Source organism: Planktothrix rubescens CCAP 1459/22 (genome assembly GCA_904830895.1).
Taxonomy (GTDB): Bacteria; Cyanobacteriota; Cyanobacteriia; order Cyanobacteriales; family Microcoleaceae; genus Planktothrix; species Planktothrix agardhii.
On the sequence record LR882958.1, the window covers coordinates 4967916 to 5083258 of the forward strand.

Annotated in this window: 104 protein-coding genes and 3 pseudogenes (2 of these 107 cut by a window edge); 57 read left to right on the forward strand and 50 right to left on the reverse strand. The window is 39.3% G+C overall.

Going from position 1 to position 115343, the window contains the following annotated elements; all coding sequences use genetic code 11:
- Window positions 1-5826 carry the 5' portion of a translocation/assembly module TamB domain-containing protein gene (locus NMG86_RS22540; protein WP_026796556.1) on the reverse strand. It extends 357 nt beyond the left edge of the window, so 5826 of the gene's 6183 nt are visible here — the first part of the coding sequence; the start codon lies at window positions 5824-5826; its stop codon lies beyond the left edge, outside the window.
- Window positions 5827-6364: 538 nt separating this feature from the next.
- On the opposite strand from NMG86_RS22540, the gene NMG86_RS22545 reads away from it, so the two are divergent.
- From NMG86_RS22545 to NMG86_RS22555, 3 genes are all read left to right on the forward strand, one after another.
- On the forward strand, window positions 6365-6730 hold the full coding sequence (locus NMG86_RS22545; RefSeq protein WP_238559849.1) for a DUF433 domain-containing protein: 366 nt from the start codon (window positions 6365-6367) through the stop codon (window positions 6728-6730).
- A 34-nt stretch (window positions 6731-6764) separates the two neighbouring features.
- Window positions 6765-7064 (forward strand): DUF5615 family PIN-like protein, encoded by a 300-nt coding sequence (locus tag NMG86_RS22550; protein ID WP_237747562.1) that lies wholly within the window; start codon window positions 6765-6767, stop codon window positions 7062-7064.
- Window positions 7065-7130: 66 nt separating this feature from the next.
- The gene (locus NMG86_RS22555) at window positions 7131-7406 is read left to right on the forward strand and encodes a hypothetical protein (protein WP_026796558.1); all 276 of its coding nucleotides are present in this window, start codon (window positions 7131-7133) and stop codon (window positions 7404-7406) included.
- Between the two features lie 457 nt (window positions 7407-7863).
- On the opposite strand, the gene NMG86_RS22560 is transcribed toward NMG86_RS22555, so the two are convergent.
- Window positions 7864-8124 (reverse strand): hypothetical protein, encoded by a 261-nt coding sequence (locus tag NMG86_RS22560; protein WP_026796559.1) that lies wholly within the window; start codon window positions 8122-8124, stop codon window positions 7864-7866.
- A gap of 64 nt (window positions 8125-8188) precedes the next feature.
- Here NMG86_RS22560 and NMG86_RS22565 point away from each other — a divergent pair, with 64 nt between their 5' ends.
- The 3 genes from NMG86_RS22565 to NMG86_RS22575 all read left to right on the forward strand — a co-directional run bounded on the left by NMG86_RS22565 (window position 8189) and on the right by NMG86_RS22575 (window position 10418).
- On the forward strand, window positions 8189-8497 hold the full coding sequence (locus tag NMG86_RS22565; RefSeq protein ID WP_087882110.1) for a hypothetical protein: 309 nt from the start codon (window positions 8189-8191) through the stop codon (window positions 8495-8497).
- A 44-nt stretch (window positions 8498-8541) separates the two neighbouring features.
- Window positions 8542-9654 (forward strand): IS630 family transposase, encoded by a 1113-nt coding sequence (locus tag NMG86_RS22570; protein WP_026797113.1) that lies wholly within the window; start codon window positions 8542-8544, stop codon window positions 9652-9654.
- A gap of 167 nt (window positions 9655-9821) precedes the next feature.
- Complete coding sequence (locus NMG86_RS22575; RefSeq protein WP_144018140.1) at window positions 9822-10418, forward strand: hypothetical protein; 597 nt, start codon at window positions 9822-9824, stop codon at window positions 10416-10418.
- Between the two features lie 765 nt (window positions 10419-11183).
- Here the strand turns inward: NMG86_RS22575 and NMG86_RS22580 are convergent.
- A complete protein-coding gene (locus NMG86_RS22580; protein ID WP_043939009.1) occupies window positions 11184-11612 on the reverse strand; it encodes a DUF488 domain-containing protein in 429 nt (142 codons plus the stop codon).
- An 8-nt stretch (window positions 11613-11620) separates the two neighbouring features.
- Window positions 11621-12244 (reverse strand): DUF8757 domain-containing protein, encoded by a 624-nt coding sequence (locus NMG86_RS22585; RefSeq protein WP_498607951.1) that lies wholly within the window; start codon window positions 12242-12244, stop codon window positions 11621-11623.
- A 207-nt stretch (window positions 12245-12451) separates the two neighbouring features.
- Here NMG86_RS22585 and NMG86_RS22590 point away from each other — a divergent pair, with 207 nt between their 5' ends.
- Window positions 12452-12673: a helix-turn-helix domain-containing protein gene (locus NMG86_RS22590; RefSeq protein ID WP_026787783.1), complete on the forward strand. Its 222-nt coding sequence runs from the start codon at window positions 12452-12454 to the stop codon at window positions 12671-12673.
- A complete protein-coding gene (locus NMG86_RS22595; RefSeq protein WP_043937772.1) occupies window positions 12663-13508 on the forward strand; it encodes a hypothetical protein in 846 nt (281 codons plus the stop codon). Before NMG86_RS22590 ends, NMG86_RS22595 begins: the two co-directional genes overlap by 11 nt.
- A gap of 22 nt (window positions 13509-13530) precedes the next feature.
- Here NMG86_RS22595 and NMG86_RS22600 read toward each other — a convergent pair whose 3' ends face one another.
- The 5 genes from NMG86_RS22600 to NMG86_RS22620 form a co-directional block, all read right to left on the reverse strand.
- A complete protein-coding gene (locus NMG86_RS22600) occupies window positions 13531-14427 on the reverse strand; it encodes a DNA adenine methylase (RefSeq protein WP_026787784.1) in 897 nt (298 codons plus the stop codon).
- Window positions 14428-14691: 264 nt separating this feature from the next.
- A complete protein-coding gene (locus NMG86_RS22605) occupies window positions 14692-15957 on the reverse strand; it encodes an IS701 family transposase (RefSeq protein ID WP_026796362.1) in 1266 nt (421 codons plus the stop codon).
- A gap of 57 nt (window positions 15958-16014) precedes the next feature.
- Window positions 16015-18546: a phosphoenolpyruvate synthase gene (gene ppsA / locus NMG86_RS22610; RefSeq protein ID WP_026796562.1), complete on the reverse strand. Its 2532-nt coding sequence runs from the start codon at window positions 18544-18546 to the stop codon at window positions 16015-16017.
- A 798-nt stretch (window positions 18547-19344) separates the two neighbouring features.
- The gene (locus tag NMG86_RS22615; protein WP_042154413.1) at window positions 19345-20232 is read right to left on the reverse strand and encodes a carbohydrate ABC transporter permease; all 888 of its coding nucleotides are present in this window, start codon (window positions 20230-20232) and stop codon (window positions 19345-19347) included.
- A gap of 149 nt (window positions 20233-20381) precedes the next feature.
- A complete protein-coding gene (locus NMG86_RS22620) occupies window positions 20382-21851 on the reverse strand; it encodes a CIA30 family protein (protein WP_026796563.1) in 1470 nt (489 codons plus the stop codon).
- A 387-nt stretch (window positions 21852-22238) separates the two neighbouring features.
- Between NMG86_RS22620 and NMG86_RS22625 the strand changes: the two genes are divergently transcribed.
- Window positions 22239-22616 carry a hypothetical protein gene (locus tag NMG86_RS22625; protein WP_026795423.1) on the forward strand — a complete coding sequence of 126 codons (378 nt, stop codon included), beginning with the start codon at window positions 22239-22241 and terminating at the stop codon, window positions 22614-22616.
- Window positions 22617-22962: 346 nt separating this feature from the next.
- Here the strand turns inward: NMG86_RS22625 and NMG86_RS22630 are convergent, their stop codons facing one another.
- From NMG86_RS22630 to NMG86_RS22650, 5 genes are all read right to left on the reverse strand, one after another.
- Window positions 22963-23559 (reverse strand): M23 family metallopeptidase, encoded by a 597-nt coding sequence (locus tag NMG86_RS22630; protein ID WP_081694412.1) that lies wholly within the window; start codon window positions 23557-23559, stop codon window positions 22963-22965.
- Window positions 23560-23725: 166 nt separating this feature from the next.
- A complete protein-coding gene (locus tag NMG86_RS22635; RefSeq protein WP_026787789.1) occupies window positions 23726-24667 on the reverse strand; it encodes a spermine/spermidine synthase domain-containing protein in 942 nt (313 codons plus the stop codon).
- A gap of 547 nt (window positions 24668-25214) precedes the next feature.
- Window positions 25215-25370: a hypothetical protein gene (locus NMG86_RS22640; protein WP_158295767.1), complete on the reverse strand. Its 156-nt coding sequence runs from the start codon at window positions 25368-25370 to the stop codon at window positions 25215-25217.
- A 139-nt stretch (window positions 25371-25509) separates the two neighbouring features.
- Window positions 25510-25749 carry a hypothetical protein gene (locus NMG86_RS22645; protein ID WP_026796564.1) on the reverse strand — a complete coding sequence of 80 codons (240 nt, stop codon included), beginning with the start codon at window positions 25747-25749 and terminating at the stop codon, window positions 25510-25512.
- Window positions 25750-26104: 355 nt separating this feature from the next.
- Window positions 26105-26461 (reverse strand): hypothetical protein, encoded by a 357-nt coding sequence (locus tag NMG86_RS22650; RefSeq protein WP_026787791.1) that lies wholly within the window; start codon window positions 26459-26461, stop codon window positions 26105-26107.
- A 227-nt stretch (window positions 26462-26688) separates the two neighbouring features.
- Between NMG86_RS22650 and NMG86_RS22655 the strand changes: the two genes are divergently transcribed.
- Window positions 26689-27390, forward strand: coding sequence for a class I SAM-dependent methyltransferase (locus NMG86_RS22655; RefSeq protein WP_237747564.1), 702 nt, complete (start codon window positions 26689-26691; stop codon window positions 27388-27390).
- Between the two features lie 123 nt (window positions 27391-27513).
- On the opposite strand, the gene NMG86_RS22660 is transcribed toward NMG86_RS22655, so the two are convergent.
- Window positions 27514-27720: a hypothetical protein gene (locus tag NMG86_RS22660; RefSeq protein WP_036843478.1), complete on the reverse strand. Its 207-nt coding sequence runs from the start codon at window positions 27718-27720 to the stop codon at window positions 27514-27516.
- A gap of 199 nt (window positions 27721-27919) precedes the next feature.
- On the opposite strand from NMG86_RS22660, the gene NMG86_RS22665 reads away from it, so the two are divergent.
- Window positions 27920-28333 carry a hypothetical protein gene (locus NMG86_RS22665; RefSeq protein WP_026787794.1) on the forward strand — a complete coding sequence of 138 codons (414 nt, stop codon included), beginning with the start codon at window positions 27920-27922 and terminating at the stop codon, window positions 28331-28333.
- A 178-nt stretch (window positions 28334-28511) separates the two neighbouring features.
- On the opposite strand, the gene NMG86_RS22670 is transcribed toward NMG86_RS22665, so the two are convergent.
- Both NMG86_RS22670 and NMG86_RS22675 read right to left on the reverse strand, forming a co-directional pair.
- Window positions 28512-29201 (reverse strand): hypothetical protein, encoded by a 690-nt coding sequence (locus tag NMG86_RS22670; RefSeq protein WP_026787795.1) that lies wholly within the window; start codon window positions 29199-29201, stop codon window positions 28512-28514.
- A 17-nt stretch (window positions 29202-29218) separates the two neighbouring features.
- A complete protein-coding gene (locus tag NMG86_RS22675) occupies window positions 29219-30052 on the reverse strand; it encodes a TlyA family RNA methyltransferase (RefSeq protein WP_026787796.1) in 834 nt (277 codons plus the stop codon).
- A gap of 60 nt (window positions 30053-30112) precedes the next feature.
- Here NMG86_RS22675 and NMG86_RS22680 point away from each other — a divergent pair, with 60 nt between their 5' ends.
- Window positions 30113-30235 (forward strand): hypothetical protein, encoded by a 123-nt coding sequence (locus tag NMG86_RS22680; protein ID WP_267879853.1) that lies wholly within the window; start codon window positions 30113-30115, stop codon window positions 30233-30235.
- 203 nt (window positions 30236-30438) lie between these two features.
- On the opposite strand, the gene apcB is transcribed toward NMG86_RS22680, so the two are convergent.
- On the reverse strand, window positions 30439-30948 hold the full coding sequence (apcB, locus tag NMG86_RS22685; RefSeq protein WP_026787797.1) for an allophycocyanin subunit beta: 510 nt from the start codon (window positions 30946-30948) through the stop codon (window positions 30439-30441).
- A gap of 178 nt (window positions 30949-31126) precedes the next feature.
- On the opposite strand from apcB, the gene glnA reads away from it, so the two are divergent.
- The 7 genes from glnA (at window position 31127) to dnaB (ending at window position 45009) form a co-directional block, all read left to right on the forward strand.
- A complete protein-coding gene (gene glnA, locus NMG86_RS22690) occupies window positions 31127-32548 on the forward strand; it encodes a type I glutamate--ammonia ligase (protein WP_026796567.1) in 1422 nt (473 codons plus the stop codon).
- Between the two features lie 279 nt (window positions 32549-32827).
- Window positions 32828-35068, forward strand: coding sequence for an FdhF/YdeP family oxidoreductase (locus tag NMG86_RS22695; protein ID WP_026796568.1), 2241 nt, complete (start codon window positions 32828-32830; stop codon window positions 35066-35068).
- Between the two features lie 140 nt (window positions 35069-35208).
- Window positions 35209-36099, forward strand: a complete 891-nt coding sequence (trpC, locus tag NMG86_RS22700) for an indole-3-glycerol phosphate synthase TrpC (RefSeq protein ID WP_026787800.1) — start codon at window positions 35209-35211, stop codon at window positions 36097-36099.
- A 230-nt stretch (window positions 36100-36329) separates the two neighbouring features.
- Window positions 36330-37484, forward strand: coding sequence for a pyridoxal-phosphate-dependent aminotransferase family protein (locus tag NMG86_RS22705; RefSeq protein WP_026796569.1), 1155 nt, complete (start codon window positions 36330-36332; stop codon window positions 37482-37484).
- Window positions 37485-37628: 144 nt separating this feature from the next.
- Window positions 37629-40247, forward strand: a complete 2619-nt coding sequence (locus NMG86_RS22710; protein ID WP_026796570.1) for a M1 family metallopeptidase — start codon at window positions 37629-37631, stop codon at window positions 40245-40247.
- 505 nt (window positions 40248-40752) lie between these two features.
- A complete protein-coding gene (gene rpoD / locus NMG86_RS22715; RefSeq protein WP_026787803.1) occupies window positions 40753-41937 on the forward strand; it encodes an RNA polymerase sigma factor RpoD in 1185 nt (394 codons plus the stop codon).
- Window positions 41938-42204: 267 nt separating this feature from the next.
- Entirely contained in the window at window positions 42205-45009 is a 2805-nt protein-coding gene (dnaB, locus tag NMG86_RS22720) for a replicative DNA helicase (protein WP_026798771.1), read from the forward strand.
- Window positions 45010-45100: 91 nt separating this feature from the next.
- Here the strand turns inward: dnaB and NMG86_RS22725 are convergent, their stop codons facing one another.
- Together NMG86_RS22725 and NMG86_RS22730 are read right to left on the reverse strand one after the other, a co-directional pair.
- Window positions 45101-45661, reverse strand: coding sequence for an FKBP-type peptidyl-prolyl cis-trans isomerase (locus NMG86_RS22725; protein ID WP_026795408.1), 561 nt, complete (start codon window positions 45659-45661; stop codon window positions 45101-45103).
- 90 nt (window positions 45662-45751) lie between these two features.
- Window positions 45752-46078: a phasin family protein gene (locus tag NMG86_RS22730; protein WP_026795407.1), complete on the reverse strand. Its 327-nt coding sequence runs from the start codon at window positions 46076-46078 to the stop codon at window positions 45752-45754.
- Between the two features lie 134 nt (window positions 46079-46212).
- On the opposite strand from NMG86_RS22730, the gene NMG86_RS22735 reads away from it, so the two are divergent.
- Window positions 46213-46569, forward strand: coding sequence for a zinc ribbon domain-containing protein (locus tag NMG86_RS22735; RefSeq protein ID WP_026787808.1), 357 nt, complete (start codon window positions 46213-46215; stop codon window positions 46567-46569).
- Window positions 46570-46703: 134 nt separating this feature from the next.
- On the opposite strand, the gene NMG86_RS22740 is transcribed toward NMG86_RS22735, so the two are convergent.
- From NMG86_RS22740 to NMG86_RS22755, 4 genes are all read right to left on the reverse strand, one after another.
- Window positions 46704-47123 carry a type II toxin-antitoxin system VapC family toxin gene (locus NMG86_RS22740; protein ID WP_026787809.1) on the reverse strand — a complete coding sequence of 140 codons (420 nt, stop codon included), beginning with the start codon at window positions 47121-47123 and terminating at the stop codon, window positions 46704-46706.
- Window positions 47120-47371: a CopG family ribbon-helix-helix protein gene (locus NMG86_RS22745; protein WP_043937776.1), complete on the reverse strand. Its 252-nt coding sequence runs from the start codon at window positions 47369-47371 to the stop codon at window positions 47120-47122. The genes NMG86_RS22740 and NMG86_RS22745 overlap by 4 nt, the downstream gene beginning before the upstream one ends.
- Window positions 47372-47426: 55 nt before the next feature.
- Window positions 47427-47678, reverse strand: a complete 252-nt coding sequence (locus NMG86_RS22750; RefSeq protein ID WP_043937778.1) for a type II toxin-antitoxin system HicB family antitoxin — start codon at window positions 47676-47678, stop codon at window positions 47427-47429.
- A gap of 150 nt (window positions 47679-47828) precedes the next feature.
- Window positions 47829-48074, reverse strand: coding sequence for a type II toxin-antitoxin system HicA family toxin (locus tag NMG86_RS22755; RefSeq protein WP_026796571.1), 246 nt, complete (start codon window positions 48072-48074; stop codon window positions 47829-47831).
- Window positions 48075-48252: 178 nt separating this feature from the next.
- Here NMG86_RS22755 and NMG86_RS22760 point away from each other — a divergent pair.
- From NMG86_RS22760 to NMG86_RS22775, 4 genes and pseudogenes are all read left to right on the forward strand, one after another.
- A pseudogene (locus NMG86_RS22760) lies at window positions 48253-48980 on the forward strand (transposase family protein).
- 2 nt (window positions 48981-48982) lie between these two features.
- Window positions 48983-52171 carry a WD40 repeat domain-containing protein gene (locus tag NMG86_RS22765; RefSeq protein ID WP_499103727.1) on the forward strand — a complete coding sequence of 1063 codons (3189 nt, stop codon included), beginning with the start codon at window positions 48983-48985 and terminating at the stop codon, window positions 52169-52171.
- Window positions 52172-52397: 226 nt separating this feature from the next.
- Window positions 52398-52799 carry a response regulator gene (locus NMG86_RS22770; RefSeq protein ID WP_026796572.1) on the forward strand — a complete coding sequence of 134 codons (402 nt, stop codon included), beginning with the start codon at window positions 52398-52400 and terminating at the stop codon, window positions 52797-52799.
- A 41-nt stretch (window positions 52800-52840) separates the two neighbouring features.
- The gene (locus NMG86_RS22775; RefSeq protein WP_026787813.1) at window positions 52841-53143 is read left to right on the forward strand and encodes a hypothetical protein; all 303 of its coding nucleotides are present in this window, start codon (window positions 52841-52843) and stop codon (window positions 53141-53143) included.
- Window positions 53144-53188: 45 nt separating this feature from the next.
- On the opposite strand, the gene NMG86_RS22780 is transcribed toward NMG86_RS22775, so the two are convergent.
- From NMG86_RS22780 to NMG86_RS22795, 4 genes and pseudogenes are all read right to left on the reverse strand, one after another.
- Window positions 53189-53377 carry a DNA cytosine methyltransferase gene (locus NMG86_RS22780; protein WP_237157113.1) on the reverse strand — a complete coding sequence of 63 codons (189 nt, stop codon included), beginning with the start codon at window positions 53375-53377 and terminating at the stop codon, window positions 53189-53191.
- Between the two features lie 74 nt (window positions 53378-53451).
- Window positions 53452-53556 (reverse strand): annotated as a pseudogene (locus tag NMG86_RS22785) (DNA cytosine methyltransferase); the annotation flags it as partial.
- 7 nt (window positions 53557-53563) lie between these two features.
- Window positions 53564-53695, reverse strand: a complete 132-nt coding sequence (locus NMG86_RS22790) for a hypothetical protein (protein WP_420884297.1) — start codon at window positions 53693-53695, stop codon at window positions 53564-53566.
- 14 nt (window positions 53696-53709) lie between these two features.
- Window positions 53710-53808, reverse strand: a pseudogene (locus tag NMG86_RS22795) (transposase); the annotation flags it as partial.
- Between the two features lie 176 nt (window positions 53809-53984).
- Here NMG86_RS22795 and rpsO point away from each other — a divergent pair.
- The 4 genes from rpsO (at window position 53985) to NMG86_RS22815 (ending at window position 57222) form a co-directional block, all read left to right on the forward strand.
- Window positions 53985-54254 (forward strand): 30S ribosomal protein S15, encoded by a 270-nt coding sequence (rpsO, locus tag NMG86_RS22800; protein WP_026787815.1) that lies wholly within the window; start codon window positions 53985-53987, stop codon window positions 54252-54254.
- A gap of 87 nt (window positions 54255-54341) precedes the next feature.
- Entirely contained in the window at window positions 54342-54878 is a 537-nt protein-coding gene (locus NMG86_RS22805) for a PAM68 family protein (protein ID WP_026796574.1), read from the forward strand.
- A gap of 113 nt (window positions 54879-54991) precedes the next feature.
- A complete protein-coding gene (gene aroF, locus NMG86_RS22810) occupies window positions 54992-56053 on the forward strand; it encodes a 3-deoxy-7-phosphoheptulonate synthase (RefSeq protein ID WP_026787817.1) in 1062 nt (353 codons plus the stop codon).
- 215 nt (window positions 56054-56268) lie between these two features.
- The gene (locus tag NMG86_RS22815; protein ID WP_026787818.1) at window positions 56269-57222 is read left to right on the forward strand and encodes a hypothetical protein; all 954 of its coding nucleotides are present in this window, start codon (window positions 56269-56271) and stop codon (window positions 57220-57222) included.
- A 279-nt stretch (window positions 57223-57501) separates the two neighbouring features.
- Here the strand turns inward: NMG86_RS22815 and NMG86_RS22820 are convergent, their stop codons facing one another.
- Both NMG86_RS22820 and NMG86_RS22825 read right to left on the reverse strand, forming a co-directional pair.
- The gene (locus tag NMG86_RS22820; protein ID WP_237747565.1) at window positions 57502-58485 is read right to left on the reverse strand and encodes a GspE/PulE/PilB domain-containing protein; all 984 of its coding nucleotides are present in this window, start codon (window positions 58483-58485) and stop codon (window positions 57502-57504) included.
- 314 nt (window positions 58486-58799) lie between these two features.
- A complete protein-coding gene (locus tag NMG86_RS22825; RefSeq protein ID WP_026787820.1) occupies window positions 58800-59633 on the reverse strand; it encodes a glycerophosphoryl diester phosphodiesterase membrane domain-containing protein in 834 nt (277 codons plus the stop codon).
- Window positions 59634-59759: 126 nt separating this feature from the next.
- Between NMG86_RS22825 and NMG86_RS22830 the strand changes: the two genes are divergently transcribed.
- The 3 genes from NMG86_RS22830 to NMG86_RS22840 all read left to right on the forward strand — a co-directional run bounded on the left by NMG86_RS22830 (window position 59760) and on the right by NMG86_RS22840 (window position 67847).
- The gene (locus NMG86_RS22830; RefSeq protein WP_237157112.1) at window positions 59760-60410 is read left to right on the forward strand and encodes a L,D-transpeptidase; all 651 of its coding nucleotides are present in this window, start codon (window positions 59760-59762) and stop codon (window positions 60408-60410) included.
- A gap of 333 nt (window positions 60411-60743) precedes the next feature.
- Window positions 60744-61364 carry a Uma2 family endonuclease gene (locus NMG86_RS22835; RefSeq protein ID WP_026787822.1) on the forward strand — a complete coding sequence of 207 codons (621 nt, stop codon included), beginning with the start codon at window positions 60744-60746 and terminating at the stop codon, window positions 61362-61364.
- A 1230-nt stretch (window positions 61365-62594) separates the two neighbouring features.
- Window positions 62595-67847, forward strand: coding sequence for an Ig-like domain-containing protein (locus NMG86_RS22840; RefSeq protein ID WP_499103728.1), 5253 nt, complete (start codon window positions 62595-62597; stop codon window positions 67845-67847).
- 168 nt (window positions 67848-68015) lie between these two features.
- On the opposite strand, the gene NMG86_RS22845 is transcribed toward NMG86_RS22840, so the two are convergent.
- Window positions 68016-68927: an IS5/IS1182 family transposase gene (locus NMG86_RS22845; protein WP_026788241.1), complete on the reverse strand. Its 912-nt coding sequence runs from the start codon at window positions 68925-68927 to the stop codon at window positions 68016-68018.
- A 380-nt stretch (window positions 68928-69307) separates the two neighbouring features.
- Here NMG86_RS22845 and NMG86_RS22850 point away from each other — a divergent pair, with 380 nt between their 5' ends.
- A complete protein-coding gene (locus NMG86_RS22850; RefSeq protein ID WP_026787823.1) occupies window positions 69308-69565 on the forward strand; it encodes a CRR7 family NDH-1 assembly protein in 258 nt (85 codons plus the stop codon).
- 58 nt (window positions 69566-69623) lie between these two features.
- Here the strand turns inward: NMG86_RS22850 and glgA are convergent, their stop codons facing one another.
- The gene (gene glgA, locus NMG86_RS22855) at window positions 69624-71099 is read right to left on the reverse strand and encodes a glycogen synthase GlgA (RefSeq protein ID WP_026787824.1); all 1476 of its coding nucleotides are present in this window, start codon (window positions 71097-71099) and stop codon (window positions 69624-69626) included.
- 292 nt (window positions 71100-71391) lie between these two features.
- The gene (locus NMG86_RS22860; RefSeq protein WP_026787825.1) at window positions 71392-71649 is read right to left on the reverse strand and encodes a hypothetical protein; all 258 of its coding nucleotides are present in this window, start codon (window positions 71647-71649) and stop codon (window positions 71392-71394) included.
- Window positions 71650-71984: 335 nt separating this feature from the next.
- Here NMG86_RS22860 and NMG86_RS22865 point away from each other — a divergent pair, with 335 nt between their 5' ends.
- Complete coding sequence (locus tag NMG86_RS22865) at window positions 71985-72542, forward strand: YjaZ family protein (protein WP_026796576.1); 558 nt, start codon at window positions 71985-71987, stop codon at window positions 72540-72542.
- A 355-nt stretch (window positions 72543-72897) separates the two neighbouring features.
- On the opposite strand, the gene NMG86_RS22870 is transcribed toward NMG86_RS22865, so the two are convergent.
- Window positions 72898-74103: a hypothetical protein gene (locus NMG86_RS22870; RefSeq protein ID WP_026787827.1), complete on the reverse strand. Its 1206-nt coding sequence runs from the start codon at window positions 74101-74103 to the stop codon at window positions 72898-72900.
- Between the two features lie 155 nt (window positions 74104-74258).
- Here NMG86_RS22870 and pgl point away from each other — a divergent pair, with 155 nt between their 5' ends.
- The 3 genes from pgl to NMG86_RS22885 all read left to right on the forward strand — a co-directional run bounded on the left by pgl (window position 74259) and on the right by NMG86_RS22885 (window position 76486).
- Complete coding sequence (gene pgl, locus NMG86_RS22875) at window positions 74259-74993, forward strand: 6-phosphogluconolactonase (RefSeq protein WP_026796577.1); 735 nt, start codon at window positions 74259-74261, stop codon at window positions 74991-74993.
- 49 nt (window positions 74994-75042) lie between these two features.
- Window positions 75043-75765: a double zinc ribbon and FHA domain-containing protein gene (locus tag NMG86_RS22880; RefSeq protein ID WP_026796578.1), complete on the forward strand. Its 723-nt coding sequence runs from the start codon at window positions 75043-75045 to the stop codon at window positions 75763-75765.
- 223 nt (window positions 75766-75988) lie between these two features.
- Window positions 75989-76486, forward strand: a complete 498-nt coding sequence (locus tag NMG86_RS22885) for an FHA domain-containing protein (protein WP_081692293.1) — start codon at window positions 75989-75991, stop codon at window positions 76484-76486.
- Here NMG86_RS22885 and NMG86_RS22890 read toward each other — a convergent pair.
- Window positions 76467-77075 carry a hypothetical protein gene (locus NMG86_RS22890; RefSeq protein WP_026796579.1) on the reverse strand — a complete coding sequence of 203 codons (609 nt, stop codon included), beginning with the start codon at window positions 77073-77075 and terminating at the stop codon, window positions 76467-76469. The genes NMG86_RS22885 and NMG86_RS22890 overlap by 20 nt on opposite strands.
- Window positions 77072-78169, reverse strand: a complete 1098-nt coding sequence (gene thiO, locus NMG86_RS22895; RefSeq protein WP_026787831.1) for a glycine oxidase ThiO — start codon at window positions 78167-78169, stop codon at window positions 77072-77074. Before thiO ends, NMG86_RS22890 begins: the two co-directional genes overlap by 4 nt.
- Before the next feature lie 79 nt (window positions 78170-78248).
- Here thiO and NMG86_RS22900 point away from each other — a divergent pair, with 79 nt between their 5' ends.
- The 16 genes from NMG86_RS22900 to NMG86_RS22975 all read left to right on the forward strand — a co-directional run bounded on the left by NMG86_RS22900 (window position 78249) and on the right by NMG86_RS22975 (window position 96348).
- The gene (locus NMG86_RS22900) at window positions 78249-78620 is read left to right on the forward strand and encodes a hypothetical protein (protein WP_026787832.1); all 372 of its coding nucleotides are present in this window, start codon (window positions 78249-78251) and stop codon (window positions 78618-78620) included.
- Window positions 78621-78628: 8 nt separating this feature from the next.
- Entirely contained in the window at window positions 78629-80098 is a 1470-nt protein-coding gene (locus NMG86_RS22905) for a GMC family oxidoreductase (protein ID WP_043939003.1), read from the forward strand.
- 126 nt (window positions 80099-80224) lie between these two features.
- Entirely contained in the window at window positions 80225-81292 is a 1068-nt protein-coding gene (locus NMG86_RS22910) for an NAD-dependent epimerase/dehydratase family protein (protein ID WP_026796581.1), read from the forward strand.
- A 2-nt stretch (window positions 81293-81294) separates the two neighbouring features.
- Window positions 81295-81840, forward strand: coding sequence for a YdcF family protein (locus tag NMG86_RS22915; protein WP_026796582.1), 546 nt, complete (start codon window positions 81295-81297; stop codon window positions 81838-81840).
- 4 nt (window positions 81841-81844) lie between these two features.
- Window positions 81845-82537, forward strand: coding sequence for a hypothetical protein (locus NMG86_RS22920; RefSeq protein ID WP_026796583.1), 693 nt, complete (start codon window positions 81845-81847; stop codon window positions 82535-82537).
- Between the two features lie 147 nt (window positions 82538-82684).
- The gene (locus tag NMG86_RS22925; RefSeq protein ID WP_026796584.1) at window positions 82685-83710 is read left to right on the forward strand and encodes an NAD-dependent epimerase/dehydratase family protein; all 1026 of its coding nucleotides are present in this window, start codon (window positions 82685-82687) and stop codon (window positions 83708-83710) included.
- 88 nt (window positions 83711-83798) lie between these two features.
- Window positions 83799-84161, forward strand: a complete 363-nt coding sequence (locus NMG86_RS22930) for a DMT family transporter (RefSeq protein WP_237747566.1) — start codon at window positions 83799-83801, stop codon at window positions 84159-84161.
- Between the two features lie 28 nt (window positions 84162-84189).
- Window positions 84190-85275 (forward strand): UbiA prenyltransferase family protein, encoded by a 1086-nt coding sequence (locus tag NMG86_RS22935; protein WP_238558197.1) that lies wholly within the window; start codon window positions 84190-84192, stop codon window positions 85273-85275.
- A 160-nt stretch (window positions 85276-85435) separates the two neighbouring features.
- The gene (locus NMG86_RS22940) at window positions 85436-88234 is read left to right on the forward strand and encodes a cation-translocating P-type ATPase (RefSeq protein WP_026796586.1); all 2799 of its coding nucleotides are present in this window, start codon (window positions 85436-85438) and stop codon (window positions 88232-88234) included.
- A 260-nt stretch (window positions 88235-88494) separates the two neighbouring features.
- Window positions 88495-89961 carry a NupC/NupG family nucleoside CNT transporter gene (locus NMG86_RS22945; RefSeq protein WP_026795157.1) on the forward strand — a complete coding sequence of 489 codons (1467 nt, stop codon included), beginning with the start codon at window positions 88495-88497 and terminating at the stop codon, window positions 89959-89961.
- Between the two features lie 194 nt (window positions 89962-90155).
- On the forward strand, window positions 90156-91949 hold the full coding sequence (locus NMG86_RS22950) for an SLC13 family permease (RefSeq protein ID WP_043937789.1): 1794 nt from the start codon (window positions 90156-90158) through the stop codon (window positions 91947-91949).
- Between the two features lie 78 nt (window positions 91950-92027).
- Complete coding sequence (locus tag NMG86_RS22955; protein WP_026796587.1) at window positions 92028-92963, forward strand: ADP-ribosylglycohydrolase family protein; 936 nt, start codon at window positions 92028-92030, stop codon at window positions 92961-92963.
- A 31-nt stretch (window positions 92964-92994) separates the two neighbouring features.
- Entirely contained in the window at window positions 92995-93558 is a 564-nt protein-coding gene (locus NMG86_RS22960; protein WP_036833993.1) for a nicotinate-nucleotide adenylyltransferase, read from the forward strand.
- Window positions 93551-94264: an NUDIX hydrolase gene (locus tag NMG86_RS22965; protein WP_026795160.1), complete on the forward strand. Its 714-nt coding sequence runs from the start codon at window positions 93551-93553 to the stop codon at window positions 94262-94264. The genes NMG86_RS22960 and NMG86_RS22965 overlap by 8 nt, the downstream gene beginning before the upstream one ends.
- Before the next feature lie 71 nt (window positions 94265-94335).
- Entirely contained in the window at window positions 94336-95730 is a 1395-nt protein-coding gene (locus NMG86_RS22970; protein ID WP_026787848.1) for an IctB family putative bicarbonate transporter, read from the forward strand.
- A 450-nt stretch (window positions 95731-96180) separates the two neighbouring features.
- Window positions 96181-96348 (forward strand): hypothetical protein, encoded by a 168-nt coding sequence (locus tag NMG86_RS22975; protein ID WP_193372459.1) that lies wholly within the window; start codon window positions 96181-96183, stop codon window positions 96346-96348.
- A gap of 146 nt (window positions 96349-96494) precedes the next feature.
- On the opposite strand, the gene cdf31 is transcribed toward NMG86_RS22975, so the two are convergent.
- On the reverse strand, window positions 96495-97409 hold the full coding sequence (gene cdf31 / locus NMG86_RS22980; protein ID WP_026796588.1) for a CDF family zinc efflux transporter Cdf31: 915 nt from the start codon (window positions 97407-97409) through the stop codon (window positions 96495-96497).
- Window positions 97410-97586: 177 nt separating this feature from the next.
- Between cdf31 and NMG86_RS22985 the strand changes: the two genes are divergently transcribed.
- Together NMG86_RS22985 and NMG86_RS22990 are read left to right on the forward strand one after the other, a co-directional pair.
- Window positions 97587-97943: a hypothetical protein gene (locus tag NMG86_RS22985; protein WP_026787850.1), complete on the forward strand. Its 357-nt coding sequence runs from the start codon at window positions 97587-97589 to the stop codon at window positions 97941-97943.
- A 96-nt stretch (window positions 97944-98039) separates the two neighbouring features.
- A complete protein-coding gene (locus tag NMG86_RS22990; RefSeq protein ID WP_026787851.1) occupies window positions 98040-98438 on the forward strand; it encodes a hypothetical protein in 399 nt (132 codons plus the stop codon).
- A gap of 477 nt (window positions 98439-98915) precedes the next feature.
- On the opposite strand, the gene NMG86_RS22995 is transcribed toward NMG86_RS22990, so the two are convergent.
- The 3 genes from NMG86_RS22995 to rbfA all read right to left on the reverse strand — a co-directional run bounded on the left by NMG86_RS22995 (window position 98916) and on the right by rbfA (window position 101415).
- Window positions 98916-99140 carry a DUF4327 family protein gene (locus tag NMG86_RS22995; RefSeq protein WP_043939001.1) on the reverse strand — a complete coding sequence of 75 codons (225 nt, stop codon included), beginning with the start codon at window positions 99138-99140 and terminating at the stop codon, window positions 98916-98918.
- 215 nt (window positions 99141-99355) lie between these two features.
- Window positions 99356-100942 (reverse strand): glycoside hydrolase family 3 N-terminal domain-containing protein, encoded by a 1587-nt coding sequence (locus NMG86_RS23000; protein WP_026787852.1) that lies wholly within the window; start codon window positions 100940-100942, stop codon window positions 99356-99358.
- Window positions 100943-101016: 74 nt separating this feature from the next.
- Window positions 101017-101415, reverse strand: coding sequence for a 30S ribosome-binding factor RbfA (gene rbfA, locus NMG86_RS23005; RefSeq protein ID WP_026787853.1), 399 nt, complete (start codon window positions 101413-101415; stop codon window positions 101017-101019).
- A 144-nt stretch (window positions 101416-101559) separates the two neighbouring features.
- Here rbfA and sipA point away from each other — a divergent pair, with 144 nt between their 5' ends.
- Window positions 101560-101781: a regulatory protein SipA gene (sipA, locus tag NMG86_RS23010; RefSeq protein WP_026787854.1), complete on the forward strand. Its 222-nt coding sequence runs from the start codon at window positions 101560-101562 to the stop codon at window positions 101779-101781.
- A gap of 94 nt (window positions 101782-101875) precedes the next feature.
- Here the strand turns inward: sipA and NMG86_RS23015 are convergent, their stop codons facing one another.
- From NMG86_RS23015 to NMG86_RS23025, 3 genes are all read right to left on the reverse strand, one after another.
- On the reverse strand, window positions 101876-102706 hold the full coding sequence (locus NMG86_RS23015; RefSeq protein WP_026795163.1) for an alpha/beta hydrolase: 831 nt from the start codon (window positions 102704-102706) through the stop codon (window positions 101876-101878).
- Between the two features lie 224 nt (window positions 102707-102930).
- The gene (locus NMG86_RS23020; protein ID WP_026787856.1) at window positions 102931-103827 is read right to left on the reverse strand and encodes a type II secretion system F family protein; all 897 of its coding nucleotides are present in this window, start codon (window positions 103825-103827) and stop codon (window positions 102931-102933) included.
- A gap of 301 nt (window positions 103828-104128) precedes the next feature.
- Window positions 104129-105823: a tetratricopeptide repeat protein gene (locus NMG86_RS23025; protein ID WP_043937791.1), complete on the reverse strand. Its 1695-nt coding sequence runs from the start codon at window positions 105821-105823 to the stop codon at window positions 104129-104131.
- 528 nt (window positions 105824-106351) lie between these two features.
- Between NMG86_RS23025 and NMG86_RS23030 the strand changes: the two genes are divergently transcribed.
- A complete protein-coding gene (locus NMG86_RS23030; RefSeq protein ID WP_026787858.1) occupies window positions 106352-106720 on the forward strand; it encodes a Mo-dependent nitrogenase C-terminal domain-containing protein in 369 nt (122 codons plus the stop codon).
- 45 nt (window positions 106721-106765) lie between these two features.
- Here the strand turns inward: NMG86_RS23030 and NMG86_RS23035 are convergent, their stop codons facing one another.
- The 4 genes from NMG86_RS23035 to cbiD all read right to left on the reverse strand — a co-directional run bounded on the left by NMG86_RS23035 (window position 106766) and on the right by cbiD (window position 111821).
- Window positions 106766-107119 carry a hypothetical protein gene (locus NMG86_RS23035; protein WP_026787859.1) on the reverse strand — a complete coding sequence of 118 codons (354 nt, stop codon included), beginning with the start codon at window positions 107117-107119 and terminating at the stop codon, window positions 106766-106768.
- Between the two features lie 153 nt (window positions 107120-107272).
- Window positions 107273-108859, reverse strand: a complete 1587-nt coding sequence (locus NMG86_RS23040) for an SDR family NAD(P)-dependent oxidoreductase (RefSeq protein ID WP_026796589.1) — start codon at window positions 108857-108859, stop codon at window positions 107273-107275.
- Window positions 108860-108927: 68 nt separating this feature from the next.
- The gene (gene guaA / locus NMG86_RS23045; protein WP_026795167.1) at window positions 108928-110547 is read right to left on the reverse strand and encodes a glutamine-hydrolyzing GMP synthase; all 1620 of its coding nucleotides are present in this window, start codon (window positions 110545-110547) and stop codon (window positions 108928-108930) included.
- Between the two features lie 77 nt (window positions 110548-110624).
- Window positions 110625-111821 (reverse strand): cobalt-precorrin-5B (C(1))-methyltransferase CbiD, encoded by a 1197-nt coding sequence (cbiD, locus tag NMG86_RS23050; RefSeq protein WP_026796590.1) that lies wholly within the window; start codon window positions 111819-111821, stop codon window positions 110625-110627.
- A gap of 105 nt (window positions 111822-111926) precedes the next feature.
- Between cbiD and NMG86_RS23055 the strand changes: the two genes are divergently transcribed.
- The gene (locus NMG86_RS23055) at window positions 111927-113279 is read left to right on the forward strand and encodes an FAD-binding oxidoreductase (protein ID WP_026796591.1); all 1353 of its coding nucleotides are present in this window, start codon (window positions 111927-111929) and stop codon (window positions 113277-113279) included.
- 88 nt (window positions 113280-113367) lie between these two features.
- Here NMG86_RS23055 and NMG86_RS23060 read toward each other — a convergent pair whose 3' ends face one another.
- The 3 genes from NMG86_RS23060 to NMG86_RS23070 all read right to left on the reverse strand — a co-directional run.
- A complete protein-coding gene (locus tag NMG86_RS23060; protein WP_026796592.1) occupies window positions 113368-113793 on the reverse strand; it encodes a DUF29 family protein in 426 nt (141 codons plus the stop codon).
- A 42-nt stretch (window positions 113794-113835) separates the two neighbouring features.
- Window positions 113836-114255, reverse strand: coding sequence for a DUF29 family protein (locus tag NMG86_RS23065; protein WP_026796593.1), 420 nt, complete (start codon window positions 114253-114255; stop codon window positions 113836-113838).
- A gap of 134 nt (window positions 114256-114389) precedes the next feature.
- Window positions 114390-115343, reverse strand: the 3' end of a protein-coding gene (locus tag NMG86_RS23070) for a WD40 domain-containing protein (RefSeq protein WP_026796594.1). It continues 2553 nt past the right edge of the window; the window shows 954 of its 3507 coding nt (coding positions 2554-3507); the start codon falls outside the window, past its right edge; it ends in the stop codon at window positions 114390-114392.

Genomic DNA, 115343 nt, shown 5'->3' on the forward strand with positions numbered 1-115343 from the left:
CACACTTCCCCCCAATAAAGCCACCAATTCATTTTGAGAACGGGACGGAGAACTTTGTAGCTTAATAATATCATTAATTTCCGAAGCTGGGCCGCGAACAATTGCGGTAATTCGGATAGTTCGGACTGTTCCAAATCGAGAAGGACTTAGGGCTTCCGTTTGTTCCGCCGGAAAAGCCGAAGGGGGAGAAACAAACCTTAAAGTTTCAGGAACACGGGTGACTAAACGGACATCTAAAATTGGATTTAATCCCTCCGAAGGAACAAATATTGCCCGTTGGGGATAGCCTCGATCTAACCTTAATTGACTGGTATAAAGATTAACTTGTCCTCCGGTTAAGTCAATCGTTCCTTGAGGACGAATATCATCAAGACTGGCTAAACTTCCATTTAATTCAATCGTTCCTTTCGCATTAAAATTAATTAAAGGTGCATTTAAAATCGGGGGAGTCATGACTTGAATATTGTCGCCTAAAGTTAGTTTTAATCCGTTCAGACTGACATCAACAGGAGGTTGAGTTGTATTCGTAGTATCTGTGGGTAAGGTAGCGGTTTGTTCCGAAGGTAAGGTAACTTTTCCCTGACTTAATATGACTTCTCCTCCTAATTTTGGTTTCAATAATGTTCCTGTAAGAAGGATAGCACCATCAGCATTTCCTTTATAGAGTTCGGGTAAATTAAGTGTTAGTTTTTCCAGGTCTAATTGTAGAGGAGTTTGCAGATCTGGGTCATTTTCATCTAAGGGACGAGACACGGGTAAAACCCCACTTAATCGGATACGTCCGGTTCCTTTATCTCCTTGTAAATCTCCTTGAATATCTTTAACTTGAATCCGATCGCCGATAAATACAGCAGTTCCACTTAATCCCACAATTGATTGTTCTAAACTGCGAGCAATTAAAACTGCATCTTGAATTTTAAATAATCCTTCTGGTTTCAGGTTGAGCTTAATTCCTCCAGTTTCCGGTTGTTGTAAACTACCACTGATTCTTAATTGAACTAATCCTTTTCCTTCCTGCCAATTTAATTCAGGATTCAGTAAATTGATCACTGCTAATCCTTGATCTTTAATATCAACTCTAACATCAACTACATCACTTTCAGAAGTTACTTTTGCAAAGGGGAATTGAAAAGGTAAAGTCCCTCTAAAATTAATTGGATCGGTTTCGGTAACTAACAAACTTCCGCCAAATCTTAGTCGAGCATTATTATAACTAAAACTGCTTTGAGCTTCTTGAATTGGTTCATTATTAACCGTTGCTTCTAATAAGGTTAATTCCCCCGATGATTGGGGATTATCTAAAGTTCCCCCAATACTCGCCCGAACATTCAATTGTCCGGTTAAATCCACATTTGGCAAATCGACAATTTTTTCAATTTCTTCTAAGCGGATATTTTTACCCCGAAACTGACCTGATATTTGTTGATTGGCTAAATTTAACTGTCCGCGAAAATCATATAATGCTGATTCAGCAAGCAATTGAATGGGTTCAACCCGCACCACATTATCTACAAAATTCGCTTCTAATAAAAACTGATCGGCGGTATATCTGCCATAATTCCAATCTTGACCTTTGATGGTTGCTGTCGCATTAATTCCCCATTGAATTGAACCTTTAAATGCAATTTCTCCGGTAAATTTTCCGTCTAAATCTCGTAAAGGAGGTAAGGGTTCCGCCGCGATTTCTGCTAGGGATTCTTGTAATATTCGTCTAATTTCTTCTAGGCGTTGTAATTGTTCAAATAACGTAGCTGTGGGGGGTAAACCGACGGGAACAGGCTTTACATCGGTGGCTATTCCATAGTTTGGAGGGGTTAATCCTCTGCCTAAATCTGCTAAATTAAAGATTTTTAGGGCGGTTAAAATATCCTGTAAACTCCCTTGGGGGATTTTAATTGTTCCTTCAAATTGATTCGATACAGTGGATAAATTCTGGGTTTGAGGTGTGGAAAGACTGGCTAAAATATCAGAAATATTGGCTTGACCATTAATTATAATCTGAGTTATGCCTTTGCTCAATTCAGCATCGGTTAACTTAGCAATACCATTTTGATAACTAAAATTTCCCAAAAATAAATCGGTTTCAATATGACCTAAAATTAGGTTCTGGATCGCAATATTTCCGATTACCCCTATTTTATTAATATCAAAACTGGCTAAATTAGAGACGGTTAATTTTCCCGATGCTATACCTTTTAATTGTCCAATATTTAGTTCAGCTAAGGGAGATAAACTTAATGTTTGTAGAGGAAAGTCGTCTAAATTAATCTCTAAATTATTCCCTTGAGAGTTTCCGACTAATTGACTATCATTCCGTTTTACTAAAAAGGAAGTCGGTAAATATTGATTATCCAAAGCTAATTCTATTTTATCCCTTTCTCCCGCTAAGGCAATATTAACCTTTTGATTTGGAATAATATTCACAGTTCCTGCTAGAATGGATTCAAAGGTGACATCCCGAACTGCAAAGTTATTTAATCTTAAATTTCCGTTTAGGTTTAAAGCCGAAGGAGTCCCCGTTAATTTACCATTAAAATCAACAATTCCAGCCACTAAAGGACTATCTCCGGTTCTAATTTCTAAGGGTAAAGCAGTTAAGAAACTTTGCACTAATGGAGATTGTAAATCAAAATTATCAGCCCGAACATTTAGGTTTAAATTAGATAATTGGGGAATACCATTTCCTTGAAATTCAACTCCAATTAAGCCATCAGTTGAAAATCCCTGGGTTTCAGCTTTTTTAATATTAATTTCTCGACCATTCCAGCTTGCAATGGCTTCAAAAGGTTGTTTAATAATCGGTAATTCTGTTAGTCTTAATTGACCTAATGCCTGTATAGTGTTGGGATTAAAGGAGGCAATATTTCCTTCTCCGGTGATTTCAGTAGTTAATAATCCTCGCAATAAAGGCATATTTTCAGCTTGCTGTAATAGTCCATTTTGACGTAAACTATTTGGTATTTGAGATTCAACTAATTGAGAGAATCGACCTAAAGCAATTTGATCTCCTTTAATGGTTGTTTTCCATTGTCCTTGTCGAGTTTCTCCGGTTGCTAAAACTATACCGCCGTCTCGACCTAAATTTACCTTACTATCGAGGAAAGCTATTAAGTTATTAGGGGAAAAATTAGTCAGATTCCCATTAAATTTTGCTAACCCTTGTAGGAATCCTCCTTGAAAATTTAAGGCGTTAATTTCAGCTACTAAACTAGGTTGTAAATTTGCTAAGGGTAATCCGAAATTAATTAAGGGTTGTAGAGGAATTTGATCGGTGATTACTTGACCTGTTAATTGATTATTTGCTAATTGTCCTTCTGCATTAATAATTCCACCAAAATTCCCTAAATTAACCTGTGCTAATCCCGTAGCAATCAGACTATTAAGATTAAAATTAGTTAAATTTCCGGTAAGATTTCCTTCTCCGTTTAAACGACTATTACGAAAGTCTAAGGTTTGAATTTGATTCTGGAGGTTTGGGGGTAAATTAGCGAGGGGTAAACCTAAATTAATCCAAGGATTTAACTGGATTTCTTGAGCATTGAATTGTCCTTGAAATTGTCCTTGATTAAGTTGACTATTGGCGGTAATTATTCCTCCTAATTTACCTAAATTAATGACTGTTTTGGCATTTCCGATAAAGTTATTTGGGCTAAAATTCTCTATTTTACCTGATAGAGATCCATCAATTTGTAAAGTTCCTTGACTGATATCTAAACTCTGAATTTGGGAGGTGATAGCATCAGTTAAGTTGGCAAAGGGTAATCCAATATTAATTAATCGAGGTAAGGATAAATTATCGCTAGAAAAATCCGTTTGTAGTAGTCCGTTTTGGAGTTGGGCGATCGCCTTAATTGTACTATTCTGAAAATTAAGTTGAATTTGACTATCCGCTTTTAAACTATTCAGGGAAAAATCTTGCAAATTTGCTGATAATTTGGCGGCTAAATTTAACTGACCATCGGTTAAATCAATAGATTGAATTTGTTGTTTAGTTGTATTAGGAATTGTGGAAAATAATAGACCCAAATCAACTAAAGGAGTTAAGGAAAGTTGATTAGCTATGACTTCAGCATTCCAAATTTGATTATTAGTTTGTTGAGCAATAATATTCAGATTTCCCTCAGCAATTTTAATCTGTGCTTTCGCCGTATTTCCTGAAATTTGAGCTTCCCCAAAAATCGGATAAATTGTTGAAGGTAAGGAGAATTGACTATTAGCTTTTAAGTTGTCTAAATCTCCAGAAATTTGACCATTTGCTGATAGGTTTCCAATCGGAAAACTGGGGATAAATCCGTAGGATTTAGCGATCGCATCCACAGGAATATTATTAACATTAAAATCTAACTTAACAATCGGATTAAGTTCGGTTTTTTGTTGTGAAATCTGAGGATTTGGGGGTAATTTTAGTAAAGTTTTTTGATCAACCGTAGGCTGAGGTTTTATTGGGGGTGCTAATAACGCGGTCATTCCTGCTAATTTAACTTCCCCTTTTCCGGTTACTGACCCCCCAAGGGAAGGTTGAATTAATAGGTTTTGAATCTCAATAATTGGATCAGCTAAAATCTTAAAATTTGGATCAAGTTTAGTTAATATATTAAAATCCGTTTGAATTGTATCAAAATAAACGCGATCTAATAAGGTTTTTTGAGTTGTGCCGATATTTCCTGAAATTTTAGGACTGTTTAAATTTCCTTTTAAGTTAAGATTAGCTTTCAATTCTCCCGTCACCGGAAAGGGAAGGGTAACAGGTTGGTTCTGAATAGTTTCTACGGTTTTTAACAGGGTGGAAACTTGAACTGGTTGTAAATTTGCTAATAAATCAACTTGAGTTTTAGCTAAGTCTAAGTTAGAATTAGTTAAAACCGATCCCGTTAATCCTAGAGCCAAATCTGCCATAGTAGTATTCAACTGATCAATGATCAATTTAGTTCCCGAAAATCGTAATTTAGCTTGACTCAGATTAACAGGTTCAGGAAGACTATCAACAGCAATTTTAACTTGATCTAAATTCAGCGTTCCCCGAACATCTGATGGTTTATAATTATTTAATTTAACGTTTAAATTTGTATTAAGTTTTCCCTGTTTAATCGAAATCCCAGGAGTTTCTACAAACCAAGCTAAATTGCTTAAATTCAAACTATTAGCTTGAATTTGAGCATTAATTTTTCCTGTTTCTAATAAAGCATCTCCCTTGATGGCAAAAGTACCTGTTTCTGCAAATTTACCCCTTAAATTCGCTTGAATGCTCTGCTGATCTTCGGTTAAATTAGCTTTGATTTGATCCACCGCAATCACAATCGGCTTTTCTTTGGCTTTCAAAAGCTGATAGGGCATTAAATTAATTTGAGCATTTTCAATCCCAATCGTTCTAAAAACCAATGTAATTGGAGGATTTGGATCTAACTTAAGTTGAGTATCAATCCAGTTTCCCGATGAATTTTGTTCAATATAAATATTAGGATTAACTATGGTAATATCAAGTTGAACCTTGGGTTTAAACAAGGATAAAAGAGAGAAATTAACCTCTACCGCCGTCGCTTCCCCCCTATCGGTATCCGTGGCTGTGACGGGAATGGACGAATGACCAAAACGAATACTATTTAGGGTAAATCCTTCAAGGGGGCCAACATCAACTGGCCGTTGTAGTATCCCTTCTAAGACATTACTAATTATGGGGGCTAACCGATATCGAATCAGCCAACTGGCGGTTGTCCCCACGGCTAACAGGGTGACTCCGCAGCCCATACCGCCCCAAAGCAAAATCCGCTTTAACCGTCGTCGGCGGGGTACAATTGATTCAGAATTGGGATTCGGTGTATTAGTCATCTCAAATCTGGCTGTAAGTAAATCAAAACAACATTATAGAAGCAATTCAGACTTTAGCATTTTAGCAGTGACATTGATCGGACAGAAGGAGAATGAGAACATTATAGGGATAAGTTAAGTTAAGAAGATTTAGAAACGGGGATAAAAATCTTCTTTTTTTTGAAGTCTTGACTAAAAATTATTAACGAAATGTTTTTCTCCAAATAAAAAGCACATCATCCCAATCTTTTTCAACATCAAAACCACCGATTTTTTCTACTAAATGGGGTGGATTTACCTTTTGCAAATCTTGATGCAGTTCTTGGTCACTATCGGAAAATATACCGAAAGTTTCTGCCTATTATTTTCTATAAGGTGAATATATCGAAACTTTCGGCTTTTTGTCCCCTAGTGGTTGACAAAACAGAAAGTTTCAGTGTAATAACATAGTTAGGCGGTCAGGAAAACTTTGGTAATCAATCATACGGTGTCAGACAAAGTATTCTGATTTTTGCTAAAATATTTTTATGCAGTTCAACTCAGGTGCAATATGTCCCTAATGAACACCCCAGCCAAATTCCAAGTAACTTCTCCCCCTTTTCGTTGGGATGAAGCGGGAGGTATCCGTATAGGTTCGAGCCGAGTGACTCTGGATAGCATACTTGCCTCATACCACAACGGCTCCACTCCTGAAGAAATCGCTATTCAGTTTTCAGTTCTTCGTTTGGAAGATATATACAGTACCATTGCTTATTATTTAAATCACCGTCAGGAAATTGACAGTTATTTGGAGCAACGTGACCAACAAGCTCAACAACTGAGACAACAACTAACTCAAAAACACAACTTAGTCGATTTAAGACAGCGCTTGCTTGCTCGTCATCAGTCAAAAGGAGAGTCGAGGCAAAGTGCGCCTTCTAACTGACGAAAATTTTAATGGAGCCATCTTGCGTGGGCTGGTGAGGCGTTTACCTGAATTAGATATAATTCGCGTCCAAGATGTAGGACTGATGAACACTGGCGATCCAGATATTTTAGAATGGGCGGCTAATGAGGGACGCATCTTGCTCACCCATGATGTAGCCACTATTACGATGTATGCCTACAATCGTGTCAATCAAGGACTACCTATGACTGGAGTTGTTGAGGTGATCTCAAAAGCGCCCATTGGTAAGATCCTTGATGATTTAGAACTATTTATTTGTTGTAGTGAACCTGAAGAATGTGAAGGTCAGATTCTTTTCATTCCCTTTCCCTAATTCCTACTATTTGCAGGGTATTATGGAGGGGTTAGAACAGGTAATGTAGCGATTGGGAGTCAACTTATGCAAGCCATACTTTTAAGCCGCGAAGAAGTTGCTCAACGTGCAGAGCAACTGTACGAAAGCAGAATCCGCCAAGAAGTGGAAGTTGAAGAAAATATTGGCAAGATGGTCATCATAGACATTGAGACAGGTGACTATAGGATTGATGCAAATGGCTTACGCGCTGCTGACTTCTTGAGCGAGAAGCACCCCCATGCTCGACTCTTTGGGATTAAAATTGGGTACAACGTTGCGGCCGCTTTTGGTGGGGGTGTTATGGAGCGTGTAGTCAAGTGATTTCAGGGATTGTGGCTGATGGACACCCGATTATTACCATCCCATTTCGGATTCCAAATCGCGCTGACTTCCCCATTGAATTCGTGATAGACACAGGATTTACCGATGAGCTTTGTTTACGTTGAGTCCCCAAAGGTAATCAGCGATCGCAAAGCATAAGTAATATATAGGTGATCGGGGCATAAACCCACATTCCGCAGATATTTAAGCCAATTGAATTTCCAATTAAATTGGAATAAATAAAAGCCCAAATGACTGCCATGTAATAATTGGGGCTATTTTTAATGTAGAATAATAATTGGAATAGCTCAAAAAAGAAAAAGGGGAAAATAGTTGTAAATAAATCTAAGTTATGAGTCAAGATGAGAACTCTTGGCTGGAACGAACTTGGTTATAAAATACAAATTTGTTAAAAAAGAGGATTCTATTTCTATGAAAAAATAACAATTATTTTGGTTTAGTTAAATAACGGTAAATTAGCTATATAATCTGATAATAAAGCCTCGGAAGTTGAACGAAAAACTGTAAGGGTTTTCAATTTTTTAGAATTAGTGGAAAATTTAGCCCCCATCTGCCGAATGTGGGTTTCAACATCAAAACCACCGATTTTTTCTACTAAATGGGGTGGATTTACCTTTGGCAAATCTTGATGCAGTTCTTGGTCACTATCGGAAAATATACCGAAAGTTTCGGCTTTTTGTCCCGTAGTGCTTGACAAGACAGAAAGTTTCAGTATAATGTACAGTTAGGTGGACTCCGTCAGATTTGCTAGTGGAGGAATAATGAGCGGACGAGAATCAATTCGCGGTTACCTTGTTCAAACTCTAATCGCATTATTTGAAGCGATGTCAGATAAAGAATGGGTATCTATACGCCTTGAACCTGGTGGAGATGAAGAAAAAGCTGATCTAATCTTTTACTTAAGTGATAATCGCAAACGAGCAATTCAAGTTAAGAGTACAGCCAAGTCATTTCAGAAGGCAGAAATTGAGCGCTATGCAAGCGCGCTTGAAAATAGTGTAGCGGCAGATGAATATCGTCTTATTCTTGTTGGAAACTTGGGTTCTCGAGTTAAGCTGTTCAGCATCTAAATAGGGTATAATGAAAAACTAAGTTTAGAAAAATCAATAAAAAGATGCCTGCTAAAAATCACTTAAATGAAAAGCAAGTAGAGAAACTACAGAAAAGATTGAAAGAGGAAGAAAATGGACAAATCAGAGAAAGAATCTTGATTCTACTATTGCTAAATGATGGTAAAAAACAAAGTGAAATTGCCAATTTTTTGGGATGTTCAATAAATAAAGTATGTTATTGGTGTGTACATGGAGATCCGGACAAGTTAGAAAGCCTGAAAGATGAAAGAATGAAAGGAAATAATAGAAAAGCCACAGATAAATATATAGAGATATTATTAGAAACTGTAGAAAAAGAACCGGAAGAATTAGGATATGAATTTGGGAGATGGACAGGAGAAAGATTGGCAACTTATTTAGAACAAATCACAGAAATAAAATTAAGTGGTTCACAAGTGAGAAGGATATTAAAGAAAAAAAAGTATGTTTACTTGTGGGCAAAGTATAGCTTGGAAGAGAAAAGAGATCCAGAAAAAAGGAAATTATTTAAAAATAAAATAGAAGAATATTTAAAAATAACAAAAGAAAGTCCAGAACAATTACAGGTATGGTTTTGGGATGAAAGTGGATTTAATTTAAGAGTAATAAAAAGAAAGAACTGGTGTGAAAAAGGAAAGAGAAGAAAGATTAGAGGAGACAGAAGGAAAGGAAAAGTTAATGTTATGGGAGGATTGAGGTACTCGGACAAAAAAAGATTTGTAGAATTTCTGGATAAAGGGAATGCAAATAATTTTTATCAAGTGTTAAAAAGTTTTTATCAAGAGCTAATTCATGAGTGGGTATTAGCGGGAAATCAAGCAGAAGAATTTGTAGAAAAAGGAGCAAAGATTGTCATTATTCTTGATAATGCAAGTTTTCACAAAAAAGAAGAATACCTAGAAAAAATTAAAGCAGAAATGCCTAATATCTATTTAGAATTTCTTCCAGAATATAGTCCAGATTATAATTTAATTGAATTGGTCTGGCATTCAGCTAAAGAATATATTGCTAATCGACTCTTTAAATCAGTTGATGAGCTAGAGTGTTTATTGCATCAGCTTTTAAATGAGGGACAGTTATCTATTAAATGGGGACGTAAACTTAAAAACAAAGGTAATGCTATAATCACAGTTTAAATGCATAACAGCTTACCCTGGAGGAGATTAGTAAGATTGGAAAAGTTATTGTACCTGAACCAGTACCGCAAATTCCCCGTATCCTAGTCGCAGCAGCTGCACATCATCTCGAAGACTGGCTAATCCAATACGGATACTCTGCTATTCCTGCATTGGCGCGAGAACTATTGATACGTACACTAACCAACTCATTAGAAGAAATATCCACAGGTCCTGAATCTCAAAAACGAGACGAGTTCAAGACTAAGCTTGAGAAGTGGGTTTTGAGTGCATATCCTGGTGCAATGACAAGTGTTGCACGCGAGGTAGCAATCCAACTTCAAGGTGCAATCGGTGCTAGTCAGCAAACTTTAAAACGAGAGGCATGTTTGGAAGCTCTTGATATTGTTGATGAGTACTTTGCCTATCAATTATTGCCTGAGTCGGTGATTGGCTCTTCCAATGATGGCTTCAAGTTTGCATCTCGCGTTCGCAGCTGTTATTCAAAACTGATCGTTGCTTGTGAAAACATCCAAGTAGCCAACCAATTCCGTCAGTGTCTTGGTACTAACAGTACATGGCGTGGAGATGACATCATTGATTTCTGGAACGCCATACGCCAAGAGTTAGGTTTTGTTGGCGATGCTGAACACTCAGACCGCAGTAACCCTTGGATAGCTCATATAAACCTTGATTCAACGACCAGTCATCCCTACAAAGAATCCCTTGCAGAACTGGCCAGAAAATATGGCTATACTCAACCGGATGAAAGACCAAAGAAATAATTACCGCCAACCTAACAGCCGCAATGCACCGGAACATCTGTATTGTCTTTGAGTCGCAAAGGTTATCAGTGTCCGGTGATTGCGAACGTTATACGGCTTCATCTCTAAGTTGTAGCAATCGATAAATCGTATCGGGGGTATTCAAAATTAAGTGAGCGATCTCGTAATGAGTTAGGTGTTGTATCTTGTGCAGCATTGCCAAGCAACTCGATGGGAACTATAACAAGCAATCACATCGTTGCTCGATACAAATCCAAATGCAGCGGACGTAGTAGGGAAGGTCGGTCAGTCCGTTGAAGGTGTCGGTTTCTAGCCAAGATTAAGCACGTAACAATAGAAGCAAATCAGACTTTAGCATTTTAGTTTTAGCAATGATATTGATAGGACAGAAGGAGGATGAGAACATTAGAACTCTTGCAAAATAATTTTATGGTATTATGGTAGGTTTTGATCAATTTCATAAAATCCTAGCCGTTATGGTCTTCGTTGTAATTTGTTGTCAGCCATTTATAATTATGAGTTGACACTCTTAGTCTGAAAGTGAAAATTTGGTATTATAGCATAGATTTTTTTTGCAAGAGGTCTAATCAAAACAACATTATCGCATTTTTTTCTCTTTTCCTAGTCAGAGTATAAAAATAGGGAATTGTGGGCTTAAATAAATCCCTATGGAAAGAAATTTTTAAGGATTGATTCATTGTTTAAGAAGTTGCGATCGCACTTTTAATTAAAATAATAATTTTTCATTTAAAAAGTTATGTTCATCTACTCTAAATGTTCGATTTGACTATTGGAAATTAGTTTAATTAGATGAGTAGCAACATCTGTTCTATGACATCTATGAAAGTTCATTTCAGCACACAATAATAAAACCGTTCCTTGTTCAGCGAGTTCAGCAACTTCACCTAAAGCGATATCTGCTGCTTCTGAGTCGGGAGGAATCCAATTTTGTTGACCAGATATATTACCTAAAGCAGTTTTAGAGATATATTTAACATTATTAGCTTCACAAACTTCTTGAAGTTTATTCCCATACCATTTACGACTCCAAGCCCGGGGAGTCATTCTCACATCAATCACAAAATTAACCTGATATTTATTCAGATATTCTAAAAACAGATCATAGTTTTTTCGATTCCCATATCCGAACGTTAAAATTAGTTTGTTTTTGAGTTTATAAATATTGTTTTTCATGTTTTTGATTAACAATCAAATAATTTTAACTGGCTATAATTTTGATTGGGTTGGTCAGATTTTTTGGGAATAGGTGGATAAAATAAACCTATAATCATAAAAGTTTGTCGATGATCTTTTAAATTACCAACAATAAAGTATAAATCTTTTTTGTTTAAAAAGTCAACCTCTAATTTTTCTCGAACTTTTTCTAGTGCTTCTGCTTCTCGTTCTTCTAAAGTATCTTTTTTTGATCGATCTCTACATTTTCGATAGAGTTCAGAAATTTCCCAATCACTAATTGAATATTTATGTTTAACTTGATTATTTTCAATAAATTCATAACCAAATTTGTAGGGTATTTTTTCAAGGTCTGAAGGAATTTCAAAGAAGTCCAGTTGATCTAATCTGCCTTTTTGTTTATCTCCCCATTCACGCTTGGTTTTTTGATGATAATACTTTAGGATAGACTCTGGTTTAATAATTCCCAGAGATTTCCCTTGATCTCTAATATCTTGGATTGATTGAAATTGTAAGGGTAATACAAAAGATTTCCTTTCTGACCAATTATTTTGCGTTCCTATGCGCCTTAAAATTTCGATAGAAGAATCATCAATCCGATAACTCTCTAATCTGGAATCCTTTCCTAAAATTCAGCAAACTATCCCGGTGGAGAGACGCGCCGTGGCAAATTTCACACAACTTCTGATTAATTAAATGAGTGATCGCATTAATTCCAGTTTCCAAGTTCCTTGGCTGGAAATGCTAGATAATAGCCGATATTGCTAATTATAGTATGTAGAACTTTAGTTAGCATTTTTTTAGAATGGGTATAGAATAATATTTGGTTCCTCACAACCATGAAAGAACCTATTTTAGTTCAATTTGGTCAACAAGTTAGAAAATCTAGGTTAAAACAAGGCTTATCCCAAGAAGAATTAGCTGAAAAAGCAGGAGTGCACAGAACATACATAGGTATGATTGAAAGAGCGGAAAAAAACATTACTTTATTAAATATTGAAAAGTTAGCTAAAGCTTTAAATATGAGTATTATTGATTTACTGAAAATAAATGATGAGTGACTTAATTAAAAATCTCGAAGAATTTTGTATTAAATATAATATTCTACCAGAAAGTTTGTTAGAAATCATTCAAGATCCCAAAGTTTTACCCATGATTCGAGGTAAAGCATTTGAGTTTTCTGCTCTTGCAAAATTTGAAAATTTTCTTGATCCAACATTATGGAAAATCGTGAAACCTAAAATTAATCCTCAATTTGGCTCTCATGATCAAGATGTGGTTATTACCCATTTAGAAACCCATACTAATATTAGAGTAGAATGCAAACTGGCAGCTAAAGGGAGATATAGAAAAGTCAAAACAAAGATAGAAGATAAAACTCGATATTTTGAAATTGATGTTAAGTGTATGAGAAGTAGAACTTTGGGACAAGAAAGAGCTAAACAAGTTTCTGCTCAGGTCAATATCCCAGTTGATGTTATTATGATTCATAACGATCAGTATTTGCCCAACAGTTTCGATATTGTTGTCACCTCAATTGCTAATGCTTTTTATGAAACAGATGAAGCAACGGGAAATTTTGAGTGGTCTCCTCAAGAAGAAGCAAAAGAATTTTTAGAAAAAATAAGCAGTAAAAACATTGATGATTTACAAGATGAATCTACTTTAAAAGATGTTATTTTTGATAAAGTTTACATTGCCAAGTCTGATAATTTAGCAGCAGTGTCACAGAATAAAATTAGATGCACTAGACGTAAATGTCAAAACAGTGATAACTGTGGATTTATTCCTAATTTTCCCAAAATCGTTTTTGAGCTAAATACAGGTAAACCGCTACCGCCTTGGTTTGAAATAGAAGATTGTTTACAAGTTTTACAAACCTTTATAGAAAATTAATAGATATACAAATTTGTTATTTTTAACCATAAATTGGTAATTCTAGCTGCTGATAAGAATAGGTTAGATTAAGTTCAGTTAATCCATAATTGGTGATAAATATTTCTTTGCCTTTGTAACGGCTGCCTTTCTTTTTCATTGAATTTAAGGAATCATTATCTTTATTTTTTTTCTGGTCATCTGTTCTCCCTACCGTATAATTCCATTCTTTTTCATCAATTTGAGAAGCCCATTGATAAAGCTCTCGAATTTCCGAAACATTATCATAAGTCAATAAAAATTTGAGTCGCTTGCTATGGAATTTAAGAACCTCAGATAATCTCAAATGATCATCTTGTGTAAAATGATGGGTATAAAAATTATCTTGACGAGCGTTAAAATAAGGAGGGTCTATGAATAAAAAAGCACCATCTTCAACTTGATTAAACACTTGTTCAAAATCAAAGTTTGTAATTCTAACGTTTTGAAGCTTTTGAGAGGTACGCAAAATATTACGAGGCCAGTTTTCCGGCTTCATGCTATATTTATCCCCATATCCCCAATAGCAACTTTCTCTTTTCATGATGCCAGAGTATGAGGTTCGATTTAAGTAAAACCATCTCACAGCTTTTTCTAAATCATTAGTAGGCTGATATACGTTTTTATAATAAGTATGGCGTTCTTTAATAGCTTGTTCCCCTTTCAGTTTTTCAATTAAATTATCAGGTTGATCTCGAATAATTAAATAACAATTAATCAATTCCTGATCAATATCATTTAACCAATTTTTATTGATTTTTTCTTTGGCGAAAAATATCGAACCTCCTCCTACAAATGGTTCTATATAATGGGTATGATGCGGAATGTATTCTAAGATTAAATTGCGCGCATAAAATTTACCACCTGGATATCTAAACGGGGAGTTAATAGCATGATTCATTAAACTTTTCTCCAATCCTTGTATCAACTCGACTTGCCTAATTAATTTTAAGCATTTTTTGAGACTAAAATGATAATTATAGTATGCAAAATAAATTCTGTCAACCCCAATAGATAAAGGGTACAGCATCGCCATACCCTAATAATATCAAATCCTAAAATTCAGCAAACAATCCCCGTAGAGACGTTGTATACAACGTCTCTACAACAATTTATTTGGCTTTGGCAACGTCCATAACTTCATCTAATGGGACTTAAACAAAAATCAAGCCCAAATCAAGCCTAAACTTGCTTTGTAGGCTGCAAATACATCCCTATTATTCTGGAGCCACTCCACAAATCGAAAGGAAATCGCTGTGCGGAAGGCTTCAAGGGCATCAGCAAATGTGTTTAAAGGTTTGTTAGCCCATCGACGTCTTAACCCTCCAGTTAAACTATGCCAGAGAATAAAAGTATAGGCACAAAATACCAAAATCCAATGTCTGATTAGACTTCTTTTATCTCGGACTTGATATTCTTTCAGCCCCAACCAACCCTTAGCTTCCCTGTAAAAAACTTCTATCCAATTTCTTTGTGAATAGGTCGTTACTATCCATTCTCCTGTGGCTTTTGATGCCTCAACATTAGTCATTAAATAATCAATATCACTGGCTTGGTCGAAAGTGGCAGCATTCATGACGATGGCTATTACTTTCTTCCCTGCATACTTTGATAATTCAATTTCTTTTGTTGCTACCCACACAGTTCTGGGTTTTTCTAGTTGGAGTTGAATTTCACTAAAAGCTCCTTGGGGCAACGATTTGGCTAAATTATCTAATCGAGTTTCCTCTGTTTTATCTTCCCCCTTTTTGAGGATTACCTTTCGATTCTTGGCGACTCCCCCTATATATTTTAATCTTTTTTTCTCTAACTCTTGTAAAAAATTTGTGTTATTTCCATACCCGGCATCTGTTAGCACAATTCCCGGTTGATATCCTCTCTCTAAGCTCCTTTCTATTAATTCTAATGCTATTTCCGGTTTCTTTTTAAATTCCGGGTCAGCTTTTCCTGACGGTAATGACTCGGCTTTTTGATATAATTCTATATCTAATGGTAGGCTTTTTTTGCCATCGTATAGATGGCTCGTTACTGCTACGATTCCATTGTCGGTTTTTCCGATTTCTCCGATGTATTGTCGTCCCACTCCATCAGTAAAGTTCCCGCTTTTTCGATGTCCTGAATCATCAATAATTAGGGCAAATCCCCGACTAATCTGGGTTTGCTTACACTGATTCATCACCTCCAGGCGACGCTGATTCAGTTTCATTGCTAACCAGGGAGCTTCGGTTAAAAAGTGGTGTAATCGGTGGTAAGCTACTCCTACGGAGTTATTCGCCATTTGCGACAGGTTTTTTCGCTCACTTTCTCCCAATAATCCCCCTAAATAGTTCCTAAATTCCCGTTTTTGGGCAAGATGACCAAATATATCGTCAAATCTTTGACACCATCGGTCAAAGCAGGGGGGCATCGCTGCCGGGGTTGTCTCTTTCATTCGTTATTCTTGAATGTTATGTGCTTGCTACATAATCATTATCATCTATTTCTTCCCTTATTTTTGTTTAAGTCCCACTAACAACGTGCCAGATTCCTCCATTTTGCCAATATCCAGAATCGTTTTAATCACCGAGTCAGGATTCAAACTAATTGAATCAATTCCTAACTCCACCAAGAACCGGGCAAACTCAGGATAATCACTCGGTGCTTGACCACAAATTCCAATCTTGCGACCATATTTTTTAGCCGCTTTAATCGCAATGGTCACCATCCGACGAACAGCTTCATTCCGTTCATCAAAAATATGAGCAACTAAGGCAGAATCTCGGTCTAAACCTAACGTTAATTGGGTTAAATCATTAGACCCAATCGAGAATCCATCGAACACGGCGGCAAATTCATCGGCGAAAATCACGTTACTGGGAAGTTCACACATCACATAAACTTCCAAACCATTGACGCCCCGTTTCAGACCGTGTTTTTCCATTTCTGCTAACACTTTCCGACCTTCATCGGGGGTGCGACAGAAGGGAATCATCGGGGTGACATTCGTTAAACCCATTTCGTCCCGAACCCGTTTCAGGGCCACACATTCTAACCCGTAGGCTTCGCGGTAGTTGGGGTCATAGTAACGGGAGGCGCCGCGCCAACCAATCATCGGGTTTTCTTCCTTGGGTTCAAACTGACGGCCGCCTAACAGGTTGGCGTATTCGTTACTCTTGAAGTCGGACATCCGCACAATCACCGGATTCGGATAGAAGGCCGCGGCAATCATCCCGATACCATGGGCCAGTTTATCCACGAAGAAGTCCGGTTTATGGTCGTAGATTTTCGTCATCTCGGCGATTTCCCGTTTGGCTAACTCATCTTCGAGTTGGTCAAATTTCAGCAACGCTAAGGGGTGGGCTTTAATATGGTTAGCGATAATAAACTCAAGCCGCGCTAACCCGACACCATCGCAGGGAATCGAAGACAAACCGAAGGCTTCTTCGGGGTTGCCCACGTTCATTAAAATTTTCGTCCGGGTTTTGGGCAGATTATCGAGAATAGTTTCTTGGATTTCAAAGGGAACTAACCCCTCATAAACCCGACCTTCTTCTCCTTCAGAAGAGGAAACGGTAATTTCTTGGCCGTTTTTAATTACCGAGGTGGCATCACCGCAACCGACAATGGCGGGAATTCCCATTTCACGGGCGATAATCGCAGCGTGGCACGTCCGTCCGCCAGCGTTGGTAACGATAGCGCTGGATTTCTTCATGATGGGTTCCCAGTCGGGGTCAGTCTTATTGGTGACTAACACTTCACCCGCTTGGAATTCATCAATTTTATGCACATCCAGAATCACCCGCGCTTTCCCTTGACCAATCATTTCACCCACGGCCCGACCGCGAGATAGAACCTTACTGGTTCCGAGCAGTTTAAAGTTGCGGAGAACGGAAGCGGATTTCTGGGATTGCACGGTTTCAGGACGGGCCTGGACGATAAATAATTGTCCGGTAATTCCATCTTTGGCCCATTCAATATCCATCGGAGTATAAGTACCCCGGACTTGCGAATAGTGGTTCTCAATAATACAAGCCCACTTCGCCAGTTGTAAAATTTCGTCGTCGTTAATACAGTATTTATCCCGTTCAGACTGGGGAACTGAGATGTTTTTAGTTAGTTTAGAACCTCCGATATCATAGACCATCTTCAGTTCTTTACTGCCTAAGCGTTTTTCCAAAATAGGACGGAACCCTTGCAGTAAGGTCGGTTTAAACACAAAATATTCATCGGGGTTAACCGTGCCTTGAACTACGTTTTCTCCTAAACCATAGGCTCCAGTTACTAAGGCTGCATTTTTGAATCCGGTTTCGGTATCAATGGAGAACATCACCCCGGAACAGGCGAGGTCAGACCTTACCATTTTCTGCACACCGACGGACAGAGCCACGTTAAAATGGTCGAAATTTTTAATCGTGCGATAGGAGATTGCCCGGTCGGTGAAAATCGAGGCAAAGCATTTATGGCAGGATTCTAAAACTCCTTCTTCGCCATAAACATTTAAGTAGGTTTCCTGTTGTCCGGCAAAACTGGCATCGGGTAAGTCTTCGGCGGTAGCGGAGGAACGCACGGCAACGTCTACATCATTGGAATAGCGTTTGCATTCTTCTTTATATTCCTCGCCAAATTGGTTACAAAAATCCCCGTCCGTGCTGTAGCGTTCGCAGAGTTTTTTATAGGCGCTGGTAATCGCTGCTTCTAATTCTGGTGGAAACGGAGTGTCTAAAATTAAGGAACGAGCTTGTTTCCCGCGTTGTCGCAGGTTTGGCATATCTTCAACGTCGAGGTCTGCAAATAGTTCCCGTAGTTTTTTCTCTAAACCCGCAGACTCAATAAAATAACGATAAGCATAGGCAGTGGTAGCAAATCCATTCGGAACGTTCACACCTTGGGAAGCGAGTTCTCGAATCATTTCGCCCAAGGATGCGTTTTTCCCACCTACTGAGGGAATATCAGAAATTCCCACTTCATCAAACCACAGTACAAAAGCTGTTTCTTTCGCTTCTGAATTTACTGTTTCAGTCGTTGCATAAGTGTTAACCATTTTTAAAATCCTCCAATTGGAATGACTGTTTTATTAACATTCAGTCAATCTTTATTGTTTATTTAAGTTCAAACTTAGGTCAGAACGTATTAATACTTACTCGTACATTCTAAGTTAAGTTTCTCTAAATCATTCTTGAACTTTGCAGTTCTTAAGATTGCGTCCGGTTTTTCTCTCTAGGTCTGAACTTTTGTTCTCAACTGAGGTTTTTTTCCTCTATATTCAAGACTACCACCTTCTATCCCTATTACAATATAGGTTCTTTTTACTTCCATAGTAACCTAATGTAAAAGATTATTGCTGCCAGGGAGTTTTGGGCTATTCTTAAAAAAGATTAAGTTCTCAAAACCTTGAGAATTAACATTAACAAATGTTGCAAATGAATATTAACAATTGTATCAAAAAATCCAATATGGTTTCTACAAGCCTTCTGAGTCTAAATACTTGTCTAATTTAATAAGTACCTAAACAAAATTAATTACACATCCTCTACCCTGTTCCCTCCCCCCCTAGCCCCCCGTGCACGGGGGGTTTGGGGGCTCCTCCGTGCACGAGGGTTTGGGGGCTCCTCCGTGCACGGGGGGTTTGGGGGGGCTCCTCGCGTGCACGGGGGGTTTGGGGGGCTCCTCCTTGCACGGATGCTGTTCCGGTGTTCCCTCTCTCAACTAGGTAATTTATTTTGTGCAACTACTTATGCTATCAAATTACTGTTGTCAGGTTTTATCCTTTTCGCAGTCAGAGTGTCCTCACTCGCTGAAAAATCCTTCCCACCCCACAGTCCTCGAGACATCAAACATCCTACGTTAAATGATTACTGCTATTAATATTTTCCGTAAATCTTTCAATCACTAATCGTAAAATTGATAATCCTAAAACAATTAAAAATAGAATTAACCCGATAGTACAAGCATAGCCAAATTCTAACTGTTGAAATCCTCGTTCATATAAATAATAAACAATGGTTTTAGAACTATTTCTCGGCCCGCCTTGGGTCATAATAAAAACTTCTTCAAATACTTTCGTGGAGGAAATCGCCGAAATTACCCCAACTAAAACCATATAGGGTTTCATCAGAGGTAACGTAATATCCCAGTGTTTTTTAAACCCATCCGAACCATCAATACTTGCCGCTTCATATAGTTCTAATGGAATCCCTTGTAATCCTGCTAAATATATTACCATATAATAGCCTAACCCTTTCCAAATAGTCACCGCCATCACACTAAATAAGGCAATATTCGGACTGGTTAACCAAGGAATCGGCGGAATAGCAATAGCGTTTAAAAGTTGATTGAAAAAACCATTTTCTGCATATAACCATTTCCAAGCAATACCCGCCACCACCATAGAAATCACAACAGGGACATAATAAGCAGTTCTAAATCCATTCATTCCTCGTAATTTTTGGTTAACTAAAATTGCTAAGGTTAATGGTACAAAGACTAAAATTGGAACCACTACGATTAAATAAAGAAACGTATTTTTTAAGGTTTCCCAGAATACCTCATCTGTCCATAACCGTTGAAAATTTTTTAATCCCACCCATTCGGGAGGTGTGAGTAAATCGTAACTAAATAAACTCAGATAAAATGCTTGTAACGCTGGCCAGAATACCGTTAAGGTCAGCATTAATAAAGCCGGAAATAAAAATAAATAAGGCGTGAAAACAGGTTTAAACTTTAACATCACTTTTTATTAAATAATTAATAAAGTTCGTTGTTGGGCTTTAGCCCTCAAGATTGCGCTTAAGCGCAACAACGAATTATGTTAGTCGGATTTTAACGTTGTTGGGCTTTAGCCCTCAAGATTGCGCTTAAGCGCAACAACGAATTATGTTAGTCGGATTTTAACTCAGAAAATAACTCATCCCAATTTCCTGAAAACTGACTATCCGGTTCTGTTTTAACTTCAAATGTTGTATTACAAGCTGGCGCTTGAGTTAATACTTGGATACATAGTTCGGCAATATCATCTCGACTAACTTGCCCTTTAATCGTATCACCTTGGGCAAATTTTAAAGCCGAACCTCCGGGCACTTCTGTTAACGCACAGGGACGAATAATAGTATAGGGAATACCGCTAGAACGAATCACATCTTCTCCTTTTAATTTCCAAGTTAAAATTCCTCCTAATTGTTCGTTTAAACGCACCGCAGGGGGTTCTTCTGCTAAATTTAATCCAGGTTTCCCTGGACGAGTTACCCCCGCCGAACTCACCTGCACAAATCGAGGTAATACTGTCCCACCATAAGCTTTAATAGACTCAATTTCTAATTGAAATAATCCAGGTTGAAATTTCGGGTTTAAAGCTCCATCATATTCAAATTTACTCAACATTAACTGTAGGGAAAATACCTGACTAGAATCAAACGGTTTTCCATCTTTTACGGTTTTAGCTCGAAATACCGGAATTAATTCTGTAAACGGAATTCTAATCGTAATCGGAATATTATAAACCGTATCAAAAGAATAACAATATCCCACACTATCCCAACCATCATTACAGCGAATAATAAATTTATATCGTTTTCCATCTCCTTTCACTCGTAACTCAATTCCCTGATAGTCTGATAAATCTAAAGCAGGTTCAAAATTGCGAGTTCTAATAGAAACAAAACCTCCAGAATTAGCCGTTGAAACATATCCCGTAAATAATCCGCCATCTGGGATTAATTTTAACGAACTTTCACTAATACCCCCCATAACAATATCATCTAATGCTCCCCAAATTTCCTTAATCTCCTCCGTGGGTTTGGTAAAATCAAACAGAATTTTATCCCCAGCTTTCTTGAGAGTTACAGGTACAGCATAAATTAAATTTTGGATGCCTTTATATTCGACTAATTCCGGCACATCAACCACTTCCGGCATATAAAACTTAATTCCTTGATAATATTTTTCTCGATTAGGAGTATCTCCCTCCACAGGTTGAACCTTAGTTCCATTACAACAAATAATTGCAGTAACATCTTTGAAAATAGCCGAGGTTAAGGTTTCGGGAATTGTTAAATCAGCTTCAATTAATTCTACCGTATTTCCTAATATTGTTCTAGCTCTTTTAATATCCCTAACCAAACAACGCACCGTTATTCCCCGTTGTTGTAACCGTTTAACAACTCGTTTTCCCACCCCTCCGGTCGCCCCGACTACTAATATAATATTCGGTTTCTGTTGCGGTTGTTTTGTACCCATTCTCAATAAATTTTGTATCCAACTAATATTACCAATAAAAGGAACAACCCCAAAATAAGCCAGGGTTTTTAGAAACCTTCCCCCATCCCATTTTCCTTTTTGTTGCTCTACCATTGCCTTCTCCCGATAATTTTGTTAAAGGACTGTGCTTAAAGATTAAGATATGTAACAAATTTAATGGTAACAGAAGAAAGCCAAAGTTTCTCAAGGTCTGTGAAATCGTCAATCCTCAAAATTATGGCCTTTCCCTTCCCCAAATAGAAATATCTGTGTTAAGGTATCTCTTGATTGTATAGAAACGGAAACAATGGAAAATATTGATTTAGAAACAGCGCTCCCCGTCGGACTCGCTTTAGTGATTGTTGTAGGTAGTTTTTTGATGATGTTTACCAATTTTTGGACAACCAAGAAACGATAGCCATTAAAAAGGCTATAATAGAGAAGTTAAAAGTATAAAAAATATTTCATCTCCAGCTATTCTCAAAAACCAGAGTTTTAATCATGATAGATTTAACAACAATTGCTGAGTTTTCTCGAAATAACTGTTTGGGAATTTGTGCCTTTTTAATCCCATTTAATATATTAGCTACCTTACAAACCTTAATTTTTATTGGTCTAAATCGTCCCACCTCTCAAATCCTATTAATTTCTGGGTTTGCTAGTTTATATTCAGGATTGATGGTACTGCACGTTTTCAGTTGGTTTATGATTGGTGTGGTAATGATTCCCACCTATATCCTATTATCACTAGGAACAACCTGTTTAGTGATTAATATTTGGGCAATTAAATCCCCTGATAATTTAAAGTATTTTATCGAAAAAATAGTTTCATTTGCTCAAAAAATACTAGGCAAATTACAGAATCCAGCTTTTAACTAAAGCGATGGAATCTTCTGAAACTATCCGTATTCACACAGATTAAAATCTTTGAAATCTGAACACGGATTAAACGGATTACGCAGATTAACACAGATTAAAATCTTTGAAATCCGTGAAATCCGCTTAAATCCGTGATCCCGATTACCTAACAAAAAAGACCAGCGCAAAATCTCAATTGCTGGTCTGGGTTTATGGATACCGTTGTTGTTTCGATTTGAAGATACCTAAACGCCGCGTTTCTTAATCAGCCTGCGGGCATAGATTTTCAAATCTCACATTAACTATTGTATCAAGGGTTACTCATTTTTTTGACAAAAATTTAACTTCAGGCGGTACGAGTCAACAATTAACCCCGATTAGCTTGTTGAACTTGTTGATTATACATCGAGCGTAACACCCGACCGGGATCAACCCAGTTGCCATTATGCTTTAATCCCCAGTGTAGGTGAGGGCCCGTTGTCCGTCCACTCATCCCCACCCTAGCAATTCTCGTCCCAGAAGGAACTTGTTGACCTTCCCAGAGTTGAATTCCCCCCTGTCGGTCAATAAAATAAGTCCCTTGAGCGTTTTTTTCCACGCTACCTTGAATATGACAATAAATATGTTCCCACTGACCCGACTGAATCGCAATGCCAGTCCCGCAACGGTCATCTTGCCAAACTTCTGTCACCGTCCCCTGCCACCAACTACGAATATAACTGCCTTGGGGGGCTGCTAAATCTAAACCATAGTGAAAACCAGACGAACGATACCCAAACGGGGAGGTATATTCTTGAAAGCCTTCCACGGGGAAAGAAGCTCCCGACCAGTTTACACCCGTTGCCACTTCAGCATTTTGAGCTTTGGCGAACTGTTGTTTCCATCCCAGTCCCCCAAAACCCAGACCGATTAATCCTGCTAGTAAAATAAGATTACCTGGACGCAATAATTTAGATTTTGCCATTAATGTTTGACTCCTCAATCACTAAAAAGGGTTTATTAGTGGTATTTTTTATAAATTTTCAGTGCACAGGACTCGGGTATCGGGATGTATTGTACTAGATTTTGGTGAATTGTTAACACTCTCCCACCTTCAATTATGGGAAAGTGTTCAAATAGATAACTATTGATTAAGCATTAGCCCCTTTACCAAAGAATTTCGGCGGTTCAGCTAAGGTATAAATTTCGGTTTCAGCCGCGATCGCATCCCGCAGATGTTTGGGAACTTGTAACATTCCTAACATCGTTATCCCATCAAACATCTTTAGACCCCCGGTGGTTTGAGCTTCTAAAACCTTATCAACATTTTCCGGTTCAGGACGGGTATTAATCGGTTGGGCAGAAACGATAATAAAACTCCAGGGACTTCCGTAGGTGGAAATATAACTGGTATAGGAGTGAACATGGGGAAAAACCGTTTTCAGGGTATTCACCAGGCGGACGTGCAGTTTCATCTCATTCGGGGAAACCGGGCCAGCTTGAATTACCCCATAGCCATCGGGGGTTAAAATTTGACGAATTTTTTCAAAATATTCCTTGGTGAACAATTTAAAAGATGGCCCATCTTCAATCGGATCGGATAAATCAGAAATCACAATATCCCATTTTTCCTCAGTCTGATCTAAAAAGTCGATCGCATCCCCGATAATCAATTGAGTACGGGGGTCATCAAAGGCATTTTCGTGCATTTCTGGCAGATACTCTTTACAGGCTTCGACCACATCCCCATCTAAATCAATCATCGCGACACATTCAACAGTTTTCCAGCGTAAAACCTCCCGAATGGTCGCCCCTTCTCCCCCGCCCAAAACCGCAACTTTTTTAGGAGCGCCATGATAAACGGAGGCGACATGGACTAATGGCTCATGATAGAGAAATTCATCTCCGGTACAAGATTGCCATTTACCATCAAGAACTAAGGCTTTTCCATAGGCCCCGGTTTCGACCACATACATATCTTGATAGGGGGTTTTTTTATAGACTAATACCTTGGTAATTCCATGAACATAAATATCCCAAGGTGTGATATACTCACTTACCCAAAAATCAGCTTTTAGTTCGCTACCCGACATAATCACTTCTCCTAAAAAAATACAGATCCAATGTTCTAGGGTAGAACATTCTGGATCTGCTACAAAATGTTAAATTGGCTTAACTTAACCTTAATCTTATACTTACTAAAACGTCTCTAATTTTTAACCATTGTTCGTTTACGCCAAATTGTTTGACATCCTCCCCGCCGTAAAACGGGCCGGGGTTCCTCACCACGCCATCTTTTTAGGATGGTCGCTGAATGGGGTTGACGCTTCATAGACTGTTGCTACACAAAAAGTAGTCTTATACTGTCTCCACGTCCGCTTTAAGTCTCGGAATGCCCTCCCGCGACTTTGAGTTTAACCTCGTTTACAAGTTAAACTTTTTGTTAAATTTGTTGTTAACCAATGCGTTCAAGGTTGGACTTTACCATTGCCTTACATCCGCTTCCCCTTTCTCATCGTCAACCCCACAGGACTGTCAACCTTGATATTTGTTTCGGAGTATCTTTGATAGGGTGGGTTTTTTCACACCACTGGTATGTTAACAAAAAACCACAGCAATTCGGTAGTTTTGTTATTTATCTTAATAAAAAGCCGTCGTAGAACGACGGGGTTTTAAACCCATTTTTTCGATAATCACAACCAACAACAGCATAAATTTGGCAATTTTGGTCACGGGTTCTAACAAATCCTCTGCCAACTTGGGTGCATATTCAGCCAGCAAAACACCAATTCCCATAGGTAACACCTGAGCAAAAAAGATTTGTTTGCCAATTTATTGGGGTGACAACCAGGCTTCATTGGGGGAGAACTGAGCTAAAATCAGAGCAGTTAAGGGAATACTAATAATTGACAGAATGCACACCGCAAACTGTAAACTAGCGACAAATTTCGCATTTCCCCCCCGCTTGTAGGCTTTTAAACGGAATCATCGGCGCACCCGGACAAGCAATCATCGCCCACATCCCAATGTGTTGTGCCACCGTCAAACCTGGAATCAACATGGTTAATGCCCCTAATAAGGGCACGGCAATAAATACCGAGACTAGCGATCGCAGCATTAGAGATGGTTGTTGACATAACCAGATCACATCCTCAAACTTCCAGCGAATTGCCATCGAAAACATCAGAGCAAAGATGGTCAGTTTGGCATAATTATTGACACTCTCAGGTCTGAAGACACGCTCGATTCTGCGGACAGGATTAGTTTAATCTAATTCTCGCTACGATTGCCGCATATCGTCTACTGAGTTGATCGGACGAAAAACCCGATCTTCCCGATACTTTTACTTTTGAATCAAAACACTTTCAGAAGATATCACTAAGCCAAATTGCGGTACGCTCCATATCCTGCCTTTACTTGCTCCTTGCTTGTCATACTGCCGTTAGAATTAAATCTAACCGTTGTTTCAGGGGAGCCGGGATTTCTCCGATACTAGGATACTTCAACACGCAGATATTTATTGTTCTTACTCATGTGTTCAGGGTTAGAGTTTTGTTTTCCTTGTCATAGATATTCACATAAGCCTTGTTTTCTTGTCGAAACACTCTCACCGCATAACGGTTATTTTGAAACAACGAAGCTGTATCGGCGGTTGGGATGTCAGAGAGAGAACTGGGGGAAGGTTGATCCGAAGTTGGTATCCGAGATTGGGCTATTAACTCCTGACCATAGACTGTTTGATTCCTTGCCGCATCAGGATGGGTCATAGCCAAGGATACCGAGTCCAGTGTCACGGTTAGAATCACTGTGAAAACTGCAAGAACACTGATCAGAAAAGCCTGGCTAGAAATTCTTTTAGAAATCAGATAGGATTTTAAGGGAAACATAAATTAACTGTCCTGGATACTAAGGAGAAAAAGTAGCTGCTGATCTAATTTATCTGGATAATAGTAGTTAATCACGAACAGAATGTTGGATAATAAAGAATGACAAGTAAATTCTGCCTTACTTCTACCATGAATACTAAGACCGTAAACTATGCGCCCATGGCTCCTGTGTCTTATTGGGATGCACAATTTACGATAGTCACCATAGCTTTGTCTCCAATTTAGCTGTGGATCTCTTGGAATTGCTTGATCCCCGTATAGGGGAACACATTCTCGATCTCGGTTGTGGTACAGGTAACTTGAGTTACAAAATCACAAACACCGGGGCCGAAGTTACGGGGATTGATCATGCTTCAACCATGATTAAACGAGCCAGCCAAACCTATCCCGGTCTAAATTTTTTGGTCATAGATGCCTCTAAATTAGCCTGGAAAGAACAATTTGATGCGGTGTTTTCCAATGCGGTTTTACATTGGATTAAACAACCGGAAAAAGTTATTTCTGGAGTTTGTCGAGCCTTAAAACCCGGCGGACGTTTTATAGCAGAATTTGGCGGGAAAGGCAATATTGATACGATTATTACAGCAATTGATCAGGCTTTAGATGCTGCGGGATACCCTAAAAATAAAACCCTGAATCCCTGGTATTTTCCAAGCATTAGCGAATATGGAATGCTTTTAGAAACTCAAGGGTTTGAGTTAAAGCTGGCAACTTTGGTGGAACGTCCCACTCCATTAACGGATGGAGACAAAGGCTTAAATAATTGGTTGAGAATGTTTGCTGGAGAATTTTTTAAAGGGATTTCAGCCTCAGAACAAATACATATTATGAACGATATCGAAAGTCGCTTACGTCCCAAATTATTTAAGAATGGGACTTGGATTGCTGACTACAAGCGGATTCGGATTGTAGCTAATAAAATTAAGTAGTAAATTACACGGGGGAAAGGGAATATTCTAATCAATTTTATCCCTTTCCCTCTCAATAACTCAATTGTCGTAAGTCCCCGATCATTGGTATGTCGGGTTTAATATTTGCTTTACCCAATTGATTCACTCAGGAAAATCCGGTAAAATCCAAGTGGGGGGCTGCGTTCTTTTCTTCCGCATCGCTTCCTCTGCCATTTGTAACATTTGATCTAAGGATGTATTATTGATAAAGTTCTCCGTGTCTGGGATATATTCCCGATTAGGGCATTTATCCCCCAAAACACAGCCATTCACACAGGCTTCCGCACAATTAATTGATGTTTCTATCATCGGTTTCTCGTCTCCACGTTATCGGTGTTAGATTTAGGTTTGCTTCCAGGTTAGGATTCAAAACCCCATACCTTCTGAAGTTCGTTTTAAAAATTCTAACGTGAGTTTCAGCTAAAAAAATAGTTGATTACTAATTATATGATAGAATAGGTTGAATTGGGCAATTTAATTAAGACTCAGATCTTTTCTCGGAGTCCCTATGAGTCATTTTATCCGCCGTTTCAAAAAATTACCTTGGCTATCTTTATTACAAAGTGTCGCCTTGACTTATTTAATAATTGCGATCGCAGAAATTTTTACCCTCTGGGGAATCACCCACTCTCCAGCATTCAAACAAATTATGCTGCTTTTATTGACTCCTCCCCTGGGGATGTTGATTATATTTGCAGTAGGGGTGGGGGTGGGAGCCCTATCAATTTATTTAATCGAAATTCAGCCCTCTAAAGTTATTCTTAATGTTGCTTGTTTATGGGCATTATTTATTAGTTTATTAATTGTTTTATTCCTCTATAAATCTATCTTTCCCCCTGTGATTTTACTTAGCACATCTCAAATCACCATTATGGGAATTTTAATCGGTCTATTTTGGAAAGGTAGACCCTATTGGCGTTGACATTCTCACCCGGTTTCGTCTTTTTTCTCCAAACCAACTTTTCCCCAGATTAGTTCCCCAGACGACTTGACAAAAATCTCGATTTAGGAGATAATATTTTTACGGCTAACATGACTATACTCTTGACTTTTTAATCAACATAGTAACCGACTCAATCCCTTAACCCTCTAAAATCCAACTATTTCACCACAATCTTTAATCCTTCTCGATAATGGGCGATCGCTGTAATCACAGCAACGGAAAAATAAAACATCCGAATTCCCCAAAAACAAACCCCCATAATTATCGTAATTAAAGTCGGAGGAATCCCGCTTACCCGCACAAATTTAGAGTTAATTTGCTGTTCCAAACGTTCTAATTCCTGCATTTGCAGTTGTCGGGTTGGAACCATCGGAAATTGTCCAGTATATAAATAAAACCCGAAAACCCCATCCTGATTAATTCTACGTTGAAGAAAAGAATCAGCTACCGTTTGCGCTTGATGGAAGGAAAGATCATCATCCTGAGCAATATCCTCGACCCAAAGATTGTATTTAACCACTTGAGGAACCGCTAAAATAATTGGAATTAAAATAATCAGAAAAACTTGACTAATTTTTCGAGCATCGGTCGTAGGTAACAAACCCGTTGCGACTCCTAATCCCATCCCCAAAATCGCAAACACTAAAATATTGAGTAAATCAATAATTTCCAAACCCCTAAGTAAATCGCCAAATATAAAAATGGGGTAAACAAATCTATGGGCGAGTTTCAGGACTAAAACCTTAATTGCGATCGCCACAACCGTCAAGACCAATGCAGAGAAAACAAACATGAAAGCGCTGATGACATAAATCGTAATCCGCTTTAGTAGTTTGGGTAAATTCATTAAAGAGATTTAAAAGATTAAGGGTGACTCTGGGATTGGGTTAGGGACTGTTGGGCGAGTTGAGTAATTTGGGCTATCGCCAACTCAGAAGGAAAGGGTTGACCGACCGTATGCAACCATAACAAATACTCAATATTTCCGGCCGGGCCCTGGAGCGGCGACCAAGTTAAATCTCGATATTGCCATCCCAAGGATATCGCCACAGAACCCACCTGAAAGATAGCACGGGCGTGATCCTTAGAATCTCGGACAACTCCCTTTTTACCCACCCGTTCTCTACCTACTTCAAATTGAGGTTTGACTAACAGTACCACTTCCCGATTCGGCTTTAATAATTGCCACAATGGGGGCAAGATTTTGGTTAAAGAAATAAATGATACATCCACAACGGCAAAATCAGGATAATTTTCGGTTTGATCCAATTCTCCATACAATTGATCGGGAGTTAAATAACGCAGGTTTGTCCGTTCTTTCAAAACCACCCTGGGATCATTTCTAATTCCCCAGTCTACTTGTCCATAACCCACATCCACACCATAAACTTTTGTCGCCCCGGCTTTTAATAAACAATCAGTAAAACCTCCAGTGGAAATTCCCCCATCCAGACAGACGCGATCGCTCACCTCAATTTTAAATTCCTCCAGCGCTTTAGCCAGTTTTTCCCCCCCTCTGGAAACAAAACGCGATCGCTGTTTCACCTGAATCTTAGCTTCTACATTAACTTCCGTCCCAGGTTTATCAATCATTTGTTGATTCACTAAAACCGATCCCGCCCGGATTAAACCTTGAGCCTGTTGGCGGGACTCACATAAATTCAGGTCTACTAATAAGGTATCGAGTCGTTGTTTCACAGGTCAGGGGGAGTAGGGAATGGGTCATAAACTGATAACTGATGCGTTTTAAGTGGAGAATTGATTCATATTATTTATCCCAACGGCAAAGTAGAAATGACTACCGCCCAAAATATTGAGAACAACCCGAAAGAATATGATCTGGAAACCTGTGTAGTTTGGGGTCGATTTGAAGAATTTTAAGCAATGTTTAAAAGCCAGACTCCTGCGGAATTATAATTTAATTCTTAACCCAAAACCCTTGAAACCAATTAAGGCGATGCTCCCAAGTTATTATTGATCGCCCTATTTTTTTATCAGCCAAATCAAGCCTAACCCCTATTATACCCATGGGCTTAATAAGAGTTGGCTGTTTTATTTACTTGAAAAAAAATCGAGTCAAGGAGTTAAATATCCTGTTCACTCAATTCGCGAATTAAATGATCAAAAGGTTGTTCTAAATAATCTCCAGTGGGCAACCCGGCAGCAGCAACCTGAGCAGTAACCAAACCTTTCAGAATCCCGATCCCGAAAACAGTAGGGCCAACGGGAACGCTCAAGGAATTGTAAGTTTCCCGTAAACCTTGAAGCACCCGTTCATCCAAAACATCCGTATTCCCGGCCACCAGAGCATAGGTAGCATAACGCAGGTAGTAGCCCATATCGCGTAAGCAGGCTGCATAGCGACGGGTAGTGTAGGCATTTCCCCCAGGACGAATCAACTCAGGAACCTCGTCGAACAAAGCCATAGCAGCTTGTTTAACCAAATCCGCAGCATTGCCGTTGATCACTCCAGCAGCTTGAACTCTGGTTGTCCCCGTTGCAAAATAGGACTTGAGTTGATCGAGGGCGTCCCGATCCAAATAGCGACCCGTTCTGTCGTAATTTTTTATTAAGCTGGTAACGGCATCTTGCATGAAGTCTATCTCCCTATATAATATCTTTCAATTATTCTGAAGTCGCGACGTGTTGTATTGTAACACTCAATACAAAACTTAATCAATCTGACTCACTATGATCAGCCAGATGCTTTGTCAGTCCAACTGCCAAACTTGTCAGAGATAATCAAGAAGATTTTTGAGGAGATATTCATCCATGCCAGAGACAGCCCAAGAGGTCTTATCGTTAATCGAAGACCAAAAGATTCAAATGATTGACTTGAAATTCGTGGATATGCTAGGAACCTGGCAGCATCTAACGGTACACAACAGCCAAATCGATGAATCCTCCTTTACAGACGGCGTACCGTTTGATGGTTCCAGTATTCGCGGTTGGAAGGCCATCAACGAATCTGATATGTCAATGGTGTTAGATCCAAAAACAGCTTGGATCGATCCTTTCATGGCAGAACCGACTCTGAGCATCACTTGTAGTATTCAAGAACCCCGTACTGGAGAACCCTACAACCGATGTCCCCGGGTGATTGCCCAAAAAGCCGTTGATTATTTAGTTTCGACCGGAATTGGGGATACAGCATTCTTTGGCCCGGAAGCGGAATTCTTCATTTTTGATGATGTTCGCTTCGACCAAACCCAACATTGCGGCTATTACTATGTCGATTCCGTTGAAGGTCGTTGGAATTCGGGACGGGAAGAACCCGGTGGTAACTTAGGCTACAAACCAGGCTACAAAGAAGGCTATTTCCCCGTAGCTCCCACGGATACGTTCCAAGATATCCGTACCGAAATGCTATTAACCATGGCTAAATGTGGGGTTCCCATTGAAAAACATCACCATGAAGTGGCCACGGGTGGACAGTGCGAACTCGGTTTAAAATTCGGGACGCTGGTTGAATCCGCCGATAACTTGATGATCTACAAATATGTGATCAAAAACGTCGCTAAAAAATACGGCAGAACAGTCACCTTCATGCCCAAACCCGTTTTCGCAGATAACGGCTCTGGGATGCACGTCCACCAATCCATTTGGAAAGATGGTATACCCATGTTTGCTGGCGATAAATACGCGGGCTTCAGCGACATGGGGCTGTGGTACATCGGTGGCATTCTCAAACACGCCCCGGCGTTGTTGGCCCTAACCAACCCCAGCACCAACTCCTACAAACGTTTAGTTCCTGGGTATGAAGCTCCGGTGAACTTGGCCTACTCTCAAGGCAACCGTTCGGCTTCTGTGCGGATTCCTCTGTCGGGAAATAACCCCAAAGCCAAACGTTTAGAGTTCCGGTGTCCTGATGCCACTGCTAACCCCTATATGGCCTTTGCAGCCATGCTCTGTGCCGGGATTGATGGGATTAAAAACCAAATCGATCCGGGTGAACCTTTGGATGTGGATATCTACGATCTCAGTCCTGAAGAACTGCGGAAGATTCCTTCGACTCCAGGTTCTCTGGAATTGGCCTTGGAAGCCTTGGAACAGGATCACGCCTTCTTAACTGAACCCGGTGTGTTCACGGAAGACTTTATCGCTAACTGGATTTCCTACAAACTCGATAACGAAGTTAACCCCACCCGGTTACGTCCCACTCCCTACGAGTTTGCTCTCTACTACGACTGTTAATTTTTGTTAAATCCGTGGGAGCGGAATTGACGAAAAGCCCCACGCTGACCTAATGGGTTGGCGTGGGGTCAATTATTCTTTGTCCTAACTTCCCTGGCAGTTGCTCTATCTCTTTTTTGTAGCTGCTATAGCAACCGCCAAGGCAGTTAGGACACCAGACGGATCTTAGAACCCAGACGGTGAAGTATTTTCCCCCCAGATCCGGCGTTACCTCCCCCCTAGCCCCCCGTGCACGGGGGGTTTGGGGGGGGCTATTCCCTATTCCCTGTTCCCTGCTATATGACTCAACCAACTGACTCCCACAATTCTCCGTCTACGGGTGGCGGTTTGCCCGTGTTGCAATATTGGGTGGAAAAAAGTATCTCGCCTCAAGGGTTAAAAATCTGGGAAAAATTGAATCATCAAAGTAGTTGTTTATCCTGTGCTTGGGGGACAGGAGGACAAAAGGGCGGTTTTGTTAATGAAGCTGGGGAATATTTACAACGTTGTATGAAAAGTGTAGAAGCGATCGCAGCCGAGTTACAAGAAGGCATTAAAGCGGATTTTTTTCAATACTTTACTATTCAAGAATTACAACAATTAGACTCTCAACAATGTGATCATTTAGGTCGGTTAAGCTATCCGATTATTTTAAGAAAAAACAGTAATTATTACGAACGAATTAGTTGGAAAGAAGTTTATCAAATTGCAGAAATAGAATTTCAAAAAAGCCCTGAAAGAATTGCCAGTTATAGCTCAGGACGCTCCTCAAATGAAGCTGCTTTTCTCCTGCAATTAATGATGAGGGCATTAGGGAGTAATAACTTAGCCGATTGTTCCGATTTATGTCACGCCCCTTCTACCGTAGGTTTAAAAGAGGTTTTTGGCAGTGGCACATCCATGGTTAGCCTAGAAAGTCTTAAAGAGTCCGATTGTGTGGTTTTAGTCGGTTCAAATGCCCCCGCTAATCATCCCCGATTAATGAATGAATTAATTAAAATTCGGGATAAAAATGGTAAAATTATTATTATTAATCCTCAAATCGAAATCGGGTTAGTTAAATTTGCGTCTCCTGCCTTTCCAATTAAATCCTTACTCAAAGGCGGCTCAGATATTTCTACCCTTTATTTACAACCCATTCCTGGTAGTGATGTGGCGGTATTTGTGGGGATTCAAAAATCCTTAATCGAACAAAATTTAATTGATTTTGAATATTTAAACCATCATACCGATGGTTGGCAAGAAGTAATTCAAAACGCGGAAAATACAACTTGGAAAACCATTACTCAAACCTGCGGTTTATCCCAAGAAGAAATCGAAGAAGTTGCCTATACTATTGGAAAATCAAGTAAAGTTGTCTTTGCTTGGGCGATGGGAATTACTCACCATACCAACGGAGTTGATAATGTTAAAAGTATTGCCAATACCGCTTTAATTACGGGGAATGCGGGTAAATTAGGGGCGGGGACAATGCCCATTCGCGGACATTCTAATGTTCAGGGTTTTGGCTCCATGGGAGTTACAATTAGATTAAGTGAATCCATAAAACAAGGCTTAAAGGAACTTTTAGGACAAACTGTTACTGAAACAAAAGGTTATTCTGCCCGGGGTTTAATTACTGCTGCATTGGAGCAAAAAATTGATACATTATTTTGTTTAGGGGGAAATTTATATGCTGCCAATCCTGATTTAACCGAGACAAAACAGGCTTTATCTAACATAAAAACAATATTTTATGTCGCCACAAAACCAAATTTAGGTCATTTTCATGGTTTAGCACAGGAAAATACTATTATTCTTCCTGTATTTAATCGGTTTGAAAATCCTCACCGCACAACTACCGAATCAGGTAATAATTTTGTCCGCTTAAATGAACCCGGTACAACCCATCTTAACTCCCCCGAAGCTGATTTAATTTCAGAAGTTGAATTAATTACAGAAATTGCGAGTCGCTTATTAGGAGAAAATCCGATTCATTGGAAACGGTTACAAGATACCCAATATATTCGAGAGTTAATTGCTAAAACCATTCCCGGTTACAGTAAAATTGCTGAAATTGATCAATCTCAAACGGAATTTACCATTGATGGACGTATTTTTACTAAACCTCATTTTGCTACAGCTAATGGTAAAGCCCAAATGACTATTACCCCGTTACCACAGTTAATAATTCCCAATAAAGAATTTTTTGGAGTCACAGAAGATACTCCAGGTTTAGTATTAATTTTAGGTACGGGTCGAGGTTACGGACAACATAATACCGTTGTTTATAATTCGGCGGACAAATACCGAGGAATGCCTCACCGTCACTGTATTTTAATGAATCTCGAAGATATAAAAAACGCGGGTTTTCAACCCCATCAACGGGTAAAAGTTCGAGGAGATGCGGGGGAATTAGAACATATTGAAATCATTGCGGGTAATATTTTACCTGGTGCAGCATTTATGTTTTATCCTGAAGCCAATATTTTATTTAAGGCACAAATTGATCCTTTATCGGAAACCCCAGCCTATAAAAGAGTCCCTATTTTTGTTTATTAGATAACTACCTAAACAAAATTAATTACAAATCCTCTAGCCCCCGTGCACGGGGGGTTTGGGGGGCTGTTCCCTACAATAACACATTTTATGCTTTAATTTAATCAAGTCGAGTTAAACAAAAGTAAACCTCCTCAACTTCTATGGTACAAATTCGTCGTCGTCAGCCTAATCCCGCCGTTGAAGTCTTAGGTTTACGCTATCAAGTAGCTATACCGGGTGCGGAGCCCCAAAATATTTTAGAAGAAATTGTTTGGTATAAAGAAAAAGAAATTACTGACCTTCGGGAACGTTTACCCTTAGAAAAATTAAAGCAAAAAGTCAATACAATTCCTGCCACCCGTAACTTTTTTCAAGCATTAAAACAAAGTAAAACTCAGCCTGCGGTGATTGCCGAAGTTAAAAAAGCCTCCCCCAGTAAAGGAGTAATTAGAGAAGATTTTGATCCGGTTGCGATCGCAAAATCCTATCAACAAGGAGGCGCAAGCTGTTTATCCGTTTTAACTGATAAAAAATTCTTTCAAGGCAGTTTTGATAACCTGTCTAAAGTTCGGGATGTTGTTGATTTACCCTTACTTTGTAAAGATTTTGTTATTTATCCCTATCAAATTTATCTGGCTAGATATTATGGAGCCGATGCGGTTTTATTAATTGCGGCGGTTCTCTCCGACCAAGACCTACAATATTTCCTAAAAATTGCTAAGGTTTTAGGAATGACCGCCTTAATAGAAGTCCATACCCTTGAAGAATTAGATCGAGTCTTAACCCTCGATGGGGTTAACTTAATTGGAATTAATAATCGGGATTTACAGGATTTTTCCGTCGATTTACAAACCACTTGCCAATTGTTACAAAGCCGACAATCTCAATTCCAATCCCGTGATATTTTAGTCGTAAGTGAATCGGGACTATATACCCGTGAGGATATCAGTTTAGTCACCCAAGCCGGGGCAAAAGCTGTTTTAATTGGGGAATCTTTAATCAAGCAACCCGATCCTGGTGTTGCCTTAAATCAACTGATTGCCGTTGAGTGATATGATTGGAAGATAATTACGAATTACGAATTACGAATTTGTAGTTCGTAATTTAACTAACGGATTCTTATTCTCGCTTATGTTAATTCAATAAGTTAATCCAAAAGGGATTACTGAATCACAAGGCATAAAGGGTTAAATTTCTAATTCGTAATTCGTAATTTCTAATTCGTAATTCGTAATTTAGCTACTGACGCAAAACACCGAACCATTATTAATTGAAACAGACAATGGACGATAAATTAATGTTGATGATTCCAGGGCCAACTCCGGTTCCTGAAGGGGCTTTATTAGCGCTGTCCAAACACCCCATCGGACATCGCAGTGGCGATTTTTTCAAAATTATGGCCGAGGTGACGGAAAACCTGAAATGGTTACACCAAACCAAAAATGATGTGCTAATTTTAACCGTCAGTGGCACCGGGGCGATGGAAGCCGGAATTATTAATTTCCTCAGTCGGGGGGAAAAGGTATTATGTGGTTCTAATGGTAAATTCGGAGAACGTTGGGTTGAAGTCGCCACCGCCTACGGTTTAGAAGTCGATACCGTCACCGCCGAATGGGGACAACCCCTCGACCCCGAACAATTCCGGGCTAAATTAGAAGCGGATACTAATAAAGAAATCAAGGCAGTTATTATTACCCACAGCGAAACTTCTACCGGGGTAATTAACGATTTAGAAGCCATTAATCGCCATGTAAAAGCTCATGGGGCGTTAATGATTGCGGATGCTGTCACCAGTTTAGGCGCGTTTAATCTTCCTATTGATGAATGGGGGATTGATGTGGTGGCTTCCGGTTCCCAAAAAGGCTATATGATCCCTCCGGGTTTGGGATTTGTGGCGGTGAGTGATAAGGCTTGGGAAGCTTATAAAACCGCTAATCTGCCGCGCTATTATTTAGATTTGGGATTGTATAGCAAATCGGCTAAGAAAAATACTAATCCCTTTACTCCTCCGGTGAACTTGTTTTTTGCTTTACAAGTCACTTTACAAATGATGAAAAAAGAAGGGCTAGAAAATATTTTTGCCCGTCATCAACGCTTAACTAAAGTTACGCGGGAAGCGGTTAAAGCCATGGGATTATCGTTATTTGCCGCCGATGAATGTGCAAGTCCAGCGATTACGGCTGTTGTTCCTCCTGATGGCTTAGATGCTGAAGATATTCGGGCTATTGTTAAGAAGAAATTCGATATTGTTTTAGCCGGAGGACAGGATCATCTCAAGGGTAAAATTTTCCGCATTGGTCATTTAGGATTTGTTAGCGATCGCGATATTTTAACAGCGATCGCATCTTTAGAAGCCGCATTACAGGAACTCGGTTATCAAGGATTTACTTCCGGTGCGGGAGTTGCTGCGGCGGCCAGGGTGTTAGCAGAATCTTAATTTAATTTTTGAGAATTCTATCGGTGGGCAATAATAGCCCACTTTTTTTATATATAGTAATCCTAAATATTGCTATAGCTATATAATAGACCCATACGCATAGCGCGTTTTGTTATCCCTTATTCTTGAGCTTGATTGTATTCGATGCTGAATTTTTACTTTGATCCAGAAACCAATACTCACAAATCCTTTGAGTTACCAGGCGCTCGTCCCCATTATAACCCTGACCGTCCGGGTCAGGTAGAACATATTTTTCTGGACTTAGTTCTCGATATTCCTAATCAAAGTTTTAAAGGAACTTGTACCCTAAATTTGAATCCGGTTAAAAGTGGCATAGAAACCTTAACTTTAGATGCGATCAACTTAGAAATAAAAAAGGTAAAAATTGAGGACATCAATCAAGAATTTGATTATGATGGCGAACAATTACAGATTTATCTACAGCAACCTACAACGGTCAATCAATTAATTAAAATTGTCATTAATTATTCCGTTACCAATCCCCAACGCGGACTTTATTTTATTAGTCCAAATAAAGATTATCCCGATAAACCGATTCAAGTTTGGACACAGGGAGAAGATGAAGATTCTCGCTTTTGGTTTCCTTGCTTTGACTACCCCGGACAATTAGCGACTTCAGAAATTCGGGTACAAGTTCCTAAACAATATTTAGCTATTTCCAATGGCGAATTAATTAATACTGAAACCAAAGGCAAAACTAAAATTTATCATTGGTCACAGAAACAAGTTCATCCCACTTATTTAATGACCTTAGCGGTGGGAGATTTTGCCGAAATTAAAGACGAATGGAATGGAATTCCTGTTTTATATTATGTTGAGAAAAACCGCCAAGAAGATGCTCTAAGGAGCATGGGAAAAACTCCGCAAATGATTGAGTTTTTCTCTAAATATTTTGGCTATGTCTATCCCTATCCTAAATATGCTCAAGTTTGTGTAGATGATTTCATTTTTGGCGGGATGGAAAATACCTCAACTACCTTATTAACCGATCGCTGTTTATTAGATGAACGAGCTACCCTAGATAATCGTAACACAGAAAGTTTAGTTGCCCATGAATTAGCCCATCAATGGTTCGGGGATTTAGTAGTAATTAAACATTGGTCACACGCCTGGATTAAAGAAGGCATGGCGACCTATACCGAGGTATTATGGACGGAACAGGAATATGGCAAAGACGACGCGGCTTATTATCGTTTAAATCAAGCCAGAAACTATTTTTCTGAGGATAGTTCTCGCTATCGTCGCCCAATTGTCACCCATATTTATCGGGAAGCAATTGAACTTTATGATCGCCATTTATATGAAAAAGGCGCTTGTGTTTATCATCTAATTAGAACAGAATTAGGGGATGAACTATTTCAAAAAGCGATTCAAACTTTTGTTCAGGATAATGCTCATAAAACCGTAGAAACTATTGATTTATTACGGGCCCTAGAAAAATCAACCGGAGCTAATTTACTTCCCCTGTTTGATCAATATGTATTCCGAGGCGGACATCCTGATTATAAAGTATCCTATAGTTGGGATAATCATGATAAATTAGCCAAAATCACGATTAAACAAAATCAAGCCAAAGATAGCGATAAACTCAGCGAGACAAACCTCTTTGATTTAAAAATTCCGATTGGTTTTGGCTATAAACCCGATAAAAAATCCCCAGAAACGGAAGTAAAACTCAAAACCTTTACGGTGCAGGTTCATGAAAAAGAACAAACCTTCTATTTCCCCTTAGAAAAAAAACCCGATTTTATTAGTTTTGATGTGAATAATAATATCCTCAAAACCGTAACTTTAGATTATGCTGTGGCTGAGTTAAAAGCTCAATTACATTATGATCCCGATCCGATTTCTCGAATTTATGCCGCTAAATCTTTAGCTAAAAAAGGCGGATTAGAAGCCGTTAAAGCCCTATCTAATGCTCTAAAAAATGATGGTTTTTGGGGGGTACGGGTAGAAGTTGCCAAACAATTAGTGCGGGTAAAATTAGATCAAGTTTTCCCAGGATTAGTTGAAGGATTAAATGATCAGGATGCCCGGGTCAGACGGGCGGTAATTAATAGTTTAGCCAAACTGAAAACCACAGAAAGTTATCAAGTCTTAAAACCCCTTTTAGAAAAAGGAGATCCTAGTTATTTAGTTGAATCTTCAACAGCAACAGCATTAGGAGAAATTGCCGCTACCCATCTGGAGGATAAACATTTAGTTGAACAAACCGTTAAACTGTTAAAATCCGTCCTTAAAGAAAGAGAAGGCTGGAATGAAGTGGTGCGTTCCGGGGCAATTTCAGGACTGAGTAAAATCAAAACCTCAGAAGACGCCTTAAACTTGATTTTAAAGTATACAGCCCCCGGTATTCCCCAGGCATTACGGTTAACTTCGATTCGGGCTTTGGGCAGTATTTCCACTGGTCAAACCTCGACAAATACCGAACGGATTGTACAACGGTTAGAAGAACTATCTAATGAAGCCTTTTTCCTGACGCAAGTGGCTGTTGTTGCCTCCCTGGAACAGATGGAAACCCCGAAAGCCATGGATGTACTTCAGTCCTTAACAGACCAAACCCTAGACGGACGAGTTCGCCGTCGAGCAGAGGAAGCGATTCAGACTGTTCAGGGAAAAATCGGTTCAGAACCCGCATTGAAAAAACTGCGGGAGGAACTCGACAAAATCAAAAAGGAAAATCAAGACCTGAGAAGTCGTTTGGAAACTTTAGAAGCAAAAAGTAAATCCAGCAAATCGTAAAACCGGATGCTAGGCGTGATCAATTTGTCTATGTCTGAAGGTATAAACGTTGTATAGAACTTATTTCCCCCCTATTGAATAATGATTCAACCTAAAGACGTCAAAAACTTAACGTGATTTAACGTTTGATTGAGTCCCAAACGGAGAGATTTGAGTTAACTTACAAGAAAGAACAATCCTAAGGGTTAGATAGTTGTACTCACCCTCCCTACTTGATCAATTCTCCGTCGGTGAATGAACGATGATCAGATTTCTTTTTTGACAAAACCGTGCAATTTTTGTTAAAAAGGCTACAATCGAAAAGGTCTTGGCGTCATCCAATGATCACCTTTGAACATTTACCTTCACTATGCTAGGACTGAGGTGGGTTACGATGACTCACTCAGTAACTCGCTGGGTAAATATTTAAACCTGGATTCGGTGTTTCACTGGTTCAGGAGTCTATGAATAGACATCTTTATTCTGTAATTAATTTTTACTAATTGAGGAGCATGAGGAACGCGGCATGACCCAAAGTAACAACGGACTCGCAACCACACTTCCACTGGAGAAACAAGTTGATATCCCTAAAAATGACAATAAAGCCAGGGACAGGGACAAGGATTCATCAAAGGATGAGCCAGATGCAGAAGATCTAATTGAAGAAGAAGAAATTTCAGAGGAAGTGATCGGGGAGGAAGATGACGAGAACAAAGCTGCAAAAGGAGCTAAATCTCGCCGTCGAACTCAGACGAAGAAAAAACACTTTACAGAAGATTCGATTCGTCTCTATCTGCAAGAAATTGGTCGGATTCGTTTATTACGCGCAGATGAAGAAATTGAACTCGCTCGTAAAATTGCCGACTTACTCGAACTAGAGCGAATTCGGGAAAAATTGATGGAACATTACGACCGCGAACCCAATGAGCAAGAATGGGCAACCGCCGTTGAAATGAAGTTGCCAGAATTCCGCCGCCGTCTTTATATTGGCCGTCGGGCAAAAGATAAGATGGTACAGTCTAATTTACGACTGGTGGTTTCTATTGCCAAAAAATATATGAATCGGGGTCTTTCTTTTCAAGACTTGATTCAAGAAGGCAGTTTAGGATTAATTCGCGCCGCCGAGAAATTTGATCACGAAAAAGGTTACAAATTTTCCACTTATGCGACCTGGTGGATTCGTCAGGCAATTACTAGAGCGATCGCCGATCAATCTCGGACTATTCGACTACCAGTTCACCTGTATGAAACCATTTCTCGAATTAAAAAAACTACCAAGTTATTGTCTCAAGAAATGGGTCGCAAACCCACGGAAGAAGAAATCGCAACTCGCATGGAAATGACCATCGAGAAGTTAAGGTTTATTGCTAAATCGGCTCAACTTCCGATTTCTTTAGAAACACCGATTGGGAAAGAGGAAGATTCTCGTTTAGGAGATTTTATTGAATCCGATGGCGAAACTCCTGAAGATCAAGTATCTAAGAATCTATTACGAGAAGATTTAGAAAATGTATTAGATACCCTCAGTCCCAGAGAACGAGATGTATTGCGTCTGCGTTATGGGTTAGATGATGGTCGGATGAAGACATTAGAAGAAATTGGTCAGATTTTTAATGTCACCCGGGAACGAATTCGTCAAATAGAGGCGAAAGCGTTAAGAAAGTTACGTCATCCTAACCGCAATAGTATTTTGAAAGAGTATATCCGTTAATTGCCGTTATTTCTGTTCGGGTTGAAACAATTTGATCCTGAGAAATAAATTTTTTAATTATCCTCAACGGAGGATAACTCAGGCTGCAATTTATCAACCCGTTTTTTGAAAGATTAAGATTAAAAATTAACTTGTTGAAACATACTCAGGACTATTGAGCAAAACTTATCATAATACCATAAAATTATTTTGCAAGAGTTATAATAACCATTCTATAATAGAGTTTAACATAAAATGGTCTAATCTGCTGATCAATTAACTCATCCGATGAATGAACCTCAATTTTCTAGTATTAGCGATCGCCTTCCCCCTCAAAACATAGAAGCAGAGGAAGCCATTTTAGGGGGTATTCTTCTCGATCCAGAAGCCATTAGTCGGGTAGCAGAATTATTACAACCAGAATCCTTTGCCCTCAAATCCCATCAAATCATTTATCGGGCAGCTTTAACCCTGCATTCCCAAGGAAAACCCACGGATTTAATGACCGTTACAACTTGGTTAGCGGATCAAAATCTACTCGAACAAGTGGGAGGACAATTAAAATTAACTCAACTGGTAGATCGCACGGTTTCGGCGGTTAATATTGATCAATATGGTTTATTAGTTTTAGATAAAAAAATCCGTCGCAGTATGATTACTGGGGGACATAATATTGTTGAATTAGCCTATGATACCAGTCAAGATTTAGAAACCATTCTCGATAAATCTGAACAACAAATCTTTAATATTTCTCAAGTTAGACCGCAACAGGATTTAGTTTCTATTGGTGAAACTTTAATTGATACTTTCCAAGAAATTGAAGACCGTAATGAGGGAATTGCCTTACCCGGTATTCCCTGCGGATTTTATGATTTAGATGCGATGACAGGAGGTTTTCAACGGTCGGATTTAATTATTATTGCGGGTAGACCGTCCATGGGAAAATGTTTAAGTTTTGATAGTAAAATTGTTTTATCGGATGGGAGTGTTGTCACAATTGAAGATATTTATAATCGTCAAAAAGCTCAAATTTTAACGTTAGAAAATAATTGGAAATTCAAAATTACTGAACCTTCTAACTTTATTGATGATGGAATTAAACCCGTATTTAGAGTCACCACAAAACTAGGGCGTTTTGTAGAATCTACCATCACCCATCCCTTTTTAACTATTCAAGGATGGCGACCTTTAGGAGAAATTAAACCCGGAGATAAAATTGCTGTTCCTCGTCAATTTAATAGCTTTGGATCGGAAAAATTACCTGAATATCAAGTTAAAATTTTAGGTTATTTACTAGGAGATGGAGGGTTGACGAATATTAATAGAATATCATTCAAGGATTCCCCTAAATCGACCCCCCCACCCCCCCCTTGTCAATGGGGGGCTAAGAGAGATAATTATAGAATTAAACAGGATTTTGTTGAGTCTATTCAACAATTGATTGAAAATAAACCCGAAATTTATCCTCTCCTTACTAAGGGGAGGGTTATTGAGGGGTTAGTTATTTGGATGGAAACAATTGGATTATCGACCCCCTCACCCCCCCCTTGTCAATGGGGGGCTAAGAGAGATAATTATAGAATTAAACAGGATTTTGTTGAGTCTATTCAACAATTGATTGAAAATAAACCCGAAATTTATCCTCTCCTTACTAAGGGGAGGGTTAGGGATGGGTTAGTTATTTGGATGGAAACAATTGGATTTTGGGGTAAAAATTCTCATCAAAAAACGATTCCTGAAATTATCTTTAAATTAGAGCGATCGCAAATAGCATTATTTCTAAATCGTCTGTTTGCAACCGATGGCTGGGCAACAATATTAGCCAGTGGTCAATGTCAATTGGGTTATGGCAGTGTTAGCGAAGAATTAGCCCGACAAGTTCAACACTTATTATTACGATTTGGGATTATTGCAACACTGAAAAAGCGTTCTGTTAAATATAAAGAAACGATTCAAACGGCTTGGCAACTGGATATTACTGATGCTTTATCTATCAAAATCTTCATCTCAGAAATTGGGATTTTTAGTAAAGAAGAAGCACTTTTAAAAATAGAAAATGCGTTAATGAATAAACGCTATCAAACCAATCGAGATTTGATTCCCATAGAAATTTGGCAAGAAATCGCAACGGTTAAAGGCGATGAATCTTGGCAAAGTTTAGCAAAAAGGGCAGGGATTCCAGGCTATAGTAATATTCATGTTGGTAAACGGCAATTATCACGGGAAAGACTCTGGAGTTTAGCCACTACTTTAGATAATTTACCCTTACAACAGTTAGCAACCAGTGAGATTTATTGGGATGAAATTGTCTCAATTGAATTTATGGGGGAAAAACAGGTTTATGACTTAACCATTCCTGAAACCCATAATTTTGTTGCAAATGATATTTGTGTTCATAATACCAGTTTTGCCGTCGGTTTAGGACATAATATTGCTAAGGGTCAAAAACTCCCCATTGCCGTTTTTAGTTTAGAAATGTCGAAAGGGCAATTAGTCCAAAGACTATTATCTAGTGAAGCAAAAATTGAAAGTAACCGCATTCGTTCAGGTAGAATTAGTCAATCGGAATGGGAACCTTTAACCATGGCAATTAGTTCCTTAGCAGAATTACCCATTTTTATTGATGATACCCCCAATATTACCGTTACCGAAATGCGTTCCAAAGCTCGAAGATTGCAAGCTGAAAATGGGGGGGTATTAGGGTTAATTTTAATAGATTATTTGCAATTAATGGAAGGTGCTAGTGATAATCGGGTACAGGAATTATCGAGAATTACCCGGTCATTAAAAGGATTAGCCAGAGAATTAAGTGTACCTGTTATTGCCCTATCCCAGTTAAGTCGTAGCGTTGAATCTCGTACCAATAAACGGCCGATGTTATCGGATTTAAGAGAATCTGGATCTATTGAACAAGATGCGGATTTAGTGATGATGATCTATCGAGATGACTATTATAATCCCGATACCCCAGACCGAGGTATTACCGAAATTATTATGGCTAAACATCGGAACGGCCCCACAGGAACCATTAAACTATTATTTGACCCTCAATTCACTAAATTCAGAAATTTAGCCAATCCTCGTTCTAGCTAAATTCATACACAGAAACCGGGTTTCTTCATATATATAACGACTAGAAACCCGGTTTTTTGGAGCTTTTATTTAACCTTTAAGGATGAAATAATCAAGCTTTTAATAGTTCCACATCAAAAATTAACGTTGCATTCGGAGGAATCACACCGCCCGCACCGCGAGAACCATACCCTAATTCCGGTGGAATAATTAACTTGCGACGTCCGCCCACTTTCATGCTCATAACGCCTTCATCCCAACCTTTAATCACTTGACTAATACCAATTTTGAATTCAAAAGGTTTTCCGCGATCGCGAGAACTATCAAACTTTTTACCATCTGTTAAAGTTCCCGTATAGTGAACCGTAACTGCTTGACCCTGCTTAGGAGATGCACCTTCACCTACGATTAAATCCACATACTGTAAACCGGAGTCAGTTGTAATTACTTTTTCTTCTGAATTTGTCATGTTTTGAGCAATAAGAGTTTGATCATTGGCAACCATATCGGGTGCAAACAAAGGAATACTAGAGGTTGCTACCGTCTGTTGCACTGCAATTGGAGTATTTTGATTAACCGCTTGTGCCTGTTGTATTGATGTTGTAATTTGAGCTACAACTAACACAACCGTACAAACAATAATCACTCCTAAGCTAATTAGAATTTCTCGCAAAATTCATCCTCCTGCATCTACTGATGTACCTTTAGGATTGTTGTTTCAGGGAAAACCCAAGATTCAAGTTTGACATTATTTGGGGACTTTTTAACGCCAAAGACGATTTTCCAAGTCTCTCATCTGACGTTCTAAGCGGTCTAGGCGTCCGCGTAACTCATCAAGTTCCGACTGACGAGGAACCCCCACATCCTGCATTAAATTGCGGAATTGGCGCTGCATCAGGTCTTCTAAACTGGTTTGATCGAGTTTGAGACCCTGCATCATGTCATCGACAAACTTTTTGGCCTGGTCTGTATTCATCGTCCCGTCTTTGACCCACTGATCGGTGGCTTCCTGCAATTTTTCTGCTACTAAGGAAGTTGTCCCAATTCCAATCATCAGTAGTTGTCGGAGTAAGTTATTTTGATTATCCATTGTTTCTCACCTGATTAGGCTGCTAAAGTGCAAAGATAAAGCTAGGCTTTATGTTTAGACTGACTCACATTTTCTATTTTGTGGTATTTTTCCCCAATTCGCCGATTCGATTTTTCCAGGTTTAAATCTTCAAAATGTCCCTTTGTCCCCGGTGTCACCAACTTATTGATTCTCAGGCCCTGAGTTGTCCCCATTGTCAAGCTCAACTCAAAGCCTTTGGACATCCCGGTATTCCCCTCTATCGTTCGACGGGGAAGGAATATCTCTGTGAAACCTGTCTCTATCACGATGATGATACTTGCAACTTTCCCCAACGTCCTTTAGCCCAGGAATGTACCCTCTATCAAAATCGTTCTGAACTGTTAGTTTCTGATCCGATTAAATCTCAGCAAAATTTATCTGTTTCCTTCAGAATTTGGCTACAACAGAATATTATTTGGATCGTTGTTTTAGGGTTATTAATTATTAGTTTTATTCTCAGTATTTTATAACCTTTTGTACATTAATTTAAAAACTCCGTTGTTGGGCTTCAGCCCAAGGATATAGGGACTATAACATGGAAAAATAGTTGTTTATTGTATAGGCGATCGCTTTCGACTTCAAACAGAAAATGATCTGACTGAAATCAAAATTCAGGAATAATTTTTAAAGTTTGATTATTTCTAATCCGGTAAATTGAAAAGTCCCTTCTATCTAGGGTAAAAATTGTATCCAGATCTCGAATTTCTGCCAAATAACATAGGGAGGCATCAGCTATTTGAACTCCAATATCATGATACTTTAGGATAAAAATTTTTAACCAAGGAATAGATTCCTCTGGTAAATGAACAACTTCTATTAATCCTCCTTCAATCATTTTAAATAAGGAAGTGACAGCGACTTTGTTTTTGCGAATCAGCCAGTGGGTTTCTGTGATGACTGACCAACAGGTTAATAAGGGTGGTTGCAGTGTTTGAAGGGTTGTTATACATCTTTGATGATGAGTATCAGATAATGATAGAATTGATACTAATGGCCCCGTATCGACTAAAACTTTCTGCTTCATACACCACCAAACCCATTAAAATAATCAGGATTTGTACTCAAATCCTTGGGTAAATCTACAACACTTCCAATAACATCCAATTCCATTGCCAAATCATAACAACTTTTTTCAGGGATAAACTTCCGAATGTAACTTTCCACTGCTTCTATAATTAGTTCATGTTCTGATTTATCCTGTAATTCTGCTAATTTTTTTAGTTGTTCACTTAAAGTTTCACTAACTGGAATTGTAATTGAATTGGTTTTCATTGATTTTAAGCTCCTATAATTTTAACATTTACAATAACATCCAATTTCATATTTTTTATTTCAAAAAAGGTACACGATCAAACTTCAACTCAAATTTAATCAAGATTGAAGGATGATCAATGAGTCCAAATTCGGTTGAATTTTCATCTTCTAAATGTAAAGCAACAGCCTCTTGTAAATTATAAACCACATCATCCAAGGTTTCTCCCTGTGTGACTACATTAATATCAAGGCATTCAGCAACATAACCCTGTTGTTCGCCTCGATGAATAATGGCTTGGATATTTTCTTTTAATGACACAGACATAATTTTCCGGTAAACTCAAAAAATAGGGTATGTTACCTTTTAACTTAACACACCCTAGCCTCTATTTACATAGCCTGCAACAATACTTTTAATCTATATTTCTTCATGCAGCTTTTCATAACCGTGAATAAGTGGATTTCTTTATAAAGATTAATATTTTTTATAGAAGTAAACCCCAAGCTCTGACTCAGGAATATATTTAGCCGCTTGTTTGAAAATAGCCTTACAGGTTCCTGGATCTAACTGTCGGTGATTAGGGACTGTTAAGGTTTCCTTATTACCCAAATTATAACGACGTAGTTTAACATGGCTTCCTTTTTGACTATGAATTTCAAAACCAAAGCGACCTAAGATCGAAATAACTTCTTCACCGGATAATACTTTAAACTGTGGCATGATTTATAAATCATTTTTACATAAATTTAATAGAACTCTTGCAAAATAATTTTATGGTATTATGGTGAGTTTTGCTCAATTTCATAAAATCCCAGAGACTAACCATTCTTCACAAACTTTTGCTAAAAACTCCATAAAATGGTAAAAATTGAAAGTGAATTAAGACAATAACTCTGCGATGAACACTCAATTTTATCTAAATTTGAAACCTCCTGAATTTAAACGGAGATTTGGTGTCAAGATTCAAACCTTTCAAGCAATGGTTAATGCCATAGAGCAGTTCAGGTTAGAACATCCTAAAGATAGGAGAGGACGTCACACCTGCCTGACTCTCCAAGAGCAAGTTTTAGTAGCCTTGGAGTATTGGCGAGAATACAGAACATATTTTCATATTGGGACAAATTGGGGAGTATCAGAATCAACTATTTGCCGAATTGTTGCTAATATTGAATCAACTTTAATGAAAAACAGAAAAAATGTTACTCAGGAAAGAAAAAACATCACACGCTCAAAATTCAGTTAGTAATTGATCAAGAAACTAAACAGATTATTTGTACAGATTTTGGACAAGGACATTGCCACGATTTCAGCTTATTCAAAAAAAGCAAAATTCATTTTCACCCCCAAACTGATAGTTTACAAGATAGTGGCTATCAAGGGATTAAGGATTATCACTTGAATAGCTATGTACCCAAAAAGAAACCCAAAAATGGCAATCTTTCGGTCTTAGAAAAAGACTATAATCAAGCTTTGGCTCATCAACGAATTGTGATTGAACACGTTAATCGGAGCCTCAAAATTTTCAGGATCTTATCGAGTCGTTATCGAAATCGTCGTCGCCGTTATGGTCTTCGTTGTAATTTGTTGTCAGCCATTTATAATTATGAGTTGACACTCTTAGTCTGAAAGTGAAAATTTTTTATTATAGCATAGATTTTTTTTGCAAGAGGTCTATTAATCAATCTCGGACGATTATTTATAATTATTATTATCAAGAACAAACAGTTATAACTGCTACAGAAGAAAATGTTAATGATAATTTATTGTGTCCCTATCAAGGATTATATCATTTTAGTCCTGAAAATGCCGAATATTTCTTTGGGCGAGAAGTCTTTGTAGAAAACCTGTTTCAATATACAGAAACCCGTAATTTTATTCCCATTTTAGGGGCATCGGGTAGCGGCAAATCTTCGGTAATTTTAGCGGGATTAGTGCCAAAATTAGTTAAAATCGGACATTGGCAATTTACCCATTTTCGACCCGGAAATGACCCGTTTCATGCCTTAGCTCAAGCGTTAGTTCCCCTCTATGTCAAGAATCTCGATGAAACTGACCGCATCGCTCAAGCTCGTAAATTAGCCGGATATTTTCAAGACAATACTATTCTTTTATCGGATGTTTTCTCAACTATCCAAGGCAATTATCCCAATAATAGAATTTTACTCATCGCCGATCAATTTGAGGAACTTTACACCCTTTGTAACGATGAACAAACCCGCCGTAATTTTCTCGATATTCTCTTAAATACCTTTAAATCCTTTGCTGAAAAATCCTCTTTATCAACGGTCTTAGTGGGAACAATGCGGGCAGATTTTTTAGGAAATGCCCTGTCCTATCGTCCCTTAGCAGATGTATTGCAAAAAGGCAATATTATGTTAGGGCCGATGAATGAAAAAGAACTGAAAGATATTATTGAAAAACCTGCTCAAAAATTAGGGGTGAGTTTTGAAGGAGGACTCGTTGAACGTATTCTCAGAGATGTGGATAAAGAACCGGGGAATTTACCCTTATTAGAATTTGCCTTAACGGAACTTTGGAACAAACGAAAGGGGAAACAATTAACCCACAATGCTTATCAAGAAATTGGAGAAGTTTCGGGAGCATTAACTTGTTATGCGGATAGCGAATTTAGTAAACTCAAACCGGAACAACAACAGCAAGTGCGGCGAATATTTGTACAATTAGTGCGTCCAGGTGCAGGAACGGAAGACACCCGACGAGTGGCAACTAAAGCAGAATTAAATGATAGCAATTGGAATTTAGTCAAACAATTAGCGGATGCGAGATTAGTTGTTACCAGTCGGACGGTAATCACCCGTGAAATTACAGACAATTCTCAACAACAACCGCAACAACTTAAAGAACAAGAAACCGTTGAAGTGGTTCATGAAGCGTTAATTAAAAATTGGGGTCAACTCAGACAATGGATGGCAACAGACCGAGAATTTAGAACCTGGCAAGAACGACTGCGGGCGGCGATGAATTATTGGCAGGAAAAGAACCAAGATCAAGGTTTATTATTACGGGGGGCGGCACTGGTTCAAGCCTCTGAACAACTGAAAACCCGTCGAGATGAATTGTCTCAAGATGAATTAGAATTTATTCAGTTAAGTCAAGAACTGTACGAAAAGGAAGAAAAACAAAAACAAAAACAACGTCAACAAATTGTTGGTGGCTCAATTGCCTTTGCTGTGATAGTTGCTCTCCTCGGTGTGTGGTCAGAAGTTCAACGGCGCAAAGCATTTATTGGGGAGGAAAATGCCAATTTCAGAACGGAAATCGCCACATTACAACCTCGCTTAAATTCTACTTTGCCCGTGCAGATGGATGTGATCAAACTCAATCAAAAATTGAAACAGGCACAGGCACCAACAATAGATATCCAGTTACAAGGTACAGATTTATTGCGACAAATCGTTGACTGGCCAGGACAGAAACCGATTAATAGTTTAGACGGCCATGAGAATTCTGTCATCGGTGTCACCTTCAGCCCCGACGGCAAATTCATCGCTTCTGGGAGTTGGGACAACACCGTGAAACTGTGGAAACTGGATGGCACCCTCGTCACCACTCTCAAAGGCCATGAGAATTCTGTCAACAGTGTCGCCTTCAGCCCCGACGGGAAATTCATCGCTTCTGGGAGTTGGGACAACATCGTGAAACTGTGGAAACTGGATGGCACTCTCGTCACCACTCTCAAAGGCCATGAGAATGTTGTCAACAGTGTCGCCTTCAGCCCCGACGGGAAATTCATCGCTTCTGGGAGTTCTGACAAGACGGTGAAACTGTGGAAACTGGATGGCACCCTCGTCACCACTCTCAAAGGCCATGAGAATGTTGTCAGCAGTGTCGCCTTCAGCCCCGACGGGAAATTCATCGCTTCTGGGAGTTGGGACAAGACGGTGAAACTGTGGAAACTTGATGGCACCCTCGTCACCACCCTCAAAGGCCATGAGAGTGATGTCTTGGGTGTCGCCTTCAGCCCCAAAGGGGATGTGATCGCTTCTGGGAGTGGTTACAACACGGTGAAACTGTGGAACTTTAACCGAGATGAACTCCTCAAGCACGCTTGTAGTTCGATAACTGGCTACCTAAGAAATAACCCGAACCCCAGTGACGATGAGCGTCGTCTTTGTGGGGAGAAAGCTTCAGGAAAAGTTTTGTTTTTGCAGGGTGAGAAACTTGCAGCAGAGGGTAAAATTAAGCAAGCGGTTTCTAAGTTTCAACAAGCTGCCAAACTGGACTCTAACTTTAGTTTAAAGTTAGCCGCCGCGAGTTTAGTTCTGTTTGGAGAATTATTAGCAGAAAATGGTAAACTTGATGAAGCAATTTTAGGTTTCCAAAAGGCATTAGAATTTGACCCTGGCTTAAAATTTAATCCCAAAACTGAAGTTGCAAAGCATAGATTTAAAAGAGGTCAGCAATTAATAGAAGATATAGAATATATAGAATTTGATGAAGAAGCAATTTTAGCTTACAATCAAGCCCAAGAATTAGATCCAAATTTAAAAATTTCGGCTTCTGATTGGAATCAACTGTGTTGGGCAGGAAGTATTAATAAAGAAGCTGATCAAGTTATATTTGCCTGTAATAAAGCCGTTGAACTTGATCCTAAAAATGGATGGGTTTATAACAGTCGGGGTTTAGCCAGGACGTTAACAGGTGATTCTAAAGGTGCAATTGAAGATTTTGAAATATTTGTGAAATCGGCTGGAAATGCTGAGGAGAAAAAACAACGAAAAGCTTGGATAGCATCTCTTAACAAGGGTAAAAATCCGTTTACAGATGAGGTATTAGAACAACTGCGTTCTAATTGATAAGCTTGATAGGCTCTCCCCTACTAATTGAGGTTCGTGGATAGTCTCAGAAGACATCCTGAACTTTTCCATCCTTTTCCATCCTGACTTCCTGAGAAAGATTGTTTCTAGTCATACCTGAGCGTTGAAAACTCCTGAACTTATCCCTATCGACAGTTTAACGGATATCGAACACACTTGAACTATAGATAGATGATATAGGGTTTCCCCAAGAGGTAAGACCATGATGAGAACTATTTTAGTTGTTGAAGATAATCTTGTTAACTGGAAAGTCTTTGAACGGATTTTAACCAGACGTGGCGGGTTAATGGCAAAACATACCGAAGATGTGCAAACTGTCATGGAAATGGCGGCTAACAAACAAGCGGATCTAATCTTAATGGATGTGTCTTTAACCAATAGTTATTATGGGGGAAAAGCCGTTGATGGGATTGAAATTACCAAAATGTTAAAAGCGAACCCCGCCACCGCCCAACTGCCAGTTATTTTAGTAACCGCCCATGCGACCACGGGCGATCGCGAAAACTTTTTAGCGCGTAGTGGCGCCGATGGTTATATTCCTAAACCCGTCGTTGATCATAAGGATTTTGTTGCACAAATTAAATCCAAATTACCCGCAGATGAATAAAAAAAACTTTAATTTCATAGAATCAACCTTGGTCGAAAATTATGATTTTACCAGAGTGCATTATTCTGCAACAAGAAGCCACCAACCCGAATACCCCAAAAGAAACCTTAATCGAGTTACTCAATGAGTTTCCTAAACCTGTTTTGAGTAATCCACAATTTCGGGTTTTATGTTTGAATTATCCCCAACTTCTCCATAAAATTTCGGTCGCGACTCTGCGCCTCTTGGTTCAGTTTAACACAGCCCCAGAAAGTTTTCTGCACTGGGTCGAAAACAATTCTGAACCTGATGTTTTAGCGGGGTTTAATTATTCTACTAATCCTGAACTCTCCAGTTATAAATAAGATAAAATGGCATGATATCGCAAATTTTTGTCAAAAAATCGATATTTAAATTATAGGCTGTATCAGAGGCGCGATCGCACCAACAAATACCTTTAACAAAACTTCCTTAACAATAAACTCCACTACATTAATACTAACAGAATTTCCCAATTGATAATAAGCCTTATCATCATGATAATGTAGACAAAAATGATCGGGAAACCCTTGTAAACGATTCGCTTCACGGGGAGTAATGCGACGAACACGATAATATTGTCTTTAAAGTTAGCTTGATAAACCCATCTGGAATCTTGATTAATCTCGCTACTCAGCAAACATTGAGGTTTAAACTCTAATGCTAAAGCTGCTTTTTCAAAAGCAAGTCTGATTCCTCCAATTCCAGCAAATAAATCAATGAATTTAATGGTTTTCATTATAATATTATGAATTTTCTCTAATAAATTTGGCTAACAGTTGAATTTCTTCCTTTGAGAAGGCTACAGTACAATCACTATAAAGACAAATTGTACTTACTGCATTTTTTCTAATGTTAATATTGCCGGCTCCATCTATTTGTCAAAGGTTTAGATCAGTTTGTCAATTTTTAAGTGCATTTTCAAAAACTTCCCTAACAACTCAACTCCCCAACGAAGCCGATAAATTTCCCAAATTTCAGCATCAGTAACACCCGCTTATCCATCGGGATGTAATTGATACTCTCATCGTCTGAAGACAGGCTCGATTCTGCGGACAGAATTAAATCACTTTAATTCTTGCTACGACCGCCGGGCAAAACTGATCAAAAGTGTGGTATCCTAAGTGATTGTGGAAATTTACGGATCATCTCTGAGATTCAACAACTATGGCTCTCACACAGCAGCGTAAACAAGAAATCATGTCCGAGCACCAAACCCATGAAACCGATACCGGTTCCTGCGAGGTGCAAGTGGCTATGCTGACGGAACGGATTAGCAAACTCAGCGAACACTTAAAAATCAATAAAAAAGATCACGCTTCTCGCCGTGGACTTTTACAAATGATTAGTCGTCGTAAAAGCCTGTTAGGTTTTTTACAACGCCTAGACAAACCACGCTACCAAGCGTTAATCGCTCGTTTAGGAATTCGGGGTTAGGGTTTTTCAGGCCTTCTGTAAATCCCTCTATCTTGATTCCCGACCTCAAGCTTTCCTCCTGCATTTCCAGACCCCTTTTCTGAACCTATGTCCTCTGAACGTCCGACCACACGGCCCGCCTTTGAACCCAAGAAAAATCGCAAAAAAACCGATAAAGCGACTTCTAATCCCCCAGACAAGGCGATTTCAGACCCTAAACCAAAAAAAACAAATCAGAAAGTTAAGGCAACTTCTAAGTCTCCCCAACCTGAACCCAAAAGTCAGAAGGAGACTAAACGCACCTACACCCGGGAAGAAACAGCAATTCCAGAGAAAGTCAGTCAACGGATGCTCTCTCGGATGGTGGTTTTAGCTGGAATTCCTTTGCTCCTGGGCTTAGGAAGCTTCATCGGCAGTTACTTCATCATTACTCAAGATTTACTTGTCCTTCCCAATACGGCTATTGTAATTTTGAGTATGGGATGTTTTGGGTTAAGTGTCCTGGGGTTAAGCTATGGGGTGCTGTCCGCATCCTGGGACGAGGACGCCCCGGGTAGTGTTCTGGGCTGGCAGGAATTTCAACTGAATTTAGGGCGAATGCAGGATGGATGGAAAGCTGCCAGGCAAAACAAACAGAAAAATTAAGAATTCACAAGATTGTGTCCAAAACTGAATTGTTAAATTGGCTTTAATCTAGGCCGTATTTTCTTAGACAATTTCAGCTTTTTAAGTTTGATCCATCGATCATAAAACCATAAATGATTATAGTAATGAAAGTCGGCACACCAGAAGCCGAAATTGAACGTTTAACTGAAGATCTCAACACCAGTTGGGGTTTATCACCGGAGAAAATTGTCGGTAAACACAAAGTTGTGATTGGGTTAGTCGGTGAAACTGTCGATCTCGACCCTTTACAACTGCGGGAAATGAGTCCTTTTATTGAGGACGTCATGCGGGTAGAAAAACCCTATAAACGGGTGAGTCGTGCCTACCGTCAGGGGGAAGCCAGTGAAGTCACTGTTCCAACTCCCGCCGGGAATGTTACCTTCAGCGAACATCATCCCCTAGTCGTTGTGGCTGGGCCTTGCTCGGTGGAAAACGAGGAGATGATTGTCGAAACCGCAAAACGAGTTAAAGCCGCTGGAGCTAAATTCCTGCGGGGGGGAGCTTTCAAACCTCGGACGTCTCCTTATGCGTTTCAAGGACATGGTGAAAGTGCATTAGGGTTATTAGCTGCGGCCCGTGATGCAACGGGATTAGGTATTATTACGGAGTTAATGGATGCCGAAGACCTGGAAAAATTAGGGGAAGTTGCCGATATTATTCAAATTGGCGCTCGCAATATGCAGAACTTTTCCCTATTGAAAAAAGTGGGAGCGCAAAACAAACCCATTTTGCTCAAGCGGGGAATGTCGGCCACCATCGAAGAATGGTTAATGGCGGCGGAATATATCCTAGCGGGTGGCAACCCTAACGTAATTTTATGTGAACGGGGAATTCGCACCTTTGATCGTCAGTATGCCCGTAATACCTTGGATTTATCCGTTTTACCTGTATTGCGATCGCTGACTCACCTACCAATTATGATCGATCCTAGTCATGGCGTCGGTGTGGCGGAATATGTTCCCGCCATGGCCATGGCTGCCATTGCCGCCGGAACAGATTCCCTGATGATTGAAGTCCATCCCAATCCGGCTAAAGCCCTATCTGATGGCCCTCAATCCCTGACTCCAGAACGGTTTGACCGCTTAATGCAAGAATTGTCTGTCATCGGTAATGCCGTAGGTCGTTGGCCGAAAGAACTGGCCGTTGTCGGTTAAATTAGTCTCAAAAATTTGGAACTTGATCAAGGCGTTTGTAGCAAACGCCTTTGTTTTTGGTATCCATATATAGCAATCCTATTTGAGTTATAGGAATAAATGGGCCTGAAACCCAGGCACAGCAAGGAGCCAATATTAGAACCTACTTAGGATTGCTATATAATGATTGTGTTAGAATCTCGGCAAAAATTATTTCTTGAGGAGTGAATCTACCCATGTCTAATCTGCACAAAACTGTTTTTTTAGGGACTGCGATCGCATTAACCCTAAATGGGGGTGAACTTCTGGCTCAGGAACTTTCCTCGGAATCCTCCTTAGAAAATATTGTTGCATCTTCGGTAGGAATTGCCTCTCAAACTTTCTCAGCAACACCAGATTTTAACCCAGAGCAGATTTTTGCTCAAACTTCAGAACTTAATCCATCCTTAGAAATAGCTTCTCAAATCACCTTAGAAACATCGGATTTCAACCCAGAGCCATTATCTATTCAACCTCCAGAAATAGAGCCATCAGCCGAAATTATTCAACAGCAACCCCAGACTTTATCGGAAGCCCAAAATGATTTTCCTTCAACCCAATCGGCCGATTTAAGTAATAATTGGATGGAGCGAGTTGAGTGGAATATTGCTCAAAATCCAGATCAATCTTTACCCGTTGCTCAACAACAAAACAAATCAGAAAAACCGGAAGATCCCCGTAAAGCCGCCGATGCCAATGGTCGTCGTTTAAGTAATAACTTTAATTATATTGGAATTGGAGGTAATATTGGGATTACCGGAGATGGATCGGGTTTAGGGGGAGGCGGTTTAATGACCCTATCTAAAACGGGGTTTTCAGAAAATTTTTCCTTACATTCTAGTGGAATTCTAATTGGAAGTGATAGTGCGAGTCTAACGCACTTGACCGCAGAATTTCCCGTTAGAAGTGAAACCAATGCAGTACGTTTTTCTCCCTTTGTAGGAGCCGGAATTATCTACAAAGATTTATTTAATAGTGACCTTAGTTTCGGCCCTTCAGTGACCGCAGGAATTGATATTCCCATTTCCTATAGTTTCTTAATTACTGGACGTGCCAGTGTCGGATATATTCGAGAAGAAACGGATTTCGGGATTCAAATTGGTTTTAGTTATATCTACACGAAAGGGTTACTGGGTTTGATTTTTAAATAATTTTCCCAAAAAGGAATATTGTGTCAATAATATTCCCTATTCCCTATTCCCTATTCCCTATTCCCTCCCCCCGTGCACGCAGGGTTGGGGGGGCTGTTCCCTAGCGCTATAACTGAAAAAGACCTATTCCTTATCGTGACTTTTTTCAATTAAAGCATCAGATTCTTCAACCATGGTTTTTAAGAGTTGATTCAGTAATACTAAATTCTCAGAAGATAGGGGCGTTATTGCCAGACGAGTGTTCAGTTCACTTAGTTTGTTTTGGAGTTGCTGCGTCAGTCATAGAGCATCTAAACTTAATTTAGATAACTGTTGTTTTTGATAAAACTTTAAAGCAGCCCCGCGTAAAACCTGTAGGTTAGCTTCTTCTCCCAAGGGTGCTGGATTAATTCTTAAACGTAGTAACAGATGAGTATTTTCATAAAGCCTTTCCATTTCAACTTGTCGCGGTTTATCTACAGGAATTAATGGTAGTTCTACTAACAGTTTTAATTCATTAATAACCCCTTTAAATTGCTGATCATCTAGCCCGGTAACAACGGATTGTAAAACGCCATCTTGACTCCACAAAATTCGGCTTAAATTAGCCTCTTGACGTTCAAAATAAAGCCTTCCAATACCTCCCATTAAAACTCGTCCTAACAGTTCTTGTAATAATTTATGGGGAGATAACATCGATAAAACTTCTACCGGACTTTCTAAATAAGTCGTTTTTACCTCTAAAACCGATAGTGCTTTTGAAGAACTTGTGGATATTGATTCTACAGATTCAGGTAAAAAATTTTCGATTTTTGAGGTTGATAAATTTGAATTGACTGGTGCTAAAGAAATAACTGGCTCTATTTCCACAACTTTTGGAGAGGGAACAGAAGTCGAGACCTCAAAACTTGAAACAGGAGTTGGTGATGAGTTTTTCTGTTCAGAAAATTGGGTGATTGTTTCCATATCTATTGTCAAAGATTCATCGGTTTTAGCCTGTTGTGTATGATAGAGATAGGCTGATAAAATAGAACGTTGCTCCTTCGAAGAAATCACCTGACTGATGATGGAGCAATTCATGTAGGATACGATCTTCTGCACATATTCTAAGGCTGATTGATCTTCTGAATCAACCACACCTAAATATAAATGATGATCTTTGAGACAAAGAGGTAAAATTTGGTAATGCAGGCAAACTTCTAGCGGTAAGATACTGTCAATTAAGGCAAAAATTTGCTGCGATTCCAGTGTAACTGTCCCAGTTGCTTCAGATTTAGCTAACATCTTTATAATTTTAATTTAGTGTCTTAGTCCAATATTCTTAGATTTAGAGCTAAGTTCAGCATGAATTAGCTCACTCACGAAGGCACCCCGGCTTAAATCAAATATCTACAACCGTTGAGGAATAAAGACAAGGGGATTAGTAATGCTCCTCTATTTGATTTAAGTTTAACAGCCTTTGCGGAAATCAGCTATAAAATGTAAGTGAAAATGGCTAAACTGCGGGAGCCGGAAATTAGCGATCGCTCCTTGCCATCCCTAGGTTATGATCATGGATCATGCTATGTTGGATTAAACTGATCGCCACTAGGGAAAATTCAAACCCCTGATTTCCTATCTTTAATCGGGTTAGTTGTTAAATTCATTCCTTCCCGTCTGACTCTGAGATCATAATAAATAACCCCAGCAATTGATTGCCAAAATGGAAGAAATAAAGCCCCGATAATAATATTTATAGCCACAGAAAATAAATTCACAATCAGTTTATAAGTAGATGAATCGGGGTTAACTATAATTCCAAAAGCCAGTGGCAAAAAGACGATAATCAATATAACTAAAATTGAAACAGGTAAGATAATCAACAATCCCAGAAACAGAATCCCTTGAATCCGTAATACTGCTCCTTTGGTTAGTTTCCAACTGCGACTAATGGCTGCTGTTGCGGTCATATTATCTTCAACGGCTAAGGGTAAAGCCGCAATGTACATTCGAGAAATTAGCCAAATATAGGCAAATAAAATCGCAATAAAAATCCCAAAACCGATTAAGTATGTAACCGGGTTATTTTGTCCTAAAATAGCCACTAAGATACCCACAAAAATTCCTCCGACTACAGTTAATCCAAAAATTCCACCCATTACAATTAAGCCAACTAGAATTCCTTGCCCTAAAAAGCTCCACATTCTGCGCTCGACACGACTACGAGCTTCTGAAATTACTTCGGGCTGTTCTAAGGTTTCATAATAAGCTAAACGACCAATTAGTGCAGAAAGGGCGGAAAATTTAGCCCAGCCATAAATCGGAATAATTGACCAGCAATAGGCTTGCAGAGCTATATTAAAATAGGATCTGAAATGATCTCGATAGATGCGTAACCCGGCACTAATGACACCAATTATGCTCAGAGGGCTAATGGTTTGATTTTTAGTCATAATCGTAAGATGATGTAACAAACAAGCTGATTTTCCCGTGATCTTAAACCAAAATTCTCAAAATCCCAAAAATTTTATAAATATTAAACTTTGGGGAGAAAGACGAGAAAAACACGGGAAACAATCATGAATCAATCCGTCAAAGTCAATAAAAATAGTGCCATGGTTAGAGGAAAAAGTTTTCAAAAATATTTGACAGCAGTTATATTAGGAACAACTGTACTGTTCGGAGGAGTGACAAAACAGAGTCCAGCCCTATCAATTCAGCCCCAAAACCCGATTCCCCTGGCTCCATCCCCAGTTAAATTCCTAACCCCTCACACCCCCAAATTTGCCACTTCTAATTTATTTCCCCCACCCAATAATCAACTTAATGACTCGATTGAAAATAATTTGAGAGTGGTGATTAAATTAAATCAACGTCGGGTTTATCTCTATCAAAATCAACAACTCCAAAGCAGTTATCCTATCGCTGTTGGTCGAGAAGGTTGGGAAACTCCGGTCGGTAAATATCAAGTTATCGAAATGATTTCCCAGCCCACCTGGGAACATCCCTTTACCGGAGAAATTATTCCTCCAGGGCCAGATAATCCTTTAGGAGAGCGTTGGATTGGGTTTTGGACAGATGGAAAAAACTATATTGGTTTCCATGGAACTCCTAATACTGAAACCGTTGGACAAGCCGCTTCCCACGGTTGTATTCGGATGTTTAATCAAGATGTTCTGGCTCTATTTCAGAGGGTAAAAATCGGAACTCCCGTAATAGTTGAACCTTAAATAAACAGGACTTACACAATTACGCTATATATAGCCCATAGAAAATCTGGCGATTTTCGTTGATTTGGCTCAGACAATTAACTCATCAAGTTATTACTTTTTCATTCCTTATAATTTACTTAAAGGTTCTGGACTTGTTTCTATATATAATAGAACTTAGAGATATAGCAGTCGCCAGACCTATTAGGACAAAGAGTGATGCAGCAAAGCTAGACGGTGAAGTCTTTTCCTCCGGTGTTCCCTCCCCCCTAGCCCCCCGTGCACGGGGGGTTTGGGGGGGCTGTTCCGGTGTTCCCTGCTATATAATTTATTTATCGGTAATTCTCAAAACCTATGACTCAAACTTTACCCAAACTCGTAAGCTTTGAAGAATTTGTGGAGTGGCTACCAGAAAATTCGGCGGTACGCTACGAACTGCATAATGGAGATATTGTTGAGATGGCACAACCAGTAGGCGAACACGAGGAAGTTATCAGTTTTCTTAGCATCGAAATTCCTGTTGAGATTAAACGTCTGGGATTACCCTATGGTATCCCCCGTCAAGTAATAGTTAGACCTCCTGAAAAAGATTGTGGTTATTTCCCTGATATTTTGGTACTCGATCGCGCAAATCTGGCGAACGAAACATTATGGCAAAAACAATCTACCCTCAGTTTAGGTGCATCTATCCCTTTGTTAATTGAGGTTGTATCAACTAATTGGCGAGATGATTACCATTCTAAATATGCCGATTATGAGGAGATGGGTATCCCAGAATATTGGATTGTCGATTATGCTGCTTTAGGCGGGCGCAATTTGATTGGAAATCCCAAACAACCGACAATTTCTATCTGTAACTTGGTTGACGGTGAATATCAAATCGTCAAGTTTAGAGAGAATGATCGCATTGTGTCACAAACTTTTCCAGATTTGAACCTCACAGCAAATCAGATTTTTCAAGCGGGTGTAGTTTAGTTTGTTCTAATTTCCACTCATAAGACAAATTTGGGAGAGTGGAAACTCAGTGTCTTCAGACCTGAGAGGAAACGCGACTCAAGGGAATTTATTCCCCTTGAAATATTAAAAGATGTGCTAAAATCAAAAAACACAAGTAAGAACAATAAACATCTGCGTGTTGAAGCATTCTAGTATCGGAGAAATCCCGACTCCCCTGAAACAACGGTTAGGTTAAAGTCCTAACGGCAGTATGACAAGCAAGGAGTAAACAATGGCAGATTGCAGAGCGTACCGCAACTTGGCTTAGTGATGGCTTGGTGAAAGTGTTTTAGTTCAAAAGTAAAAGTATCGGGAAGATCGGGTTTCTTACCTAATCAACTCAGTAGACGATATGCGGCAGTCGTAGCGAGAATTAGATTAAACTAATTCTGTCCGCAGAATCTCAGTGTCTTCAGACCTGAGAGTGTCAACCTTATCATACTCAGCGTGAGTCAAAACATATTTGATGTAGATCCTTATAGATTCAACAATTTTGTTAGAAACCGGGTTTCTGTGTTGAATTTGTTGTGAGAAATCACGATAACTTCAGAAACCCGGTTTCTGTATACCCGCACTAAGTCCCCAGTTTCTCATTATGAACATATATTAATATCCGTCTAAAACCCCTATAAAACGGGGAATTTGACGTATATTCCCGCTTTGTATCCCCTGTTTTTGTATTAATTTTTTCTCAAAATTCAGTAATTTCACGGGATTTGATCGGTTTATGACAATTAAAAATTACCTTTAACTGAACAACGTTAAAAATAGCTTTTAATCCTTGCCAGGATTGGGTTTAAACATTTTTATGGATAAAAACTCACTTCCTTTTTTGATATATAGGGCTTGCTGAAAAAGTAACAGAAAAGGAACAGAATGATTTACCACCCAACGAAGTCAGAGTGATAAATAAATTTTCTTCGAGTTAATGAGTTAACAGATAACTTTTGATAATGACTCTCTCGGCTTTTCGTCTTTTTTCAGCAAGCCCTATAGCAATCCTAAATAGGTTCTAATATTGGCTCCTTGCTGTGCCTGGGTTTCAGGATCATTTATTCCTATAACTCAAATAGGATTGCTATATATAAAAAATATCAAACATGAGTTTATTTTCGTGATATAATACTTTCTATTGAGATAGAAGGCTAAATTATGATATTAGCCACTCACCAGACATCAACACTCAATCCATTACAGGAGTTGAATATCATGGTTACAAGTTTTAGTTCAGACCGCGTAATTGTCAAACTGAATCCCACCGCGAATGCAAGTGAAATTACCAACTTGCAGAGCGAGATCGGAGTCACACAAGTCACCAAAGCGTCACAACTTGGGATTGACATTTGGCAGATTCCTTCAGGAACGGTTGAACAAACAATATCCGCTTATAAGGACGATCCTCGCTTTGAATACATAGAGCCGGATTATATCATCACCCTTGATGATGTCCAAAAACCGAGTTCTACTCAAGAAAGTTCAGGAAAAATTACTCCCCAAGCCACAACTCCCAATGACCCTAGCTATTCCCAATTATGGGGACTCAACAACACAGGTCAAGATGGGGGAACGCCCGATGCCGATATTGATGCTCCCGAAGCGTGGGATATTCAAAAGGGAGACCCAAACTTAGTTATCGGTGTGATTGATACCGGCGTTGATTACGACCACCCGGACTTATCGGCGAATATCTGGACAAATCCAGGGGAAATCGCAGGCGATGGCATTGATAACGACAGTAACGGATATATTGATGATGTCCGGGGTTGGGACTTTGCCTCTAACGACAATAACCCGATGGATGTGCATGGACACGGAACCCACGTTGCTGGAACTATTGCCGGAAAAGGCAATAACGGCGTTGGGGTGACAGGGGTTGCTTGGAATGCCAAGATTATGCCACTTAAGTATTTAAATGATAGTGGCGTAGGCCCTACATCCAATGCCATCCTAGCGATTAACTATGCAACAGCCAAGGGAGTCAAACTGACAAATAACTCTTGGGGAGGCGGTGGCTATAGTCAAGCTCTCTACGATGCCATCAATACTGCCGGACAACAGGGAGCTTTATTCATTGCGTCGGCGGGTAATGAGTCTAACAATAACGACGCAAATCCGGCTTATCCTGCCAGTTACGACCTAGCTAACATCATCTCTGTTGCCTCAACCACCCGCACCGATGGATTGTCCTCTTTCTCCAACTATGGAGCCACCACTGTAGATTTAGGTGCGCCCGGTTCTAGTATTTATAGCACTCTTCCCAATAGTAGCTACGGGACTCTTAGTGGGACATCAATGGCATCTCCCCAAGTCACCGGGGCGGCGGCGTTGCTGTGGTCTCAAAATCCCACTTGGACAGCACAGCAAGTTAAAAACAAGCTGATGCAAACAACTGATCCTATTTCCGCTTTGAGTGGTAAGACGGTTACAGGTGGTCGGTTGAATATTAACAATGCCTTAGCATCATCTGATACCACCCCACCCGCAACCAGCAGTTTCACCCCCGTTGATAATGCCACAGGAATTGCCGTTGGTGCTGACTTAGTGGTTAACTTCAGTGAAACGATTCAAAAAGGCACCGGCGATATTGTCATCAAGAAACTGTCTGATAATTATGTAGTAGAAACGATTGCCGTTACTAACAGTAATGTCACCGTTAGTGGCAGTCAACTCACCATTAACCCAACCAATGACTTAGCACAAACCACAGATTATTATGTAGAAATTGCCAACGGTGCGATTAAAGATATTGCGGGTAATAATTATGCGGGTATTACTGGTAATAGCACCTGGAATTTCACAACTGTTGCCCCCCCTGACACCACCCCACCCGCAACCAGCAGTTTCACCCCCGTTGATAATGCCACAGGAATTGCCGTTGGTGCTGACTTAGTGGTTAACTTCAGTGAAACGATTCAAAAAGGCACCGGCGATATTGTCATCAAGAAACTGTCTGATAATTATGTAGTAGAAACGATTGCCGTTACTAACAGTAATGTCACCGTTAGTGGCAGTCAACTCACCATTAACCCAACCAATGACTTAGCACAAACCACAGATTATTATGTAGAAATTGCCAACGGTGCGATTAAAGATATTGCGGGTAATAATTATGCGGGTATTACTGGTAATAGCACCTGGAATTTCACAACTGTTGCCCCCCCTGACACCACCCCACCCGCAGCTAGTAGTTTCACCCCCGTTGATAATGCCACAGGAATTGCCGTTGGTGCTGACTTAGTGGTTAACTTCAGTGAAGCGATTCAAAAAAGCACCGGTGATATTGTCATCAAGAAACTGTCTGATAATTCTGTAGTAGAAACGATTGCCGTTACTAACAGTAATGTCACCGTTAGTGGCAGTCAACTCACCATTAACCCAACCAATGACTTAGCACAAACCACAGATTATTATGTAGAAATTGCCAACGGTGCGATTAAAGATATTGCGGGTAATAATTATGCAGGTATTACTGGAAATAGCACTTGGAATTTCCAAACCGCAGATACCACCGCACCCACAGCCAGCAGTTTCACCCCTACTGATGATGCCACGAATATTGCCGTTGGTGCTGACTTAGTGGCCAACTTCAGTGAAGCGATTCAAAAAGGCACCGGTGATATTGTCATCAAGAAACTGTCTGATAATTCTGTAGTAGAAACGATTGCCGTTACTAACAGTAATGTCACCGTTAGTGGCAGTCAACTCACCATTAACCCAACCAATGACTTAGCACAAAGCACAGATTATTACGTTGAAATTGCTGATGGTGCAATTCAGGATATTGCGGGTAATAATTATGCGGGTATTACTGGTAATAGCACCTGGAATTTCACAACTGTTGCCCCCCCTGACACCACCCCACCCGCAACCAGCAGTTTCACCCCCGTTGATAATGCCACAGGAATTGCCGTTGGTGCTGACTTAGTGGCCAACTTCAGTGAAGCGATTCAAAAAGGCACCGGTGATATTGTCATCAAGAAACTGTCTGATAATTCTGTAGTAGAAACGATTGCCGTTACTAACAGTAATGTCACCGTTAGTGGCAGTCAACTCACCATTAACCCAACCAATGACTTAGCACAAAGCACAGATTATTACGTTGAAATTGCTGATGGTGCAATTCAGGATATTGCGGGTAATAATTATGCCGGTATTACTGGTAATAGCACCTGGAATTTCACAACTGTTGCCCCCCCTGACACCACCCCACCCGCAGCTAGTAGTTTCACCCCCGTTGATAATGCCACAGGAATTGCCGTTGGTGCTGACTTAGTGGTTAACTTCAGTGAAGCGATTCAAAAAAGCACCGGTGATATTGTCATCAAGAAACTGTCTGATAATTCTGTAGTAGAAACGATTGCCGTTACTAACAGTAATGTCACCGTTAGTGGCAGTCAACTCACCATTAACCCAACCAATGACTTAGCACAAACCACAGATTATTATGTAGAAATTGCCAACGGTGCGATTAAAGATATTGCGGGTAATAATTATGCGGGTATTACTGGTAATAGTATCTGGAATTTCCAAACCGCAGATACCACCGCACCCACAGCCAGCAGTTTCACCCCTACTGATGATGCCACGAATATTGCCGTTGGTGCTGACTTAGTGGCCAACTTCAGTGAAGCGATTCAAAAAGGCACCGGTGATATTGTCATCAAGAAACTGTCTGATAATTCTGTAGTAGAAACGATTGCCGTTACTAACAGTAATGTCACCGTTAGTGGCAGTCAACTGACAATTAACCCAACCAATGACTTAGCACAAAGCACAGATTATTACGTTGAAATTGCTGATGGTGCAATTCAGGATATTGCGGGTAATAATTATGCCGGTATTACTGGTAATAGCACCTGGAATTTCACAACTGTTGCCCCCCCTGACACCACCCCACCCGCAACCAGCAGTTTCACCCCCGTTGATAATGCCACAGGAATTGCCGTTGGTGCTGACTTAGTGGTTAACTTCAGTGAAACGATTCAAAAAGGCACCGGCGATATTGTCATCAAGAAACTGTCTGATAATTCTGTAGTAGAAACGATTGCCGTTACTAACAGTAATGTCACCGTTAGTGGCAGTCAACTCACCATTAACCCAACCAATGACTTAGCACAAACCACAGATTATTATGTAGAAATTGCCAACGGTGCGATTAAAGATATTGCGGGTAATAATTATGCGGGTATTACTGGTAATAGCACCTGGAATTTCACAACTGTTGCCCCCCCTGACACCACCCCACCCGCAACCACCCCACCCGCAGCTAGTAGTTTCACCCCCGTTGATAATGCCACAGGAATTGCCGTTGGTGCTGACTTAGTGGTTAACTTCAGTGAAGCGATTCAAAAAAGCACCGGTGATATTGTCATCAAGAAACTGTCTGATAATTCTGTAGTAGAAACGATTGCCGTTACTAACAGTAATGTCACCGTTAGTGACAGTCAACTCACCATTAACCCAACAGCCAATTTAGCAACGGGTACAGATTACTACATTGGAATCGCTAATGGTGCAATTAAAGATACTGCGGGTAACAATTATGCGGGTATTACCGGAAATAGTATCTGGAATTTCAAAACTCAGGGAACCCCTGTTATTAATGGTACGGCTAATAATGATATTCTCACCGGAACAGCCAACCCAGAAACCATTAACGGTTTAGGGGGAAATAATAAACTTTCAGGTCTGGGTGGTAATGATACCCTCAATGGTGGTGCTGGAAATGATACCCTAAATGGAGGAGCAGGAAGCGACCAACTTAAAGGCGGTACAGGAAACGATACTTATGTTGTTGATAATGCTGGAGATATCGTTACAGAATTAGCTGCTCAAGGCACAGATTTAGTCCAATCTTCCATTGCTTATACCTTACCCGCTAACGTAGAAAACCTAACCTTAACAGGGACAACTGCTATTAATGGGACAGGTAACGGTTTAGCTAATACAATTAATGGCAATAACGCCAACAATACCCTGAATGGTAGCACCGGAAATGATCTAATCCTGGGTAATGGAGGAGTTGATAAACTATTAGGTGGTGCTGGTAATGACTCCCTCAATGGTGGTGCTGGAAATGATACCCTTACAGGGGGACTCGGCGCGGATAAATTTATCTACAATACTAATGCAGCCTTTACGACTACTGCGGTAGGTGTAGATACAATTACAGACTTTAATATCTCACAAACCGATCAAATTGTCTTGGATAAAACCACTTTTACCAGTATTAGCAGTGCTGCGGGAACTGAGTTTTCTGTTGCCAGTGGTGAATTTGCTAAAGTTACTAGCGATGCTTTAGCAGCAACCAGTGCAGCAGATATTGTGTATAACACTACAACGGGAGCCTTATTCTACAACCAAAACGGTACAGCCGTAGGTTTTGGGACAGGAGCTAAATTCTTAACCTTAACCAATCAACCTATCCTAATAACTGAAAATCAATTTTTGATTCAAGCTTAATCCATTAGATATCTCCGAAAATCCCCAAATGCCATCTATCGCTAATTTTTGAACCTCTAGCACTCCTGTGCCGGGTTCTCCCAAAGTAACGGATTTATAGGCTTTTTCAGTTACATTAATAATAATTAATGAATTTTATCTCTGATATTCAATCATTTTTTACAAGAATTATGGGCAATTCTTAGATGATAATACAATCGCTCCTATTCGCCATCTTATTAGTCCACATACTGTCAAGATTACTGCTTCATAATTTTCCCTCTTTAACCGAAATCTTTCTGAAGCAACTCGATAAATTTTTATCAGTCTTATTAAATGTTCGACTACAATCCTTTGTTTGGCTTTTAACCGATTTTCTTCTCGATGTTCAAGCGATATTTCTTGATTTCTCGGTTTCTTATGTGGTGTATTAATTGCTGTTTCCCCTACATAAGCTTTATCCCCTCTGTATTTTTGATTGTTCCCCAATTCCTCGCTTCTTTCTCTCCACAATTTTAGATCGCTTGTTGCTCCGGTATAACCCACTACTACATCCACTATTTCTTTCCCATTTGGCATGACAATCACTTGATTTTTAAACGTATGTGTTTTTTTCTTTCCTGAGTAATATTTTTTCTGCTCTTCATTGTCTGTTGGTCTTTGCATGGGCTGTTCATAGCTATCTACTATTAACTCAAATTCCAGCAGAATTTTTTCTACCCACTCCCAATCACTCTCGTTTTTTTTTACTTGCTCAACTAAACTCGCTGGTAGTAATTCTCTGAAGATTTTTATCCAGTTATGGAAAATATCATTCGCTGTTGATTCACTCACTTCAAACTGTAACCCTAACATTTGAAATGTGGGCATCTGATGCAGATAAATTAGAGTTAGTAATATTTGTTCATCCACAGATAATTTCTGGCGACGACCCCCACCTGCTTTAATCAACCTGATTTTAGTTTTTTCTTGTTCCTGTCGTTTTTCTTGTTCTAATAACTCCGCAGCTTGAATGAGTTCTATCAACTGTTCATATTCCATCCCTAATAGCCTTTTTGCTTGCTGGGGATTCTTGTCCAGATACTCTCTTAAGTTACTCATCTCTTATTGGGGTAAAATCCAATTTTACCATCTTGCTATCCTTCCCAATTTATATTTTGGAGATGTCTATTAGGATAGTGTTAAGCGATCGCATTTTTACTATTAACCTGTATTCAAACCATAAAATTGATTAGAGGTTAAGAAATGCGATCGCCTGAGAAGAAAGGGCGGGTTTAGGGAGATAATTACTAATAATTAAAGATCGTCTCGGAACCCGCCCCTAGAGTATTGAAGATTTCTGAATTAAAGTCTATAATTATTAATATTTCCCCTACTTAACGATTAAATATGAGTACAGTTCAAATCGAAATTATGGATGATACAAGCAGTTGTTAAAATAGAATCCCCCACGGATATTAATATTTTGCCAGAAAAACACCATGCCAAATGCTCTAATGTACGATGAAGATACCTTTATGGTATTAGAAACCCATGAACCGGAACAGTTTATGAATGTTACGGAACTCCTAGAAAAACTCAAATCCATTTTGTCTGAACATCAAGACAATTTACCCCAGGATTTACAACGTTTTAAGACTCTTGAAACCCAAGCCCAATATCTCTTAAATACAAGTTGCGATCTCAACCTAAGTCCGGGTCAATACTTACAATGGTACGCTGTTAGATTAGAAAAATAGGGTGAACTATTACGGATTTATCAGGTATTTTTGGCCGTTTAAATCCGTAGCAACTCAATTACTTATGTCTAATGAATTCGTAAATGGCTAAATAATCTGTTCCGGGTTGGTTCCAAGAATAGTCATAATTCATGCCTTGAATTCTCAATTTTTCAAATTCATCGGGATAGTAATTATACAGGCCAATGGCTCGATCCATTGCGGATTCTAGGGCTGTAAAATCCGTGTAGTTAAAAACATAACCATTGCGTTCTTCCGGTTCGTGATATTCGTCATAATCCCGATCAAAAACCGTATTAACTAACCCACCCACAGCCCGAACCACTGGAACCACGCCATATTTTAACCCAATCATTTGAGTTAATCCGCAGGGTTCATAATTACTCGGAACCACAATAATATCCGCCGCCGCATAAATTAAATGGGATAATTCCTCATTAAAACCTAGTTCTAAATGACAATCGGCGTTATTATTTAAAAAGTTCTTTTCATGCCAAAACCAAGAATTAATAGTGGGTTCCGTTGCTGAACCTAATAATACAAATTGAGCTTGTCGATGCAGAGCATAATAAATAGCATGATGAACCAGATGCACCCCTTTTTGATCATCTAAACGACCGATATAACAAATAAGAGGTTTATCATCATGACTTAACCACAATCTTTCCCGTAGAGCTTTTTTATTCTTTTCTTTTGCTTCTAAATTTTCCGAGCCATATTGATAGGGAATAAACGAGTCAATTTCAGGATTCCAAACCGCATAATCAATCCCGTTTAATATTCCACCAAATTTATGTTGATGCAGTTCTAAAGTATGTCCTAAACCATAACCAAATTCTCCATAATGGGCTTCCCAAGCATGGTTAGGAGATACGGTTGTAACAAAGTTAGAGTAGACAATTCCCCCCTTCATAGAATTTAATCCAAATGGGTTAAAATTATCGCGTAAACGGTCATATTCAAAATAGTAGGATTCTCGGTTTAATCCCGTTGCCCAAAGGATATTTGTCCCCGCAATTCCTTGATGTTTGAAATTATGAACAGTATAACAAACCCGGATATTTTCCATTCCGTGATATTTGTACATTTCATACAACATCACAGGAGCTAAACCCGTTTGCCAATCATGACAATGGAGAATATCGGGACGTTTATTTGTTATGAGTAAAAACTCTAAGGCAGCTTTGCTGAAAAAAGCAAATCTCAAATGGTCATCGAGGCAACCATAATAACAACCTCGGTTGAAGAAATTATCCTCGGAGTGAGGTTCAATAAAAAAGCATAGGCTTCCATGAACCCAACCACAAAAGACAGTGCAGTGTATTGCGCCATCAAACCAGGGAACAGATAAATCTTGATAGGCTTCATGAAGTCCCCAAATTTGGTCATACCTCATGCAGTCGTACTTGGGCAAAATAATTTCAATGGTATGACCCCGTAGTTCTAATTCCCTACTGAGTCCGTACACAACATCGCCTAAGCCTCCCGCTTTGATGACTGGGGCGCATTCAGAGGCAATTTGTACGATGTACATCCTGTTTCCTCACTCCAAACCGTGATGTTTTGTCTTCCCCATAGTAATCATGTTGGTTGCAATAGTAAAGTCCTGAAGGATGATTTTTTTGCGGGCTTGATTAATTATGATTAGAATGGGTCGGGTTAGTTAGGGTTTTAAAAGTAACTGTAGAAGGAACCACAAAGGCACAAAGACACTAAGAAAGGGATGAAGGATATATTTAAAAAATTAGGGGAAATATGAGTGAATATTTTAATGTAATTATTGAAAAAGATAGCGATGGATATTTAGGGGCTTCTGTATCCACAGTTTAGGCAGTGGTATCTTCCCAAAGTTGTGACACTGGGAAGGTTTCTCCTGATGAGGCAAGTTGTATAGATTCTTGTAAGTCAGCTAATATTTGGGATTTTGGTTCTTGTTCGTCAATCCAAGCTAAACCACTGACAGTATCAGAGTTTATTGTATTCATAAGTTGTTGCCAAAGTTCAACAGGAATAAGAACATTGGTTGTTTCGCCATCGGCATTGGTGACATAACGAATAAGATGTTCAATTTGTGTGATTGCCATAGGTCTAACCCTATTATCATGCTATTATCGAACAGAAAATTGTTTTAGAATTCAGCAAATTTTATCAACCTGTTTCCAGAGAAGATTTTTGACTCCCTCCATTTTCGTAATTCGTAATTCGTAATTCGTAATTCGTAATTACGAATTTATGGATTAGCAAAGGTATTAATTTCCCCCCCGCCAATATAACGACCTGGAACCCGCTACAATTTTTTTATTTATAGCAATGAGCAACTTAGTGTTTAAAACTTCTTTGTGTTCTTTGTTTCTTTGTGGTAAAATCGTGCTTGGCATTTGTAAAGATAATAGCGCTAATTGCTACATATTATACTCAAATGGTTGAAAAATTTAATACTGTTGAAACAGAAGTTAAAAACTGGAGAGATTTTACACTAAATAGTGAAATTTACGATTTATCACATCTAAACGCCCATTCGGTTGAATATCTTGATAATAGGGACGAAAATAACCTGATTACATACAAATTTATAGTAACCTATGGCCTACATTGCTTCACTAAAGAATTGCAAGAGCTTACAGAGGAAGAATCACAATTATTGATGTACAATGCGCCAAGAGAGTCCAGACCCTTTAATTTTGAGAGATATTACCTATCAAAGCAGTTACCTGAAATTATCAAGGCACTAGGTCAGAGTGCAACCTTAGTCTGTCATGCTGGATATGGAAATTATGCAATTGTGAAAGTTTTGGACTCAGAGGGTGTTGAAGTTGATTATTTTGTTGTTTTTCGAGTATTCAAGGAAAGTAAAAAGCTAAGACTCCATGTAACAAGTGCTTATCCCAAGGACGAAGGTATAGGGAAAATAAAGAAAGTCAATTTCTTCGTCATAGCTAAAAACTTATTGAATAATAAGAAACTACCGAAGCCTTAAATAACAAAGGCTCCTTCAGGAGCCTTCGCCAAAAACTTGTTTATATTTTTGGTATTCAGATCGTCTTTACCGGACTTGCCTCGACCCTAAAGGGTAACGGGATGTCATGATTATCTCATGTCTGCTGCATCCATACTTCTACTTCTAGTATAGAGGGTGGTTTTAATCCTGTCAAGTCCTGCCTCTAAACAACTGCCACTACTCGAAAAATACACATTGACTTCCTGTATATTGGCGAGGGGTTGCCATAATTTTTAAGTCTCCGTAATGCTCAACATCTTTACTCCCTCCATTTTCCCAATTCGTAATTCGTAATTCGTAATTTCTAATTCGTGATTCCTAATTACTCTCTAATTTATGGATTAGCAAAGGTATTAATTTCCCCCCCGCCAATATAACGACCTGGAGCCCGGTTAGGAACGGAAAAATTAGGTTGAGTTTGACCAATTTGACCCTGTTGAATGTTGGGATTCATATTACTGGGGGTCATGTAGTTATTTGGTTGAACAGGTTGAACGGTGCTGTTAATACCCGTGTTAGGTGTGACCGAATAGGAGGGAACGGTATTATTTAACGGTAAGGAATTGAAGTTGGCATACCCGGAATTGGGGACGGTTCCAGGTGTAACCGTTGGCACGGTAGGAACCACCGGAGGTAGGGTAACGTTAGTTTGATAGGGATTAATCGGAGGCAGGGGAACTGTACCGACAGCCGAATTGGGATTATCTCTGGGAACACTCCAACTGGGTTGATTAACCTGTCCTGTAAGCGTTGGGGTTCCAGTAAAAGGTGTGACACCAACTGCTGTTCCTGGGCTGGGATTTAAGGCGGAATTGGAATTAGTGAGATTATTGGGATGGTTACTGGCGGAATTTGTGTCGGTGATTAATGAGTTTAACGAGGTATCATTTGTATTAGAGGATGCAGCAGCCGAATCTGTGTTTTCTGTTTCCTGGGTTTGCAGATAGTTCTGCATGGCTTGTTGTAGAGAGGTCTTTGCCGTTTCGGGATTTGTGGTTTCCGTTACAGGGGAGCCCAAACCCTTTAGACCCAAGTTAGAACCAGCAGTAGTAGAGGGAGGAGGATTTTCAGAAACCGGATTGGGAAAATTGGAGGTTTTTGGGGAATTTTCCTCTACGGGAGGTTGATTTGTTGAATTGGATGGGGGAAATAAACTATCCAATAAAGGATTAGACCGAGGACTGGGCTCAGATTTTTTATCTGTGTCTTGAGCTTGTTTAAATAAATCTTTATTAATCTCGATATTAGGGTTTAAAGGCGAAATTAAGGAATTATTACTCCCTAATGCCTCTAATAAAACCTTAGAGTTATCAATATCCGCAGCAATCGCTTGTTGTTCTGGGGTGAGTTGACTGCCTGAATTGCTAGGATTTAGGGTTGATTCTGCGTCTAAACCAAACCATTCGGGGTTTTCGGAAAATTGCCAAAAGAAAATCCCCACCACGGCCAGAACGCTGACGGAACCCCAAATACGAGGTTGTAGGAGAAACCGCAATTCCTCCCCTACGGCACGAATAGATTCAGGAATTCGGTGTGACATAACTGACAAACAGCCGATTGCTGGGTTGAAAGGAACAGGGGTAGATAGTCAAATAAATACTAGGTTTTGTGTCTCAACCGCTAACGAGCAAAACCCTCTATGATTATTATAGCCTGTAAATTCAATGTAGAAATTCATCTTGTGAGGCTATCCCAGTGGAAAAAAATATAGAAATTTTAGCGAATCGAGAGGAACTCATTGATCGAGCTTTAGAAATCCTTCTGGCTAAAATCACAGAAGCAATTGAAACTCGGAATCAATTTACGATCGCCTTAGCCGGAGGGAGTACCCCAAAACCCCTATATGAAGCCCTAGCCCAACAACCTTTACCCTGGGATAAAATTCATGTATTTTGGGGAGATGAACGCTATGTGGAACCGGATCACCCCGATAGTAACCAAAAAATGGCAGCGCAGGCTTGGCTGGATCGGGTAAATTTCCCCGCCACTAATATTCATCCGATGCCAACTTTAGCCAATAATCCCATTGCCGATGCAGAACAATACAATAGGGAGTTAGTACAATTCTTTGCGCTCAATGCCGGAGAGTTCCCCGCTTTTGATGTGGTTTTATTAGGGATGGGAGATGATGCTCACACCGCATCTTTATTTCCCCATACCGATGCCTTAACCGTTGAGGATCGCTTAATTACCGTTGGCAATAAGGATGGCCAGCCCCGAATTACCTTTACAGTTCCTTTGATTAATCATGCCCGTTGTGTCCTGTTTCTGGTCACCGGGTCGAATAAACAAGAACCGTTAGCCCAGGTGTTCGCCACCGAGGGGGATGCCATCACCTATCCCAGCCGCCTAATTCAACCCGTGGGAGAACTTTGGTGGTTATTGGATCAAGAAGCGGGAGCCAAACTCGCTGAAAATTTGCCAAATTAAGCATCTGAAACCCTAATTCTACTCAAGTTTGCTTATCCAAATTAATAATATGGTTGTTTGTCCGAATTGTAGTCATCAAAACCCAGAAGGCGCGACCCAATGTGAAGCCTGTTATACGCCTTTACCCACCACTACCAGTTGTCCCCATTGTGGGGCAACGATACAAACGGATGCGTCTTTCTGTGGTCAGTGTGGGTCAAATTTACAACCCGCTACGGTCAGTAATGAGGAGGAAATCCAAGGGGTAATTCCGACGGTGGTTTCGCCTCCGAATGAACCCACACCGGAAGTGGCGGTGAGTTCGGGGTTGAATTTGGAGAAATCTCCCCTTCCTGTAGCGATGGCAACGACTCCCCCAGAAGTTCCGGTGGTGATTCCTGAACCGCCTCCGATCCCGATGAATCTGGGTTCCCAAAGTTCTGCTACCCAGTTACAGCAACAGACAGCTAAGTTAATTCATGTCCAAACCAGTACGGATCTGGAATTACCTCAAAATGTGTCGGTGATTCATTTGGGAAAACCGAATGATTTAGTCCCCCCCGATGTGGATGTTTCGGGATTCCCGAATTCGGAAATTGTGTCTCGTAGCCATGCCGATATTCGCATTGAGGGAGATGCGTATTATATTGAAGATGTGGGCAGTTCCAATGGCACTTATATTAATAACACGGCTCTGCCCAAGGGGAATCGTCATCGGTTAAAACCAGGCGATCGGATTTCTTTAGGAAAAGGGGATTTGGTTTCGTTTATTTTTCAACTTTCCAAGGGTTAGGAGGGCTGAGAAAAAAGCGGGTTTTCCTGTTTTCAAATCGGGTGAAGCATGGGATTAGATCATTAATAGCTGATTGAAGGGAATTAGGAAATCTAACCCCTATTAAACCCCAAAATTGAGGAAATTTTTGATTCTATTCCCTATTCCCTAAATACCAAGAATTCAAAATTTCCGATTAAAAATAGGTTCATGACATAGCTGTTGATTGTTGGATTGTCCCAATGTGATTAGACTAACGTTATTACATCCTCTCCAATCGATTCCTGTCCGCAGTTGGGTATTTGACAAGGACAATATGATTCGGATTGGGCGATCGCTCAAGAATGATGTTGTCCTCTATAGTGCGGTCGTTTCCCGTCATCATGTCGAGATTTGTCGTGTTGGAAAAAATTGGCTGGTCGTGAATCTAGGAACCAATGGAACCTATATCAATGGACAGGCGGTTAAACAAATTCTTTTAGTAGATGGACAGGTGATTCACTTGGCAATCTCTGGCCCTAGAATACTCTTAAATATTTTACCCGATCCGACGGAAATGGTATTAACTGGAGGAATCGACCTCAATCGACCGGAACAGCAGAAGGAAGTAGAAACCCTATATTCTGGGGAAGTTAGGTCTTATGAATCTACTGCTGAACCTCTATTTTCCCATCCCAACGATGAGATAACCAAGGTTGATAAGTATAAACACTTGAAACTTCCTACCAATCATTCGGTTTAATCGGATACCACAATAACCGAGTCAGTGCTATTCCATTCAACGCCGCAACAATTGTCCAAACTAGGAATAACCCGAAAACGTCTCCGAGAAAGAAGCTTGTCCCCTGACGCATCATTCCTCCAAATATCCAACCGATGGGTAAGGCTACTCCCCAAGAGATGACACTGGCTACTATCCAACGCCAGGCGTGAAATACTTCGGTGCGTAAGACCAACCATTGTCCTAGGCTTAAACATAGTCCTAATTTCACTCCTTCTATCAACCCGTAGACAATTCTAGGGGTAAGATTTAAGGTGCGCGGAGCCACCCAACCCAAGAGTCCGAGGGGAGTTAAGGCGATGATACTGAATATGAAAACATGAACAAAAATCCATCGCCAACTTTGGGAAATATATTGTTTTAAAATAAACCATTGGGCTAGACTGATAATTAATCCGCCAATGGCTCCTTCTAAGGCTCCTAAATCCGGTTTTTCTCCAATTTCTATCCAAATTAAACTAACTACAAATCCAACCAAAGTTACAAACATCCACTGTAGAATAAATCCTAAATCTGTTTGTAAATCTAAATTATCACATACCCATTTCATAATAATTGAAAGCGATCGCCTTTAAAATAATTTAATAACGGATCATATTGTTGATATAATACCAAATTAGAAATTAATTGAGCCGTAATCGGAGCTAATAGAATCCCATTGCGATAATGACCCGTTGCTAAAGTTAAGTTTTGCCAAGAACTAGGCCCTAATATTGGGCATAAATCTGGGGTTTCCGGTCGAAATCCCCACCAAAATTCCTGAATTTCAAACTCTTTTAATCCTGGGTATAATCGAATAGCTCCTGAGAGTAAATTTTCAATTCCATTCGGGGTTAAACCGGAGGTAAAACCCACCTGTTCGGATGTGGCTCCAATCACAATTAAACCATCTCGACGCGGTACAATATAAATATCTGAACCGAATAAAACCTGTTTTAAAGGTAATGGTTTAATATTATCTGGAACCCGCACTGATAACATTTGTCCCTTTCGGGGATATACGGGAATTGATAATAATTTTCCCGACCAAGCACCCGCCGTTAAAATATAATGATCTGCTCTAAATTTACCTTGATTTGTCTGAACTTCTGTGATAATTTGATTAGGAAAAATAACTAATTTTTCTACCGTAACTCCCTCAACTATTTTAACCCCTAATTCCTGAGCCGCCCTTTGTAATATATTGATTAACCCCCGACGGTTATCAACTTGACCATCTTGGGGAAACCACCAACCCCCGACAACATCATCCCCTAACCCTGGTTGTTGTTGTAAAATGGCTTCGGGCTCTAACCAATAGCTGGGGGTGTCTGGAGTGGCCTCTAAACGGGTACAGGGAGGACGTTCATAAACCGGGGCTAAGATCCCACAGGGCCAATATCCCGTATCTAACCCGGTGATTTCCTCCAGTTTGCGCGTCCAGTCATTGTAAAGGGCGCGACTGCGTAAACACAATTCCAGCATAGGGCCAGGGGGAATTTGTTCGGCTTGGGGTGCTAACATTCCCGCTCCGACTAAACCCGCCGATTCTTGGACGTCCCGACTCAAAACCGTTACCGTTGCTCCCTGTAATTTTAACTCGACGGCGAGGGATAAGCCAATTAAACCGCCACCGATTAGAATAATTTCACTATGTTGTTGCATAAAATTTAAAAGTTCATCTTAGGAATTGAATCTGTTTTATAGTTTAAACTTTTAGGGTTTGTTTTTCTATAGGTTAACAATGATTAAACATTTTTTTACAACTACAGTCTCCGCTCTGTGTTATTCTTTGATTGATTATCGGTTTAAAGATTCTCCAATTATCCAGTATTTCCCTAATAATTCAGCCGTTAATTTTGTGATTGAACAACAGAATCGAATGCCCGATTATCTGCAATTTCCCTTGTTTATATTAACATTAATTTTTGATATTTGGGGACTGCTGCGTACAGGTTTATTCTTTCATTCTCAATCCCCATCTATGCGTCAACAGCAAATTCAAGCCTGGAAAAATTCCCGTTTTCAAATTTGCCGAGACTTGATCCGATTTTATGAAAGTCTAGTGGTATTATATTGGCAATCTGATTATATAAAATCTTTGGATTCTATCTAATAATTATCATGTCTGAATCTAACCTAATTTCCCCATCCGAATCTCCTTTAAAAGTTGAAATTGCCGTGATTGGTTCTGGCCCAGGAGGAGCGATTACCGCCTGTTTATTGGCTGAAGCTGGACGGAATGTTTTATTAATTGAAGAAGGAGCCTATTTATCCTTAGAATCCTGTCAGCCATTTTCCGTTGAAGAAATGGTGCAAAAATATCGTAATGGCGGTATAACAGCAGCCTTTGGTCAACCTAAAATTCAATATGTGGAAGGTAAATGTGTGGGGGGAGGAAGTGAAATTAATAGCGGATTATATCATCGGACACCCCCTGATATTTTAGCACAATGGAGTCAAGAATTTCAAGTAGAATCTTTAACAGAAGCCGATTTAATTCCACATTTTGAAGCCTGCGAACAAGCGGTTAATGTCTGTTATTTACCCGGAAAAGCTCCCACTGCTTCCTTGAAATTACACGAAGGCGCAACCCGTTTAAATTGGCAATCTTTAGAAGTTCCTCGCTGGTTTCGTTATCAAGAATTAGATGAAACCGCAATTCCTAAAGGAACTCGACAATCCATGACGGAAACCTTTATTCCCAGAGCTTTAAAAGCTGGGTGTAAACTATTAGTAAATACTAGAATTAAAAAAATTAATCAAAGCGATAAAAACTGGGTTTTAACAGGTTATTATCAAGCGAATAATTCTGATCAACAACCGGTCAAAATTCAAGCAGAAACAGTATTTGTTTGCTGTGGTGCAATTCAAACCCCAGCGTTATTAAGAAGAAGTGGAATTAAAAATAATATTGGTAATGCTTTAAGAATGCACCCAACTGTTAAAATAATTGCTCAATTTGATCAAGATATTAACACCTTGGATATGGGAGTTCCCGTCCATCAAGTTAAAGAATTTTCCCCTAAATTTAGTTTTGGTTGTTCAATTAGTTCTCCCCCCTATTTATCCGTGGGAATGACTGACCATCCTAATTATACTCAAGAAGTGCAAAAAAATTGGCATAAAATGGCAATTTATTATGCTATGATTGTAGGGGAAGGTTATGGTACAGTGAGAAATATTCCCTTTTTTCGCGATCCTTTAGTTAGTTATAAATTAACATCTCAAGACTTAAAAAATTTATCAGAAGCATTACAAAAATTAGCCCTATTATTATTTGAAGCGGATGCTAAAATTCTCTATCCTAGTATTTCCAATAGTTTGACCTTGACCCATCCGAAAGATTTAGTTAAAATTCCAGAACAACTTCCGATTAAACAAACTAATTTAATGACAGTTCATATTTTTTCCTCTTGTCCAATGGGAGAAAATCTACAAAAATGTGCGGTTAATTCCTTTGGTAAAGTTCATGGATTCAATAATTTATATATTGCAGATGCTAGTTTACTTTGTACCGCCCCTGGAGTCAATCCTCAAGGTACAATTATGGCGATCGCGCGTCGAAATGCGTTAAAATTCCTAAATCCCTAAGTTGTTGCGCCGTTGTTGCGCTTAAGCGCATCTTATCAACATAAGATGGTGCTAAAGCACAACAACTATGATGGTGCTAAAGCACAACAACTGTAATTGTGCTGAAGCACAACAACAAATAAAATTATGATAGAATTCAACACAAATTTAGTTTTAATAACTGGTGCATTAGGTTGGTTAGGAATTAATTTAGTCGAATCTTTAGTCAAAGGATTAGCAGATTTTGAACCCCTAAGTCAACCTCAAAATAATTTAAAAATTCGCTGTTTAATTTTACCAGATCAAAACCCAAAAGTATTAAATAAAATATCAGATCAGATTGAAGTTTATCAAGGAGATTTAAGAAATCCCCAAGATTGCGATCGCTTTTGTGAAAATGCTGAAAATGCTATTTTATTTCATACCGCAGGAATTATTCATCCTCAAAAAATAGCAGAATTTTATAAAATCAATGTCGAAGGAACAAAAAATCTATTAAATTCCGCCATTTCTGCTAGAATAAAACGAGCTATTATTGTATCTTCAAATTCTCCCTGTGGTTGTAATCCCCATCCCGATCATTTATTTGATGAAACCTCTCCCTATCATCCCTATATGAACTATGGCCGCTCAAAAATGTTAATGGAATTAGCCGTAAATAACTATCAGCAACAGGGAAAAATTGAAACCGTTATTATCCGTCCTCCTTGGTTTTATGGCCCCCATCAACCCCAACGTCAAACCCTATTTTTTAAGATGATTAGAGATGGGAAAGGGCCAATTGTTGGAGATGGGAATAATTTACGATCTATGGCCTATGTGGATAATATTTGTCAAGGATTGATATTAGCAGCTATCACCGAAAAAGCTAACGGAGAAACCTATTGGATAGCTGATAAACAAGCCTACTCAATGAATGATGTTATTAATACAATAGAACATTTATTAGAAACAGAATTTCAGCAATCTTGCATCCATAAACGCTTAAAATTACCAGGGTTAGCGAGTGAAATTGCTTTAGTTGTTGATGGAACATTACAAACCATAGGATTTTATCATCAAAAAATTCATGTTCTTTCAGAAATGAATAAAACCATTGCTTGCTCTATTGCGAAAGCTCAACGAGAATTAGGTTATAATCCGACAATTGCTTTAGAAGAAGGAATGCGAAGAAGTTTAAAATGGATCTTTGAGAATTATGGAGGATTAGATTAATTATGGTTAGCCATATTGTCGTGACAGAAGGATTAGTTTTTAGAGAAGACTTTGCCCAAAATTATTTTTTATCCAATTATTTTGAAGAAGTTTTAAAACTTGTTTTAAAACAGGTTTCAGAAAATGAAAAAGTGTATATTTCTCCAGGGAATTGTTTTGGTTGTCCAGAATCAGAAGAAGATTATGCGGCAAGATATCTCCTAAATCATCGTCCCGAACTCCAGATTTTTGTTCCTGAAAATGTTAAAGATCGTCCCTATTTGGATACTTTTGATAATGCTAGATTATTAAGAAAATGGTTAGAAAAACAGGAACAATGGCCCTTAGAAGAAGTGATTTTATATTGTAATAAACCCCATGCACTTAGGAGTAAGTTAATGTTTAAACTCTGTGGTTATAAGGTTCAACAGGTGATTACTTCTTATCCTGAACTGGCGAATCGAACAATGCCACTACGTCTTGTATTTTATCATTATTTACCTGCTCATTTACTTTACGAATGGGGAGCTTTGGTGTATAATTTAATTAGATTTTATCAATATAAATAAAAAAATGCTCAAACAAACTATGATTAAAAATCGGCACGGATTGGGAATTTTAATTTTATATATTATTCTTAGTCTTATTATTTACTCGACGATTATCAATTCTTTTTTTCTGGCTGATGATTTTACCTGGGTTTATCAAATTAAAACCAGAGGAATATTTGGGGTCTGGACAACTGCGCCCGATGTTTTTTTTAGACCAATAATTTCCATACTTTTATTTTTAGATTATCAAATTTGGGGACTAAATCCTGTAGGCTATCATCTCACTAACATTATTTTTCATGGAATCAGTTGCTTTTTTGTGTATTTGATTTCCTCTCAGCTATTAATCCATAGTCATTTATCTAAAAAACTGAGTCAATCCATTTCTATGATTGCAGGTTTTTTGTTTTTAGTTTTACCCAGTCATGTAGAAGCAGTTACTTGGATTTCGGGTCGTTCTGATGTAGTAGCAACTTGTTTTTTTCTAGCGGCTTTTAGTAGTTATTTACATTACAAAAATAACTCTAATAAGTTATGGATATTCAGTTCTTATATCTTATTTGCATTCGCTTTATTGTCCAAAGAATCAGTAATTATCTATCCCGGCTTAATTTTAGGCTATGAAATTTATAGATTTTTCCAAGACAAACAACCCCTTAATCAGCTTTATAATTCGATTTTAAAACTTATCAATCTTATCAAATTAAAATACTGAACGCAAATCCGATTGATCAAATTTTCTATTATTCTCAGGGTCAACTTCTACCTGTTTCCCACCGCAAGTTAAGTTAAACCTTTACGAATGGGTAACTTTTGTTTATGATACAAGGAAACAAGTGGTGTCGAGGAAAAACAGAAATTTATGAAGCACTTAATTACGGGAGGATCGGGATTTTTAGGCAATTTAATTGCACGACGATTATATCAACGGGGAGAAGAAGTTAGAATTTTAGATATTTGGGAAGATCCTACCCGTCCCCCAGAGATTGAATTTATTAACTGTGATATTTGCGATCGCAACCGGGTAGAAAAAGCCATGAAAGATATTGATATTGTCCATCATAACGTGGCTTTAGTTCCCCTAACAAAATCCGGTAATAAATTCTGGGAAGTCAACGTAGAAGGCAGTAAAATCGCCGCCGAAGCAGCAGTAAAAGCCGGAGTTAAAACTTTTATTCACATGAGTTCTAGCGCCCTATTTGGGGAGGCTGAATGTCCGATTAATAATAATACCCCTACTAAAGCGGTTGAAATTTATGGACGGGCAAAATTAGCGGGGGAATTAGCCGTTAGAGACATCTGTGATCAAGCTGGTTTACCATTAATTGTAATTCGTCCCCGAACTATTTTAGGAGAAGGAAGATTAGGGATTTTTCAGATATTATTTGAATGGATTCAAGCAGGAAAAAACGTTTATGTGATTGGCAGTGGGAACGTTCAATTTCAATTTGTCCATGCCCATGATTTGATGGATGCCTATCTTTTAGCTCTGGATTTAGGTCAACCAGGGATCTATAATGTAGGAAGCGATCGCTTTGGCACATTACGAGAAGGATTAGAACATTTAATTGAGTATGCAGGAACAGATTCTCAGGTTAAAAGTTTACCAACAGGATTAACAATTGGCACTTTACAACTGTTAGACTGGATGGGATTAAGTCCCCTAGCTCCTTGGCATTATTTAACCTATCACAAAGAATTTTATTTTGATGTCGATCCTCTGCTAAAATTAGGCTGGAAACCCAAATATTCTAATGATGAAATGTTCCGAGAAAGTTATGATTGGTTCAAAAACAACTATAATCAACTACAAGCGGAAAAAGCGGGATCTGCCCATCGTCGCCCCGTGAAAGAAAAACTACTCTGGGTATTAAAACAACTCTCCTAACTGTAGGGTGCGTAAGCGCAGCGCACGCACCATCTAACATTTTAAGGATAATTAAGAATAATTAAATCCCCTATTCTAATAACAAACCGTGAACAATATCAACTCAATTAACTGGATTTCATGGAGTTTAGTTTTAATCGCCGCTATTAATAGTGGAATTGGTAATTTATTACTGAAAAAATCCAGAATAGAAGCCGCCGACCCGAGTTTATTAACCCTGTTATTATCTCCTTGGTTTATGGCAGCAATTTTAGTCTATGGAATTAATTTAATTGTTTTTGCCAAAGCTCTTGATAGTTTACCTGTTTCTGTTGCTTATCCAGTATTTGCTGCCATTGGTTTTAGCTTAGTTGCCTTGATGGGAAACCTATTTTTAGGAGAGCGTTTTGGATTAAATCAAATCATAGGATTAAGTTTAATTATTGCTGGAATTATTATTATGTCTCGTTAAAATATTAACATTTTTTTAGGAAATTGCAATGATTATGGAAAAACCAGATCAAGACCATTATTTGGGTGATTCTAAATCTATATTAGAAACCAATGATAATTCAACTGATCCCGTATTTGTAGCCGTTAAATCCTCAAATTTGTCCCCCCTAATTAAACTTCTTCGTCCCCACCAATGGACAAAAAATTTATTCTGTTTAGCGGGACTTTTGTTTGGGGGGAGACTGTTACAACCCCAGGCAATTCTGTTATCAATATTAACGGTAATTTTTTTCTCGTTAATGGCATCGGCAATTTATATTTTCAATGATATTCAAGATCGAAAATGCGATCGCTTGCATCCGAAAAAAAAGTATCGCCCTATTGCCAGTGGTCAAGTTTCAATTAAAATAGGATTAGCGATCGCATTCTGTTTAACAATACTTTCCCTTTTAGGTTCTTATAGCTTAGGAATAGCCACATTTATTTGTATTTTACTCTATGCTATCAATAATATTATTTATTCTCTAAAACTCAAAAATTTAGCCCTATTTGATGTTAGTTGTATTGCCTTTGGTTTTGTTCTCAGACTATTAGCGGGAATTTATGCGTTAGGAGATATGCCGACGGCTTGGATTGTTTTATGTACGTTTTTCCTAACTCTATTTTTAGGATTTTCTAAACGACGTTCGGAATTATTGTCTTTATTACATCTTCAAACTAATCAAGAAAGTTTTGATCCTGAAACATCCCTACAGCCCGATTTAAAATCAGCCAATTCAGAACCATCTTATTTGGAGTTATTCTATCAACGGGGAAGCAAAAACCAACAACGTCCGGTGCTGTCTGAATATACCTTACCCTATTTAGATTCTCTCCTGAATAGTACAGCAACCATGACGATTATGTGCTATGCTTTATTTACGATAACATCGGGTAAAAATCCCTCCTTAGTGATTACAGTTCCGATAGTTTATTATGCGGTCATGCACTACAAATGGTTAGTTACGGTTTTAGCCGATGGAGAAGAACCCAGCCGAATTTTAATTCAAGATCCGACAATTAAATTGAGTTTGATCATCTGGCTAATTTCTTACTTAGTAATTTTGTATTTTGATATTCATTTATTTGATTAATTTATTCTCCAATAAAAATAAACCACAAAGACACGAAGACACGAAGGCAGCAACTTCTAATACTTCCGAGGCAATTTCTTCTGGAATTTTAGAGTGATCACCGATTAATCACTTATGATTTAATTAGAGTAGATTAGCTAGAACTTTTAGGACTTAGACAATGGTATCTCCCGAATCCTCATCAATGTCTTCTGATTCAACCTTAGCACCCCTCAAAACCTGGCATACCTTGAGTGCTGACAAAGCTCTCCAGATCCTTGATACAGATAGTGAAACCGGGTTAACGCCACAACAAGTGATTGGGCGTCAACAACAGTATGGTCTAAATGAATTAAAAGAAGTTCCCGGTCGCAGTACCTTGGAAATTTTATGGGATCAGTTCACGAATATTATGCTCGTGATGTTGATTGCTGTAGCCATTGTCTCCGCCGTGATTGATTTTCGCAAAGGAAACTTCCCCAAGGATGCCGTTGCTATTTTTTCGATTGTGATTTTGAATGGGATGTTGGGCTATTTCCAAGAAAGTCGTGCAGAACAGGCTTTAGCCGCCCTGAAACGAATGTCTTCCCCTAGAGTTCGGGTAGTGCGGGACGACAAAATGCTAGAACTGGCAGCGAAAGAACTGGTTCCAGGGGATATCATGTTTCTGGAGGCTGGGGTGCAAATTCCGGCCGATGGTCGCCTAGTTGAAGCCCAAAATTTGCAAGTGCGGGAGGCGGCCTTAACGGGGGAAGCAGAAGCGGTAATTAAAAAACCTAGTATGGAGTTGACCGAAGATGCTCCTTTAGGCGATCGCCTGAATATGGTATTTATGGGGACGGAAGTGATCCAGGGACGGGGACAAGTGATCGTCACCAATACGGGGATGACCACGGAACTCGGACGCATCGCGGAAATGATCCAGGGGGTAGAAACGGAACCGACTCCCCTCCAGCAACGGATGACCCAGTTAGGGAATGTTTTAGTTAGTGGGTCTTTGGCCTTGGTTGCCCTAATTGTAGTGGGTGGCGTGATCAGAACAGGCAGTTTTCAGAGTTTAGAAGATTTATTAGAAGTATCCCTGAGTATGGCGGTGGCCGTGGTTCCAGAGGGTTTACCTGCGGTGGTGACAGTTACTCTGGCTATTGGTACACAAAGAATGGTCAAACGCCATGCTTTAATTCGGAAACTTCCGGCGGTGGAAACCTTGGGTTCTGTGACGACTATTTGTTCGGATAAAACCGGAACTCTGACCCAAAATAAAATGGTGGTGCAATCGGTTCAAACCTTTGATCAAGTGTTTCAAGTTACGGGAGAAGGGTATGATCCGGTTGGGGAATTACAACTGATAACCTCGGAACAAAATAACACAATTTCCTCGGATTCTGAAGTTTTAGAACCGATTTTAACCGCTTGTGTTTTGTGCAATGATGCTCAATTACAACAAGATGATAATAAATGGCATATTTTGGGAGATCCCACGGAAGGGGCGTTATTATCCTTAGCTGGAAAAGTAGGTTTATTTAGAAACATTCATAATCACAAAAATCCTCGTCTTGCTGAAATTCCTTTCTCCTCAGAACGGAAGCGGATGAGTGTTATTTGTCAAATTAACAACCATGAAAATCCAGAATGTGTGATGTTTACTAAAGGATCACCGGAGTTAATTTTAGCTCAATGTACTTCGGTTCTTGTGGGCAATCAAAATGTTTTGTTAGCAGAATCAGACCGTCAAATAATTCTCGAACAAAATAATGCAATGGCCGGGAAAGGTTTACGGGTTTTAGGATTTGCCACCCGCCCTTTAACAATATTACCGCCAGAAGGCGAGGAAGAAAGTGCCGAACAGGAATTAGTTTGGTTAGGATTAGTAGGAATGTTAGACGCGCCTCGTCCTGAAGTTCGAGAAGCGGTTAAACTATGTCGAGAAGCGGGGATTCGTCCAGTAATGATTACTGGAGATCATCAATTAACTGCGAAGGTAATTGCTCAAGATTTAGGAATTGCCGAATTAGATTCTTTAAGTTTAACAGGTCAGGAATTACAGAAATTAACTCAAACGGAATTAGAACAACAAGTTGAACAGGTTAGTGTTTATGCCAGGGTTTCTCCTGAACATAAACTGCGGATTGTTCAAGCGTTACAAAAAAATGGTGAATTTGTCGCCATGACCGGGGATGGTGTTAATGATGCTCCAGCTTTGAAACAGGCAGATATCGGTATTGCCATGGGAATTACTGGAACTGATGTTAGTAAAGAAGCCAGTGATATGATTTTATTGGATGATAACTTTGCTACCATTGTTGCTGCTACGGAAGAAGGGCGAGTTGTTTATAGTAATATTCGTCGTTTTATTAAATATATTCTCGGTAGTAATATTGGGGAAGTATTAGTAATTGCGGCCTCTCCAATTTTAGGCTTAGGTGGTGTGCCGTTAATCCCGTTACAAATTTTATGGATGAACCTTGTTACCGATGGTTTACCCGCTTTAGCATTAGCAATGGAACCTGCTGAACCTGCGGTAATGCAACGTCCTCCCTACAATCCCCGTGAAAGTATTTTTGCGCGAGGATTAGGGTTATATATGGTCAGAATTGGGATTGTTTTTGCTATTTTAACGATTGTTTTGATGGTTTGGGCTTACAACTATACTCAAGACACTCCTGACCCTGAACGTTGGAAAACGATGGTGTTTACAACCTTATGTTTAGCCCAAATGGGTCATGCTTTAGCGGTACGTTCCGATACTCAACTAACTTTTCAAATGAATCCTAAAACCAATCTTTATTTGTGGGGTGCTGTGGGATTAACTACAATTCTGCAATTACTCTTGATTTATGTTCCGCCCCTACAAAGTTTCTTTGGAACTCACTTTTTGAGTTTCACTGAATTATCAATTTGTCTTGGTTTTAGTGCATTAATGTTTGTCTGGATTGAAATGGAAAAAGTGGTTTATAAGTGGTTTATCAATCGTCGCTAATTGATAAGTACCTAAACAAAATTAATTACACATCCTCTACCCTGTTCCCTCCCCCCCTAGCCCCCCGTGCACGGGGGGTTTGGGGGGGCTGTTCCGGTGTTCCCTCTCTCAACTAGATAATTTATTTTGTGCAACTACTTATTGAAAATAGAACCCGTGTTTATCCAGATTGACGTTTGACAGCGTTAATGGTAGCTTTGCACAAGAACAAAAGCCAAACGAAATCAGAATACAATCAATAAATCCTTCAAAAACCACTTATGACTTACCTGAATCTTATTTCATTTTTGGGAATTTTTGGCCTTTGCTTTATTGCTTGGTTATTTTCAGAAAATAGACGAGTCGTCCCCTGGCGAACCATGGGTTTAGGCATTGGCCTACAGTTAGTTTTAGCCTTTCTGGTCTTTCTATTTCCGCCTACAAGAACCGGCTTAGAATGGTTTAGCAGTCTGCTCGATAGTTTGTTTTATGCTGCTGATACCGGGGCTAGATTTGTCTTTGGAAAAAATATTGTTCCCATTCCCGGGCAAACCCCCGATGTCAATTTAGGTTATATTTTTGCCTTTAGAGCATTACCAACGGTAATCTTTTTCTCTGGTTTAATGGCACTGTTATATAACTTAGGGGTGATTCAAGTCGTTACTAATGTTTTTGCCAAGTTATTCTATAAAACCATGCGTTTAAGTGGGGCAGAAGCATTAAGCGGGGCGGCGAATATTTTTGTCGGAATTGAAGCCGCCATTGTGGTTAAGCCCTATTTAGAAAAGATGACTCGTTCCGAACTATGTGCGATTTTAACTTGTTGTTTTGGAACGGCTGCTTCATCAACTCTAGCGATTTATGTTAGTTTTCTAAAACCAGTTTTTCCTAATATTTTAGGACATTTAGTTTCGGCTTCAATTATGGCAATTCCCGCCTGTTTTGTCATTTCTAAAATATTAGTTCCTGAAACCGAAAAACCCCTGACATTAGGGATGCTGCCCGAAGAAAAAGCCGAAGACAACTTAATTACGCATGAAGATGGAACCCATGAATTACAAACCATTGGTGGAGAATTAATTGATCAAATTAGCCCCTTAGATTCAGCAATTATTGGAGCATTAGATGGCGTAAAAATGTCCGTTGCCATTGCTGCAATTTTAATCTTAATTTTGGGATTACTCTCTTTGGTTAATCAATTCTCAGCTTGGTTGGGTTTATTACCAAGTCCAGCAGGAGACTTTTTTCAAGTTGTCACCTTAGCGAATATTTTGGGATTTATTTTTTATCCCGTAACCATTTTAACTGGAGTTCCCTTTGAGGATTCTTGGACAGCCTCAGTAATTATTGGTCGTCGTTTATTAGAAACAGCAATTCCCCCCTATCAAGCCCTAGCAGAAGCCGCCAAAGCCGGGTCAATTACACCTCGAACAGTGTTAATTGTTAGTTATGCTTTATCCGGTTTTGCCCATGTTGCTTCGGTGGGAATTTTTGTCGGCGGAATGGTCGGTTTAGTCCCATCACGCCGGAAAGACATTTCCGAATTGGGTTGGAAAGCCCTATTAGGGGGAACTTTAGCCACGCTGATGATTGCCTGTTTAGCCGGATTCTATGATAATGGAAATCCCAGTATTATGGGCGAACCCGCGGCCACTCCTCCGGCCATCAGTACCCCAGCCGCCCCTAATACAACGGTTTCACCCGCCCCAACTCCAGCACCCAAGGTCAGTCCTTCTCCTAAATCTTAATAGAGCAGGGGGAGCAGGGGAGGCAGGGGGAGCAGGGGAGGTCAACTATTACCCATTACCTATTACCTATTACCTATTACCTATTACCCATTACCTATTACCTATTACCTATTCGTAATTCGTAATTCGTAATTCGTAATTCCCTACTATAACCGATAACCACAAACCAAAACTTAACAATTTATTTCACTTACATGACGAACATTGTTCTAACCCTTAGTATTGTTATTCTAGCCTTAATTGCCTTCATTTTTGAGTGGCTTCCTGTCGATTTAACGGCGCTTACCGTTACCGTTGTTTTAATGCTTTTGAAGTTAGTCACACCCGAAGAAGGCATATCAGGGTTTGGCAACCCAGCCACAATTACAGTCATGGCAATGTTTATTTTAAGTGCTGGAATTACAAAAACAGGAGTTGTACAAACTGTTCGAGATTGGTTACTGAAATGGGGAGGAACAACGGCCAGCCAACAAATTTTAGTTATGGGATTAATTGTTGGGCCGATTACCGCTTTTATTAATAATACAGCCGTTGTTGCTATTTTCTTACCCATTGTAGAAGATTGGTGTCGCAAACAAAAAATTTCTCCCTCTAAATTATTAATTCCCCTATCTTATGCGACGGTTTTGGGAGGGATGATTACGGTTATTGGCACTTCAACCAATGTTTTAGCTAGTGGCATTTCTAAACAACTGGGATATGGGGAATTTCAGTTATTTCAGTTTACTCGATTAGGAATTATTACCTTTATTATTGGGATTATTTATTTAGCTGTTGTTGCCCCTCGACTTTTACCCGACCGCAAACCAGCAAATTTTGACCTTATGCAAACAGAATATGGGTTAAAAGATTATGTCAGCGAACTGGTAATTACTCCCCGTTCTAGCTTAGTGGGACAAACCCTTAAAGAAAGTGAAATTCAACGCAAATTTGACTTAGATGTGTTAGAATTAATTCAAAATAATATGCGTTTTGCTCAACCTTTAGCCGATAAATTATTAGCTGCTGGAGATATTTTAATTGTTAGAAGTAGTCGAGAGGATTTACTAAAAATTAGAGATGAAAAAGGCTTAGATATTCTTCCCGATATTAAGTTTAAACAAGAATCTTTAGAAACTATTTTGAGTTCTGGACAAGAAAAAATAGCCGAAGTTTTGATTTTATCCAATTCTCGGTTAATCGGAACCACTTTAAAAGATTTAAGATTCCGTCAACGCTACAACGCCACGGTTTTAGCCATTCGTCGCGGTTCAGAATTAGTTCAAGGTCGATTAGGAAAAGTTACCCTACGATTTGGGGATTTATTATTACTTCAAGGGCCAAAACAAAGTTTTATTGGGTTACAAACAACCAGGGAACTTCTGGTTTTAGAAGAAAGAGATGTAGAAACACTCAGACAGGATAAAGCTTGGATTGCCTTGGCGATTGTTTTAGGTGTTATTATTCTCGCAGCCTTTGAAATTATGCCCATTTTAGTTAGTGCTTTAGCGGGTGTAATTTTAATGGTAATTACCGGATGTCTCAAACCCGGAGAAATTTATGGTTCTGTGCGTTGGGATGTGATATTTCTCTTAGCAGGATTAATTCCATTAGGAATAGCCATGGATAAATCTGGTGCAACCCAATGGTTAGCCGATACTTTAGTCGGTTTTGGTGGTCATTTATCCGGTTATTGGATTCTATTATTATTCTATATTGCCACCTCGATTCTGACAGAAGTTCTTTCTAATAATGCCACCGTTGTATTGATGATTCCCATTGCGGTAAAAGTTTCCGTAGCATTAGGTTTAAATCCCTTTGCCTTTATGTATGCGGTGACTTTTGCGGCTTCTAATAGTTATATGACCCCGATTGGTTATCAAACAAATACAATGGTTTATAGTCCTGGGGGCTATAAGTTCTTTGATTTTACCCGGGTCGGTGCTCCCCTGAATCTAATCCTAACAATTGTTACCCCCTTATTAATTATTTGGCTATATGGATTATAGTAGTAAGCCCTTTAGGGCTAACTCTTTTCCCTATTGCCTTTTAAGTCTAAATTAGGATTACTATAAAAGGATTTTAATATGAAAAAATCAGCAATTTTATCGGGCTTAATTGGTGTTTGTGTTGGTGATGCTTTGGGTGTTCCGGTGGAATTTACCAGCCGACAAGAACGTCTAAAAAACCCCATCACAACCATGACTGGCTATGGAACCCATCGACAACCCCCCGGTACTTGGTCGGATGATAGTTCCTTGATGTTATGTTTAGCAGATAGTCTTTGTCAGGGCTATAATTTAAAAGCGATCGCAGCATCTTTTTGTCGTTGGCGCTATCATCAAGAATGGGCAGCCCATGGCGTTATATTTGATATTGGAGGAACCACTAATAACGCAATTAAAAACCTCCAAAATGGGGTAAATCCCGTGGAAGCTGGAGAAACCGATGAACGCAGTAATGGTAATGGTTCTTTGATGCGAATTTTACCCATGGCCTATTTATATTCTTCGGTTTCATTCTATCAATTAATCCAGTGGGTGCATGAATGTTCCTGTTTAACCCATGGTCATCTCCGTTCCCAAATTGCCTGCGGGATTTATATTAGTATTGCGGTTAAATTACTCCAAGGATTAGATCTAAAATCCGCCTATATTCAAGGCATAGAAGCCGTAAAACCCATTTATTATCATCCTAGTTTAACCGTAGAATCTTCTCGATTTGACCGTATTTTTAGGGGTAATATTGATCAGTTATCAATTGATGAAATTCAATCGGGCGGTTATGTGATTCATACTTTAGAAGCCTCGTTATGGTGTTTATTAACGACATCCTCATACCCAGAAGCTGTTCTTAAAGCCGTTAATTTAGGAGAAGATACCGATACAACAGCCGCAGTCACAGGAGGTTTAGCCGGAATTTATTATGGGTTTAACAATATTCCCTCGGAATGGGTGGAACAAATAGCCCGAAAAGATGATATTATTGCCTTAGCTAATCGATTAGAACAAACAATTGAGTGATTATCTAAAATAATATTAACTCCGATTAAAAATGACTCAAATCGCCCTCTTTGGAACCAGTGCAGATCCTCCCACTTCAGGACATCAAGCGATTCTGCTTTGGTTGTCTCAACGATTTGATAAAGTCGTGGTCTGGGCCTCGGATAATCCCTTTAAAACCCACCAAACTTTATTAGAACATCGGATGGCGATGCTATCATTATTAATAGAGGAAATTAACGCCCCAAAAGCAAATATTGCTTTGCATCCTGAACTCAGTAGTCGCCGAACCTTAGAAACTTTAAAAGGCGCTAAAAATTACTGGTCTGATGCTAAATATACTTTAGTAGTGGGTTCGGATTTAATTCAACAAATTCCCCAGTGGTATCAGATAGAAACCCTGTTAAAACAGGTAGAATTATTAATTATTCCGCGACCGGGTTATCAGGTGGTAGAAATGGATTTAGATCACCTAAAAAAATTAGGTGCAACCTTAACTATTGCTACGGTTACGGGTTTACCCGTTTCCTCAAGTCACTATCGTCAAACAGGGAATAAAGAGGTTTTAACGACCCGGGTACAAGATTATATTAACCGAGAAAAATTATATGAATAAAACTTTGATCCTAGAAGATTTTAAAGTGGGTGTTGATAATGTAATTTTTTCAGTCGATACCGAACAAAATCGTCTATTGGTTTTATTGGTTAAGCGAAAAGAAGAACCTTTTATCAATACTTGGAGTTTACCCGGAACTTTAGTTCAAAAAGGAGAATCTTTAGAAAATGCAGCCTATAGAATTTTAGCAGAAAAAATTCTAGTTGAGAATTTATATTTGGAACAATTATATAGCTTTGGGGAGCCAGAACGTGACCCCAGAGAAGCCCCAGATTCCTATAATATTCGTTATTTATCCGTAAGTTATTTTGCCATAGTTCGGTTTGAAGAAGCGGAATTAATTACCGATAAAGTGACCGGAATTGCTTGGTATCCCATTGATCAAATTCCTGATTTAGCCTTTGATCATAATCAGATTTTAGACTATGGTTATCGTCGATTAAAAAACAAATTAGAATATAGTCCCGTCGCTTTTGATGTTTTACCTGAATTATTTACATTAGGGGATTTATACCAATTTTATACAACTATTTTAGGAGAAGGATTTTCCGATTATTCTAACTTTAGAACCCGGTTACTCAAGTTAGGATTTCTCTATGATACCGGGGTAAAAACATCCAGAGGAGCGGGTAGACCTGCGAGTTTATATAGATTTGATGCGGAAGCTTTTGCCCCATTAAAAGATAAACCCTTAGTGTTTGTTTGAATTTAATCTTGAACTAAGCTATACTAATTTCTGAGTTTTCACCCCTGCGATCGCAAAATCCCTTAAAGCCCATGACCACCCTAAACACTATTTGGCAACAATTTACCCTGCAAAATCTATTACTCTACCAATGGCGTAATAGTAGTTTTCTCTACCAGTTGACAGGATTTTTACATCAATGGCGACAGGGGAGTTGGTTATTGCAGTGGGGGGAACCCTTGGGGGCATTATTAATTACTATTGTATTTTGTTTAGCTCCTTTTGTGGGTACGGCATTAATCGGGGTTTTATTAATCGCTTGTGCCGGATGGTGGCTATTATTAACCCTAACGGATGAACCCTCACAAACTGCCTTTACTCCCATTCATTTAATCGTTTTATTATATTGGGGAATTGCCACCATTGCCACGGCTTTATCTCCGGTGAAAACAGCCGCATTTAGTGGCTGGACGAAATTAACTCTGTATTTAATTTTATTCGCTTTCATGTCAAGAATATTGCGATCGCCAAAAATTCGCTCTATTTTTATTACCCTATTTTTACACATAGCTTTAATCGTCAGTGTCTATGGTTTAAGACAATGGTTTTCCGGTGCAAAAGCCTTAGCCACTTGGGTTGACCCCACCTCTCCCCAATCTAACTTAACCCGGGTTTATAGTTATTTAGATAACCCGAATTTATTAGCCGCCTATTTATTACCCGCAGTTGGTTTAAGTTTGGCTGCATTCTTTGTTTGGAAAGGTATTTTACCGAAAGCCCTAGCATTAACAATGATCGTTGTCAACTCCTCCTGTTTAGTCTTAACCTTTAGTCGAGGAGGATGGATTGGATTAGTCTTATTAACGTTTACTTTTTCCGTCTTATTATTATATTGGTTAAGTATTAGTTTTCCTCCCTTTTGGCGACAGTGGGCTTTACCAATCGGATTAACAGGATTAACCCTTTTTCTTGTCTTAGCAGTAGTATTTGTTCCCGCTATTCGCGATCGGGTGGCGAGTATGTTTGTCGGACGAGGAGATAGTAGTAATAATTTTAGAATTAATGTTTGGATGGCAGTCATTGAAATGATTAAAGATCGTCCGATCTTAGGAATTGGCCCTGGAAACGTCGCTTTCAATAAGATTTATCCCCTTTATATGCAGCCTCGCTATACGGCTTTGAGTGCCTATTCCGTGATGTTAGAAGTGGCAGTTGAAACCGGAATTATCGGTTTAAGTTGTTTTATCTGGTTATTAATCGTAAGTTTTAATCAAGGATGGGTACAATTAAAACAACTCAGAGCTTTAGGAAATACCCAAGGATTTTGGTTGATCGCAGCCATTTCTGTCTTAATAGGACTGATAGGTCATGGTTTTGTTGATACGGTTTTATACCGTCCCCAAGTGAATACTTTATGGTGGTTAATGATTGCTTTAATTGCCAGCTATTATCAACCCAAGCCTCGGATTTTAGCCGATCAAGTTTAAAAGAATCATCAATCAATTCAGCCCATCGGGGCTGAGGCAGTCACGGGACATAGGGACAACCCCTGAGAAAAAAGGCTGTAAGATTTAAAGCCCTGGACATCCGCAAATTTACGATGACAGAGAAACCGCGATCGCAAAAAATCCCAGTATTTTCCCTAGGGGATCTTCCATTTTTTTAAAAAACCTGTATTATGTGTAAGATGAACAATGGGAAATTTTAAATTTGCCTTAACTGCTCAGGAAAGTCGTGTTTTCTTCAGGGTATAGAAATCAAAAGTCTGCAACGGAATCACTCAAACTGAGTTGAAACTGTGGCGGTGCAAACTTGAATAGTTAAAATCTCTATTCTGGTTTAATTTCTAACTTACCATTTAGGAGCATTCCTGGGATTATGGTACATTTTTTCTCAATCTTGTCACTCACCTACTTTCAATTTTCTTGAGATCTCCTATGAAAAAGTTAGCCTTCTTGGTTACAGGTTTAGCCATAGCTTCTTCCTGTTTATTAACGAGTTGTGGTGGTGCTCCCACCCCAGAAACGACTACTCCTCCAGCAGCCACCACTCCTCCTCCTGCGGCTCCCGCCCCTGCTACCCCCGCTCCTGCTCCCAAAAAATAGGGGAAATGATTTTAAGGGGTTAAAATTGATTTCCTCTCCTAATGAATTAGGGGAGGAAATTGTTTAGTAATGGGTAATAGGTAATAGGTAATGGGTAATAGGTAATAGGTAATAGGTAATAGGTAATGGGTTATGGGTATATTCCTTTAGGATTCATAGGTAATTTGCTCCGATTTATATTGGGGGGGTTCAACGTGAATTAAAATTCTGACGGGGCTAAATTCTTTTCCTAATTCAGCTTCTACAGCTTCTGTAATACTGTGCGCCGTTTCTACATCCGTTGCTTCAACAATTAAGTGCATTTCAATAAAAACCTGTCGTCCAATCATCCCACGGGAAGCAATATCATGGCAGTTGATCACCCCCGGAACAGACATGACAATCTCTTTAATGGTTTCCGGTGCAATCACCATTTGATCCACTAACCAAGGTAAATTTTCCTTTAATACACTCCAACCACTTTTAAATACTAATAATGCCACAGGAAAGGCTAAAATTACGTCTAAATATTGTAGTTTTGGTAAATTCCAGACCTGTCCTTGCCAAATCCCAATTAATCCCGCAATCACCATAATTGTCACCCAAACATCACTCATTGTATGTTTAGCATCTGCTATTAAAATCGCACTGCCTAAACGCTTTCCCTCCGCCCGTTCATAATAAGTCACAAAAATATTAATTCCTAAAACAATTAATAAAATCCATAATTCATTAGGAGAAATTGTCACGGGTTCACCGCCTTGAAATAAGCGTTTTATGGCACTACTGAAAATTTCAAAACAGGCAATTCCTAAAAAAACACCAATCCCTAATGCTCCCAAAGCATCGAATTTTTGATGGCCATAGGGATGTTCCCGATCTGGATGGGGAGAGGCAAAATGATTCGTAACTAATCCTAAAACATTATTAGCACTATCGGTAACACTATGCAGAGCATCAGCAAGTAAGCTCAAAGAACCTGTCATGTTGCCTACAATAATTTTAATCATCATGACTAACAGATTTAAACCCAGTGTTAGCAATAAAACAAATTGAATTTTTGAACGATTATCCTGAGCCATAAAATTTTTCCTTTGAAGTTTTGACGATGATCAAAAACTTTTTTTAATATATCACTCTGTTTGTATTAATTTGACTATTGAGATTGATTTTCACTAAAAATATAAAAGTTAATTTAGGTTAATTTCACGGTAAAATTAGATTAAAGGATTTCAATTATCGTTTTAAATCGTTATTCTATGTCTATTCCTCCACTCACGATTAATTTAACCCAAGGTTCGGTTTCCATACGTTTCACCCCCGAAGCGGCTCGGAATTTAAAAGGGGTACTAGATGAATTAATGCAAAAACTCAAAACGGTGGCGGCAAAAACTGCTTCAGTTGGCGGTAAACCTACCCCTCAAAAGCCGATGGAATATCAATATACCGGAGATGTGTTTTTAGAGGTTTTCTGCAATCCTAATATTTGGCCCAGTCCCTTTGCTGCTAAAGTCTTAATTACTATCCGAGATGAACGGATTAAACTGACCACGGAAGCCGAACTCACCCGGATTATTGATGACGTGAATCAATACCTCGACCAAGTTAGGGAATAAGCTGTTAGAATATATGGGAAAAATTGGTCTACTTCAGACCATCCCCCAAAAATCCCTATAGCCAGATTGTTCTACTTGAAGAATTGTTTAACTATTATGGATACTGAACAATTAACCGATTTATTCCATCAGGGATTTCGCGTTACCCTCGGCGCGACATCTTCCCTAATCGAGATCCTACAAAATCCTGACAAGCGCAGTGAGAATCTTGGAAAAATTCAGTCCCAGTTTAGCGAATTAGCCCAAGAATGGGCTGAAAAAGGAAAAACGACTGAACAGGAAGCTCGTAATTTTGTGGATACAATTCTTTCCCAGGGTTCCCAGAACCTGAATACATACACAACAACCGTAACAACAGAAGCTGAAGTTGTTACCTCCACGATTCTCCTTGTGTCAGACCCAGAAACCGTTAAAGAAATTCAAGAACTCACAACCCAAATTTCTGAGTTACGAGAGGAATTAAAATGCCTACGAGAATCAAACTCCTCTGACTAATATAACGATAAACCCCGCCTCCAGAACTCAACTGATAGAAATCAGAAACAACATGAATCGGGTTCAAAATTGTGGGGCGGACTTATCGCTATTGGTATATTTATTGATATCTAATTGCAGAACCCATCCTAAAATTGTTCAACTTCATGTTGCAACCGATATCTCATCGCACGCACTTAAATTGTAACTTTATTCTTGACCTCTGCATCCGGGAATCACTTTCCTTTATTTAACCCAGAAGGATAAACCCTCTGAAATAAGACCAATTGCTAGAAGCAGTCCTAAGTTCCTCTATTTCAAGAATTTAAGATATTTTGAACTTAAAACAGCCAAGAAAGGGCTTTAAAGGATCGCGATTCTAGTCCCTCAATTCACCTAAATCGGCAGGCAAATCAGTTCTCAACCGCAGAAGTCAGCACTGAGCAAACTTAAATAATGTCTGAAAGATTTTTTTTGTTTTCAAATTTAATTGGGATTTTAGTCGTTATCCCAGGTTTCATGACCAATCAGGTCGCCAATTCGGTCTCGGAGTAAGAAGTCGCATTCTTCCAACTCACACTCTACACAAGCCCATTCCCGCGCGGAAATATATTGGCAGAGTGTATAGATGGGTTGCTGACGGCTAACAACCCCCTTATTGACAAGTTGGCGGGCTTCGTCTTTGATCACATCTAATGAAAATTGGACAGTTGTGTAAGTCATAATTCGCCCTCTTTGGCGTTGCCGGAGAAGTTTTTGGCATCACAACTAAGTGTAATCTAAAAATTGATTTTAGAAAATATTTTTTTTTCAGTATAGGCAAATACAAATACTCAGGGTTTTTCTATAACAATATGCAAAGTCACTGGACAGAAGCCCATAACTTATGTTAATCAACCAGTCTTCAATCAAGATACTGGGTTATTGTTAAATTCTGATTAAATTCCCCAAAGGACTTTTAAGGCAATCTCCTGGGCTGCGGGAGTCTGACCATAAGAGAAAACATAAGGAGTTTTGGGGGAAATTTGGGGCAAAAACTGTTCCAGGGTGTAGGGACTCCCGTAAATCACCAAAGCTTGTAAATGATCCTGTTTTAAGAGAATATTTAGCCAATTCTGAGCAATTTGTGTTAATCCCGAACTATCACGGAAGGCATTAGCTCGAATAAAAATTTGCAGTAAGGTGGGTTCAGAAGACTGCTCAAGATCAGAAAATTCTTGATCATGACAATCAATCAGTTGTAAGCGATAACCAAACTGAGTTGGACGGGCGATCGCCGGGGTATGATTTCCCAAAATAGAACAATTGAGTAAATCATCCACAATCACTAAATTGCGACAGGGTTGGGGTGGATTTAGAACTACTAACGGTAAAGTTCCCCCCTGTTTGAGAGAATCCTGCAAAATGGTTTGAACTAGAACTTGAGAAGATGGTTGAGATAGAGAATAAAATAATTTCTGGGGATCTCGACTGGGGGGAGAATAGGGCGTATTCGGTTGCCAGTCGGGGAATACCTTCGCCTTAGCCTTCCTAATGCGCTGTACAGAGGCTTCAATTCGTTCACGGGAAATTCTACCCTCCTTCACCGCCGTACAGACTGCATCAATAGTAACTTGGGGATCAAGAGGCATTAATAAAACATCAGCCCCAGCTTCAACGGCTAAAATTGCGGCTTCTTCGGGAGTATAAAGTTTAGCGATCGCCCCCATCACCAAGGCATCCGTCACCACTAACCCTTGAAAGCCCAACCGTTGTCTTAACTGTTCTTGAACAATCACCGGGGATAGGGTCGCGGGATTTTTACTATCCCAAGCCGGGATCAACAAATGAGCCATCATCACCGAGTCCACACCCGCAGCAATACTGGCCACAAACGGAGGTAATTCCACTTCAGCTAAACGCTGATCACTATGGGGAATTACAGGTAATTCCAAATGGGAATCAATCGCCGTATCCCCATGACCGGGGAAATGTTTAGCCGTCGTTAACACCGGATATCCTTGACATCCCCGAATAAAAGCCGTCGCTAAGTGACTGACCCGTTCTGGAGTTTCCCCAAAAGAACGAACATTAATCACCGGATTTTTAGGATTATTATTCACATCAACCACCGGAGCCAAAACCCAATTTAGGCCCACGGTTAAGGCTTCTTGGGCCGTAATTCCCCCCATTTTTTCCGCATACAATTGTGCTTGTTCTAGGGAGTGATCAGCCAATGCTCCAATCGCCATCAAGGGTGGAAACCAAGTCGCCCCGGCAAAGCGCTGACCGACACCTTCCTCCACGTCCGCCGCTACTAACAGGGGAAATTTAGCCCAGGACTGCAACAACTGAGTTCTAATCGCCAACTCCGCCGCACTGCCATCCACCAAAATCACCCCACCCACACCCAAGTCATGTAACCAATGCTCTAATTTCTGTGCAGGAGGTTCCCAAAGGGAGTAACGAATTTGATGATCAAACAAAAAACCAGAGGCGCGAACCACGACCATCTGGGCAACTTGTTCAGCGAGAGAAAAAGTCATATTACGAATTACAAATTACGAATTACGAATTACGAATGGGTAATAATAAAAAGGGTTTACCTCCCATGCTCCTCCTACTCCTCCTCGCCATAATCGCTAAATTCCTCCTCATCCGGTTTGCGGTTCTGGGAGAGTTCGTTTAATAGATTTAACATTTTGTCACCCCTTTCCAGAGAACGATCTTCAAGGAAAACTACTTCTGGAGTCCGACGCAGACGAACTCGTTGACCTAAAGAAGAACGAACATAACCCGTTGCTGATTTTAAGCCTTCCATCGTTTCTCGTCTGGCTTCTTCGGTTCCATAAATACTGACAAAAATTTTGGCGTGTTGGAGGTCGCCAGAAACATCGACATCGGTAATACTCACCATTCCGATTCCAACCCGGTCATCTTTGATCCCATCCAGTAATATCTGGCTGACCTCCCGTTTAATTTGTGCAGCCACCCGAGAAACTCGGCGATCTGTAGCCATAATTACTACCCCTTCAAACGGTCTTGTTCTTCGATAGTCTCAAGTTTAGCGCGGTTATTTATCTTTTTGGCGACAAAATCCCGATGAATTAAGGGACAAAGCCCCGTGATATCTTACAAGAAAATTAATTTTTATGGTTGATCAATGGAAAAAGAGTTTGAAATCCGGCAAAAAGTTAGGGTGATAGCGATTCCTCCCTATCTAAAAACAGCAGAACCAATGCCGATTTTACGTCCATCCAGCGTGATTAAACTCGGTGAAATTGGGACTGTAATTGATAGGCGACCCGGTGGCTATTGGGGAGTTTTATTTCAGGGGGGAGCCTTTTTAATTGATAGCCCGTATATCGAAGGGGTAAAATCCTGAATAGATTGTAATTTTAGCCAAAAACTAAAGTGATGCCACCTATTGAATAGATGGCATCGCCAGAATCAAAGGATGATTCTAGTGACTCATGCGCTTACCACAAACCTCTAACTGGTGGGGGTGGTGGTGGTGGCTGTAGTCGTGGGGGTGGCGGTGGGAGTTGGGGTCGTGGCGCTGGGGGTGCCACTGGGGGTGCGGCTGGGAAATCTACTTGTTGTAGAGAACACCCGCCTTTCCCAAATTGAGAAGCCTTCTTAAACAGAGAATCGAGATTCCCCGCTAGGCCTTTGACTTTATCAACGGTCTCGGGAATATTAGCGACATCAACATACATTCCAGGGACAGGATAGTAGCTGACAATATCCAAGAAGGAGAGCTTACCATCGGCACTTAGGGCATTGATTAGAGCCGCACGGATGGCTTTACCATTAACCGCTTCAGTGCTGTTTGGGATTCCTGGTTTTCCACGATGGGTTCTAATCGTTGTCCCAATGGTATTGGTTAACTCTTGACCTTCTGGGGCATAGATAATGCAAGCAAAGGGAACTAAATCAAAGCCGACTTCTAAGGTCATCAGACCGCGAAGGGTATCCGGCTCCATTTTGGATGCCTTAACGATTTGGCTAATCGTTTTGGTCATTTCCCCGGTTTCAGCAAAATTCTTTAAGTCACTGACTAAAATCGGGACTTGGAAGGGGCCATAAGTCAGAATTACGCGATTTTCCCCACAGAATACAGTACGATCCGGGTTAGGAAAGTCGGCAATCGCTGAAGGAACTCTGGCATAATCCGATGATGGCGGACAGGCGCCAGGGTGGTGAGCTTGGGCTTGGGGAATAGGTACAGCAGCGTTGCTAATGAATGCTCCGGCTAGTACCCCCAAAATCCATTTTGGTTGTAGTCTTTGAGGTTTTGGTATTTTCATCGCTTAAAAGAGATAGTCAAATATCCCACTAGACGCTAAAAACAACGACGGGAAAAACCCAGTATTGCAATTGCGCTTACTTTCGTGTTTTGACTTAATAGCTTAAAGGGTGTTGCTCAGTTTCACAAGGGCAAAGTCGAACTTTTTATCAAAAATTGGGAATCGGACATCGAAAATCCTTTGTGGGTGGGGGGTGTAGGCAACAAGAAAGTTAATTCACCAGATCACTTGGGTAACAAAATTAATAGGGATTTCAGAGCTTGCAGTGCTAACAGCAGGACAACTGTACCTGCCATCAGAATTGTCGCAGGAACTAAAACAGATTGTAGACGACGCAGGGTTTGTTCAAGTTCCTCCTCATAGTAATTGGTTAGTTTTTGCAGGGCCAAATCTAATTGTCCTGTGACTTCCCCCGTGCGTAACATTTGCAGGGCGACCGCAGGTAAACGACCTTCTAGGCTTTGACTTAGGGTTTTTTCGGCGGGAATTTGGCCTAATGCAATAGTAATAGTAGCTTTCATTTCCGATTTAGGAATATGGGAGCGAATCAGTTCTAATCCAGCTAATAGGGACATCCCACAACTCAAGGGTAATTTTAATTCTCCCAAATACAACATCATCCGGGCGGTGGAAATTTTTTTAATTATTGATAGCCGAGGCAAAATTTTAGGAATAGCTAATATAATGATTGCGAAAATTCCTAATACTAAAAACCACCCTCTACCCGATAAACCTGATAAGTAACAAAGGGTGAGAATCAACAGGATAATACTAATTCCCGTAGCAATTGCCGCAATGGTTACAGACCGATACAGATTTTGATGACGTGCTTTTCGTTCTTCAATTTCGGAAATTCGATAGCAAATTTCGGGTAACATTCCTTGGGATTCTCCCAGGGAAATTAAACCAATTGTCCAACGATCAAAATATCTGGACGCCAAAGCCAAAGCAGAAGCTAAATCAGCCCCCCTTGATGTGGCTGCGGTCATTTTGTTGAGATAGCGTCCGAGTTGCGGGTAGCTATCTTTCCCCACCAACGTTAAGCTCTGTTCTACAGTTAAACCAGAGTTTAACAAGGTTGCTAATTGAAAGAAAAAAAGAGCCTTTTCGCGGGGATTCATTCGGGAACTGGGTATTACTGCATTAGGCAGAGGTTGGACTGAATGCTCTATTTTGGCAAAAAGGAACCCCAGAATCAAGAGGTTATCGTAGTAAGCCCTTCAGGGCTATTTTTCCCCAATTGAGTTAAGAGGTATTAACCCAACGTAGTAAGCCCTTCAGAGCTATCTTTTCTCAATTGAGTTAAGAGGTATTAACCCAACGTAGTAAGCCCTTCAGAGCTATCTTTTCTCAATTGAGTTAAGAGAGCCCTGAAGGGCTCACTACGGGGTTAAGAGAGCCCTTCAGGGCTCACTACGGGAGTTAGTTTGGATTATTTTTTAACTTCAAATTCACTCGATTTCGATGAATAACTGCTTCGGCAGAATTAGGTTGCATTTCTAATGCTACACCATAGGAACGGTTAGCATCCTGATAGCAATTCATCTGTTCAAAGGTCATACCTCGACGAATCCAGGCCGCATAATAATCGGGTTTTCTTTGAATAATTTTATCATAAACAGTTAACGCATCTTGATAGCGTTGGGCTGATTCTAATGCTAATCCCCACTGTAACCAAGTCCCATAGGAATCGGGCCAAATTTTAACAGCTTGATTAAAGGCTTCTGCTGCTTCTAAATGCTTTTGAACCGCTTCTAGGGTTTTTCCTAAATGTAACCAGGCTTCAAAATTATTCGGTTGCACCCGAATCACTTTTTTATAAGCAATAATCGCCTCATCATAACGTTCTAATTTTTCTAAGGCTTCTCCCCGTTGGAGTCCGGATTTTGTAGCTAATTCCGTATCTTCTGTGGTCATTTGTACCACTTTATCATAGGCAATTAAGGCTTCTTCAAATCGATCTAATTTTTCTAAGGCTTCTCCCCGACAATTCCAAGCATCCATGAAATCCGGTTGAATTTGCAAGGCATTATCATAGGCAATAATTGCTTCTTGATATTGTTTTAATTCACACAGGGCTTTACCTCGACCTAACCAAGCTTCGGGAAAATTAGAGTTTAATTGAGTGGCTTTATCAAAAGATGCGATCGCCGATTGATATTGTTTTAATTCTAATAAATTTTGAGCACGACTAATCCAAATGGCAGCTAAATTAGGATTGATTTGTAAGGCTTGATTTAAGCAGGTTAAGGCTTCTTGATGCTGTTGACTATTTAACAAAGCCATGCCTTTATAAAACCAAACTTCATAATCCTGGGGTTGTAGTTGAATTACGGTATCATAGGAGATAATCGCTTCTTGATAACGTCGTAATTTTTGTAATGAAATTCCTCGATTAAACCAGGCTTGATAACTTTTGGGTTGTAGTTTAATCGCTTGGTCATAGGATGTAATAGCCTCAGAATATTTTTGTTGACTTAATAACATTTCACCTCGATTAAACCAGGCTTCATAATTAGCAGGTTGCAGTTGAATTGAACGATCATAAGAAGCCACGGCATCGCTATAACGTTCTTCATTCATTAAAGCATTGCCTTGATGATACCAAATAGCAGAAACATTCGGTTTAATTTCAATTGCTCGCTTATAAGAAGCCGATGCTGCTTTATATTGTAATAACGTTTCTAATGCCAAGCCACGTTCATACCAAGATTCAAAATTTTCGGGTTCAATAGTAATAGCTTTATCAAAGGATGCAACTGCTTCTTCAAATCGTTCTAATTTGGCTAAAGCAATACCTCGAAATGTCCAAGCCCAATAATCTTCGGGTTTAATTTTAATGGCTCGGTCATAGGAAGCTAGGGCATCTTTATATTGTTTTAATTTGCGTAAACTATTACCCCGTCGTAACCAGGCGGAATACCAATTAGGTTTAAGATTAACAGCTTGATCATAACGTTGAAAGGCTAATTCATAGCGTCCTAATTTATAGAAGCGATTGCCTTGATTATATTCAGGCCATGCTTTCAAAATGCCTAAAAATCCTAATCCCGAAGTGGGGGGAGTTTGTGGGGGGGTTTCCAGAGGAAATAAGGAGGAGGTTAATTCTTCCGACATGGGATGGTTGACTCCTGACCATTGAGTGCTGATATCAATTCTACTAGGGTTCTAGTCTGACTGTTGCAATGTTTGGTTATAGCGGGGAATAGGGAATAGCCCCCCCAAACCCCCCGTACACGGGGGGCTAGGGGGGAGGGAACACCGGAACACCGTAGGAAAAGATTTTTGGTGTTTGGGTTTGCTGCATCAGTCTATGTCCTAACTGCCTTGGTGACTGCCTCATATCAAATTTTAATCATTTTGTCAAGCTCTAAGCAGTAATTTTATATTTGTATTTATTATAATAAAAATTTTTAATTTCAATAAAACTTATGAGAAAACTCTGTAGATTTAGGGCATCATGATCACAGAAGGGGGCAAACCTTTACTAAGGACTTGATTCTGGCCAGATATCTCGTTGCTTAGGCTTTGAAACCTTTAATCTCTGTAGTGGACTTATATATCTTTTACGGGAACTTACAACAATATTTCGTAGACACTACATAAGCGGTTGCCCACGTTTGGTTTTTATTCCAAATGAAAACAATAAATAAGGTTAATGCTACCATGTCCCACCTGACTTTTCTGATTCGCGGCATAACTGGTGTTGAATCCTCTCCGGCATCCCAGTCTAGCCCTTTCCACCCACAACGTCGATTTACACCCCTACGTCCAGTTCGCCATTGGTTAGAAAGCATTAAAATCCAAGACCCCCAGTTTGCCCACCGTTTGTGTCAACTGATTCCCTCTCAATGTCCATTTGAACGAGATATTAAAGTATTAGGTCGTGTGATTTTGCATATTCCACCTTTATGTAAACTCAACCCTTTTTATGAAGAATTAGTCTATCTCCGCTTTCAAGCATTGTGTTATTTGGCGGATGAATGTGGAGAAGATATTTCGGCCTATTGTTAGAATAGTTGACGGTTGATTGTTAACAGTTAACCGTCAACCTCTTTTTTATTTTTCAACTAACCATTGACCGGAAAAAATACTTTTAACCGCTAGGGAAATACGCTGTAAATCTTCTTGTAATAATGGTGGCCATTCAACGCCTCGGTTACGACCCGCAGCAAATTGTTGCTGACTTTCCATGACTAACTGATGTAGGGCTAAGACTAAAATTTTCTCAAATTTTGAATTATCTTTTAAGCTATCATAAGCAATTTTTAAGGATAATAAAATAGAGGTGACTTGACCCGGAATGGGGGGATGACCCTGTTTCAAGCGGATTAAAAACGCATCTGGGTTTTTTTGGGTTTCTAATGCCATGCCTTGGTCAATTAAGAAGTTATAGGCTGTTTTGTAGTCCATTGCAATTAATTTGTTAAGTTGTCTACAGTCAAATTCTATAGCAATAAAGCGTAATTTAACCACAAAGACACGAAGACACAAAGAAGTTATAAACAATCATTTGCTTATTGATATAATGGGGGATGGGCAATAATATTATATTTCATAAAATGATTATAAAAACAGAATTGGGGATTGGAGATGAGAACTATAACTTCCCTGAATTTTGACTGTAGATTCAGCTAAACGTAGTGTTAAGGATAGACGTACTTTACCACTAATATTACATATAGAACGATGAATTAAATCATCGGTAAAAAAGATAAATTCTCCGGGTTTTAAAATTACTGGTAAGGCGGATTTTTCGATTTCTGTTTTAACTTCAAAAAAAGGATTTCCACTAAAAGGATCATTCATTTTTACAGGACATAAATTATGGTATTTTTTCGGTAAATATTCAAAACCATTTCCGGCATTGACTTCGGTTAAAGCAATATAAACATTAATTGTTTTTCCGGTTTTTGTTAATAATTGAGGATAATGATCTTGATGCCAAAGGGGAATTAACTGTTTTGCTGGATAATTAACCCATAATTCTGAACGCCAAAGAAAGGGCGATTCTCCTAAATATTCCCTGGCTTTTTCTAGTAAATATTGATTTTTACATAGTTCTAAAATTACGGGGGAATCTAAGTGTCTTTCCATATTAAATTGTCTTTTATATCCTTGAATTAATAATAATATTAATGAACCAAAATCTGCTTTTTTTATAAATTGATAACTATTAGAAAATACATGAATTGGAGAACGGGGTAAAACAGTTGTAAAGATCTGTTTTTGAATGTTTTGCAGTTCGGTTTCAGTTAAGTTTAAAGAATAGGGCCCCCAGATACCGTCCTCTGAATTATAAATAGTTGGGGTTTGGGAAATAGGGTTAGATAGTCCTGTCCAGAATAAACTCTTTTGCCATAATTCCTGGGCTAAATGATCATTTTTCGCCAAATCTGTTAAAGGGATATGTTGAAAATTTCGGTTTAAAAATTCACCATTGATTAATTTATATTCGGGGTTAGTTAAAAATTTAATAATATTACGACTAATGGTTTGAGGAGAGTTTCCAATCTTTAAAAACTGGCTTAAACGATGGGATAGACTAATATTAGATTGGACAAAACCCGGATGTAAGGCATTAATTCTGACAGAGGTTTGATTTAATTCATTTTGCAGAAGATATCGCATTAATAATAATAAACAAACTTTAGAATCAGCATATAATTTGAGAAAGTTAAAGGGGGTTTTTTGTATCCATAATTTCCAGCCTAGATTTTTTGACCATAAAGCCATATCGGAAGCTATAAATAAAATTTGACTTGCTGCTGATGCTTTGAGTTTATCTAAGAGTAAATAAGTTAGTAAAAAATGCCCTAAATAATTAGTTCCCCAAATTAGTTCAAATCCTTCTTGAGTAGTTCCAGATTGATTAAAAATTCCAGCATTATTAATTAATATATTTAAAGGAAGTTGACGTTCTAAGAATAAATTAACACAGGCACGAATTGAATCTAAAGAGGCTAAATCTAAAGGCAAAAATTCAACTTTTCCTTGATTGGTTTGTGCTATAATATAATTAATTGCTTGCTGGGCTTTTTGTTCAGAACGACAGGCAATAAAAACATGGTTTCCCTGTTTTACGAGTTCTAATGCCGTCATTAAACCGATGCCAGAAGTTCCCCCTGTGACTAGACAAATTTGTGGGTTCATATCAAATGTTATTCAATAACAATAAATAAGAGAGACGCGCCGTGGCACGTCTCTACGGGGGGTTTATTCTATTCCCATTCGATAGTTCCAGGGGGTTTAGAAGTAATATCATAAACCACTCGATTCACGCCGCGAACTTCATTAACAATCCGATTAGAAATCAATTCTAATAAATCATAGGGAACCCGTGACCAATCGGCGGTCATCCCATCTTCACTACTAACAAATCGTAGTACAATTGGATAGGCATAGGTACGATGATCTCCCATTACTCCCACACTTCGCACCGGAAGTAATACGGCAAAAGCTTGCCAATAATCGTGATAAACTCCACGTCTATTGATTTCTTCTCGGACAATTAAATCCGCATCTCGGAGAATATTTAACCTTTCCGCCGTGACTTCTCCTAATATCCGAATCGCTAAACCTGGGCCGGGAAAAGGATGACGTCGGACAATTTCTTCGGGTAAACCAATCGAACGTCCGACTTTTCTGACTTCATCTTTAAACAGTTTCCGCAGAGGTTCTACTAATTTAAACCGTAAATCTTTTGGTAATCCCCCCACATTATGATGGCTTTTAATTTTAACCGCCACCCGTTCCCCACTTTTGGGGTCAACATTAGTATCGGCTGACTCAATTACATCAGGATATAATGTTCCTTGGGCTAAATAATCAAAGGGCCCTAAACGCACAGATTCTTCTTCAAAAACCTGAATAAATTCTCCCCCAATGCGTTTACGTTTTTCTTCGGGGTCGGTAATTCCTTCTAGTTTTTTTAAGAACCGTTCCCGGGCATTTACATACTCAACGGGAATGTGAAATTGTTCATGGAATAGTTTAACTAATCGTTCCGGTTCTAGCTTCCGCATAAACCCTTGATCGATAAACATACAAGTTAATTTATCACCAATAGCACGGTGCAGTAAAAATGCTAAAGTTGAAGAATCAACACCACCAGAAAGGGCTAATAAAACCCGTTTCTCCCCAACTTGGTTACGAATTTCTCGAATAGATTCTTCTACAAAAGCTTCCGTTGTCCAAGTAGGATGACAGCGACAAATATGGTAAACAAAATTCCGAATTAGGGCTTGACCCCCAATAGAATGAACGACTTCGGGATGGAATTGTACCCCGTACATTTTGTTTTCATGGTCAGCAATCGCCGCAGAGGGGGTATTTTCGGTATGGGCTAAAATCTCAAATCCAGGGGGTAACTGGTTACAGGAGTCGGCGTGACTCATCCACATGGTCGCCCCCTGTTCGACGTTGGTGAGGAGGTCGGTGGGGTCATCAATATGTAAGGAGGCTTTTCCGTATTCGGCCCTTTTAGCCCGTTCTACGCTACCCCCTAGCTGTTTGACCATTAGCTGCATTCCGTAGCAAACCCCTAAAACCGGAATTCCTAACTCCCAGATTTTAGGGTCACATTCGGGCGCCCCGTCATCATAGACGGAATTGGGGCCACCGGAGAGAATAATGCCCTTGGGGTTGATTTCCTTGAGTTTTTCGGCGGTTGTCCGGTAGGAAATGACTTCGGAATAAACCTCAGTTTCCCGAATGCGGCGGGCGATTAACTCGGAATATTGGGAACCGAAATCGAGAATCACGATCATTTGTCGGTTCAATTTTTCTACTGAAATATCAGTATTTTCAGTTTGAGTTGGGATTTGAGTCTGGGGAGACATATTGAGTTTAATGGGTTTTAATTTTAATTGTCAACCAAGGATAAACCTGATTGTTGTATCCGATTAGAATAACAAATTTACCCCAAAATTATATCAGCATTTTCACTTTTAATGATAATTTTACGCTGGCGGTCGAACATTACCGAACCAACCTTAATATTTTTTTCACAATGGGTGTAAATATAGTTCTGGGATCGTTGATCAATCGTCTTTGTTATTTCTCCATAGACCCGAATGACCCAATTTTCTCCTTTGATTGCGTCTAATTCTCGCAGATATTGTAAAGCATCTTCGGCCGTTGAACAATTAAAAACTCTTTGTAGATCGAAGGTGGGTAATCCTAAGTTAGCACAGTGGGCGGTTAATATTTCTAATCGTCCATCGGCAATATGATGATGGGTATGGAAAATTCCTCCGGCTAATTTGATTAATTTACCATGATAACCAAATAATAAGATTGACTTAACCTCTGCTAAGGAGGCACAGACTAACATTGGCCCTAACCAATTGGCGGTTTTAATCATTTGGTGGGGGGAAATCCCCATTTTTGCAGCTAATTCTAATCCATTTTCACCAATACAAAATACTAAAGAATTAAATTTTTTTGCTTTTTCTTGGAGTTGAATTTTATACTGTTCTAATTGTTCGGGAACAGTTAAGGGTTGAGAAATTCCTGTTGTTCCCAGTAAAGATAATCCTTCAACTATTCCAAAAGCAGCGTTAGAAGTTCGGGTTGCTAGTCGTTTTCCTTGGGGTAAAATAAAGGTAATTAAAATAGATTTATTTGGTGGTAATATTTTCTCAATGTTGGCTAATAATAAAGTTTTAGCATAACGATATATTGCTGTTTGTCCGGTCTTTTGATCATAGCCAATTCCTTCTCCTCCTTTGATAAAAATAGTATCAGAAAGTTGACCCCCCCTAGCCCCCCCTTGGTAGGGTGGGGAACTTTGTTCTTTAGCCCCCCCTTGACAAGGGGGGGTTGGGGGGGGTTCCGAACTATCCCACCATTCCACCATTGCCCAAATCGGAGTATTTCGGGTTAAATCTAAATTATCCCCCGGATCAGAACGAGTAATTGCTAAAGCAGAATTATCGGTTAAAATTGCTATTTGTTCAATCGGAATATTAACGATTTCTGTCGGATCAATTAAATCAATAGATACCTGTTCAATAGACTGATTTCTAGTTTGTAAATATTCCAAAGCCGCCATCGCCGCCGCACAAGCAAAAACGGGTAGAGTGTATCCAGAACGAGGTTGATTTGTGATCATATTTTAGTCGTTTAGTTAATATTTTAAGATTTTAGACTATTTTGAGTAACTACCACCACAGATCCGTTATCCTATAATTTAAACGAATTACCCTAAAAAATAATTATGACTGATATTAACTGGGATAACTTCCGTGCTGAACTCTCAGGAATTGAAATGATTACGGATAAAACTCAAGTTAAAAAACTTTCCCAAGACTATTACCATTTTAGCCCAATTTTGCAACATGAACTCAAGGATAAAACCGGAGATATTGTGGTGCGTCCCACAACGGAAGCCGAAATTTTACAAGTGGCTAAAGTTTGTGTGAAATATAAAATTCCACTCACGGTTCGAGGTGCGGGAACTGGAAATTATGGACAGTGTATTCCCTTGGAAGGAGGGGTGATTTTAGATGTCTCTAAATTGAATAATATTAAGTGGATAAAACCAGGGTTAGCTTGTGTCGAACCTGGGGTAAAAATGGCAGCATTTGATAAACAAGCGCGGGAAATGGGGTGGGAATTACGCATGGTTCCTTCTACCTATCGGACAGCAACAATTGGGGGATTTATTGAGGGAGGAAGTGGGGGAATTGGTTCGATTACCTATGGACAATTACGCGATCGCGGTAACTTACAAGCAGCACGAGTAGTAACCCTAGAAGATGAACCAAAAGTTATTCAATTAAGAGGGGATGATGTGCAGAAAGTCAATCATGCTTATGGTACAAATGGGATTATTACCGAGTTAGAAATACCCCTTGCTTCCGCCTATCCTTGGTCAGAAATAATTGTTACCTTTGATGATTTTATGACCTCGGCTCGATTTGGTCAAGATTTAGCTTTGTCCGATGGAATTATTAAAAAATTAGTCTGTGTTTGTGCGTCTCCTATTCCCTCCTATTTTACTGCATTTAAAGATATAATTCCAGAAGGAAAACACGTAGCATTATTAATAGTATCCGAAACCAGCTTAGAACCTTTTCAAGAATTAGTTAAACAGTATAACGGTGAAGTTTGTTATCAGAAATCATCCCAAGAAACGGGGAAAGGAACAACAATAATAGAATATAGTTGGAACCATACCACCTTACACGCCCGAAGTGTTGATCCGTCTATTACCTATTTACAAACCCTCTTACCTGCGGATCGAAAATTGGAATTATTGGAACATCTTTATACTCATTTTGGGGATGAAGTTATGCAGCATTTAGAGTTTTTAAGACTTCATGGAGAAATGCACCCCGCATCTTTACAATTAGTGCGATTTACAACAGAAGAAAGGTTAAATGAAATTATTCGTTACCATGAAGAACGGGGGGCGGTTATTTTTAATCCCCATACCTATATTTTAGAGGATGGTGGCATGAAAATGATCAATTTAGAACAATTACAATTTAAACAAGAAGTTGACCCCTATGGGTTATTAAATCCTGGAAAAATGAGAGCTTGGTTAGAACGTGAAAAACATCTTTAACTAGCAACTCCTAGAAATCGGGTTTCTCAATCAAAAATATTGATTCTATCCCATAAATAAGGGCTAGAAACCCGATTTATGTTATGATTTATTTATCTTTAATTAACTCCATAGCTTGATTTAATATTTCTTCTTTGTTGGCTAATTTTTCTAATTCTTTAGCTTCATAAATTCCTTCAGAAACCTCTAAAGATGCTTTATTAATCGCTTGTTTATAAGCAACTTCTAAAACTTCGTCAAGTTCTTCTGGAGACAGATAATAACTTTGGGAGCAAGGACGTTTATTTTCATCCCTGATTTCAAAAATAGCATTCTGAATTGAAACATCCCAAGACCGAGTTGTTCGTTTTTCAACTTGACGTTTAATTAAATGAATTAATAAAACGATAGCATAGCTACGAATGGTTTTAATAATATCTTTTCGACCCATTTCTTCTAATTCTTCAACAATAGCAAGGGAACCCGGAATATCCCCTTTTAGCAATAATTCCTTTAGGGTTAGTATTTCTTCCATAATATTTGGAATTGATTAGGGTTGGTTTTATTATAACATAATTTATGTAATTAACTGAAAAGCTTGATTTAATAGCTCTTCACGATTGACTAACTTTTCTAATTCTTTAGCTTCATAAATTCCTTCAGAAACCTCTAGGGATGCTTGATCAATAGCGTTGAGGTAAGCTTCTTCCAAAGTTTCCATTAACTCTTGATGATCGAGATAATATCCTCCAGATTTTCGGCGTTTATTTTCCTGTTGAATTTCTCGAATTGAATTGCGAATTGAAACATCCCAAGACCGAGTTGTTCGTTTTTCAACTTGACGTTTAATTAAATGAATTAATAAAACGATAGCATAGCTACGAATGGTTTTAATAATATCTTTTCGACCCATTTCTTCTAATTCTTCAACAATAGCAAGGGAACCCGGAATATCCCCTTTTAACAATAATTCCTTTAGGGTTAGGATTTCTTCCATAATATCTGGAATTGATTAGGGTTAGTTTTATTATCACACAAAATATGATTTTTTTTGAAGATAGCGATGGCGTAGCCGCCGCCTTGGAGCATCGCATTTGGGAAAATGAAAACACCCTGCTTAAAAAAGGGATCTCACTGCGGTTTATTCACCGTCACCCCATCACACAAACGTCTATCCTCCTCACTCACACTCGAACTATTCTCCAGATAATCCTTCATCCACTCACAAGCCGATACCATTAATAGATCTAAATCCAAATGCCACAGCTTGATAGTCTTGTCTTCACTCCCAGAAGCCAATGTTTTACCGTCGGGACTCCAACTCACACTACTGACCGACTCCTCATGGCCCTTGAGAGTCTGCAACAGTTGACCCTCTCGACTCCACAGCTTAATGGTGTTGTCTAAACTCCCAGAAGCCAGGGTTTGACCATCGGGACTCCAACTCACACTATAGACCGAACTCTTATGGCCGTTAAGAGTCTGCAACAGTTGACCCTCTCGACTCCACAGCTTAATGGTGTTGTCTTCACTCCCAGAAGCCAAGGTTTTACCGTCGGGACTCCAACTCACACTCCAGACCGACTCCTCATGGCCGTTAAGAGTCTGCAACAGTTGACCCTCTCGACTCCACAGCTTAATGGTCTTGTCACGACTCCCAGAAGCCAGGGTTTGGCTGTCGGGACTCCAACTCACACTATAGACCCCACTCTCATGACCCTTGAGGGTTTGCAACAGTTGACCATCTCGACTCCACAGCTTGATGGTCTTGTCACGACTCCCAGAAGCCAGGGTTTGGCTGTCGGGACTCCAACTCACACTATAGACCTGATTCTCATGGCCGTTGAGAGTCCGCAACAGTTGACCCTCTCGACTCCACAGCTTAATGGTGTTGTCAAGACTCCCAGAAGCCAGGGTTTTACCGTCGGGACTCCAACTCACACTCATGACCGACTCCTCATGGCCGTTGAGAGTCTGCAACAGTTGACCCTCTCGACTCCACAGCTTAATGGTGTTGTCTAAACTCCCAGAAGCCAGGGTTTGACCATCGGGACTCCAACTCACACTATAGACCAAATTCTCATG

Excerpts from the sequence above, each read along its gene's own strand:
- NMG86_RS22545 (WP_238559849.1), top strand. The coding sequence starts at position 6,365 with ATGAACACCCCAGCCAAATTCCAAGTAACTTCTCCCCCTTTTCGTTGG.
- NMG86_RS22555 (WP_026796558.1), top strand. The coding sequence starts at position 7,131 with ATGCAAGCCATACTTTTAAGCCGCGAAGAAGTTGCTCAACGTGCAGAG.
- NMG86_RS22565 (WP_087882110.1), top strand. The coding sequence starts at position 8,189 with ATGAGCGGACGAGAATCAATTCGCGGTTACCTTGTTCAAACTCTAATC.
- NMG86_RS22570 (WP_026797113.1), top strand. The coding sequence starts at position 8,542 with ATGCCTGCTAAAAATCACTTAAATGAAAAGCAAGTAGAGAAACTACAG.
- NMG86_RS22580 (WP_043939009.1), bottom strand. The coding sequence starts at position 11,612 with ATGAAAAACAATATTTATAAACTCAAAAACAAACTAATTTTAACGTTC.
- NMG86_RS22590 (WP_026787783.1), top strand. The coding sequence starts at position 12,452 with ATGAAAGAACCTATTTTAGTTCAATTTGGTCAACAAGTTAGAAAATCT.
- NMG86_RS22595 (WP_043937772.1), top strand. The coding sequence starts at position 12,663 with ATGATGAGTGACTTAATTAAAAATCTCGAAGAATTTTGTATTAAATAT.
- NMG86_RS22600 (WP_026787784.1), bottom strand. The coding sequence starts at position 14,427 with ATGAATCATGCTATTAACTCCCCGTTTAGATATCCAGGTGGTAAATTT.
- NMG86_RS22605 (WP_026796362.1), bottom strand. The coding sequence starts at position 15,957 with ATGAAAGAGACAACCCCGGCAGCGATGCCCCCCTGCTTTGACCGATGG.
- ppsA (WP_026796562.1), bottom strand. The coding sequence starts at position 18,546 with ATGGTTAACACTTATGCAACGACTGAAACAGTAAATTCAGAAGCGAAA.
- NMG86_RS22615 (WP_042154413.1), bottom strand. The coding sequence starts at position 20,232 with ATGTTAAAGTTTAAACCTGTTTTCACGCCTTATTTATTTTTATTTCCG.
- NMG86_RS22620 (WP_026796563.1), bottom strand. The coding sequence starts at position 21,851 with ATGGTAGAGCAACAAAAAGGAAAATGGGATGGGGGAAGGTTTCTAAAA.
- NMG86_RS22625 (WP_026795423.1), top strand. The coding sequence starts at position 22,239 with ATGATAGATTTAACAACAATTGCTGAGTTTTCTCGAAATAACTGTTTG.
- NMG86_RS22630 (WP_081694412.1), bottom strand. The coding sequence starts at position 23,559 with ATGGCAAAATCTAAATTATTGCGTCCAGGTAATCTTATTTTACTAGCA.
- NMG86_RS22635 (WP_026787789.1), bottom strand. The coding sequence starts at position 24,667 with ATGTCGGGTAGCGAACTAAAAGCTGATTTTTGGGTAAGTGAGTATATC.
- NMG86_RS22640 (WP_158295767.1), bottom strand. The coding sequence starts at position 25,370 with ATGGGAATTGGTGTTTTGCTGGCTGAATATGCACCCAAGTTGGCAGAG.
- NMG86_RS22645 (WP_026796564.1), bottom strand. The coding sequence starts at position 25,749 with ATGGCAATTCGCTGGAAGTTTGAGGATGTGATCTGGTTATGTCAACAA.
- NMG86_RS22650 (WP_026787791.1), bottom strand. The coding sequence starts at position 26,461 with ATGTTTCCCTTAAAATCCTATCTGATTTCTAAAAGAATTTCTAGCCAG.
- NMG86_RS22660 (WP_036843478.1), bottom strand. The coding sequence starts at position 27,720 with ATGATAGAAACATCAATTAATTGTGCGGAAGCCTGTGTGAATGGCTGT.
- NMG86_RS22665 (WP_026787794.1), top strand. The coding sequence starts at position 27,920 with ATGAGTCATTTTATCCGCCGTTTCAAAAAATTACCTTGGCTATCTTTA.
- NMG86_RS22670 (WP_026787795.1), bottom strand. The coding sequence starts at position 29,201 with ATGAATTTACCCAAACTACTAAAGCGGATTACGATTTATGTCATCAGC.
- apcB (WP_026787797.1), bottom strand. The coding sequence starts at position 30,948 with ATGCAAGATGCCGTTACCAGCTTAATAAAAAATTACGACAGAACGGGT.
- glnA (WP_026796567.1), top strand. The coding sequence starts at position 31,127 with ATGCCAGAGACAGCCCAAGAGGTCTTATCGTTAATCGAAGACCAAAAG.
- NMG86_RS22695 (WP_026796568.1), top strand. The coding sequence starts at position 32,828 with ATGACTCAACCAACTGACTCCCACAATTCTCCGTCTACGGGTGGCGGT.
- trpC (WP_026787800.1), top strand. The coding sequence starts at position 35,209 with ATGGTACAAATTCGTCGTCGTCAGCCTAATCCCGCCGTTGAAGTCTTA.
- NMG86_RS22705 (WP_026796569.1), top strand. The coding sequence starts at position 36,330 with ATGGACGATAAATTAATGTTGATGATTCCAGGGCCAACTCCGGTTCCT.
- NMG86_RS22710 (WP_026796570.1), top strand. The coding sequence starts at position 37,629 with ATGCTGAATTTTTACTTTGATCCAGAAACCAATACTCACAAATCCTTT.
- rpoD (WP_026787803.1), top strand. The coding sequence starts at position 40,753 with ATGACCCAAAGTAACAACGGACTCGCAACCACACTTCCACTGGAGAAA.
- dnaB (WP_026798771.1), top strand. The coding sequence starts at position 42,205 with ATGAATGAACCTCAATTTTCTAGTATTAGCGATCGCCTTCCCCCTCAA.
- NMG86_RS22730 (WP_026795407.1), bottom strand. The coding sequence starts at position 46,078 with ATGGATAATCAAAATAACTTACTCCGACAACTACTGATGATTGGAATT.
- NMG86_RS22735 (WP_026787808.1), top strand. The coding sequence starts at position 46,213 with ATGTCCCTTTGTCCCCGGTGTCACCAACTTATTGATTCTCAGGCCCTG.
- NMG86_RS22740 (WP_026787809.1), bottom strand. The coding sequence starts at position 47,123 with ATGAAGCAGAAAGTTTTAGTCGATACGGGGCCATTAGTATCAATTCTA.
- NMG86_RS22745 (WP_043937776.1), bottom strand. The coding sequence starts at position 47,371 with ATGAAAACCAATTCAATTACAATTCCAGTTAGTGAAACTTTAAGTGAA.
- NMG86_RS22750 (WP_043937778.1), bottom strand. The coding sequence starts at position 47,678 with ATGTCTGTGTCATTAAAAGAAAATATCCAAGCCATTATTCATCGAGGC.
- NMG86_RS22755 (WP_026796571.1), bottom strand. The coding sequence starts at position 48,074 with ATGCCACAGTTTAAAGTATTATCCGGTGAAGAAGTTATTTCGATCTTA.
- NMG86_RS22770 (WP_026796572.1), top strand. The coding sequence starts at position 52,398 with ATGAGAACTATTTTAGTTGTTGAAGATAATCTTGTTAACTGGAAAGTC.
- NMG86_RS22775 (WP_026787813.1), top strand. The coding sequence starts at position 52,841 with ATGATTTTACCAGAGTGCATTATTCTGCAACAAGAAGCCACCAACCCG.
- rpsO (WP_026787815.1), top strand. The coding sequence starts at position 53,985 with ATGGCTCTCACACAGCAGCGTAAACAAGAAATCATGTCCGAGCACCAA.
- NMG86_RS22805 (WP_026796574.1), top strand. The coding sequence starts at position 54,342 with ATGTCCTCTGAACGTCCGACCACACGGCCCGCCTTTGAACCCAAGAAA.
- aroF (WP_026787817.1), top strand. The coding sequence starts at position 54,992 with ATGATTATAGTAATGAAAGTCGGCACACCAGAAGCCGAAATTGAACGT.
- NMG86_RS22815 (WP_026787818.1), top strand. The coding sequence starts at position 56,269 with ATGTCTAATCTGCACAAAACTGTTTTTTTAGGGACTGCGATCGCATTA.
- NMG86_RS22820 (WP_237747565.1), bottom strand. The coding sequence starts at position 58,485 with ATGTTAGCTAAATCTGAAGCAACTGGGACAGTTACACTGGAATCGCAG.
- NMG86_RS22825 (WP_026787820.1), bottom strand. The coding sequence starts at position 59,633 with ATGACTAAAAATCAAACCATTAGCCCTCTGAGCATAATTGGTGTCATT.
- NMG86_RS22830 (WP_237157112.1), top strand. The coding sequence starts at position 59,760 with ATGAATCAATCCGTCAAAGTCAATAAAAATAGTGCCATGGTTAGAGGA.
- NMG86_RS22835 (WP_026787822.1), top strand. The coding sequence starts at position 60,744 with ATGACTCAAACTTTACCCAAACTCGTAAGCTTTGAAGAATTTGTGGAG.
- NMG86_RS22840 (WP_499103728.1), top strand. The coding sequence starts at position 62,595 with ATGGTTACAAGTTTTAGTTCAGACCGCGTAATTGTCAAACTGAATCCC.
- NMG86_RS22845 (WP_026788241.1), bottom strand. The coding sequence starts at position 68,927 with ATGAGTAACTTAAGAGAGTATCTGGACAAGAATCCCCAGCAAGCAAAA.
- NMG86_RS22850 (WP_026787823.1), top strand. The coding sequence starts at position 69,308 with ATGCCAAATGCTCTAATGTACGATGAAGATACCTTTATGGTATTAGAA.
- glgA (WP_026787824.1), bottom strand. The coding sequence starts at position 71,099 with ATGTACATCGTACAAATTGCCTCTGAATGCGCCCCAGTCATCAAAGCG.
- NMG86_RS22860 (WP_026787825.1), bottom strand. The coding sequence starts at position 71,649 with ATGGCAATCACACAAATTGAACATCTTATTCGTTATGTCACCAATGCC.
- NMG86_RS22865 (WP_026796576.1), top strand. The coding sequence starts at position 71,985 with ATGGTTGAAAAATTTAATACTGTTGAAACAGAAGTTAAAAACTGGAGA.
- NMG86_RS22870 (WP_026787827.1), bottom strand. The coding sequence starts at position 74,103 with ATGTCACACCGAATTCCTGAATCTATTCGTGCCGTAGGGGAGGAATTG.
- NMG86_RS22880 (WP_026796578.1), top strand. The coding sequence starts at position 75,043 with ATGGTTGTTTGTCCGAATTGTAGTCATCAAAACCCAGAAGGCGCGACC.
- NMG86_RS22890 (WP_026796579.1), bottom strand. The coding sequence starts at position 77,075 with ATGAAATGGGTATGTGATAATTTAGATTTACAAACAGATTTAGGATTT.
- thiO (WP_026787831.1), bottom strand. The coding sequence starts at position 78,169 with ATGCAACAACATAGTGAAATTATTCTAATCGGTGGCGGTTTAATTGGC.
- NMG86_RS22900 (WP_026787832.1), top strand. The coding sequence starts at position 78,249 with ATGATTAAACATTTTTTTACAACTACAGTCTCCGCTCTGTGTTATTCT.
- NMG86_RS22905 (WP_043939003.1), top strand. The coding sequence starts at position 78,629 with ATGTCTGAATCTAACCTAATTTCCCCATCCGAATCTCCTTTAAAAGTT.
- NMG86_RS22910 (WP_026796581.1), top strand. The coding sequence starts at position 80,225 with ATGATAGAATTCAACACAAATTTAGTTTTAATAACTGGTGCATTAGGT.
- NMG86_RS22915 (WP_026796582.1), top strand. The coding sequence starts at position 81,295 with ATGGTTAGCCATATTGTCGTGACAGAAGGATTAGTTTTTAGAGAAGAC.
- NMG86_RS22920 (WP_026796583.1), top strand. The coding sequence starts at position 81,845 with ATGCTCAAACAAACTATGATTAAAAATCGGCACGGATTGGGAATTTTA.
- NMG86_RS22925 (WP_026796584.1), top strand. The coding sequence starts at position 82,685 with ATGAAGCACTTAATTACGGGAGGATCGGGATTTTTAGGCAATTTAATT.
- NMG86_RS22935 (WP_238558197.1), top strand. The coding sequence starts at position 84,190 with ATGATTATGGAAAAACCAGATCAAGACCATTATTTGGGTGATTCTAAA.
- NMG86_RS22940 (WP_026796586.1), top strand. The coding sequence starts at position 85,436 with ATGGTATCTCCCGAATCCTCATCAATGTCTTCTGATTCAACCTTAGCA.
- NMG86_RS22945 (WP_026795157.1), top strand. The coding sequence starts at position 88,495 with ATGACTTACCTGAATCTTATTTCATTTTTGGGAATTTTTGGCCTTTGC.
- NMG86_RS22950 (WP_043937789.1), top strand. The coding sequence starts at position 90,156 with ATGACGAACATTGTTCTAACCCTTAGTATTGTTATTCTAGCCTTAATT.
- NMG86_RS22955 (WP_026796587.1), top strand. The coding sequence starts at position 92,028 with ATGAAAAAATCAGCAATTTTATCGGGCTTAATTGGTGTTTGTGTTGGT.
- NMG86_RS22960 (WP_036833993.1), top strand. The coding sequence starts at position 92,995 with ATGACTCAAATCGCCCTCTTTGGAACCAGTGCAGATCCTCCCACTTCA.
- NMG86_RS22965 (WP_026795160.1), top strand. The coding sequence starts at position 93,551 with ATGAATAAAACTTTGATCCTAGAAGATTTTAAAGTGGGTGTTGATAAT.
- NMG86_RS22970 (WP_026787848.1), top strand. The coding sequence starts at position 94,336 with ATGACCACCCTAAACACTATTTGGCAACAATTTACCCTGCAAAATCTA.
- NMG86_RS22975 (WP_193372459.1), top strand. The coding sequence starts at position 96,181 with ATGAAAAAGTTAGCCTTCTTGGTTACAGGTTTAGCCATAGCTTCTTCC.
- cdf31 (WP_026796588.1), bottom strand. The coding sequence starts at position 97,409 with ATGGCTCAGGATAATCGTTCAAAAATTCAATTTGTTTTATTGCTAACA.
- NMG86_RS22985 (WP_026787850.1), top strand. The coding sequence starts at position 97,587 with ATGTCTATTCCTCCACTCACGATTAATTTAACCCAAGGTTCGGTTTCC.
- NMG86_RS22990 (WP_026787851.1), top strand. The coding sequence starts at position 98,040 with ATGGATACTGAACAATTAACCGATTTATTCCATCAGGGATTTCGCGTT.
- NMG86_RS22995 (WP_043939001.1), bottom strand. The coding sequence starts at position 99,140 with ATGACTTACACAACTGTCCAATTTTCATTAGATGTGATCAAAGACGAA.
- NMG86_RS23000 (WP_026787852.1), bottom strand. The coding sequence starts at position 100,942 with ATGACTTTTTCTCTCGCTGAACAAGTTGCCCAGATGGTCGTGGTTCGC.
- rbfA (WP_026787853.1), bottom strand. The coding sequence starts at position 101,415 with ATGGCTACAGATCGCCGAGTTTCTCGGGTGGCTGCACAAATTAAACGG.
- sipA (WP_026787854.1), top strand. The coding sequence starts at position 101,560 with ATGGAAAAAGAGTTTGAAATCCGGCAAAAAGTTAGGGTGATAGCGATT.
- NMG86_RS23015 (WP_026795163.1), bottom strand. The coding sequence starts at position 102,706 with ATGAAAATACCAAAACCTCAAAGACTACAACCAAAATGGATTTTGGGG.
- NMG86_RS23020 (WP_026787856.1), bottom strand. The coding sequence starts at position 103,827 with ATGAATCCCCGCGAAAAGGCTCTTTTTTTCTTTCAATTAGCAACCTTG.
- NMG86_RS23025 (WP_043937791.1), bottom strand. The coding sequence starts at position 105,823 with ATGTCGGAAGAATTAACCTCCTCCTTATTTCCTCTGGAAACCCCCCCA.
- NMG86_RS23035 (WP_026787859.1), bottom strand. The coding sequence starts at position 107,119 with ATGGACTACAAAACAGCCTATAACTTCTTAATTGACCAAGGCATGGCA.
- NMG86_RS23040 (WP_026796589.1), bottom strand. The coding sequence starts at position 108,859 with ATGAACCCACAAATTTGTCTAGTCACAGGGGGAACTTCTGGCATCGGT.
- guaA (WP_026795167.1), bottom strand. The coding sequence starts at position 110,547 with ATGTCTCCCCAGACTCAAATCCCAACTCAAACTGAAAATACTGATATT.
- cbiD (WP_026796590.1), bottom strand. The coding sequence starts at position 111,821 with ATGATCACAAATCAACCTCGTTCTGGATACACTCTACCCGTTTTTGCT.
- NMG86_RS23055 (WP_026796591.1), top strand. The coding sequence starts at position 111,927 with ATGACTGATATTAACTGGGATAACTTCCGTGCTGAACTCTCAGGAATT.
- NMG86_RS23060 (WP_026796592.1), bottom strand. The coding sequence starts at position 113,793 with ATGGAAGAAATACTAACCCTAAAGGAATTATTGCTAAAAGGGGATATT.
- NMG86_RS23065 (WP_026796593.1), bottom strand. The coding sequence starts at position 114,255 with ATGGAAGAAATCCTAACCCTAAAGGAATTATTGTTAAAAGGGGATATT.